The organism is Marinovum sp. (assembly GCF_034669705.1).
In the GTDB taxonomy this organism is placed as follows: domain Bacteria; phylum Pseudomonadota; class Alphaproteobacteria; order Rhodobacterales; family Rhodobacteraceae; genus Marinovum.
The window spans coordinates 1-89303 of the sequence record NZ_JAXMOR010000020.1 but is presented as its reverse complement, the minus strand read 5'-3'; the positions used below and the strand labels follow the sequence as shown (position 1 = coordinate 89303).

Genomic DNA, 89303 nt, shown 5'->3' with positions numbered 1-89303 from the left:
ACCGTTCAGGCTGACGACCAAGAATGCGGACGGCTCCCAATCCGGCACACGGGCTCTTGCCCAGGGACCTCACGGGATGCCGTCCGCACCTCCATTATACAGAAAACTGGTTAGACAGGGACCTCCTCGCGGACGACGCATGTCACCCGGTGACCAAGCGCCCGACAGCGCGAGGCCCCGGACCACGTCCGGACTGCGCCCCTTCACAGGACTGCAGCACTCCGCGCCCTACTCCGCCAGCTGGTCCATCTTGCGCGCCAGCTTGACGTCATGCGAGCTGAGCCCGCCGACGTCATGCGTGGTCAGCACCACCTCGACTGTCTTGTAGACATTCGACCACTCCGGGTGGTGGTTCCATTTCTCGGCATAGATCGCCACCCGCGTCATCCAACCGAAGGCGTCGATGAAATCCTCGAACTGATAGGTCTTGCAGATCGCGTCACGCGTGTCGTCGACCGTCCAGCCCCTGTCCAGCAGTGGCGCGAGCATGGTCTTTCGCCCGGTATCCGACAGTTTCTCGCTCATTGCTGTTCCTCCTGTTGGCTGCGCCGGAACGGGCCGTAACTTGTCAGGATCTCGATATCCTCGTCAATCGCCCGGCGCTCCGCCTCGAGATAGCGCGAAATCGCCTCGGAAAACCCCTTGTCGGCCACCCAATGCAGCGAATGGCAGGGCACCGGCAGGTAACCGCGCGCCAGCTTGTGCTCGCCCTGCGCCCCGGCCTCGACCCGCGTGAGGCCGTGGGCAATGGCGAAATCGATCGCCTGATAATAGCACGCCTCGAAATGCAGGCAGGGATGATCTTCGATGTAGCCCCAGTAGCGGCCGTAAAGCACCTCGCGGCCGATGAAATTCAGCGCGCCTGCCACCCAGCGCCCGTCACGCTCGGCCAGCACCAGCGCGATATCGTCGCGCAGCGCCTCCTGCGCGATGTCGAAGAACGCCCGCGTCAGGTAGGGCGTACCCCATTTGCGTGCCCCGGTGTCCTGGTAGAACCGCCAGAAGGCATCCCAGTGCTCAGGCTCGATCGCGTCGCCGGTCAGCGTGCGGATCGTGCCGCCAAATCCCTGCGCCCGCGCCCGCTCCTTGCGGATGGTCTTGCGCTTGCGCGACGACAGCGCAGCGAGGAAGCCGTCGAAATCGGCATAGCTGTGGTTTTCCCAGTGAAATTGCTGGGTCTGCCGGCGCAAAAGGCCCATCGCGACGCCAGCCTCGGCCTCATCCTCGGTGCAAAAGGTCACATGCAGCGACGACAGCCCATTGTTGGCGGCCAGCTTGATCGCCCCCTGCACCAGCGCCGAGGCGCCGATCTCCTCGAACCCCGGCCGGGTGAGAAAGCGCCGGCCGGTGGCCGGCGTGAACGGCACCGCGATCTGCAGCTTGGGGTAATAGTCGCCGCCGGCGTTCTCATAGGCATGCGCCCAGTTGTGATCGAAGATATACTCGCCCTGGCTGTGGCTCTTGGCATAAAGCGGTGCGCAGGCGATCACCTCGCCATCCAGCCGCGCGGTCAGATAGGTCGGCTGCCAGCCGCTGCCGCGCCCGACCGAGCCGCTGGCCTCCAGCGCCTCGAGAAACCGGTAGGTGGTGAACGGATCGAACGGACGACCGCCGTCGGTCACCTCGGGACAGGCGCAGGCATCCCAGAGGGCGGCGCCGATCTCCTCGATCCGGTCGTGGGTCTGTATCTCGATCTGGGTTTCGCGCATCACATCTGCCCTGGTCTCTCAGAGACTTGGCGCCGCGCGGCCGGCATTCAAGCCAAATACTGCTCGAAGGTGATATTGCCGGCCAGCTTGCGCGCCTCTGCCTCCTCTGCGGGCGTGCGCACGGTCCAGCAGAGCACCGGCACGCCGCGCGCCCTGAGCTCCGCCACCGGGGCCGCGCCGAGGTCGGTGATCTGGTGGCTGATGAAACTGGCACCGACCCGGTCGAAATCCGCGATCGCGCGCAGATCGGCGCGGGTCTCCGCGCTGAGCTCGGGCCAGTCGTCGGCATCATAGCCGCAGGTGGTGAGACCCCGCGGCAGATCCGGCGCAAGCCGCGCCATCTCGGCCACGGCGTGCGGATTGAAGGACATCAGCGCCACCGGCCCGTCATAGCCTTGCAGCGCCGTGGCCGTAGCCTGCTCCAACACCCCGACGTCGGGCCCCATCGCGCCATCCTGGTCCTTGATCTCGATCAGCAGCGGCACCCGGCCGGCGACGATCTCAAGCACCTCGGTCAGCGTCGGAATGCCCTCATCGCCGCCCGACAGCGCAATGCCGCCCAGTGCCTCGGCCGTGAAGTCGCTGACCCTGCCCTGCCGGCCAGTCAGCCGGTCGAGCGTATCGTCGTGAAACACCATCGCCACGCCGTCGGCGGAGGGCTGCAGATCGATCTCGATACCATAGTCCTGCGCGATCGCGGCGCGGATCGCCGCACGCGAGTTCTCGGGGCGGCCCTGTGCCCGGTCGTGCAGCGCGCGGTGGCTGATCGGGCGGGCCAGAAAAGCGGCAGGCAGGGTCATGCGATCTCGAAGATGCCTTCGATCTCGACCGCCACGCCCAGCGGCAGCGCCGCCGCCGAGACCGCCGAACGCGCATGATGCCCTGTCTCGCCCAAAAGCTCGACCAGCACGTCGGAGGCGCCGTTGATCACCTTGGGCTGGTCGGTGAAATCCGGCGTCGAATTGACGAACCCGGTGAGCTTGACCACCCGCTTGAGCCGGCCGAGGTCACCCTCGCAGGCGGCGCGCACCTGTGCCAGCAGGCTGAGCGCGCAGGCCCGCGCCGCCGCCGCACCCGCCGCCACGTCGAGGTCATCGCCCAGCTTGCCGAGGATCAGTCCGTCGGGGCCGGACGAGACCTGACCCGAGACATAGAGCGTGTCGCCCGAGCGCACGAAGGGCACGTAATTGGCGGCCGGCGCGGGGGCGTCCGGCAGGGTCAGGCCCAGCTCTGCAATGCGGGCTTCGATCGGGTTGTCCATCTGGCACCTCCTGAGATTTGCCCGGACGCTACGGCGCGGGGGCGGCAGGGGCAAGGGGGCATTGACGGCTCAGCTTTCGCGCATCGCCCGGGCCAGGTAATCGGCCAGCGGCTTGAGCAGATAGGCCAGCGGCGACCGCGCCTCGGTGCGCAGGAAGGCCTCGACCGGCATGCCCGGGATCAGCGCCGTGCCCTCGGGCAGCTTGGCGATTTCGCCGGGGCGCAGCACGATCTCGGCGCGGTAATAGGGCTGCCGGGTGACCTCGTCGACAAAGGCATCACCCGAGATCTTGACCACCTCGCCGAAGATTTCGGGTGTCTCGCGCTGGCTCAGCGAGGTCAGCCGCAGCAGCACCTCCTGGCCAACGCGCACCTCGTCGATGTTGATCGGGGCGACGCGAGCGGCAATCACCGCCGGACGGTCACGCGGCACCAGAAACATCAGCGGCTCCGCCGGGCGGATCACCGCGCCCTTGCCAAACACCGCGAGGTCATAGACCGCGCCCGCCACCGGCGCGCGGATTTCCATCCGGCCCAGCTGGTCGCTGAGGACGGTGGCCTCCTCGGCCAGTTCCCATTCGCGCACCCGCAGGTCGCGCAACTGAGTGATCGCCTCTTCGCGCAGCCGCGAGCCGATCGACAGGATGGTGATGTCGATCTCGGCGATCCGGGTCAGCGCCTGCGCCTTCTGCGCCGTCAGCTCGCCCGCCAGCCCCTGCAGCTCGGCGCGCTGGCGCTGAACCGCCAGCACCCGCGAGGCCTGCGCCAGCTTCTTGTCGAGCAGGATCTGCTGGTTCTCGAGCTCCTCGTCGATCAGCGCGCGGCGTTCATCGAGCGCCTCTTGCTGCGCCTCGATGCCCTCGATCTGCACCGCAATCTGGCGCGACTGGGCGTGCAGCCGGTCGATCTCTCCGGCGGTCGATTCCGCGCGGGCCCGGAACAGCCGGGTCTGCCCGGCGATCATCTCGGCCACCGAGGGCATCTCCTCGGCCACGTCGAGCAGCAGCGGATCGTAGTCGGGCTCCTCGGCGCCGTCGCGCTCGGCCTCGAGCCGGCCGCGCCGCGCCATGACCTCGTGCAGCTGGTCGCGGGCGATGGTCAGCCTGCCGCGTACCAAGGCCGGATCGAGGCGCAGCAACACCTCGTCGGCGCCGACGATATCGCCCTCGCCGACCAGCAGCTCTGAGACGGTGCCGCCGTCGGGGTGCTGGATCGCCTGCCGGTTCTGATGCACCTCGACCTGGCCCGAGGCGATGACCGCACCGGAAATCCGGCTCATCACCGACCAACTGCCAAACCCGCCGACCAGTACCGCAAGGGCCAGCACGCCGAGAAACAGCGGCGTACGGACGGAGAATTCCTGAACGCTCATTTCACCCCTCCCGGTCCGGCCTGACGGATCTGCGCGGCGTTCTGCACGGTCTTCTTCAGCACCTCGTCACGCGGGCCGAAGGCCACCCGGGTACCGCTGTCGAGCACCAGAAGCAGATCGCATTCCTGGATCGCCGCCGGCCGGTGCGCCATGATCAGCACCGCCCCGCCGCGCGCCTTGACCGTGCGGATCGCGGCGTTGACGGCGGCGCTGCCCTGATTGTCGAGGTTGGAATTGGGCTCGTCGAGCACCAAGATCTCGGGGTCGCGATAGAGCGCGCGGGCCAGCCCGATACGCTGCATCTGCCCGCCCGACAGCCGGCCGCCGTGGGCGTCGATCCTTGTGTCATAACCGTTCGGCAGTTTCAGGATCAGCTCATGCGCCGCCGCCATCTGCGCCGCCGCCACCACCTGTTCGGCATCCGGTTCCGGCTCGAGCCGGGCGATATTCTCGGCGATGGTGCCGTCGAACAGCTCAACCTTCTGCGGCAGGTAGCCGATGTAGAGCCCGAGCTTTTCCGGCGGGTATTGATCGAGCGTCGCGCCATCCAGCCGGATCCGCCCCGAAGCCGGCGCCCAGAGACCGGTCAGCGCACGGGCCAGCGTCGACTTTCCGGCGCCAGAGGGCCCGATCACCCCCATGGCCTGCCCCGGCTTGATGTCAAAGGAGATCATGCGCAGCGCCGCCTGCCGCTCGGCCGGCGGGATGATGGTGAGCTGCTGAACCTCGAGCCGGGCCTTGGGCCGCGGCAGCTCCATCCGCGGCTGGTCCGGCGGGGTGGCGCCCAGCAGCAGCGCCAGCGCCTGCCAGCCCTGCCGGGCCCGCTGGGCCACGCCCCATTGACCGATCAGCACCTCGATCGGCGCCAGCGCCCGGCCCAGCAGGATCGAGCCGGCGATCATCGCCCCGGCCGAGAGCTCGCCGCGCAGCACCAGCCAGGCGCCCAGACCCAGCATCGCCGACTGCAGCAGCAACCGCAGCGCGCGGGTCAGCGAGGTAAAGCCGCCGGAGACGTCGGAGCTGCGGATCTGCCCCTCGAGCGCCATCTGCCGCGCGCCTTTCCAGCGTGCCAGCGCCGCCTTGTGCATGCCCATGGCCTGCACCATCTCGGCCTCGTCGCGCATCCGGCTGGCCACCGCCTCGGAGCGGTGAGCCGCACGGCCATGGGCCTGCACCGGCGCCTTCTGCATTTGTTGCGAGATCAGCGCGATCACCACCAGCACCGCCCCGCCGGTCAGCGCCATCAGCCCCAGCAAGGGGTGAAAGATCGCGATCCCGGCAAGAAAGAACGGCGTCCAGGGCAGGTCGAACAGCGCCATCAGCACCGGCGAGGTCAGAAACCGCTGCACCGATTCGAGATCGCGCAGCCCGGTGGCCGAGGCCTCGTCGGTGCGGGCGGCGGCGCGCCGCAGGCTGGCGTTGAACACCCGGTCGTCGAGCCGCGACTGGAACCGCGCGCCGACACGCGCCATGATCCGGCCGCGCACGAAATCCAGAAGGCCCATCATCGTGTAGAGAAAGATCACCAGCCCCGACAGCGCCACCAGCGTCGCCTCAGACCGGCTCGACAGCACCCGGTCGTAGACCTGCAGCATGTAGAGCGGCCCGGTCAGCATCAACAGGTTGGCAAAGAAGGAAAACAGCCCCACCGACCAGTAAAGCCCGCGGCTCTCGCGGCGCACCTTGCGCAGTTCGCTCAGTCCGGCGTCGCGTGGTTGCATGCGCTGGGTCTCGCTCTTGTGTTCCGGCCGCAGGCAGGATGCCGGCGACCCGGCTTGCCCGGCAAGCCGCGATAGGTCAGATTACACCAGTGTCGCCGTTTGGCCACAATGGTGCGTGGGGCGGTTTCAGGCCGTGAGCCCAAGGCTTGAATAGACTACATCCGAAGTATTGCGAAGCGATTGAGAGTGCCTGTGGTCGGTATGTTTTTCCCCGTGATCCGCCCGATGCTTGCCGGGCTTGCGCTTGGGCTCTCCGCAGCCTGCACCCTGCCCGCCCCCGGCGCAGCGCCCGCCGACGGCATTTTCGACCCCTACGAGACGCGCAACCGCGCCACCCACGCGCGCAGCAAGGCCGTCGACCGCCGGGTCATTCGCCCGGTGGCGCTGGCCTATGCCGATACGGTGCCGCAACCGGTGCAGGAGATGGTGGTGCATTTCGCCGACAACCTCGCGGTGCCGGGCGCGGTGCTCAACCAGCTGCTGCAACTCGATCTCGGCGGCGCGCTGCACAACGGCGTGCGGTTCGGGCTGAACAGCACCCTGGGCTTTGCCGGCGTCTTTGATGTGGCGGCCGAGTTCGGCATCTACGAAGACGAGGCCGACTTCGGTCAGACCCTGGCGGTCTGGGGCGTGCCAGAGGGGGCTTATCTCGAGCTGCCGATCCTCGGCCCCGCGACCGAACGCGATGCGGTGGGCCGGGTGGTTGATCTGCTGATCGATCCCCTAAATACGATCGCGCGGCCAGAGAGCCTTTATCTCAAGCTGCCGAAGGTCGCGGCCAAGGTTGGAAAACGGGGCCGCTACGCAGCCTCTGTCGACAGCCTTTTCTATGACAGCGCAGACAGTTACGCCCAATCCCGCTTGCTCTACCTGCAAAACCGCCGGTTCGATGTCGGTGTCTCTGACAGGGCCATATCCTCCACGGCAGACGGCGAAATCGATCCCTACTCAGAGTTGTCTGGGGCCATGACGGACCCATATGAAGAGCTATACGGAGAACAGTGACATGTTTCGAAGACACTTCCTGACCCGTGCCGCAGCAGGCGTGACGGCCTCGGTCTTTGCCCTGCCGGCGCTGGCGCTGACCACCGGCCGGGCGCGGTCTCTGGTTGACCAGCTGGTTGCCGATATCAACCGCGCGCTGTCTTCCGGACTTGCGCCGGGAGCGATGCACGCGGAATTCGAGCGGATTTTTCGCCGCTATGCCGATGTGCCGACGATTGCCGCCTATGCGCTTGGCGTCGATGGCCGTCGCGCCAGTGCGGCGCAGAAACGCGCCTTTCAGGAGGCCTTTATCGGCTATATCGCCCGCAAGTACGGCACCCGGTTCCGCGACTTTGCCGGTGGTCGGATCGAGGTCGACGAGGTGCGCCAGGTCAAGAGCTTCTACGAGGTCAGCTGCACCGCGCACCTGCCCGGCGAGGCGCCCTTTGCCGTCGATTTCATGGTCTCCGACAATGCCGGCCGCGACCTGTTCTTCAACATGAAGATCGAAGGCGTGAACCTGCTTCTGACCGAACGCACCGAAATCGGCGCGATGATCGACCGCCGCGGCGGCAATCTCGACGGGATGATCCAGGACCTGCGCAGCTCGGGTTAGGTCTTACCCTGAGCGGGCCACGCGCCCGCCCCCGTTCCTCAGGCGAACAGCCGGTAATAAAGCCCGTCCGGCAGCAGGTTGCCCAGCCGGAAGAGCCAGGCGAAGGGCGCCGGAAAGCTTTTCTTGAAGCCGTCGGAATTCATGTGCTCAAAGATCGACTGCGCCGCCTCTTCCGGCTCCATCAGCGCCGGCATCTTGAAATCGTTCTTGTCGGTCAGCCGGGTGCGGATAAAGCCCGGGTTGACCAACTGCACCTTGACGCCGGAGCCGCGCAGATCGGCGTGCAGCGCCTCGGCCATCGCCATCACCCCGGCCTTGGAGGCGGCATAGCCGGTGGCCCCCGGCAGACCGCGATAGCCCGAGAGCGAGCCGGTCATCACGATATGGCCGGAGTTCCGCGCCACCATGCCGGGCACCACCTGCCCCAGCACCCGCGCCGCGCCGGTGAAGTTCACGTCGCACATGGCGGTGACCTCCTTGGCATTCCAGGCCTGCGCCGGCTGCGGCCAGTAGACCCCGGCCAGATAGACCAGACCGTCGATCTCGCCGGCCTCGGCCGCGGCGCGGGCCACATCCTCGGCATCGGTGACGTCGCAGGTGATAACCTGCGCCCGGCCCGGCAGTTCGGCCTTGAGCGCCTCGAGCCGGTCCTGCGACCGCGCCGAAAGGATCACCTCTGCGCCGGCCCGGCTGAGCTTGTCCGCCAAGGCGCGGCCCAGCCCCTCGCTCGCGCCCACCAGCCAATACCGTTTACCCAGGAATTCCGTCATCTTGCCTCCAGAGGGCACCGCGGGGCCGCAAGGGCCAGGCACTGCGCCATTTCATGAAACCGGTCAGGTCGATGATCCCGCGATCGGGCGCAGGTTTCAACCTTTTGCTCCTGTCACAGATAGGCCGCCGTCCGCCCCGCGCCAGATTTAGCGGCTGATTTCCCGCGCCGGGGCCTCAGGGCGGTTGCGATAGCGCGCGCCCTTCCACCACAGCTTGAGCGCCTGCCAATGGATCAGCGCCAGCACCCGCCTCGCCCCGAACGGCCGCCGCAGGCAGAACCCGAGGATCGCGCGGTCGGTCAGCGGCGCGCGCGGACCGGTCAGCGTGGCGGTCACCCCGCCGTGGCCGGTGTCGAGATCGATCCAGATGCCGATCCGGTCCGAGCGAATGTCGAAGCGGAAGGTATAGGCCCCCGCCACCGGCTGAAATGGCGAGACATGCAGGATCTTCTGCGCCGCAATCCGGTCTTCGGCGGTGATCGGCGAAAGGTCGGAGGTGTGGCAAAGATAGCTGTGACGGTCGCCGAAGGTATTGGTCACCTCGGCGATCACCGCGCGCAGCCGTCCGACATCGTCGTGGATCAACCAAAAGCTGACCGGGTTGAATACATGCCCCAGCACCCGCGGCTGCGCCAGCAACTGGATCTTGCCGGTCAGCGGCAGGCCCTGCTGCGCCAGCACGTCGCGCACCCAGGCCGCGCCGCGCCCCTGTTTCGGCGCGCCGCCATGGTCGCTGTCGTGCAGCGAGGTCAGCCCGGCGCGGTTGCGGGCAAAAAGCCGCGGGCCGGTCACCTCCGCCTCGGGCTCGAGCAGCACGTAATCGACGCCGTAGCGAAAGCTGTTCTCGACCGCGCCCTTGCGGCCGTGCCAGGTGTGGCCGGCGATATGCTCGGGTCGGCTCATTCCGCCGCGACCAGCAGCGGCGCGCGCTCAAGGATCCGCTCGGTCACATCCGCGGCCGAGGCCAGTCCGTCCTCGTGAAAGCCGTTCTTCATCCAAGCGCCGCAGAACCAGGTTCGCCGCGCGCCGTTGAAGGCCGCCACCGCGCCCTGCGCCCTGAGCGCGGCCAGATCGTAGACCGGGTGACGCAGGATGACCTGGTCGTAAATCAGCTCCGCGCGGATCGGCCTGCGGGCATTGAGCGTCACGAACATCGGATCATTGGCCGGGATCGGCTGCAGCTTGTTCATCCAGTAGGTCAGGTCGATCTTGCCGTCGCGCGCCTTTGGGCCTTCGGTATAGTTCCACGACGACCAGCAGGCGCGGCGGTCCGGCATGACGCTGGGATCGGCGTGCAGGGTGATCTCGTTGGGTTGATAGCCGATGGCGCCCAGCGCCTGCGCCTCCTCGGGCGCGGGATCGGCCAGCAGACGCAGGCTGTCGTCGGAATGGGTGGCCATCACCACCTCGTCAAAGGTCTCGCGTCCGTGTGCACTCACGATCTCGACCCGGTCGGCAAAGCGCCGCACCGCCTGCACCGGCGTCGCCAGCCGCATGCGGACCAGCCGACGCCGCAGGCTGGACTCGAGCCTGCGGACATATTCCACCGATCCGCCATCGACGGTGTACCACTGGTGCTGGCCGCTGTGGCTGAGCAGCGCGTGGTTCTCGAAGAACTGGATCAGCGCCTGCGCCGGAAACTGCAGGATCTGCTCCGGCGGGGTCGACCAGATCGCGCCGGAGAGCGGCAGCAGGTAATAGTCGCGGAACCAGTCGCCCATCCGCATCTGGTCGAGGAAATCGCCCAGCGGCTGCTGCCGGTCGGTTGCGGCGTCCAGCGCCCGGGCGTTGAACCGCAGGATGTCGCGGATCATGCCAAGGAACTTCGGGTTGAACATGTTGCGCCGCTGGCTGAACACCGCGCCGAGGTTTTCCAGACCGTATTCCATCTCGCCACCGCGCAGCGAGGCGGCAAAGCTCATGTTGCTCTGCGTCACCGGCACGTCGAGATGGGCAAAGAGCTCGGCCAGCCGCGGATAGTTGGCATAGTTGAACACGATGAACCCGGTATCGACCGGCTGGGTGCCGCTCTGGCCGGCGAGCACGGTGCGGGCATGTCCGCCAAGCCGCGGCCCGGCCTCGTAGAGGGTCACATCGGCCGCGTCGGCCAGAAAATGCGCCGCCCCCATGCCGGAGATGCCGCCGCCGATGACGGCGATCCTGCGGCGGAAGGGCGGGTATGGGTCAAGCGGCATGTCTGTGTCCTGTGGTTCCGGTGTCATCAGGTCTACGACGGCCGCGCCCGGTTGGATGAAAAAGAATTCGGCCGCATGACTGATCCAGCCCGCGCCGGGCGGCGTATCCCTTGGATGTTGAGCGCGACAAAGACCCAACCGGCGGGTGACATTCCGCTGCTTTCCCTCTCTTATGTGCCGAGGGCCACGCCGCCAGTGGTGCCGACGGTGCTACTGGCGCCCGAAAAGAGGGTGCCAGTGGCGCCGGTACAACAGACAGGGACCCGGAGCAGACAGATGAAAGCTGCGCCAGCGCGGGCCGACTGGATCGGCCATGTCATCCGCATTCGCGACGCCCGCGACGAGGCCGCCTTTGCCGAGATCTTCGCGCATTTCGCGCCGCGGGTGAAAGCCTTCCTGATGCGCTCGGGCGGCGATCCGGCGATTGCCGAGGAATGCGCCCAGGAGGTGATGGTCACCCTCTGGCGCAAGGCGCATCTGTTCGATCCCTCGCGCGCCAGTGTCGCCACTTGGATCTTCACCATCGCCCGCAACAAGCGGATCGACGTGCTGCGCCGCCAGCGCCGGCCCGAGCCTGACGATCTGACATGGGGCCCCGAGGCCGAACCCGATCAGGCCGACGTCGTGGCGCTGCAACAGGAGAGCGCCCAGCTCGGCGAGGCCATTGCCCGCCTGCCCGAGAAACAGCGCGAGCTGATCCGACAGGCCTATTTCGGCGAAATGACCCATAACGAGATCGCCGAGGCCACCGGCCTGCCGCTGGGCACGATCAAATCCCGCATCCGACTGGCGCTCGAGCGTTTGCGCCACGCCATGAAATGAGCCACGCCATGACCGACGAGATCACCCACCACCTGACCGACGCCCTGCTGATGGCCTATTCCGCCGGCACCCTTCCGGAGGCCTTTAACCTCGCGGTGGCCACCCATGTCTCGATGTGCGACGCCTGCCGAGCGGCGGTCGAAAGCTATGACGCCGTCGGCGGCGCGCTGCTGGCCGAGGACGGTGACGCCGAGACGGCCCGGATGGGCGACGATGCGCTCTCGGCGGCGCTGACGAGGATCCGCGAGGCGCCCGTCGAAGACGCGGTGCCCGCCGCGGGCGACGTGCCCGCGCCTCTGGCGGGTTATATCGGCGGCAGCCTGTCAGAGGTGAAGTGGCGCCCGGTGGGCATGGGGGTGCGGCAGGCGGTGCTGGCGACCTCGTCAGAGGCGACGGCGCGGCTGCTCTATATCCCGGCCGGGGCGGCGATGCCAGACCATGGCCACAAGGGGTTGGAGCTGACCTTGGTGCTGCGCGGGGCGTTTTTCGACGCAGCGGCGCGGTTCGGCCCCGGCGATGTCGAGGTGGCGACCGAGGCCGACCAGCACACGCCGATTGCCGATATCGGCGAGGATTGCATCTGCCTTGCCGTCACCGATGCGCCGCTCAGGTTCCGCCGCTGGCTGCCGCGTCTGGCACAGCCGTTTCTCGGGATCTGATGACAGGGCAGTGGGCCCCAGACCCACCCTGCGGCCGGTGAGGTGAGTAGCCAGATCAGGGCGAAGCTTCACCGCTTGGCGCTCCGCCGTCCCGGACCTGGTCCGGGGCACTCGGGGTCTCTTCAGAACACGCGCACCACCCCGCTCTAAGTTCGCGGCAGCGGCACCACGTTCTCGCCACCCTCCGGTGCGATCTCTTCGAAATCGAAATTGTCCAGCCGCCGCGCCCGCCGGCCGGCCTTGTCGGCGCTGATCTTGATCTCCGAGATATCCTTGGCCGCCTGGCCGAAATGCCGGTCGAGGTTCTCGACCCGCGCACCCAGCCGCTCCACGTCGGCAAACAGCAGCCCCAGCTCGCGCCGGATCGCGCCCGCCTGCTCGCGCATCCGGGCGTCTTTCAGGATCGCGCGCATGGTGTTGAGCGTCGCCATGCAGGTGGTGGGCGAGACGATCCAGACCCGCGCGGCAAATCCCTCGCGCACCACCTCGGGGAAATTCGCATGCAGCTCGGCATAGATCGCCTCTGAGGGCAGGAACATCAGCGCGCCCTCGGCGGTCTCGCCGTCGAGGATGTAGCGTTCGGCGATGTCGCGGATGTGCTTGCGCAGAGACTGGCGCAGCTGCTGCGCGGCGCGGTGCGCGCGCTCGGGACTGTCGGCGCGGCGCAGCGCCTCATAGGCTTCGAGCGGGAATTTCGAGTCGATGGCAATCGGCCCCGGCGGGTTGGGCAGGTGGATCAGGCAGTCGACCCGGCGGCCGTTCGACAGCGTCGCCTGCAGCGTGTAGCTGTCGGACGGCAGCGCCTTGGTGACGATGTCGTTGAGCTGAATTTCCCCGAAGGCGCCGCGGGTCTGCTTGTTCGACAGGATGTCCTGCAGGCTCAGCACGTCGCCCGAGAGCTTGGTGATATTGTCCTGCGCCTTGTCGATGGTGGCCAGCCGCTCCTGCAGCTCGCCAAGGCTTTTGGCGGTGCGCCGGGCCGAGCCGTGCAGGTTCTCCTGCATCTGCTGCTGGACCTGGCTCAACCGCTGCTCCATCAGCTGCAGCATCTTGATCTGGCTCTGCGCCTGCGCCTCGGAGACGTGATGCAGCCCGCCGGAGAGCCGCTCCTGCCCCTCGCCCAGCGCCTGCACCCGATGGCCCAGCATGCCCATCTGCTGCGCCAGCGGTTCCGCCAGCCGGGCCGAGCGGGCCGCGGCGCGGGCGGTCGAGACCAGCAGCCAGAGCACCATGAGCAGCAGCCCGCCGCCGGAGAGCAGCGCCAGGACCTGCGGGTCGTCCAGCGCGAGGGTGGTGTCACCAAGGCGGATCATGTGCGGCCGAACAGCCGCTCGATATCGCTGAGTTTCAGCTCCACATAGGTCGGCCGGCCGTGGTTGCACTGGCCGGAATGCGGCGTCGCCTCCATCTCGCGCAGGAGCGCGTTCATTTCCTCGGCCTGCATCCGCCGGCCCGAGCGGATCGAGCCGTGGCAGGCGACGCGGGAGAGGATGGCATCGATCCGCTCGCGCAGTTGCGCCGACTGGCCGAGATCGTGCAGCTCGTCGAGGATGTCGCGCAAGAGCGCCCCGGCGTTGACCTCGCCGAGGATCGCCGGGGTTTCGCGCACCGCCACCGCGCCGCCGCCAAAGGGCTCGACGGTGAGGCCAAGCTCCCGCAGCGCGCCCGTGTGCTCCAGCAGCAAAGCGCAATCGGTGTCGGAGAGTTCCACCACCTCGGGGATCAGCAGCGCCTGGGCAGCGATGCCGTGTTCCGCCGCCTGGCGCTTCAGCTTCTCATAGACCAGCCGCTCATGCGCCGCGTGCTGGTCGACAAGGACGATGCCGGTCTCGGTCTGGGCGACGATGTAGTTCTCATGCAGCTGCGCCCGGGCGGCGCCGAGCGGGCGGCGCTCGGTCGGCTCTTCAAGCCCTTGCGGGCTTTCCTCGCGCAGAGGCTCCGGCTCGACCCTGGCGCTGTAGCTCTCGGCCATCTCGGCGAAACCTGGGCTCTGCGCCTGGTAGGCCGCCTGACGCGCCGCCGGGCCCGGGCGGTCGATCCGGGGCCGGTCCATCTGGTAGACCCGGGGCTGGGCAGGCTCGGGCTGCATCGCGCCCAGCGTCGCGCCGGCGACAGTGGTCGAGGCCCGGTGGCCGGCATTGGCCAGCGCATGACGCAGGCCCGAGACGATCAGCCCGCGGGCGAGGCCGGGGTCGCGGAAGCGGACTTCGGATTTCGCCGGATGGACGTTGACGTCGACCAGATGCGGATCGCAATCGAGAAAGAGCGCCACCGCCGGGTGCCGGTCACGCGACAGGAAATCGGCGTAGGCGCCGCGCAGCGCGCCGTAGAACAGCTTGTCGCGCACCGGGCGGCCATTGACGAACATGTACTGCGCCACCGCCGAGCCGCGGGAATAGGTCGGCAGGGCGGCAAAGCCGGTCAGGTGCAACCCCTCGCGTTCGGCATCGAGCGGCACCGCGTTCTCGGAGAATTCGCGGCCGAGGATCTGGGTCAGGCGGCCGTTCAGCGCCTCGAACAGCTCGCCCGACATCGGCTCGGCGCGGAAGCTGGTGCGCTCCTGCGTGCCGGTGACATCGCGCAGGGTGAAGCCGACGAAGGGCTCGGCCATGGCGAGGCGCTTGATGACGTCGGAGATCGCCTGCATCTCGGCCCGGTCCGAGCGCAGGAACTTGAGCCGCGCCGGGGTGGCGAAGAACAAGTCGCGCAGCTCGACCGTGGTGCCGCGGTTGCAGGCGGCGGGTTTGACCGGGGCCTGCGCGCCGCCCTCGACATGGATCACCGCGGCATCGCCCTGGGCCGCGCGCGAGGTGATGGTCAGGCGGCCGACCGCGCCGAGGCTGGGCAGCGCCTCGCCGCGGAAGCCGAAGGAGTGGATGTCGAGCAGGTCTGAGCCATCGATCTTGGAGGTGGCATGGCGCGACAGCGCCAGCGGCAGCTGGTCGGCGGTCATGCCGCAGCCGTTGTCGCGGACCCGGATCAGGCTCTTGCCGCCGGCAGCGATGTCGATCTCGATCCGGGTGGCGCCGGCGTCGAGGGCGTTTTCGACCAGTTCCTTGACGGCCGAGGCGGGCCGTTCGACCACCTCGCCGGCGGCAATGCGGTTGACCGCCGCATCGTCGAGCTGGCGGATCTCCGGCGCGTCTCTATCGCGGATATTGGGGGGCTGGTCCTTCATACCGCTAAACCTAGCATGGCGGTATTTGATTCTGCGAGGGGGAAAGAATGCGGGCTTTCGCTTCGGGCGCGGTCCATTCCAGGGGGTCAGTAACACGCCCTGCGCGTTACGGGCTTGGTTAGCATCAAGTGGCTTACAGCCCCGTTGGATCGCCGCGCCGCGGCCCGTCGATGCGCGGCTGCGGTACGCTCTTGGCAAAGGAAAAAGGCCCGGGCGTTTCCGCCCGGGCCTTCGCGTCACATGTCTCTCAGGGCTCAGCCCTTGGAGAACTCAGGATAGGCTTCCATGCCCAGCTCGGCCATGTCGAGACCGTTGATCTCTTCTTCCTCGCCGACGCGGATGCCGGTGACCGACTTGAGGATGAACCAGATCACACCCGAGACCACGAAGACGAAGATGCCGACGACGAGGATCGAGTAGAGCTGCGTGCCCAGCGAGGCGTCGCCGTTGGTGAAGACCACCGCGATGGTGCCCCAGATGCCGGCGAAGAGGTGCACCGGGATGGCGCCGACCACGTCGTCGATCTTGAGCTTGTCGAGGAACGGCACCGCGAAGACCACGATCACGCCGCCGACCATGCCGATCAGGGTGGCTGCACCCAGCGACGGCGTCAGCGGTTCGGCGGTGATCGAGACCAGACCGGCCAGAGCGCCGTTCAGGATCATGGTGAGGTCGGGCTTCTTGTAGAGCAGCTGCGTCAGGATCAGCGCGGCGATCGCGCCACCGGCCGCGGCGGTGTTGGTGTTGGCAAAGATGCGCGACACGTCTGCGACATCACCCACGGTGCCCATCGCCAGCTGCGAGCCGCCGTTGAAGCCGAACCAGCCGAGCCACAGGATGAACGTCCCGAGGGTCGCCAGCGCCAAGTTGTGGCCGGGGATCGGCACGGTGCGGCCGTCCTTGGTGTATTTGCCGATCCGCGGGCCGAGGATCAGCGCGCCGGCGAGAGCCGCCCAGCCACCGACCGAGTGCACCACGGTGGAGCCTGCGAAATCGAGAAAGCCCATCTCGTCCAGGAAGCCGCCGCCCCATTTCCACGACGCCTGCAGCGGGTAGATGATCGAGGTCAGGATGATGGTGAAGATCAGGAAGGGCCAGAGCTTGATGCGTTCGGCCAGCGCGCCAGAGACGATCGAGGCGGTGGCGGCACAGAACATCAGCTGGAAGAAGAAGTCCGAACCGGTCGAGGCATAGCCGTAATCATCGGCCGCATCGGAGGTCACGCCGACGGCTTCCAGAACGCCGGGGCCCCAGACGCCCGACAGCACGCCGTCGACCATCCATGTGCCCAGCGGGTACATCAGGTTGTAGCCGATCAGGTAGTAGAAGATCGCCGCGAAGGAAAACAGCGCGACGTTCTTGGTCAGCTGCATGGTCACGTTCTTGGCGCGCACCAGGCCCGCTTCGAGCATGGCGAAACCCGCGGCCATCCAGAACACCAGGAAGCCGCCGATCAGAAACAGCAGCGAGTTGAAGATGAAGACGCTGTCGGTCGAGGCGTTCACGCCCGGCACCGGGCCGTCATCCTGGGCAAGCCCGAGGCTGGGCGCGGCGATCATCGCGGCGGCAAACCCCAGTGTGGTAAGTGTTTTCATGGATACTATCCCCTTTGTCCGCGTCGCTTCAAAGCGCGTCGTCGTTGGTTTCACCGGTGCGCACGCGCACGGCCTGTGCCACGTCGAGCACGAAAATCTTGCCGTCGCCGATCTTGCCGGTCTGGGCGGTTGTGGTGATGGTCTCGACCACCTGGTCGGCCATCGCGGCCGACACGACGATCTCGAGCTTGATCTTGGGCACGAAGTTCACGGCGTATTCGGCACCGCGGTAAATCTCGGTGTGACCCGACTGCGAGCCGAAGCCCTTGATCTCGGTCACCATCATGCCGCGCACCCCGATGCCGGTCAGCGCCTCACGGACCTCTTCAAGCTTGAACGGCTTGATTGTCGCAATGATGAGTTTCACGTTCTTCCCTTTCGGTAAGCGAGCCCGGGGCCCGCGGATTTCGCAGTTGCAGAAAAACGGTGCTTCAGGCGGATCCGGAAGGTATCGCCGTCGTAAAAGACGGTGAAACCGGCAGCACATGCACAATTTTTGCACAAAAACTGGCAGATGATGAAAAATCAGTCAGTAAATAAACGACAGGTCAGGCCACATCCCCTCAACATCCCGCCGCGAAACGGCTAGTTTGACGGCAAAGCGATAATCCCGAGCAGGTTAATGACATGAGTGATTCCGGTCGGCGGAAACCGCGCCTGGTGGCGGACAAGAAATACCCCCGGACCTCCGGTTCAGGGGCGCGCAAGACCCCCGCGAAGGGCCGCAAGCGGGCGGCCAAACCTGCCCGCAAACCGGTGCGGCGCGGGCCGCTGGGCTATCTGTCGATGCTGATCCGCTGGGTGTTCGGGCTGATCTGGAAGGCGGCGGTGCGGGTCACCGCGGTGATCGCGCTGCTGATCGGCGCCGGGGTGGCCTATTACTGGTCGACCCTGCCGCCGGTGCAGGAATTGCTCGACGGACGGGCGCGCGGTTCGGTCACCATGCTCGACAACACCGGCGAGGTCTTTGCCTGGCGCGGCGAGCAATTCGGCGGCGCGATCGATGCCGAGACCGTCAGCCCGCATCTGCGCAACGCCGTGGTCGCCACCGAGGACCGGCGCTTCTACCGCCACTTCGGCATTTCGCCGCGCGGCGTGGCCAGCGCGATCCGGATCAACCTCAGCGAAGGGCGCGGGCCGCTGTCGGGCCACGGCGGCTCGACCATCACCCAGCAGACCGCCAAGCTGCTCTGCCTCGGCACCCCCTACACCGAGAAGGACTGGGAGAGCGAGCGCGCCTATGAGGCCGAGTGCCGCGAAAGCTCGCTCTGGCGCAAGATCAAGGAAGCGACCTATGCGATGGCGATGGAGGTCAAGTATTCCAAGAACGAGATCCTGACCGTCTATCTCAACCGCGCCTTTCTCGGCGAAGGCTCGCGCGGCTTCGAGGCCGCCAGCCAGCGCTACTTCGGCAAATCCGCCAACGAGGTCGAACCGGCCGAGGCGGCGATGCTGGCGGGGCTTTTGGTGGCGCCCTCGCGCTATGCGCCGACCAACAATCTGGAACGCTCGCAACGCCGCGCCGCGACGGTGATCCGGTTGATGGAGGACCAGGACTACCTAAGCAAATCCGAGGCCGATCACGCCCAGGCCAACCCGGCGGTGCTGTCGGATGCCGCCGAGGCCGAGGCGGGCGGCTATTTCGCCGACTGGGTGATGGCCTCGGGGCCCGAATTTTTCACCCGCAACACCACCGAAGACGTGATCATCCGCACCACGCTCGACCAGCGCATCCAGCGCGCGGCGGAAGAGGCGATGATCCATGTCTTCGAGAACAAGGTGCGCGAAGGCTCCAAGGCGCAGGCGGCGATCGTGGTGATGTCGGCCGACGGCGCGGTGCGCGGCATGGTCGGCGGGCGCAAGACGCGGGTCTCGGGCGTGTTCAACCGCGCCACACAGGCCAAGCGGCAGACCGGCTCGTCATTCAAGCCCTTCGTCTATGCCACCGCGATGGAGATGGGGTATTCCCCCACCGACACGGTGCGCGACGAGCCGTTCTGCATGGACATCCCCGGCTCCGGCGAGTGGTGCCCGAAGAACTACACCAATGACTTCAAGGGCACGGTGACGCTGACCGACGCGCTGAAAAACTCGCTCAACATCCCGGCGGTCAAGATCTCCGAGGCGCTGGGCCGCGACCTGGTGCAGAAGGTGGCGCGCGATTTCGGCATCGACAGCACCCTCGCCGACACCCCGGCGATGGCGCTTGGCGCCTCTGAATCGACGCTGATCGAGATGGTCGGCGCCTATGCCGGCATCCTCAACGGCGGCTCGGCGGTCACCCCCTATGGTCTGGTCGAGCTCAAGCTGCTGGGCGAGGACGTGCCGATGATGGATGCCACCGGCGGCATCGGCGAGCGGGTGATCCAGAGGGACGCGGCGCGCGCGCTGGTCTACATGATGGAAAAGGTGGTCTCTGAAGGCTCGGGCCGTCGCGCCGCCCTGCCCGACCGGCCGGCCGCCGGCAAGACCGGCACCACCCAGGCCGCGCGCGACGCCTGGTTCATCGGCTTCACCGCCGATTATGTCACCGGGGTCTGGATGGGCTATGACGACAACACGCCGCTGACCGGGGTTACCGGCGGCGGCCTGCCGGCCGAGATCTGGCACGAGACCATGGTGCGGGTGCACGAGGGTCTGCCGGTGAACGAACTGCCGATGGATGCGCCGGCCGCACCGGCACCGGCCCCCGAGCCAGAGCCCGCGCCGCAGCCCCGGCGCGAGCAGGAACGCCCCGGCCAGAAGGTCGGCCCGATCGTCGAAAACCTTGTGGAACAGGTGCTGCGCGATATCTTTGGCGGCAACTAGGCGGCGCGCGGCGCGGTCCTGCCTGAAGCTCTCTCGAGGGCATGTGCCCGTCGGTTCGGCGGCGGAAGCTCGAATCTGCAACAATGCGGGCGTGCGCCATGGCGCACGCCCGGTGTCATAGGTCGGCGATGCCGGGTCAGATGCCGGCGTCGACGATCGCCTTGGCGAGCACCGGCACGGTGTGCTTGTTGAGGCCGGCGATGTTGAGCCGGCTGTCGCCCACCATGTAGATCGCATGTTCCTCGCGCAGCCGCTCGACCTTGTCGGGTGTGGTGCCGATCCGCGAGAACATGCCGCGGTGCTCGGCGATAAAGCCGAAACGGTCAGAGCCCGAGGCCGCCTGCAGTTCCGCCGCCAGCTGCTCGCGCAGCTTCAGCATGCCAAGGCGGATGTCTTCCAGCTCGGCGGCCCAGTCGGCGCGCAGTTCGGGATCGGTCAGCACCATGGTCACCAGCCGGGCGCCGTGATCCGGCGGGAAGGAGAAGTTCTGCCGGTTGAGATAGGCCAGCGCGCCCTCGTGGGTGTCGCGCCGCGCCGCATCCTGGCTCACCGCCATGGCGAGACCCGCGCGCTCGCGGTAGATGCCGAAGTTCTTGGAACATGAGGCGGCGATCAGCGTCTCGGGCACCGAGGAGGCCACCAGGCGCGTGCCCTCGGCATCGGCGTCAAGTCCGTCACCAAAGCCCTGGTAGGCGATGTCGATCATCGGCGTCGCGCCGGTCTTGAGCAGCAGGTCGACCACCGCCTGCCATTGCGTGAGATTCAGGTTGGCGCCGGTCGGGTTGTGGCAGCAGCCGTGCAGCAACACCAGGTCGCCGGCTTTGGCCTCGGCCAGGTCGCTCATCATGGCGTCGAAATCCACCGCTCGGGTCTCGCTGTCGAAATAGCGGTACTCGGTAAAGGGCAGCCCCATGAACTTGAGGATCGACAGGTGGTTGGGCCAGGTCGGATCAGAGACCCAGACCCGCACGTCGGGGTTGGCCATCCGCGCCAGCTCGAAACACTGCCGAACCGCGCCGGTGCCGCCGGGGGTGGCCGCGCCGGCGATTTGATCGGTGGGCACCGCGTCGCCAAGGATCAGCCCGGCCAGCGCGTCGCGATAGGCCGGATCGCCGGTCAGACCGACATAGGACTTGGTTTCCTCGCGCTCCCAGAGCTGCTTTTCCGCGGTCTTGATGGCGCGGAAGATCGGCGTCTTGCCATCGGCGTCCTTGTAGACGCCGACGCCGAGGTCGATCTTTTGCGGACGGGGATCGTCGCGGTACATCTTGACCAGCGCGAGGATCTTGTCGGCGGGTTGGTCCTTCAGGTTTGACAGCATGGGGATCAGGCCTCTCCAGTGGCAACGGGCACGGTGGGGAACTGCCCCCACTCGGCCCAGGAGCCGTCATACAATGTGTGATCGGTCTTGCCCATCCGCTCGAGCGCCAGCGACAGGATCGCCGCAGTGACGCCGGAGCCGCAGGAGGTAATGACCGGTTTCGACAGATCGACGCCCGCCGCCTCAAAGATGGCGCGGGTCTCGTCGGGTGATTTCATCGTGCCGTCGGCGTTCAGCAGGCTGGTATAAGGGACATTGCGGGCGCCGGGGATATGACCCGAGCGCAGGCCGGCACGCGGCTCCGGCGCGGCGCCGGTAAAGCGGTCCGGGCTGCGGGCGTCGACGATGGCATGCGTGCCCAGCTTGGCCGCGGCGCTGACCTGGGTGACATCGCGCACCAGGCCGTTCTGCACCCGCACCGTCATGTGACGATCGCGGATCACCGGCGGCATGTCCTCGATCTCGCGGCCCTCGGCGCGCCATTTCGGCAGGCCGCCGTCGAGCACCGCGATCGACACCTGCCCCATCAGCCGGAACAGCCACCAGACCCGCGCCGCCGAGAACAGCCCGGTGCTGTCATAGACCACCACCTGGTGGCCGTCGCCGACGCCGAGGCTGCGCATCCGGGACATGAATTTCTCGACCGGCGGCACCATATGCGGCATGTCCGAGCGGTGGTCGCTGATTTCGTCGATGTCAAAGAAGCGCGCGCCGGGGATGTGGCCGGCGTCATACTCGGCGCGGGCATCGCGCCCGGCGTCCGGCATGTGCCAGCTGGCATCCAGGATGCGAAGATCCGGATCCTTGAGATGTTGCGCCAACCAGTCGGTCGAGACCAGCGTTCCGGGATCGTCCTGCGCCATGAAGCCCCCTGAAAAAGCGATTGGCCCTTCCTATCCAAGCGGATGGGGGGAAACAAGTGGGCTCTCCGGTCAGCTTGCCGCGGCCTAGCTGTCCTTGAGCAGCCGTTGTTTCTGGCGGTTCCAGTCGCGCTTGGCCTCGGTGGCGCGCTTGTCGTGGTTCTTCTTGCCCTTGGCGATGCCGATCTTCATCTTCGCCAGCCCCTTGTGGTTGAAGTAGAGCACCAGCGGCACCAGGGTCATGCCCTTGCGCTGGGTCTCGCTCCACAGCCGCGACAGCTCCTTGCGCGAGACCAGAAGCTTGCGGCGGCGGCGTTCCTCATGCGGGAACATGGCGCGATTGTACGGGGCGATGTAGGAGTTCACCAGCCAGAGCTCGCCGTCCTCGACGGCGGCATAGCTCTCGGCGATATTGGCCGAGGTTTCGCGCAGGGATTTGACCTCTGAGCCGGTGAGGATCATGCCGCATTCGATGTCATCGTCGATGGCATAATCATAGCGCGCCCGGCGGTTTTCCGCGAGCACCTTGTAGTTCGGATCGGTCTGTTTCTTCTTGGCCATTGGACCTGACTATATCGGGCGGCAGGGCGTGTCCATCAAGGGCGTGCAGGCAAAACGGTCAAACAGGACCTGCGCCCGACCCGGACCTGAGCCGGGGCCGCGCCCTCAGCCCCGGACGCAAAGCCGTGCGAACGCCGCCCTGCGGGGCGGGGGTCGGAGAGCCATGTCGGGCAGTTCATCTGATTGAAACCCGTGAACCCTTGTCAAATATCACACCCGAGCACCGCAACGCAGAGCCGCGCGATTGCCGACCCGCGGGGTGGCGAGCCAACGGTCATGGCGCCACTGGGTGGCAAAGTCCGTAGAACCTCTGATCGGCGTACATGCAGCAGCCAAATCGCCGCACCGGGGGCCGGTCGTGCCGGAGGCATGCCTTTGGCATGACGATCGCGCGGCGGCCTGCGGCCGTGGTCCGCCCGGCGACTACAACACTTGGTCCAACGCCCGCTCCAGAGCCGCATCCTCCGCAATCTCCAGCCGCACCGGCAAGGTCAGCACCTTTTGCCGAAACTCCGCCGGCAGCCGCACCGCGTCCTTCTCGGTACAGACCAGCTGCGCCCCCTGCGCCGTGGCCTCCGCCTCGAGCCGCGCCATCAGGGCGGCGGTCAGCGGCTGGTGATCCTCCAGAGCCTCGCCCCGCCGCAGATCCGCGCCCAGCCCGCGCAGGGTGGCAAAGAACTTCTCCGGATGGCCGATCCCGGCAAAGGCCAGCACCGGCAAGCCCTGCCAGTCCATCCCGGTCTGCAAGGGCTCCAGCCGGCCCGTCACATGCGGCAGCGTGATCGCCCCGCCCCAGGTTGCCAGAAACGCCGCCTGTGCCGCAGCGCCGCCAATCGACAACAGCAGATCGGCCCGCGTCAGGCCCGCCGCCACCGGCTCCCGCAACGGCCCGGCCGGCAGGCAGAGCCCGTTGCCGAACCCCTTGGCGGCATCGACCACGATCAACGACAGGTCCTTGGCCAGCCCGGGGTTCTGGAAACCGTCGTCCATCACCAGCACGTCCGCGCCCTCCGCCACGGCCAGCCGCGCCCCCGCGGCCCGGTCGCGCGCCACCACCACGGGTGCAAAGGCCGCGAGCAGCAGCGGCTCGTCGCCCACATCCGCCGCCCCGTGCCGTTTGGGATCGACCCGCACCGGCCCCTCGAGCGCGCCGCCATGACCGCGCGACAGCACGACAGGCTTGCGCCCCCGCGCCATCAGCCGCATCAGCAGGTCCATCGTGGTGGGGGTCTTGCCGGTGCCGCCGGCGTTGAGGTTGCCGACGCAGATCACCGGCACCGCGGCGCGCAGGTCGGGCGCGCGCGCCACCCGCCGCGCCGTTGCCCGGGCGGTCAGTGCACCCAGCGGCGCCAGCGCGCGGGCGGCGAGCGCCGGGCGCTCCGGCGGGGTGAACCAGAAACCGGGGGCGCGCATCAGGTCGCCTCGGCCAGATCGAGCGTATCCTGGATCAGGTCCATGATCCGATCCGAGACCTGCGCCCCTTCCGAGACGATTTCCCAGGCCGCCAGCGACATCGCCGCCGCGCGGTCGGGGGCCACCAGCTGCTTGAGCGCCGTGGTGAGCGTGTCGGTGTCGCGCACGATCCGCGCTGCGCCGGCCTCGGCGAGGCGCGAATAGGCGTGCAGGTGGCGGCCGATGTTGGGGCCGTAGAGGATGGCCGAGCCCAGCGCCGCCGGCTCGAACGGATCGCAGCCGCCGTGGCCGGCCACCAGCGAGGACGCCATGAAGGAAATCGGCGACAGCCGGTACCACAGGCCCATCTCGCCATAGGTGTCGGCCAGATGCACCTCGGTGGTCTCGTCGGGGAACTCGCTGTCGGACCAGCGGGTGAAACTCATGCCGCCGCGCTCCATCCGCCGGGCCATGTCGTCGCCCATCTCGGGCTTGTCCGGCACGATGATCAGCAGCAGCCGATGCGCCCAGGACGAGACCGCGCGATGGGCGCGCAGCACGGTGGTCAGCTCCTCGGGCTGCACCATCGCCGCCAGCCAGACCGGCCGGGTGCCGATCGATTTGCGCAGATCGACGAGGTCGGTCTGGTTGCAGCCAATGGCGGCGCTGCCCTCCTGCAGCGGGCCGGTGATGGTCAGGTCCTCCTCGGCCATGCCGAGCTTGCGCAGCCGCCGCGCGGCATTGGCGTCAGAGGCCATGACCACGGTGAAATACTCCAGAAGCAGCGGCGCCGGATCGGGCAGGAGCGGCACCGGGCGGGTATCGAACCCGTCCTCGCGCGCATCCACCAGGTAGAGCGCCAGACCGGCTTCGGCCACGGTCACTACATGCGAGGCAATCAGGTCGCCGCAGGTCCACAGGCAGATCTCGGGCCGCCAATGGCCGAGGAAATCGCGCATGTCCTCGGGGTGCACGCCGGGCGCGGGCACCATGATGATCTGTTTCTTCAGCCGCTTCGGCCCGGTCACGCCCGGCGCCAGGGTGACCAGCACAAAGGCATTGGCCCGCTGCGAGATCAATCGCGCGGCCAGTTGCATGATCGCCGAGATCCGCTCGCCGCGGGTGGCATGGACCCAGACCAGCAGCCCCTCGGGCCGGGGCGGATAGGTCTGCGCCTGCCGTTCGCGGCGCCGGGCCCAGGCCAGATGGGCCTGGACGGTCAATGGGCGCGGCTGGTCCGTCAGTTTTCGACCTCTTGGGTCGGCGAGGTCTCGGCCTCCTCGTCCAGCATCCGGTGCAGATGCGAGATGAAATAGCGCATGTGGGCATTGTCCACCGTGCGCTGGGCCTCGGCCTTCCAGGCGTTGTAGGCAGACTGGTAGTCGGGGAAAATCCCCACGACGTGGATGTCGTCGACGTTCTTGAAGGTGGTTCCCGTGGGATCGACAAGCTCGCCGCCAAAGACAAGGTGCAGACGCTGAGTCATTCTTGGCTCCTTCTGGCCGGTGATTTGCCCCAGACCCTACCCTCGCGCGGGCTGGGGTCAAGGTGCGGGGGTCTCGCCTCGGGATGCTTGGTGAAGGGTACGCCGCGAGAATACGGGTCGGTTTTCGGGATGACGGCGTGTGCGCCCGTCGCGGTCCCGGTCTCTGCGCCGGACCTCTTGCACTGAACGCCAGTTCGCCGGCTCGCGCGAGCCGGGCCAGCGGCTGCCCGCGGGGTGCCGCTCTGACGGCTCTGAATGGCAGTTTATCCCCGCAAAGCCCGTAGAACCTTCAGACGGAGCGCCTGCAGCAGCCAAAGCGGCAGCCCGTCACGCCAAAGGCGTGCCACGATCATCGGCGCACCACTGGTGCGACGGGGCGGGCAGCCGCTGGCCTCTCGCATTTTGCAGGCAAAGTGCTGTCTCTAGGCGTCTGCGCTGCAAACGCCGAGAGACCGGCGGCCGTCGGCCTTGTTCCGGGCCTTGGGGAACCCTTGCAAGGCAGCGCAATTGGAGGGTCGTGACACCGCCGCACCGGGGATACGCCGCAGGCGCAACCGTGGCACCCCCAACCGACCAGGAGGTCCCCGGGCAGGCCCGGGACGGGGTCAGCCTTCCCCCTGCCCGGCCGCCCGCACCACCTCGGCCAGTTCGCCGAGCTGCGTCGCAAGGGGCGAGGTCTTGCGCCAGATCATGCCGATGGTGCGGCTGGGTCGGGCCTCGGTGAAGGATTGCACCGCCACATCCGCCGAGCGTGTCTCGACCGCCACCGCCATCTCGGGGATCAGCGTCACCCCGATCCCCGCCCCCACCATCTGCACCAGCGTCGTCAGCGACGAGCCGTCGAGCCCGTCCCGCGACAGCGCCGAGCGGACGTTGCAGAAGCTCAGCGCCTGATCGCGAAAGCAGTGCCCCTCCTCGAGCAGCAACAGGCGCATCTCGCGCAGCCGCTCGCGGTCGGGCACCGGCTTGCCGGCATCGGCACTGGGCCGCACCAGCATGAACTCCTCGGTGAACAGCGCCACTTCGGTCAGCCCGCTCTCCGAGATCGGCAGGGCGACGATGGCGCAGTCGATCCGGCCGCCGGTCAGCTCCCCGATCAACGTCTCGGTCAGGGTCTCGCGGATGTGAAGGTCGATGCCGGGATAGCCCTGCGTGAGCGCGCCGATCACCCGCGGCAAAAGATACGGCGCCACCGTCGGGATCACCCCGATCCTGAGCCGGCCCACCAGCCGGCCGCGGGTCGCCCGCGCCACCTCGCCCAGCTCATCGACCGCGCCGAGGATGTCACGCACCCGCGGCGCCAGCGCCGCGCCGAACCCGGTCAGCCGCACCTGACGGGTGCCGCGCTCGAACAGCGGCGCGCCCAGCGTCTCTTCCATGTCCTTGATCTGCACCGACAAGGCCGGCTGCGACACCGAACACGAGGCCGCCGCCTGGCCGAAATGGCCGTGCCGCGCCAGCGCCTCGAAATAGCGCAGCTGTCTCAGGGTCAGGTTGTCCATAGGTTTTTCTTATCAGAACAATCCGTAAATACAATTTTCTTGTATCAAGATCCTTTGCTAGCCTCGCGTCACACCTTCCGGATTCGCCGCCCCGCGCGGCACCTCCGGGGGCCCGACAACCTGTGAACACTGCCAACGATGGGAGAGACCTGATGGACGGTAACGATATGGGCAAATGCCCGGTGATGCATGGCTCGAGCCCGGCCGGGCGCCGCGCCCGCGACTGGTGGCCCAATGCGCTCAACCTCGACATTCTGCACCAGCACGATGCCAAGGTGAACCCGATGCCCAAAGGGTTCGACTACCGCGAAGAGCTCAAGAAGCTCGATGTCGAGGCCCTGAAGAAAGACGTCGAGGCGCTGCTTACCGACAGCCAGGACTGGTGGCCGGCGGACTGGGGCCACTACGGCGGGCTGATGGTGCGGATGGCCTGGCATTCGGCCGGCTCCTACCGCCTGTCCGACGGTCGCGGCGGCGGCAACACCGGCAACCAGCGCTTCGCGCCGCTGAATTCCTGGCCCGACAACGTCAGCCTCGACAAGGCCCGCCGCCTGCTCTGGCCGATCAAGAAGAAATACGGCAACCGGATCTCCTGGGCCGATCTGATGCTGCTGGCCGGCACCATGGCCTATGAATCAATGGGCCTGAAGACCTTTGGCTTTGCCTTCGGCCGCGAGGACATCTGGCACCCCGAGAACGACGTGTTCTGGGGCGAGGAACAGGAATGGCTGGCGCCGTCCGACAGCCGCTACGGCGATCTGGAAGACCCTGGCACCATGCACGGGCCGGTGGCCGCGGTGCAGATGGGGCTGATCTACGTCAACCCCGAGGGCGTCAACGGCAACCCCGATCCGGCCCGCACCGCGCTGCATGTGCGCGAGACCTTCAAGCGGATGGCGATGAACGACGAGGAAACCGCAGCACTGACCGCCGGTGGCCACTCGGTGGGCAAGGCGCATGGCGCGGGCGATGCCTCGACCCTTGGGCCTGATCCTGAAGCGGCGGGCGTCGAGGCGCAGGGCTTTGGCTGGGTCAACCAGAACCAGGGCGGGCTGGCGTCCAACGCGATCTCCTCGGGGATCGAGGGTGCCTGGACGGCGGAGCCCACAAAGTTCGACATGGGCTATTTCGACATGCTCTTCGGCTATGACTGGGAGCTGACGAAATCCCCCGCCGGCGCGCACCAGTGGAAGCCGGTGGACATTGCAGAAGACCATATGCCCGTCGATGCCTCCGACCCCACGAAACGCGTGATGCCGATGATGACCGACGCCGACATGGCGATGAAGGTCGATCCGATCTACAACGAGATCTGCCAGAAGTTCATGGCCGATCCGGAGTATTTCAAGGACACCTTCGCCCGCGCCTGGTTCAAGCTGACCCACCGCGACATGGGGCCCAAAGTGCGCTATCTCGGGCCGGACGTGCCGGAGGAAGAGCTGATCTGGCAAGACCCGGTGCCGGCCGGCGCCACCGGCTATGACGTCGCCGCGCTGAAGGCAAAGATCGCCGACAGCGGGCTGTCTGTAGGCGAGCTGGTCTCGACCGCATGGGACAGCGCGCGCACCTTCCGCGGCTCGGACCTGCGCGGCGGCGCCAATGGCGCGCGCATCCGCTTTGCGCCGCAAAAGGACTGGGCAGGCAACGAGCCGGAGCGTCTGGCCAAGGTGCTCGATACACTGGAGCCGTTGGCGCAGGCGGCCGGGGCCTCGCTGGCCGACACCATCGTCCTGGCTGGCAACGTGGGCCTCGAGCAGGCGATCAAGGCCGCCGGCCTGAGTGTCGACGTGCCCTTTGCCCCGGGCCGGGGGGACGCCAGCGAAGAGATGACCGATGCCGAGAGCTTCGAGCCGCTCGAGCCTTTCGCAGACGGCTATCGCAACTGGCTGAAAGAGGACCTGGGCGTGCCGCCGGAAGAGCTCTTGGTCGACCGCACCCAACTTCTGGGTCTGACCGCGCCGGAGATGACCGTCCTGGTGGGCGGCATGCGGATGCTGGGCACCAACCACGGTGGCAGCAAGCATGGCGTCTTTACCGACCGCGAAGGCGCGCTGGTGCAGGATTTCTTCGTCAACCTGACCGACATGTCGAACCGCTGGGAACAGAAGGCCGACGGCTCTTACGCGATCATCGACCGCGCCTCGGGGGCCGAGAAATGGACCGCGACCCGGCTTGACCTGGTGTTCGGGTCGAACTCGATCCTGCGGGCCTATTGCGAGCTCTACGCCCAGAACGACAACGCCGAGAAATTCGCGCGTGATTTCGTGGCGGCCTGGACCAAGGTGATGACCGCCGACCGCTTCGATCTCGATCAGGCGGCGTAAGGACAGCGCCCCGTCCGCTCTCGCGGGCGGGGCTTTCCAAGGCGCGGTGCCCTCCACCGCCCTCATCCCGGACTTGAGACGGCAGCTCTTTGCATCAGCGTTGAGGCCCCGGATCACGTCCGGAGCGAGAGCGCTCTGGGACGCCACGCGTGTCCTGATTTCGCTGGCGGGTGGCGCAGAGCCTGCGTGTTCGACCGGAGATGGCCGTTAAACCGCCCCGTCCCGGACCTGATCCGGGACCTCCCCCGGCGCCACGACGAGGCCCCGGATCAAGTCCGGGGCGCGCGATGACCGCAGAAACTAAACGCCGTAATACTCCCGGTACCAGTCCACGAACTTCACCACGCCCTCGCGCACGCCGGTCTGCGGCCGGTGCCCGGTCAGCGATTGCAGCAGCGAGGCATCGGCCCAGGTTGCCGGAACGTCGCCGGGCTGCATCTCCATGAAATTCTTCCGCGCCTTCTGGCCGATCGCCGCCTCGATCGCCTCGATGAAGGCCATCAGCTGCACCGGCTCGGAATTGCCGATGTTGACCACCCGGTAGGGGGCCACCGGTGACAGGCTGTCGCCCTCGGGCACCGGATCGTCCGACCGCTCGGGCACCGCGTCGATCAGCAGGCGGATGCCCTGCACGAGATCGTCGATATAGGTGAAGTCGCGGCGCATGTCGCCGTGGTTGTAGACGTCGATCGGGTCGCCGTTGAGGATGGCCTTGGTAAACTTGAACAGCGCCATGTCGGGCCGGCCCCACGGACCATAGACCGTAAAGAAGCGGAACATGGTGATCGGCAGGTGATAGAGATGGGCGTAGGAGTGGCCCATCGCCTCGTTGGCCTTCTTGGTGGCGGCATAGAAGGACATCTGCGTATCGGCCTTGTGCCCCTCGGCATAGGGCATCTCGGTATTGGCGCCATAGACCGAGGAGGTCGAGGCCATCAGCAGATGGTCCACCGGCGTTGCCCGCACTGCCTCGAGCAGGCGGAAGGTGCCGATCAGGTTGGCCTCGACGTAGCTCTCGGGGTTGTCGATCGAATAGCGCACCCCGGCTTGCGCGGCGAGATGCACGATCACGTCCGGGGTCTCGGCCGCGATCAGCTCGTGCAGCACGCCCTCGCGCTCGATCCGGTCATTGACGGCGCGAAAGCCCGGGGTCTGCAGCAGCATCGCCTGCCGGCGCTGCTTCAGCGTGACGTCATAGTAGTCGGTCATCGCGTCGAGACCCACCACCTCGTAGCCATCGGCGAGAAGCCTTTGGCAGAGGTGGAAGCCGATGAAGCCGGCCGAGCCGGTGACCAGCGCCTTGGGCATGGTTCAGCCCGCTCGGGCGCTGGCTTCGCGGCCGCGCCCGATCGAGGTGTACTCGGTAAAGCCTGCGCCGCTGGCGACCTCTTCGGAGTAGATGTTGCGCAGATCGGCCATCCGCGGCGAGGCCATGCTGCCGGCGATCCGCCCCAGATCGAGGGCGCGGAACTCGTTCCACTCGGTCAGGATCACCACCAGGTCGGCCTTGTCCGCCGCCTCATAGGCATCGGCGCACCAGTCCACGCCGGGCAGCAGCGCTTCGCCCTCGTGACGGCCCTGCGGGTCGGTGACGCGCACCTTGGCTCCGCCGCCCACCAGCGCCGGCACGATGGTCAGCGAGGGCGCGTCGCGCATGTCGTCGGTATTGGGCTTGAAGGTCACGCCGAGCACCGCGACGGTCTTGCCGTTGAAGCTGCCGTCGCAGAGGTCGCGCAGCTTCTCGACCATGCGGCGCTTGACTTCTTCGTTGATCTGGATGACCGCCTCGGTGATCTGCATCGGCGCGGCATGTTCCTGGCCGATCCGGGCCAGCGCCTTGGTGTCCTTGGGAAAGCACGAGCCGCCATAGCCCGGCCCGGCATGCAGGAACTTGTTGCCGATGCGGCCGTCGAGCCCCATGCCCTTCGACACCTGCTTGACGTCGGCGCCGACTTTTTCGCACAGCGCGGCGATCTCGTTGATGAAGGTGATCTTGGTGGCGAGAAAGGCATTGGCGGCGTATTTGATCATCTCCGCCGACTCGAGATCGGTGGTGACGATCGGGAAATCGCGCAGGAAGAGCGGCCGGTAGATCTCGGCCATGACCTGCGCCGCGCGGTCGGTCTGGACACCGACGACGACCCGGTCGGGCTTCATGAAATCGTCGATCGCCGCCCCTTCGCGCAGGAACTCGGGGTTCGAGGCGACGTCGAACTCGAGCTCCGGATTGGCCGCTGCCAGTTCCTGCGCCACCTTGCGATTGGTGCCCACCGGCACGGTCGACTTGGTGACGACGACGATGTAATCCTTGGCGGTCTCGGCAATCTCGCGCGCGGCGGCCATCACGTAGGTCAGATCGGCATGGCCATCGCCGCGCCGGGTGGGGGTGCCGACGGCGATGAACACCGCCTCTGCACCGTCCAGCGCCTCGGCGAGATCGAGGGTGAAGGTCAACCGGCCGGCGTCGACATTGGTGGCCATCAGACGGTCGAGACCGGGCTCGAAAATCGGCACCTTGCCGGCCTTGAGCATCTCGATCTTGCGCGGATCCTTGTCCACACAGACCACCTCATGGCCGAAATCCGAAAAACAGACGCCGGACACGAGGCCCACGTAACCGGTGCCGAGCATTGCGATCTTCATGAAAACCTCCGAACTGAATGCCTGACGTTCTGCGTCAGCCGGGGCGGCGATGCAAGATCAAACCCTGCGCCGGCCGAGCTGCGAGAGGGCTCACATGCGGATGATGTCATCCAGGATCGCGACCAGGGTCCTGACCTTCTCTTCCCCCAGCGCCTCGGCGAACTCGGCCGAGATCTCGCGCGCCTTCGGGGCATTCCTGACCAGCACCTGATGGCCGGCTTCGGTGATCGAGACCACCTGCTTGCGACGGTCGGTGGGGTTGGTGCGGCGGCTGACATAGCCCTTTTCCGACAGGTTCTGCACGATCCGCGTCTGGCTGGGCATCAGCAGGCTGGCGCGTTCCGCCAGCTTGGTGGCGTCCTGCGGACCGAACTCCTCGAGCACCCTGAGGATGCGCCATTGCTGTTCGGTCAGGCCGGTGGCCTGCAGCGCCTCGCGGATCGGGATCATCAGGCGTTCGCGCGCGCGCATCAGGGCAATCGGAAGGGATTCGTCGGTCGGAGGCAAATCGACCGGCGGCAAATCTGTGGCGTCGCGCGTCATGTTCACTCTCTACTCCCTGCCAGGTCATCGGACCACGAACTGGTGCCAGATGCACCAATTTCGCTTCCGTAAGCTGCGACAGCGTAATGCGCAAGTCTCTGGTTTGCTCGGGAATTCGACCGGGTTGCAGCAATACGCCGCATCTTCCCAAGGCCCCGGAAAGAGAGCGCCAGCCACCTGCGGCCGGTATCGCCTTGGCACGGGGTTGCTGCCCACAGCCAAGGTGCCTGCCAGCGGCTCAGGACGGCTGAGAACGGCTTGGCCATGAAGGCGGACGACCGCTCCCCCAGTCGTCCGCCGACGGTCCGTCCCGTGAATGATAAGCCTGTCACAGCTCGGAGGGACCGTCAGGTTCCTTGACCGCCCCGGTGTCTCTCCGGGATCGCAGTGCGGCAGGAGCCCCATACGACACTTGTCGCATGTGCCGATACCAAATGCTTCGGTGCGCCCGGATGGCCACATGTTCAAAAGGATAGGTCGCCTATACCGCCGTATAGGATCACCGCCTGGCTCAGCTGGCCGGCGGGGCCGGACGGTCGCCGAAAATCGCCGAGCCGACGCGGACATGGGTGGCCCCGAGCGCGATGGCGGTCTCGAAATCGCCGGACATGCCCATCGACAGCCCGCCCAGCCCGTTGCGGGCGGCGAACTTGGCCAGCAGCGCGAAATGCAGGCTCGGGGTCTCGTCGACCGGGGGGATGCACATCAGCCCGCGCACCGGCAGGTCGAGCGACCGGCATTCGGCGACAAAGCCGTCGATCTCCGAGGGCAGCACCCCGGCCTTCTGCGGCTCTTCGCCGGTGTTGACCTGGAGGAAGAGCTCGGGGCAGTGGCCCAACTCCTGCGCCAGCCGGGCCAGCGTCTGCGCCAGCTTGGGGCGGTCGACGGAATGGATGGCCTGCGCCAGCTCCATCGCCTGACGGGCCTTGTTGGTCTGCAGCGGTCCGATGATGTGCAGCTCGATGCCGTCAAAGCTGTCGCGGAAGCCGGGCCATTTGCCGGCGGCCTCCTGCACCCGGTTCTCGCCGAAGCAGCGATGTCCCTGCTCCAGCACGGCGGCCACGCGGTCGTCGGGCTGTTTCTTGGAGACCGCGATCAGCCGGGTGGCCCCGGTCTCGCGGCCGGCCGCGGCCTCGGCCTTGTGCATCCGTTCGATGATCTCGGTCAGTCCCATGGCGTGCATCCTGTCTGTCTGCCCCGTTGCTATCACTGGCGCAGGGCCAAGGAAAAGGGGGGGGGGCGACAGGCTGTGCCACAAAAGAAAAGAGCGGGCCCGAAGACCCGCTCTTTCCTGATTAGGCTGGAGCCGTTCTTAGAACGACATTGCCAGACCGACGGACCAGCTGTTGCCGTTCTCGTCGTCACCGGTGGTGGTGAACTGGTCGTTGACAGTCGAGTTGCCGTAACCCGCTTTGGCCGACAGGCCGCCGCCGAGGTCATAGGACGCCGCGATGCCGAAGCCCGAGGTGTACTCGTCGCCGTCCAGCATGTACTGGCCGAAGTTCACGCCAACTGCCAGAGCGTTCATCTCGTAGCCGAGGCCCAGAGCGCCGTGGGTGGCTTCGTCGCCGTCGATGTCCAGCTTGGTGTAGGACGCCGCAGCGGACACGCCGTTGGCGAAGCCTGCGTCAACCGACAGACCAACAACCGAAGCATCGGCGTTGGTTGCAACCGGCAGACCGCCGAAGTTGATGGTGTTCACATCAGCCACAGCTTGGTAACCAAGACCGACGCCCAGGGCGACGCCCGAGAACTCGCCGGAGTAACGGACACCGAGACCCCAGACCGGGTCATTGTTGCCGGCGTCGTCGATTTCAGCCGACAGCGATGCGGTGACGCTGTTGAAGGCATAGTCGAAACGCGCGATCTGACCGTCGTAGAAACCGTCGAGACCGTTGTTGCCGAAGCCACCGAAGGCCACGTGCTCTTCGTTGTCGCCGATGGAACCGCCGGCCAGGTTGGTTTCTTTCAGCGCCTGGTCGAAGGCACCGTTGGTGTCGCCCATGGTCAGGGTCGCGCCGCCAGCGGAGACGAACATGGCCACGCCACCGTCGTCTGCGTTGTTCTGGGTCGCGTTCGACACTGCGCCGCCTTCGTCGAGGTCAACGGCTGCACCGAAGGTCAGGCCATTGTCGGCAGTGCCGGACATGGAGAAGGTGACGTCGATGTCGGTGAAGAACTGGGCTTCGACATCGGTGGTGCCGGTGGCGAGCGGACCGACAAAGTTGATGTTCTCGCCGCCTTGGATACCCATTTCGGCCAGGCCGGTGATGTCGATGGTGCCAGCGCCGGAGCCGGTGACTTCAGCGGAAGCGAAGCCGGCGGTTGCGACCAGTGCGGTGGTTGCAAACAGAATGTTTTTCATTGTTTCCCTCATGTGTCTTGTGCACGTACCAAACCGGTCGCCCGGCCTTGATGAGCCTCTCTTGCACCCTCCGGCCCGGTCGATGCAAGCGCGGCCCGAAACTGTGGCGGCAACAAGGCCATGAGTGATGCGCTTTTGTCACAAGAAACCCGCCCCCCGCACGAGCCCCGGCCAGTGCGCCCCTCCCGGCATGGGAAAATGGCGAGAATGGGATTGCGAATGAGGATCTTGTCGTCTCTGGCGCCGGCTTGTATTGAGGGCCTGACGTCACCGAAACCCACCGGCCAGGAGCGCTCCATGACCGCCAATTCCAGAAAAGCCGCGATCCTTCTGGCGGCCGCCATGCTGGCGCTGACGGCCTGTGGCGCGCAGTTCGGCCCCGGCCGCGACCCGCAGGAAGTGCTCGACCAGGAACGCTATGGCGATCGTGGCGCGCCGCGCTCCACCTTGTGGGATTTCTTTCGCGGGCCGCAGGATCGCGCGCGCATCGGCAAGGTGAACAAGTACATCTGGAATGCCGCGCTCGAGGTGCTGGACTTCCTGCCGGTCTCCTCGGTCGATCCCTTTACCGGGGTGATCACCACCGGCTATGGCACCCCGCCGGGCGGCGGCCGCGCCTATCGCGCGACGATCTATGTCACCGATCCCGCGCTCGACGCCCGCTCGCTCAATCTCGCGCTGCAGACCCGCGCCGGCCCGGTCTCGGTCGAGACCGCGCGCGCCATCGAGGACGCGATCCTGACCCGGGCGCGGCAGCTGCGGGCGCTCGACACGCGGCTCTGATCCGCGCCTCCGCGCCGCAAGGCTCTTCGACAGCTGAATTTTCTGCCACGGCGGCCTGCCGGGTCTTGGTGCCGTGTTCGCCACGCCCGCGCGTGTCTGCAGGTCCACATTTCGTCACGCCTGCGCGTGCCGACAGGTCCATATTTCGTCACGCCTGCGCGTGCCGACAGGCCGAGGGGCTTTGCCCCCCGGACCCCCCAAGGGTATTTTTGAACAGAAGAAGCAGGGGACGTTCGGGGCGGGCGGGGTGATCCGGGCTCAGGCGGTCATCACGCAGAGCAGTTCGAACATCAGCGAGGCCCCGAGCCAGGCGGTGGCGCCACTGGCGTCGAAGGGCGGCGAGACCTCGACCAGGTCGGCGCCGACGATGTCGAGCCCGGCGAGGCCGCGCACCACCTGCAGCGCCTGGAAGCTATTCGGTCCGCCGACCTCGGGGGTGCCGGTGCCGGGCGCGAAGGCCGGGTCGACGAAATCGATGTCGTAGCTGACATAGACCGGCGCCTCGCCGACGATCTCGCAGGCTTCGGCCATCACGTCGGTCACACCGCGGGCAAAGAACTCCTCGATCGGGATCACCCGCACGCCCGCCGCCCTGGCGAAATCGCGGTCCTCGAAATCATAGGCGGTGCCGCGAATGCCGATCTGCACCACGCGGGTCGGGTCGAGCAGCCCCTCCTCGATGGCGCGGCGGAACGGCGTTCCATGGGTGTACAGGGTGCCGCCGAAATAGCTGTGGAAGAGGTCGGTATGAGCGTCGAAATGCACCATGCCGAGCGGCCCGTCCTCGGCCAGCGCCCGCAGCACCGGCAGCGAGGTCAGGTGATCGCCGCCGGCGGTCAGCGGCCGGATGCCGGCGGACGCCAGCCGCCGGTAGAAGGCGGTGATCCGGTCCATGGAATCGTCGATATCGGCCGGGTTGATGCCCACGTCGCCGAGATCGGCGCAGTTGGCGGCCTCGAAAGGACGCGTCCGGGTGGCGGCGTTTTCCGCCCGGATCATCGTCGAGGCGTCGCGCAGCTGCCGCGGCCCGTGGCGCGGACCGGGCCGGTTGGTGGTGCCGCTGTCCCAGGGCACGCCGATCAGACCGATGTCGACCGCGTCGAATCGGGGATGGCCGGGCTCGACCACCGGCAGGCGCATGAAGCTCGGCACGCCGGCAAAGCGCGGCAGCTCCATGCCGGAGACGGGGGTGAAGAAATCTGCTGTCATCTCAGGGGCTTTCCAGACGGGCGCGGCGGGTGACCGGGCCATCGCCCTGGGCCTCGATGCGGGCGATGGCGGCCTGAAGCGGCTCATGCGCCACCGCCATGTGGTGAGCATTGGCATGCAGCAGCAGGTCCGCGCCAGCCACCCAGCCGACATGGCCTTTCCAGAACAGCAGATCGCCACGGCGCAGCGACGCGTCCTCTGGCAGGGTCTGGCCGAGGGCGGTTTCCTGCAGGTCGGAATCGCCGGGGCAGGCAATGCCGCAGGCCAGGCAACCGGCCTCGACCAGCCCGGAACAGTCGATGCCGAAGACGGAATTGCCGCCCCAGAGATAGGGTGTGCCGAGAAGACGCTCGGCCACCGCGACCGGATCGGTCTCGCGCCGGTCAAGCGGCACGAGATGGGCGCTGGGCACCCAGGCGCGGGAGGGGCCGCCGGCCGCGCCTGCGCATAGGGCGATCTCGGTCCAGTCGCCGCGCGTATCGCCGGCGGCAACCTGCGCGCCGAAGGACAGCAGCAAGACTTCGTTGCGGGCCTTGAGATCGGGCGCGGCCTTGCACCAGGTCAGCCGCGCGGCAACCCGGTGGGTCGGCGCAGGCCGATCACGGGCGAGACAGCTCGTGTCGACATGGCCGACGTAGCCGTTGTGCTCGCAAAAGCCGAAGGCCAGGCGGCCCCGGATCTCGAGCACCCGGAACCCTTGGCCAAAGAGCAGCTCGCGCTCGCGCTTCGCGCCGTCGGCGTCGCTGATCACTGCCGTTCCGGTCACCACCTGCCAGCTCTCGCCCTCGGTGAAGCGATCGGCGGTGACCTGCCCCGCGAGCGAGACATGCGCCACCCGGCCGTTGGATTTCAGCACCCGCGGGTCCTGCATCATTCGGCAGGCTCCAGCCCCAACAGATCCGGCAACGCCGCGAGGATCGCGCGCGCGCCCATCCCGATGCCGCCCTTGGGACGGGCGGGCTTGGCCTCGGGCTGCCAGCCGTAGATGTCGAAATGGGCGTAGCGGGTGTCTTCGTTGACGAAGCGGCGCAAGAACAGCGCGGCGGTGATCGAGCCGGCAAAGCCGCCCTTGGGCGCATTGTCGAGATCGGCGATGCCGGGTTCGATCATGCTCTCGTAGGGCGCCCAAAACGGCATCCGCCAGAGCGGGTCCTGGGCACGTTTGCCGCCGGCCTCCAGCGCCGCGGCGGTGGTGTCATCGGTGTAAAAGGGCGCCAGGTCAGGGCCCACCGCGACCCGCGCGGCGCCGGTCAGCGTCGCCATCGAGATCACCAGGTCGGACGGCTCCTCGCAGGCCAGCGCCAGCGCATCGGCCAGCACCAGCCGACCTTCGGCGTCGGTGTTGTTGATCTCGACCGTCAGCCCCTTGCGCGAGGTCAGGATGTCGCCGGGACGGAAGGCGCCGGCCGAGACCGAATTTTCCACCGCCGGGATCAGCACCCGCAGCCGCAGCGGCAGATCCAGCGCCATGATCATCCGCGCCAGTCCCAGTACCGTGGCCGCGCCGCCCATGTCCTTCTTCATCAGGCCCATCGAGGCGCCCGGCTTGAGATTGAGCCCGCCGGTGTCGAAGCACATTCCCTTGCCCACCAGAGTGACCTTCGGGCCGGTCGTGCCCCAGGCCATGTCGATCAGCCGCGGCGCGCAGTCCGAGGCGCGGCCGACGGTGTGGATCAACGGGAAATTCTCGGCCAGAAGCTCGTAGCCGCCGATCACCGCGCAGCTGGCGCCAAAGTCGTTCGCCAGCGCCGCGGCGGCGGCCTGCAACCCGTCGGGGGTCATGTCGTTGGCGGGCGTGTTGATCAGGTCGCGGGTCAGCGCCTCGCCGGCGGCGATCGTCTCGATTCGGGCAGTGTCGACACCTTCCGGGGCGACCAGACGCACCTGTCTGACGGGTTTTTCCTTGTACCGATCAAAGCTGTAGCCGGCCAGCAGCCAGCCCAGCAGCTCGGCCTCGATATCGGCCGGGTCCTGCGGCAATCCGCTTTCGATGTGATAGGTGCCGGCGGGCAGGTTCTGCGCCACGGCCGCCAGGGCAAAGCGTCCGCGGGCGCGGTCCTTGGCGCTGCCGACGCCGCCCAGGGCGGCCTCTGGCGTGCCTTCCTCGCCCGGGAACAGCAGCACCTGGCCGGGCCCGGCGGCAAAGCCGTTGGCCTCGGCCCAGCCGCGCGCGCCCGGTTCCTGCGCCAGCCGCCAGCCGTCGAAGGCCTCGGCGGTGAGCAGAGCGAGCGGGATCGAGGCCGCATCGGCCTCGGCGAATGTCAGGGGATTGTCCTGCGACATGGATAGTCTCCGGCGAATGGGTTTCGCCGCAGCCTAGCCGTCCGGCGCGCACCTGCAAGGGCAGAGGCGCGGGGTGTGCCGCCTAGACCATGAATTCCTGCAGGTCCCAGATCGCGGTCAGCGAACCCTCGCCGGTGCGGGCCAGGCGCGACAGGGTGGCCGCCGTCGCCACGGCATCGTTCTGGTCGATGCAGGCGCAGACGTCGCGCGCCACCGCCGAGAGCGCCACCATGCCGATCTGATCGGCGATCTTGGCCAGCGAGCGCAGGCATTTGCGCATCTCGGCCAGGTCACCGCGCTTGTGCAGCTTGTTGGCATAGGACAGCCGCACGGCAATTTCCTCGAGCGCACGGCAGACCACGTCCTCGGCCCCGGCATCGCCCATGCGGTGATAGAGGTCCTCGATCCTTTGCTGGTCGAGCCTGACACCTTCTTCGTAAGCAAGCATTCTGATCTGTTCCACGGTTCCCACCTTTGTTCCACGCCCCCACGGCTGTGGCCAACATGAGGCCAAAGGGTTTGCAAAACCTTGAGGTCGATCGATGATTTCGCTCGAATTCTCGGCAGTTCCGGCGTATGACCCTTGCGCAGATCGAAGACCGGAGACTGCCCATGGAACATGCCAAGAGCCTGCCGAAATATCTGGTGCAACGCTATCAGGGATGGAAGGCCACCGATTACGCCGAAAACGCCGCCTGGTACCGCCGGCTTGCCACCGAGGGGCAGCGGCCCCGCGCGATGGTGATTTCCTGCTGTGACAGCCGGGTGCACGTGACCTCGATCTTCGGGGCCGATACCGGAGAGTTCTTCATCCACCGCAACATCGCCAACCTGGTGCCGCCCTACGCGCCCGACGGCGATCACCACGGCACCTCCGCGGCGGTGGAATATGCCGTCACCGCGCTCAAGGTGGCGCATCTCATCGTGCTCGGGCATTCGCAATGTGGCGGGGTGCAGGGCTGCATCGACATGTGCAACGGCCGGGCGCCGGAGCTCGACAAGCCCAATTCCTTTGTCGGGCGCTGGATGGACATCCTGCGGCCGGGCTATGAGACGGTCAAGGATGCGCCCGAGGGCGAAGACCAGGCCCGCGCGCTCGAGAAGCGGTCGGTGGTGATCTCGCTCGAGAACCTGATGACCTTCCCGTTCATCGAAGAGCGGGTCAGGAGCGGCGAGCTGTCGCTGCACGGGCTCTGGACCGGCATCGGCGAAGGCGCGCTCGAGGAATACAACCCCGCCTCAGACCAGTTCCGGCCGGTGGGCTGACCCTGTCGGGCGGGGCTCAGGCGAGCAGGGTGCCGCGGCCCCGTCCATCGGTCGAGGCCAGCACCTTGGCACGGCCCAGCCGGTCGCTCAGCGCGCGCAGCGGGTGACCGAGATACTTGCAGGAGCAGATCCGCTCGCCGCTTTGCCGGTCGGTCAGGACCAGCCGGCCCTGATGAAAGCCGAGGCCGAAGCCCTTGCGCGCCAGCTTGCGCCGCAGGGCGGTCCAGCTAGTTGCCTGTTGGAATACCGGCGAGAGTGTCGCGCGGAGCAGAACACCGGTTTCGCAATCAAGCCGATTGCTGCTTTCCGGACCCCGCCAGCGGATCTGTGACGGACCGGCCTCGGCGGGGATTTCAATGTGTTGTACCATACTCATAACCTCCTACGCACCTAGGGTGGTCTTCGATTGTGGCAACACCGTGTCGAATGTTTTCAAGTATTGCGGAAAGCTGACCTAAAGCAACAGATTGTTTCCCCGTGGTGAATATTGCGTGAAGAAACGGAGCGTTAACCGGCGGTTTACCGGTATTGTGCAAGTTGTCCGCCATGACGATGCAACGCCTCACCCTTTCTTTGCCGGCGCCGATGCTGCGGGCGGCGGAGCAGCTTTCGGCGCGGCGCGACGTGAGCCTCGGTCAGGTGGTCCGCGATGTACTGGCGGCAGAGCTGCGCCGGGCCAGCGCCCCGGCGAAGACGTCCGTCAGGACGGAGGAGCGGCTCCTCGCGCCCTTGCGGGCGCTCCTCGCCGCCGATCTCGGCCAGGCGCGGGACTGGGGCAATCTGCAGGCCCGGCTGCGGGCCAAGGGCTTTGCCCTGCGCGAGGCCGGCGGCGGGCTGGCGCTGCACGACTGGCCGGAGGGCCGGCGGCTCTGCAAGGCCTCCGAACTGGGCCACAGCTATGCCAGCCTGATGCGGCGGTTCGATGCGCCCTTCCCCGGCCATGCCCACCGCCACCTGGTGGCCCGGCACCTTGGCAGGCGGGACGATGTGATCGAGCCCTTCTGACATGCAAAAGGGCCGCACGTGGCGGCCCTCTGTCTCGGACTCTCCCGGTGGAGATCAGCCTTTCTTCAGCACCCGGTTGCCCAGCGTCTCGGCGATCTGCACCGCGTTGAGCGCCGCGCCCTTGCGCAGGTTGTCGGACACGCACCACAGGTTCAGACCGTTCTCGATCGTGCTGTCCTGGCGGATGCGGCTGATGAAGGTGGCGAAATCGCCGACGCATTCGACCGGCGTGACATAGCCGCCGTCCTCGCGCTTGTCGATCACCATGATGCCGGGCGCCTCGCGCAGGATGTCGCGTGCCTCGTCCTCGTCGACGAATTCCTCGAACTCGATGTTGATCGCCTCGGAGTGGCCGACAAAGACCGGCACCCGCACGCAGGTCGCGGTGAGCTTGATCGCCGGATCGATGATCTTCTTGGTCTCGGCGACCATCTTCCACTCTTCCTTGGTCGAGCCGTCGTCGAGGAAGACGTCGATATGCGGAATGACGTTGAAGGCAATCTGCTTGGGATAGACCTTGCGCTCGTAGTTGTCGGTCGGGTTGTAGACCGCCTTGGTCTGGTTCCAGAGCTCGTCGATGGCCTCCTTGCCCGAGCCCGAGACCGACTGGTAGGTCGAGACCACGACGCGCTTGATCCGGGCGCGGTCATGCAGCGGCTTCAGCGCCACCACCATCTGCGCGGTCGAGCAGTTGGGGTTGGCGATGATGTTCTTCTTGGAATAGCCCTCGATCGCCTCTGGGTTCACCTCGGGCACGATCAGCGGCACGTCCGGGTCGTAGCGGTAGAGCGAGGAGTTGTCGATCACCACGCAGCCCGCTGCCGCCGCGATCGGGGCATATTTCTTGGTGGCCTCGGAGCCGATGGCAAACAGCGCCATGTCCCAGCCAGCGAAGTCGAAGCCCTCGATGTCCTTGGTCTTGAGCGTCTTGTCGCCAAAGCTCACCTCGGTGCCGAGCGACCGGCGCGAGGCCAGCACTGCGATCTCGTCGACGGGGAAGCCCCGTTCGGCGAGGATGTTGAGCATTTCGCGGCCCACGTTGCCGGTGGCGCCTGCGACGACGATACGATAACCCATCGGTTCCTTTTCCTTCGTCTCGGTTTGAATGGGGCGCCTGATACAGGGTTGCGGCCGGTTGTTAAAGCGGATTCGCCGGCGCGCCCGTGGCCGGCGGCGCGACGGGGGCTCTGCCCCCCGGCCTGCGGCCGCCCCCCGAGGGTATTTTTGAACAGAAGAAGCAGGGGGATCAGTCGAGACGGTCGCGGCTGAACAGGTAGGGGATCATCCCGGCGAGGGTGATGACCGCGAAGATGGCGAAGACCGGGGCGTAGCTGGCGGTGGTTTCGTGCAGCCGGCCGGTGATGACCTGGAAGATGCCGACGCCGGCGATGCCGAAGAGGTTCATCAGGGTGACGCCGCGGCCGACCAGGTGATCGGGGGCGTAGCTGCGGCCGTGGGCCAGGATCAGCGGGAAGGTCATGCCGAAGAAACCGATCAGGCAGAACAGCGCGATGGCGCCCCAGAGCCCCGGCGCCGGCCAGAGCCAGAGCGCGGCACAACCCAGCACCACCAGCGCATTGCCCGGCAGGACCACCCATTTGCGGCTGCCCAGCCAGCGGTCGAGCGGGCCGTAGGCGAAGGTGCCGGCGATCATCGCCACGCCCATCACCAGGGTGGCCAGCCCCACCGGGTTGGGCGTCAGCCCGTGGACGTCGCGCAGGTAGGGCCCGATCCAGACCGCGCGCAGCCCGCCCGAGGCCGCGTAGTTGACGAACATCATCGGAAAGATCAGCCAGAGCGCCGGAATGCGCAGCAGGTCGAGCACCGAACCGCGCTGGCCGGTCTCGGCCCGGGGCGGATCGCGCACCAGGACGGCGAGCCCCAGGGCGATGGCCAGAGCGGCCGCCGCCAGGGTCCAGAGGGTCTCGCGCCAGCCGGTCGCCTCGACCAGCAGGGTCAGCGGCAGGGTGCCGGCGAGGTTGCCGAGGGTGCCGATGCCCAGCACCGTGGCCGCCAGAGAGGCAAAGATCGCCGGCCGACAGGTGCGTGCGAAGATGTAGTAGGAGGCCATCAGCACCGGCGAACAGCCCAGCCCGATCAGCCCCATGGCCAAGGTCACATGCAGCGGGCTCTGCGCCAGGGCGAAGGCCGCAGCGCCCCCTGCCCCGCCGAGGGCGAAGAGCACCGCCGCGGTGCGCCGTGGCCCGATCCGGTCGAGCGCCGCGCCCACGGGGATCTGCATCAGCGCGAAGACCAGAAACCAGGTGCCGGACGCGGTGGCGAGATCATCGGGGCGGGCGCCGATGTCACGCTCGAGCACCTCGGCCAGCACGGCGAGGAACGAGCGAAAGAACTGGCTGAACACATAGCCCAGCGTCAGCAGGATCAGACCGGCGTTCATGTGACCTCCCTGGAAACCCGGACTGGATTACACAGGGCGCGGGCCGAGGCAAGCCGCGGCCTGCGCCCCCGCCCAGGCGCCGGTGGCGAGGCAGGCGGTCAGCAGGTAGCCGCCGGTGGGGGCCTCCCAGTCGAGCATCTCGCCGGCGACGAAGGTGCCGGGGCGGGCGATGAGCTCGAGCCCCGGGGTCAGGGCCGCGAAGCTGACGCCGCCGGCAGTGGAGATCGCCTCGTCGATGGGCCGCGGGCCGGCGTGGCGGATCGGCAGCCGCTTGATCAGCCGGGCCAGCGCCCGCGGATCTTGTGCCAGCGGCTGGCCGAACTCCAACAGCAGCGCCTGCTGCACCGGGTCGAGACGGGCCTGCTTGCGCCGGAAGTTCGCCGCCGACATCTTGCCGCGCGGTTTGCCAAGTCGCCGGGCGAGCGCCGCCTCCGGGCTGTCGGGGGCGAGATCGACGGTCAGTGGCGCGCCGTCGCGCACCGCGGCCGAGATCGCGTAGATGCCGCCGCCCTCGAGACCGCGCTCCGAGATCACCGCCTCGCCGCGGCTGGTGGTGCCGCCGGCCTGCCAGGCGACGCCCTTGACCGGCTGGCCGAAGCGCGCGGTCATATGGTCCGACCAGGCGACGCGAAGCCCCATGTTGGCCGGCTTGAACGGTGCCAGCGCCACCCCCCGGGCACGTAGGAGATCGGCCCAGTCGCCGTCCGAGCCGAGCCGCGCCCAGCTCGCACCGCCCAGTGCCAGCACCGTGACCCCGGCGTCGATCCGCTGGCGGCCCTCGGGGGTGTCGAAAACCGCCGCCACCCCGTCCCAGCCCTGCCAGCGCCAGCGGGTGCGGCGGCTGACGCCCTCACCGTCGAGCTGCGCCAGCCAGGCGCGCAGCAGCGGCGAGGCCTTCATCGCGCGCGGAAAGACCCGCCCGCTGGGGCCGGTAAAGAGCGGCTGGCCCAGCGCCTCGGCCCAGCGCTGCGCCGCATCCGGGCCCCATGCCGCGAGCATCGGGCGCAGGGCGGCGGCGCGGTCGCCAAAGGCCGCAAGGAAGGTCTCGAAATCCTCGGACTTGGTCAGGTTGAGCCCGGACTTCCCCGCCATCAGGAACTTGCGCGCCACCGAGGGCTTGTGCTCGGCCAGCAGCACCCGGTGGCCCGCCTGCGCCAGCCGCTCGGCCGCCATCAGCCCGGCGGGGCCGCCGCCGATCACCAGCGCCGGCACCTTCAAGGCGCGGCGCTCCGGCGTCCAAGATCGCTCACCATGTCCGTCCCCCTGATCATGGCGCCCCTGATGCCGCGCGCCGCCGCCGGTGGCAAGGCCGGAGCGTTCTATCCCCGCGTGGCGCGACCGGCAAAGCAGCCGGGGCCGGCATAGTGGATATGGACGACCTCGACAGCCCGGTCGTCGAACATCGCCTCGAGCGCATTGGCCAGCCCGGCGCCTTCGGTCACCTCGGCGCGCAGCATCATCCGGCCGGCATCGAAGCCGCGCAATGACAGCAGGCGGTGGCGCATCACCGGCGGCACCTCGCCGGGCGCCGGGTGGGCCTGTTCGGCGCCTTCGCGGACAAAGATCGCATGGGTCGCCGCATAGGGCGTGTTGCCATCGAGATGGCGGTAGTTCAGCAGCAACAGCCGCTCGCCCACCTCAGCGTCTTGCAGGCTGACGCGGCAGGGGTATCCGGGCTTGGCATCGGCCACCCGGCGGAGGGCGCGCTGCGCCAGCAGGGCCGCGTCGCTCAGCTCGAAGAGCGGGGCGAACCAGGCGTAGTCCATCGCATGGATCCGGAAGGTCATGGCTCGGCCTCTCGCATGTCTGTGGCTCAGGTATCACAGGGCCTTGAGGAGGGGGCAATCCGTTTCCTGCGCCTTGCGCGCGTCGGGGGCTGTTTCCGCGGCCGCGGGGCGCTAGAGTTGTCGCAGGATGACCGACACGCCCGACCCGATCTGCCCGCTCTGTCTTCGCCCGATCCCGCCGGGTGCGAAACAGTCGCTGCACCACCTGATCCCGAGGCTCAAAGGCGGCAAGCGCGGCCCGACGGTGCGGCTGCACCAGATCTGCCACAACGAAATTCATGCGACCCTGACCGAGGCCGAGCTGGCGCGGGACTTCAGCACCCCCGAGGCGCTGCGTGCCCATCCGCGGCTGGCGGCCTTCCTGCGCTGGGTGGCAAAGCGGCCGCCGGAGTTCCACGCACGCAGCGCCGGCGGGCGGCGCAAACGCTGAATGCAGGGAACCGCCGGCGGGGTTCGGCCGTTGACCCGGCGGATTGCGCCGCCCTCCCCGGCGCACCCGCCACAGCGAGGAGAGAGCCCATGCGCCTGAGAGGCACCCGCGTCAGCCGCAATATCGAGGACCGCCGCCGCCGGGGGGGTGGTGCCAAGGCCGGCGGCATTGGCGGCGTGGGGCTGCTGGTGGTGCTGGCGATCGGCTATTTCACCGGCATCGACGTGACGCCGCTGCTGCAGGGCACCGGGCTGACCCAAAGCCCATCCAGCGCCACACGCGAGATCTCGCCCGAGGAGGAGCGCGCCGCGCAATTCACCGCGCAGGTTCTTGCCACCACCGAAGACGTCTGGACCGACATCTTCCCAGAGCAGATCGGCCAGGCCTATGAGCCGCCGGTGCTGGTGCTCTATTCCGGCGTCACCCAGTCGCCCTGCGGCGGGGCCAGCGGGGCCACCGGGCCGTTCTATTGCCCGGCCGACGAGAAGGCCTATCTCGACACCGCCTTCTTTGCGACGCTGTCGCGCGAGTTGGGCGCCGGTGGCGATTTCGCCGCCGCTTATGTGATTGCCCATGAGGTGGCGCATCACGTGCAGAATGAGCTCGGTATCCTGGGGCAGGTGCAACAGGCCCGCCAAAGCGCGAGCCAACGCGACGCCAATGCGCTGACGGTGCGGCTGGAGCTGCAGGCGGATTGCCTGTCCGGGGTCTGGGCGCAATCGGTGCAAGGGATGCTCGAGCCCGGCGACATCGACGAGGCGCTCAATGCCGCGCGGCGAATCGGCGATGACTATCTGCAACGCCGCGCCGGACGGGTGCCGAACCCGCACAGCTTCACCCACGGCACGTCAGAGCAACGCTCGAGCTGGTTCGCACGCGGTTACGACAGCGGCAGAGTGGCCGACTGCGACACGTTTTCCGCCGAGCGGCTGTGAGACCGGCTGCATCGCGGCACGGGTGTCGTGCCGCGATGCGGCGATGCGGTCTCGGGCACAGAGGGTGGCACGTGCGGCGCTATTGCGTGTCAGGCGGCTTCCAGAGAACACGGATGGAAGGCTGGGCGTTTCAGCCCACACGCGACCATCCCTCATCAGCCCGGTCCTCACGTCATAGACCAGCCTCCACTTTAACTTCAGGCTTTCTGGATCCGGTATCGCTTCATCTTGCGATACAGCGTGGGACGAGAGATCCCCAGTACTTGCGCCACGCGTGTCAGGTTGCCGTTCTCGGCTGAAATGGTGCGCCGGATGGCGCTCGCTTCGATGCTTTCCAAGTCGCCGGAGTGACCTCCGAGGATATGCACCAGCGAATCCTCGCCGTCGGCCTCGAAATCGTCGAGGATCTCGGGCGGCAGATCGCGCTCGGTCACCACACTGTCGGACTTGATCAGGTAGAACCGCTGCACCACGTTGCGCAGCTCGCGCACGTTGCCCGGCCACTGGTAGCGTCGCAGCAGGTTCTGGACCTTGTCGGTAAAGGTCATCGGCGGCTGACCCGTTTCTGTCGCGTAGTGCTGCGAAAAGTGGTCCAGCAAGGCGATCACGTCGTCGCCGCGTTCGCGCAGCGGCGGCACCTCGATGGTCATCACCCCGAGCCGATAGAACAGGTCGCGGCGGAAGTTTCCCTTCTCGATTTCCTGGCGCAGGTCGCGGTTCGTCATCGCCACCAGACGCACGTCCACCGGGCGGCGCGTGCTGCAGCCGATGCGGTAGATCGCCCGCTGTTCGAGCGCCCGCAGGAGGTAGGGCTGCAGCTCGATCGGCATGTCGCCGATCTCGTCGAGGCAGAGCACGCCGCCCGAGGCCTGCTCGAACTTGCCGGCGCGCCCGCCCTGCGCCGCGCCGGTGAAGGCGCCGGTGGCATAGCCGAACAGCTCGGCGCCGATCAGGTCGCTGGAAATCGCGGCGCAGTTGACCGGCACATAGGGCGCCTTGTCGTCCGACAGACGGCTGTGGATCAGCCGCGCAAAGAGCTCCTTGCCGACGCCGGTTTCACCGTGGATCAGCACCGAGACATTGGCCAGCGCGGCCCGTTCCGCCAGCCCCATGGCATCGACCATCTTGGGCGAAGAGCCGACAATCTGGATCTGGTCTTCGACGACGTTGGCGCGCGGCTTGATCGTGCAGGTCTCGCCCTGGCGCTGAACCCGGTTGCGGTCGCGCAGGAACAGCGCCGCGCCGCGGAACACGCCCTCGAGCTTCAGCCTTTCGATGCCCTCGGCCTCGACGTTCAGCGGCAGCAGTTTGGGAATGTCCTGATCCGAGAGTCCGGCCAGCTTGGGCAGCAGCTTGTGGCCCACCGACAGCTCCTTGGCGCGCTGCAGCATCTCCTTGTCGAAGCCGCGACGAAACAGCACCCGGCCGGTCTGGTCGACCAGCACCACGCTGTCGTGCGCGCGGCTGTAGTCCGACATCAGGAAGGCTTCGAGCAGCTGCGTGCGCTCGACCTGCTTCTGCTCGGCCAGCGCGATCTCGATCTCGCGCGCGGCGGCCAATACCAGTGCCACGTTGTGTTGGCGGAAAATCTGTGGCGGACCGGAGAGATCCACCACGCCGATCACCGTCTGGGTAAAGGGGTCGAAGATCGGCGCCCCGGCGCAGGTCCAGGCCTGCACGCCCTCGGCAAAATGCTCTGACGCATGGACGTAGGCCGGCTTGCCGGTCTTGAGCGCGGTGCCGATGCCGTTGGTGCCGATGGTCTTCTCGCTCCAGTCACCGCCCAGTTCGAGATGAATTTCCTGGCCCTCGTCCAACACATGCGCATCACCGATGGCGTCGATGATCACACCGTGGTCGTCGGCGAGGATCAGGATGGTGCGGGCTTCCTTCAGATGCGGCTCGAGCCGCTTGAAGGCCGCCGAGGCCGCCTTGCGCAGCGCCGCGTTGCGCTCGCGGCGGAGGTGGAGCTGATGATCGTCATAGACCTTGCGCGACGCCACGCTGGCGGCGTCCACACCGGATTCCCGACTGCGGCGCCAGGACGCGAGTATTTCGTCGCGCACCTTTCGGGGCCGGTCCTCGACCTCGGTTCCGGCGGACACGAAGCGCTCCCAGGCTTCGCGCGTGTCGGTGTCCGAATAGCTGGAGTTGTCAGGCAATCCACCGGTCCTCTTGCTTTTCGATTTTGTCATCGCGGCCCCTCTGCCAGGCCTTGTTGCATGTCCTTCGTCGGTTACGGGAAAACTACGCTGTGGGTTGGTCAGTCGCTGCGCGGCACGAGCAGCTCCTCGAGCCGGTCCGCCAGATCGCGATCATTGAAATCGCCGGTGATCTCTACGCCATCGAGATCCGCCAGAGTGGCGTGCATCTCGTCGTCGAGCGGCGAAAGGAACCCGTTGGCCCCTGTCGCCAGCACGAACCGCTTCGCCATAAAGCCGCCGCGGATCTCGCCCAGCATCTGCAACTGTCGCCCGGTCGATCTGTCGACCAGAACCACGCGGTTGTTCAGGCTCACCTTGACGTAGGGTTCGGGCACATCGCTCGAGACCCTTGCCTTGAGATCGTGAATGATCAACCCGTCAGGCTTGGGCGCCTCCCTGCGCCTTGCCTGATCGGCCTGCATCTTGCTGAAGCCGCCATTGCTGATCTGGTCCGCGAGCTTGCGGATCGTCCCGGCGTTCTCCTGCAAGACCCTGCGTGCCTTGACGTCTTCTAGACGCGGTCCCTCGCGCTTCGAGAAAATATCAACCACTGTCTTCCTCCCGTGTTCAATTGTTAGCAGAACGTTAACCTCGATGCCAAACCTTTAAGGTCGTAAACTCTTATTATGAACGGGTCCGGCGGGCCGTGTCGGCAAGAGGCCGCGCGCGCCGGCAAAGTCTTTCAGGGCCGCAGGACAGAGCGTCCTGCGGGTCGACCCCCCGGGCCGCAGGCGGGCCCGGGGGCGGATGTTCTACGCTCCGCCTGCCGAAGACGGCCCCGGCGTCAGCCGAGGTCGAAACGGTCGGCCATCATCACTTTGGTCCAGGCGGCGACGAAATCGGCCAGAAAGAGCGCCTCGTTGCCGCGGCCGGCATATACCTCGGCCAGCGCCCTGAGCTGCGAGTTGGACCCAAAGACCAGATCGACCCGCGAGGCGCTCCATGTCTTGGCGCCGCTGGCGCGGTCGCACCCGTCGAACAGCCGCTCCGCACCGTTGACCGGCAACCACTCGGTCTCCATGTCGAGGATGTTGGTGAAGAAATCGGTGTTGAGCGTCCCCGGACATTCGGTCAGCACCCCGGTCCCGGTCTGCTGGTGGGTCGCGCCGATGCTGCGCAATCCGCCGACCAGCGCCGTCATCTCCGGTGCCGAAAGCCCCAGAAGCTGCGCCTTGTCGATCAGCAGCGCTTCGGCAGGCACCGTGTAGGCGCCCTTTTCGTAGTTGCGGAAACCATCGGCGATAGGCTCCATCGGCTCGAAGGACTCTGCGTCGGTCTGGTCTTGCGTGGCATCGGTGCGTCCCGGGGTGAAGGGCACCTCGATCTCATGACCGGCAGCCTTGGCCGCCGCCTCGATCCCGGCGTTGCCCGCCAGCACGATGACATCGGCCAGCGACACCCGCGTGCCGTCCGAGGCCCCGCCATTGAAGGCCGCGACGATGCCCGAAAGCACATCCAGCACGCGGTGCAGGCGCGCGGGATCGTTGGCGTCCCAGTCCTTCTGCGGTGCCAGCCGGATGCGCGCGCCGTTGGCGCCGCCACGCCTGTCCGAGCCGCGGAAGGTCGCGGCCGAGGCCCAGGCCACCCAGACGCAATCGGCCACCGACAGGCCGGAGCCGAGGATCTCGTCCTTCAGCGTCGCCGCGTCCTTGCCGTCGATCAGCGGATGATCAACCGGCGGCACCGGGTCCTGCCAGATCAGCTCTTCGTCCGGCACCTCCTTGCCCAGGTAGCAGGCCTTCGGCCCCATGTCGCGGTGGGTCAGCTTGAACCAGGCGCGGGCGAAGGCCTCGGCAAACTGGTCGGGATTCTCGTAGAACCGCTTCGAGATCGCGCCGTAGGTCGGGTCCATGCGCATCGCCATGTCGGCGGTGGTCATCATCACCGGCACCTTGGCCACCGAGCCGTCGACCTGCGGCGCATGATCGTCCTCGGTCAGCCCCTTGGCATGCCAGATATGCGCACCGGCCGGCGATTTGGTCAGGTCCCAGTCATAGCCGAAGAGCACGTCGAAATAGCCATTGTCCCATTGCGTCGGGTTCGCCGTCCAGGGCCCCTCGATGCCCGAGGTGGTGGTGTCGACGCCGCGGCCGGTCTTGTGGGTGTTCTTCCAGCCGAAGCCCATGTCGTGGAGCGGGCAGCCCTCGGGCTCGGCGCCGACCAGAGCCGGGTCCCCTGCCCCGTGCGCCTTGCCGAAGGTGTGACCACCGGCGACCAGCGCCACCGTCTCTTCGTCGTTCATCGCCATGCGGCCAAAGGTGTCGCGGATGTCACGCGCCGAGGCCAGAGGGTCAGGCACGCCGTCCGGGCCTTCGGGGTTGACGTAGATCAGACCCATCTGCACCGCGGCCAGCGGGTTCTCGAGTTCGCGGTCGCCGGAATAGCGGCTGTCGGGCTGGTCGGAGGTCGCCAGCCATTCCGCTTCCGCGCCCCAGTAGACGTCCTCTTCGGCCGCCCAGATGTCTTCGCGGCCGCCACCGAAGCCAAATGTCCTGCCGCCCATGCTCTCGATGGCGACGTTTCCGGCAAGGATCATCAGGTCGGCCCAGGAGAGCGCGTTGCCGTATTTCTCCTTGATCGGCCAGAGCAGCCGCCGCGCCTTGTCGAGGTTGCCGTTGTCGGGCCAGGAATTCAGCGGTGCAAAGCGCTGGTTGCCGGTCGAGGCACCGCCACGCCCGTCGGCGGTGCGGTAGGTGCCCGCCGAATGCCAGGCCATGCGGATGAAGAACGGGCCGTAGTGGCCATAATCGGCGGGCCACCAGTCCTTGCTGTCGGTCATCAGAGCGGTCAGATCGGCCTTCACCGCGTCGAGATCGAGCGCCTTGAAGGCTTCGGCGTAATCGAACCCCTCGGGCATCGGGTTCGCCGACGGAGGGTGCTGGTGCAGCACCGACAGGTTGAGCTGGTTCGGCCACCAGTCGCGGTTCGTCCGTCCCTTGGTGGTGCCGTGCATGACCGGGCATCCGCCCGTCTGCCGCATGTCGTTTCCGTCCATGGTCTTGTCCCTTGTGTTCTTGAGAATATCCCCGGCCGCCCACCCTCACGGACGACCGGGAAATGCCTGTCCGGTCAGATGTTCTGCCGGTTCATTTCCGCCGCGATGAAATCCGCCTGCCGGATCGCCAGCGCCACGATGGTCAGCGTCGGGTTTTCCGCCGCGCCGGTGGTGAACTGGCTGCCGTCAGAGACGAAGAGGTTGGCGATGTCGTGGCTCTGACCATGCGCATTCACCACCCCGTCGCGGGCATTTGCTGACATCCTGTTGGTGCCGAGGTTGTGTGTCGACGGATAGGGCGGCGTCGGAAAGGTCCGCGTCGCGCCCACCGCGTCATAGAGCGCCATGCCCTGCCGGTAGGCGTGATCGCGCATCGCGACGTCGTTGGGGTGATCGTCGAAATGGACGTCAGCCACCGGCAGCCCGTGCTGGTCGGTCACCGCGTGATTGAGCGTGATGCGGTTGGTCTCCTGCGGCATGTCCTCGCCGACGATCCACAGGCCCGCCATGTTCTCGTAGTGATCGAGCGCGGTTGTGAACTCGCGTCCCCAGCCGCCGGGATCGAGAAAGGCCGCCATGAAGGGCAGGCCAAGTGCCAAGGTCTCCAGCTCATAGCCGCCGACGAAGCCGCGGTCGGGGGCGTGCCTCGCCTCGTCCTGGATGATGCCGGCCATGGTGGTGCCGCGCCACATCCTGACCGGCTGGTCGAAGGTGGCGTAGACCGAGCCGGTGACATGCCGCATGTAGTTGCGCCCCACCTGCCCCGAGCTGTTGGCAAGCCCGTCGGAAAACATCGCCGAGGCCGAGTTGAGCAGCAGCCGCGGGCTTTCGATCGAATTGCCGGCGACACAGACCACGCGGGCCTTCTGTTCCTGCTGGTTGCCGTCTGCATCGACATAGACGACACCGGTGACTTTGCCCTGCTGGTCGTGCTCGATCCGCAGCACATGCGCGCGCTCGCGCACCTCGAGATTGCCGGTCGCCTCGCCACGCGGGATGTCGGTATAGGCCGCCGACCACTTGGCGCCCCACTTGCAGCCCTGGAAGCAGAAGCCGGTCTGCTGGCAGGCGGGGCGTTCGTCGTAATCGGCCGAGTTGATCGCCATGCGGCCGGTGTGCACCTCTTCGTAGCCCAGCGCCTGAGCACCCTTTTCGAAGACCTTGAAGTTGTTGTTGCCGGGCAGGCCGGCGCGATCCCCGGTGCGGGTCACGCCTAGCTTGGTTTCGGCCTTGGTGTAGTAGTCGTCCATCTCGCGCGGGTCGATCGGCCAGTCGAGCAGGTTGGCGCCTTGGACCTCGCCGTAGGTGGTTTTGGCTTTCCACTCGTGATCCTGAAACCGCAGCGAGGCGCCGGCCCAGTGGGTGGTGGTGCCGCCCACCGCCTTGACGATCCATGCAGGCAGGCCCGAGAAGTCTTTCGCCACCCGCCAGTCGCCGCTGGTGGTGCGGGCGTCGGTCCAGGCAAGTTGGCCGAAGCTCTCCCACTCGTCGTTGATGTAATCCTCGGGCAGATAGCGCCCGCCGGCCTCAAGCGCGACGACGCTCACGCCCTTCTGCGCCAGCTCGTTGGCCAGCACGCCGCCGCCGGCGCCGGTGCCGATTACCACGACGACGCTGTTGTCATTCAAATCAAACGGTGCAGTCATTGCTCAAGCCCCCTCAAAGCCAGTTGATGTCGTCGAAACCGCGGTACAGGTAACCGCCTTCGGAGAAGCTCTCGCCCTCGTAGCCGAAGATCGGCCAGACGGCCTTCTGGTTATAAAGACCGGTCACCAATCCGCCGCGGATCTGCTGGAAGAAGGCGCTGTTTTCCATGCCGCGCAGCAGGTCCACGCGGTCGCGTTCCCAGCCGACATCGATATAGCGCGCATAGCCGATGCCCTGCGCGGCGGCGTTCAGCGCGGCGATCCCGGCCTCGATGGCGGGAGCGGCTTCGGCGCTGTCATAGCCCTTGACGGCCACGGCGTAGAACTCATCGGACACCTGGTCATGCGGATAGATGTCGCGCGCCATCTGGATCAGCGTCGCCATGGTTTCGGGCTGAAGATGCTGCACCTCCAGCGCCCAGTTGGCGGCCTCGGCCTTGCCGGCCACGAAGCCCGCGCCGATGACGAAGCCCGCGCCGGCCATCGCCCCCTGCGACAGCAACTGGCGGCGGGTGATGCCTTGCTTGCGAAATGTCATGATGTCCTCCCTGATATTTTTGGCCTGAGGTGAAATTACTGGAAGCGCCCGGCCCGCTGCAGGACCTCGATGTCGTAGCCGTCGGGGTCCTTGACGAAGAAGAACCGGGCGAGGCTACGGCCCTCGTGCTGGAAATCGACCAGCTTGCGCGGGTTCAGGCCGGCGTCTTCGAACCGCGCATGTTCGGCCGCCACATCGGCGACGCTGAAGGCCAGATGGCCGTAGCCATTGCCCAGGTCATAGGGCGCTTCGGTGCCCTTGTTGATGGTCAGCTCCAGCTCGAAGGCGGTCTCTGCGTTCGACAGGTAGACCAGCGTGAAATCGTCGAATTCGATCCGGTCGGCGACCTCGAGCCCGAAGGCCGCGCGGTAGAAGGCCACCGAGCGCGCCTCATCAAGCACGCGGATCATGGAATGGATGGCTTTGGCCATGGCACACCTCGGTTTATTGGATGGGCCCTGCGGCCGGTACGGGAAGGACGACGGCCGCAGGGCGGAGCGCCGGGCTGGCGCTCCGGGGAGCCGGGCGGCGGATCAAGGTACGATCACGCCCCGCCCGGTGAACTTGCGATCCTTGAAGTCGGAAATCGCCTGGTTGATGTTGGCGAGGCTGTACTCGGTCTGATGCATCTTGACCTTGCCGTCGGCGTTCATCTCCATCAGCTCGACCAGCTCGACGAAATCGCCCACGAGGGAGCCGCCGATCTTGATCTCGTTGGCGACCAGCTCCAGCGTCGGCACGCGCACCTCGCCACCGTAGCCCACCATGATCAGCTCGCCGCCCTGTCGCAGCAGCTTCCAGCAGATGTTCTCGGTGCCGTGCTCGCCGACGAAGTCGATCGCCACATGCGCGCCGCCGCCGGTCAGGTCCTTGACCTCGTCGATCAGGTTCGGCCCGCCATCGAGCACGATGTCCGCGCCGAGATCCTTCGCCAGCGCCTGCGCGGCCGGTTCGCGGTCGACCGCGATTACCCGCGCGCCGCAGGTATGCTTGAGCACCTGAAGCGCGATGTGGCCCAGTCCGCCGATGCCAAGAAGCAGCACGTAGCCGCCGGGGTTGAGCAGCTTTGCGGCCTTCTTGGCAGCGCGGTAGGCGGTGATGCCGGCATCGGCCATCGGCGCCACTTCCAGCGGCGTGATGCCGGTGTTCAGCTTGATGATCGACCGCTCGTTGGTCTTGAAGTACTCGGCAAAGCCGCCGTCGAGGCCAAGGCCGGGGAACTTGCCGTGATCGCAATACATGTCATGGCCGTAGCGGCAGCTCAGGCAGATGCCGCAGGCGTTGAACGGGTGGCAGATCACCGCGTCGCCGGGCTTGACCGAGGTGACATTGCTGCCCACGTCCTCGACCCAGCCGGCGTTCTCGTGGCCCATGACATAGGGCAACAGGTTGCTTTCTGTGTCCATGATGTCCTTCCAGACACCTTCGATGATGTGCAGGTCGGTGCGGCAGAGGCCTGCCGCGCCGACCTTGACGATCACCTCGTCGGGGGCTGCGATCGTGGGGGGGAGCACGTCCTCGATCTTCAGCTCCACGTTCATCGCGGGATCGTATTCGTAAAGTCTCGCTGCTTTCATCGTCTCATTCCTTTGCTCTGGTTGCGCCGGCCCCGACGGACCGGCGCGAGATGGTCAGGCGCGGCCCAGAAGCTCGGCGCCGCCGCCGCGGGCGGGGCCTTCGGTCGGGTCGGCCTCGCCTTCCGCCAGATCGCCGACAAGGGTTTCCGTGGTCAGGATCAGCGTCGCGACCGAGGCCGCGTTGACCAAGGCGCTGGCCGGCACCCGGGCGGGATCGATGATGCCCGCTTCGTACATGTCGCCGAAGCTGCCGGTGGCGGCGTTGTAGCCGTGGCCGGCCGCACCCTCGGACACCTCCTTGGCGATGGCTGCCACGTCGGCCCCGGCATTTCGGGCGATGCGCCGCAGCGGTTCGGTGAGGATCGAGCGCACCAGCTGGATGCCCTTGGCCACGTCGCCCAGCGCGTCCAGCGTATCGAGGCAGTCGGCGATCTGCGCCAGCGCCGTGCCGCCGCCGGCGACCACGCCATCCTCGGCAGCCGCCTGCACCGCGCAGAGCGCGTCTTCGATCAGCTGGATGGTGCGCTTCTGCTCGACCGGCGTGAAGCCGCCGGCATAGATGATCGCGCTGCCGCCGGTCAGCTTGGAAAGCCGCTCGCGCAGCTTGTCCTTGTCGATGTTGGGCGGCGCGTTGTCATGCTGGCGCTGCACCTGATTGCGGCGGGCCGTGATCGCGTCCGGGTCGCCCTCGCCGCGCAGGATCGAGGTGCCGGAGGCGTGCGCGCGCACCATCTCGCAGCCGCCGAGCTGCGCGCGGGTGACGTTCTCGATCTTCTTGCCGAGGTCGCGGGCGAGCACCTGGCCGCCGGTGAGGATCGCCAGGTCGTCCATCATCGCAGTGCGCCAATGGCCGTATTCCGGCGGATGCACGATCAGGAACTTGCCGGCCCCGCCATTGTCGAGCAGCTTGACCACCACGTCCGGCGCGATCTCCTCGGCGATGATCAGCAGCGGCCGGCCTTCTTCCTCGGCGATGGCAATCGCCGGGTCGAGCAGCTCTGGCTTGAGGATCTTCTGATCGGTCATCAGGATCAGCGGCTTGCGCAGCACCGCTTCCATGTTCTCGCGGTCGGTGACCATGTGGTGCGAGATGTAGCCACGCTCGAAGGACATGCCCTCGACCACCTCCATGGTGGTCTCGATGGTGACGCCGAAATCGGCCGAGATCACGCCGTCGCGGCCCACCCGGCGAAAGGCTTCGGCGACCAGTTCGCCCAGCTTGGGGTCGGTGGAGGACACCCGCGCCACGGCCTCGAGGTATTCCGGATGGTCGTCGCAGCTCTTCGACGAGGCATCGATGGCGGCGACCACGCGCGAGACCGCAAGGTCGATGCCCTTGCAGAGGTCCACCGGCTTGACGCCATTGTCGGTCAGGTCGACGCCGCGCTGGATCAGGGCGTTGGCCAGAACGATCGCGGTGGTGGTGCCGTCGCCGGCCACGTCGTTGGTCTGCATCGAGACCTCGCGGACCACCTGCGCGCCCATGTTCTCGAACCGGTCATTGAGCTCGATCTCGCAGGCGATGGAGACGCCGTCGCGGGTGACCAGCGGCGTGCCGACCGGCCGGTCGACCATCGCGTTCAGCCCCTTCGGACCGAGGGTGGGTTCCACCGCCGCCGCGAGCCGCGCCACGCCGCGGGCCAGGCAATTGCGGGCGGTCTTGCCGTGTACCATGAGTTTAGCCATATCTTCCTCCTGCGCCGCCGCGGATGCGGGGCGTCCTCCCTGTGAATTTCACCTGATGCCAGCCTGTCAGCCGGCGGTCGCGCCATCCTCGCGGGGCGGCACCCGCCCGGCGATGAAGTCGATCAGCTGCGGCCCCTCGGGCCCGATCTCGACCTCCTTGTAGCGGGTCTTGGCGAGCCCCCGGCACAGCGCGCCGTTGAACTCCATGTTGATCCGGGTGCTGCGCAGCTTCGCGAGATGGTCGCTCAGTGCCTGCGTCTCGATCTCGTCGCCGTCCCAGGTCGGGAAGGCGAGATCGGCCGGCTCCGTGGCCAGTCCCTGCGCCGCCAGCAGTTCGAGGTAGCGCGGCAATTGCCGCAGCTCCTCTTCGCCGGTGAAATCGACCCGGCGCAACTGGCCCAGCGTCATCGCGACGATCTCTTCGGCGCGGTGCCCCATGGCCTGGAGGCCCAAGAGCACCGTCTCCTGCCGCCGGTCGTAGGCCTTTGCGAGGAAGGTATCGACCACCTCGTCAAGCCGGGCCCCGTCGCAGTACTCCGCGAAGATGCTCTGGAATTCGCGGCCGCTGTTGACGCCCTCATTGACCTTGTCGCCGAAGCAGTGATCGTTGAGCTGCACCTCGGCCGCGGTCACCCAGGGCAGTGCCATCACCTCGCGGCGAATGCCGAAGGCCATGAGAAAGGCAAAGTTGGGCGAGCACCAGTAGGTGGGGAGGCGAAACGCCACCCGCACCTGTCCGGCCTCGGTCACCTGAACCTCTTCGACAAAGCCCATGTCGGTGATCGGCTCGTCGAGTTCGGGGTCGGTCACGCCGTCAAGACGCTCCCAGACCTCGAGCTCCAGCTCCTTTTGCAGGGTTGCTACCAGCATCGGTCTACTCCGCCGCGATCTGCACGGGAGACCCGGCGAGTTGCGCCTTTTTGGCCGCGACGTCGATGTCGTAGAGCCTGGCCGCGTTCAGACCGAGGATCTTCTCCTTGATCTCGTCGGTCAGCTGCACGCCGCCGCGCTCGGCCGAGATGTCCTCGGGGATCTGGTAGTCCATGAACTTCTCGACCAGCCACTTCGGCGTCCAGATGGCGTAATCCGAGCCGAACAGGATCTTGTCCTCCCCGACCCACCACAGCAGCTCCGCCATGACCTCGCCGAAATAGCGCGGGCGCGAGTGGATGAAGGGCATCGCCACGGCAAGACCGGCATAGACGTTGGTCTCCTGCGTCGCGATCCAGCAGAAATCATCCAGCCGCGGCAGACCGCAATGCTCGACGATCCAGTTGAGGTTCTGGAAGTCGGTGGCGGCGTAATCCACGTCATCGACGCTGAAGGCGTCCTTCGACAGCGGGATGATCGTCGGGCCCTTGTGGACGTGGATATTCTTGATGCCCAGCTTGTCGCAGAGCTCGAAGCACTTGTAGGCGGCGGGATCGTTCAGCGCCCAGCCCTTGCTGTCGCCGTTCCACTCCGCGGTGTACATCTTCACGCCGGAGATGTCGTAGGTCTCCTTCATGTAGTGGATGTACTCCAGCGCCTTCTCGCCGTCGCGGGGATCGAAGCTGCCGTTGACGATGAAGCGCTCGGGATGGCGCTTGGCCATCTCGTTCGAGCGTTCCAGGCAGCCGAAGCCGTTCTTGTAGAAGTCGCTCAGAACCGTGGTCTGGATGATCGCCATGTCGTTGGGCCCGTCGACGAACAGGTCGCGATAGATGTCATTCTCGGTCTGCTTGTCGAACTTCGCCTTTTCCCACAGTTCTTCCGGCGGGCTGAGGTTGGTGTGGTAGGCATAGAAGCAGTCGATGAACTGCTTGCCGTGCACGTTGCGCTGGTTCTCGGGGCTGCCGTCCCAGAAGTGGGTGTGGCCGTCGAGCACGAAGATCTCTTTTCCGTCCTTGGTCGTGTACATTTTGTCCCTCCCTTGCGTGTGGCTGAGTTGTCTGCGGCTCCGGGGCCGGGGGTGTCTGGCCCCGGAGCCTGTCATCTGAGGCGCGGGGGGCCGATCAGATGAATTCCATGACCTCGTTCATGTCGCCGAACAGGATCACGGTGTCGTCGTCGATCCGCACCATCCGGCCGTAGTGGGTGGAGGTGTTGACCTCGAAGGTCTCGGCGGTCATCTCGCGGCCGAGGTACTCGGTGATCTCGTCCATCTTGAAGATCAGCTTGCCCTCGCCGTCGATGCGGATGGTGGCCGGATTGTAGGTCACCGTCACCTTGGGGTCGTTCTCTTCCATGAACTCGGCGATGGCGCGGGCCTCGACGCTGTCGTTCATGGTGACGCCGCACTGGTGCGAGACCTCGCGCGAGGTCAGGTCGATGTCCTTCATCGACTTGAAGATGTTCTGGTTGGACGCATTGCGCGCTACGGTGGACATATCTCTATTCCTTTCAGAAGGTTATTCGAGCCCCAGCTCGCCGACGATCCGGTCAAGGCGTTCTTTCGAGACGGCTTTGACATCTTCGAAGGAGACCGGCTTGGAATGCGGCTGCGACCAGATCGGCTGCAGCGCGGCGGCGGCCTTCTCGGCCAGGTCCCCATGCTTGGCGAGCCACGACTTGAAGAGCGCGCGGTTGTGGGCGCCGTGCTCTTCCTCGTGGGCCAGCAGGTAGATCAGGTCGACGGTATTGGCGAGGTTGCGCTCATAGTCGGCCTCGGCGGCCGAGATCACCGGCGGGGTGATGAAGTCGTTGTTGGCCGCCGCCGCCTGCATGAAGAAGCCCGAGCGGATCAGCTCGCCCACGAGCGGCTCGAAGACGATGTTGATGGCGAAATACTGCTCGAGATAATCCTCCGAGCCCATGATCGTCTCGATCGCCTCGCGGCAGGGCTGCCACATCGGATCTTCCAGCCAGGTGGTCTTGCCGAGCTCGTCGTTCCAGCCGTCGATGTCCATGCCGATCTCGGCAAGGTAGAGCGTGATGTCCTGGGTCAGGCGCATCTTGTAGGACGAGTTGGTCAACGTGGCGTTGTTGATCATCTGGGTGTAGCCATAGCGCTGCGCCTGCATGAGCGAGGTGCCAAGGCCGAACTCCGCATGTTTCCATGCGCCAAGGTGTTTTTGCAGGACGGTCTGCCAGGCCTTGTCAAAGACCTTGTGCGCGCCGGCCTTGCGGGCGTTGGCGATCACCGCCTGCACCATGGTCTCGATCTTCGACTGGCGCTGGTAGTGGGTGCGCTCCCACTCCTGATCGGGCGCGCGGAAGGCGTGCCAGTTCGACGACAGCGCCGCGGTGCTGCCCTTCTGGTAGGCGCCACCGCCCTTGCCGCCCTCGAACTCGATGATCCAGTTCTGGATCAGGTAGCGTTCGGGATCGGGTTGCACGTCGACGGTGACGTCCTCGTAATGTGTCGCGCGTTTGCCGCGCGGCTCGAAGTAATTGTACTTGCGGCTTTTCGAACCGGCGAATTGCGCCGCGCCGGCAGCGCCGGATCCGACTGAGCTTGATGTTGCTGGCATGGGTGCCTCCCTTGGGTTTGGTTCACGTCACTAGCGTTCGGCCCGTCTCAGTGGGCCGAAGAACCGGAAGTGGGGGTGAACTTGTCGAAGAAGATGCGGTCGGTGTCGAAGTCGTGCATGAAGAGCACCGGGGTCAGCGCGTCGATCATCGGCGGCGGACCGCAGGCATAGACATCGCCGTCGCCGTCGATCCCCAGCTCCTTCAGGTGGCTGTCGACATATTCGTGCACGAAGCCCCGCGCGCCCTGCCAGTCACCCGCCTCGTCTTCGTGGCTCAGAACCGGGATGAACTGGACGTTGGGGTTGGCCTCGGTGATCGCCTTGATCTCGTCGAGCTTGAACAGATCGGCCTGCGAGCGGGCGCCATAGTAGAAATAGACCGGCCGGTCCTCGCCGCTGGCGACGTGATCGTTGAGGATCGACCAGACCGGCGACATGCCCGAGCCCGCGCCGACCAGGATCACCGGTCCCGATCGCTCTTCGCGTCGGAAGCACATCCCGTAGGGTCCTTCGACGCTGACCTCTGCTCCGGCCTTGATGCCGCCGTCGTCGAGCTCGTTGCTGAATCGTCCGTCGGGGTACTTCTTGATGATGAAGCCGAGTTTCTGGGCTTCGCTCGGCGGATTTGCCATGGAGAACGAGCGTGTAATCTCCTCCCCTTCTTCGGTTTTGACGGTGATGTCGACATATTGGCCCGCCCAGAATTTCAAAGGCGCATCCAGTTCGATCTGGACCCCGCGAATGTCATGGGTGAGTTTCTGGAAATCGGTGATCCTGCCCGAGAACTGCTTGACAGGGATCGATTTCGACAGCACCTCCTCGTCGAAATTGAGCAGCTCGATGTCGACGTCGCTGAGCGCCAGCGACCGGCACATCAGGATGTGGCCTCCCTCCTTCTCCATGTCGCTCAGCGCGAAGGTCGAGTATTTCTCCATCTCGGTCTCGCCGTCGAGCTGAACGCATTTGCAGGCCGAGCACTGCCCCTCCTTGCAGCCGTGCGGCAGGGCGATGCCCTGGCGGAACGCGGCATCGAGGATGTATTCGCCGTCCTCGACCTCGAATTCCACACCGACCGGTTCCAATCGGACGTTGTATATGTCCGTCATCGTGTCCTCCCTTTCATCGGTGCGCCCTGTGGCGCGCCGGGGTGCGGGGGCCGGGCGCGGCCCCCGCGATTGGTGATCAGTTGCAGGGATTGATGGTGAAGCCCGCCTGGTACTCGGCGATATGCGCCGCCCGGTCGGTCTCGTTCATGCCGCGCAGCATGTTCAGCGGCGACCGCAGGGTGTGGCCGCGGACGTGTTCCAGCTTCCACATTTCCTTGTCGTCGAAGCGCAGGTGCGGCTGGGCGGTCAGGGTCTCGCCGTCGTCGCGGACGAAGTTGAGGTCCTTGATCGCATCCGCGAGATCCCAGCCGTCGTAGACACTTTCCCACTCGCGCTTGCCCGAGAACTTGCCCATCGCAGGCGTCGGCCGGCCCTGATATTCGTCGGCAAAGGCTTCCACGGCCGTCCAGCGATCCAGCTCATGCGCAAATGTGTGCAACTCGCCGTCGATCTCGTCGACCACCATGTCCTCACGGATCAGGCAGGGCACGAGGCAGGACCAGCAGCGGTGCGGATAGACATAGCCGGTGTCCTGGTTGAAGGTGACGACGGTCTCGCCCGGCTTGCTGAGCTTGGCGTACCATTTCCAGAACTCGCCGAACTCGGCGTACCAGCCCGGGTACTTGTGCTCGAACCACTCGAAGTCCTTCTCGGTCTGCGCCTCGATGCGCCAGAAGTTGACCGGCCAGCCGACGGCAAAGAACTGCGCGACCTTGTGGACGTAGTTTTTCTCAGTGATCCGCTTCCAGGCTTCCTGCACGTCGTCGTGGTGCACCTTCACGCCGTATTTCTCGAGCGGCAGCATGTAGGTCCGGTAGTAGTCCTCGAAGATCCAGCGGTGCCACATCTCCGCGTAGGATTCCTTTTCCTTGTCGCGGTTGGTGGTGCCGTATTCGATGAACGTCCCGATCGCTGCGTCCACGATCGCGTGGTTCTGCCAGAAGGCATAGCGCAGGTCGCGTTCCAGAAGCAGGTGGTTCTCCGGCTCTTTCAGCGCCGCCATCAGCAGCGAGTGACCATTGCCGATGTGGCGGCTTTCATCCGACTGCACCGACAGGAACACCGTGGGCAGCGCATAGTCGCCGTTGCGGGCGGCTTCCGAGGGCATGGCCACGAAGAGCGTGTTGGTGAAGGCGGTTTCCGCGACCACGGTCAGGTACATGCAGGCGGCGGTCATGGTGTCGCCGGTGATGAACCCCTCGCCGAACTGGCGGCCGATGGTGGTGGCATAGCACTTGCCGAAGGCTTCTTCGGTGATGTCGAAGCCGGCCGGGTCGATGTAGTTCTCCATGTACCATTTCTTGAGGTTCATCTGGATCGTGGAGTGGCGGAATTCATCGACCATCTGCATGGTGAAGCCGGTGCGCAGGTCCTCGCCCGGCGACAGGCGCGCCACCATGGCCATCGACCGCGCGGCCGAGATCTCGGGAAACGGAATGATCGCGAGGAACAGCTTCATCCACTCGATCCAGCGCGGTTCGACGTTGCGGAACATGTCGCCGCGAAGGGCCGCGTCGAGCGCGCCGTAGACCCGGTTGTCCTTTTCCTCTTCCATCGGGAAGTAGGAGCGCAGGACCTGTTTCATCGGGTCGCGCGGGGCCTTGGTGATCTTGTAGTCGGTGGGGAAGGTGCTGGCTTCCTGAACGTAGGACGGGTTCCATCCCAGGTCGGAGATCTTCTTGGTGGCCTCCCCAACCGAGATACCCCGTTGCGACGTGATCTTGTTAAGCGTCAAAGTCATGCCATGAGCCTCCTTACAGCTCTGCGGCCGGTCGCCCGGCCTGTTGGCGGCTTTTGCCGTTTCGTTTGAGCGCCTCGCGGCGCCGGTTCTCGGCAAAGGTTGCCGGGGTCGCCCCCTGTCCTTCGTTCTTCGAGCCGCCCGGTGTGGCGAGCGCCGCGTCTTGTGCCTTTCTTGTGGCAAGGCAGGTTCCAGAATTGGGGCTGGGGCGAAGAAACGGCGTCGGTGTCGCGTTAACAAACTGTTTACGTTTAATATTTTCTGATGGAAAAAGTTGCGCCGCAAACTAGGGCCGGGTCTGTAACGCCGTCGCCTGATGCGGATCGTTGCGGAACGTTACACTCTGTCTCAGGTGCGACATTACACCGCGTTACACTGTCCGTTACGATGTCCTGCCATCGCGGCAGACGCCGGGGGCGACCGGCGTGCACAGGTAGAAGGTCTTTGCGGGAAAGGAGGCCCTGTCAGGCCCGACGCCGGCGTTTCGCGGCGGCCTGAACGCCGATCTCCTGACGGTAGTTCGACACCACCCGCCGTGAGATCGCGATGCCTTCGGCCTGCAGAAGCGCCGTCAGCCGCCGGTCCGACAGCGGCCGCCGCGGGTCCTCGCTGGCCAGAAATTCGCGCATCCGCGCTTGCACCTGCGGCTTGGACTGGGTGCCCGAGGCCGAAGCCGTGCCGCCGAAAAGCGCCCGCGCGGCGGTGATCCCGTTGGGACCCTCGATCAGCAGGCCGGCCAGCACCCGGCTGACCGTGCTGAGGTGAAAGCCGGTCTCGCCGGCGATCTCGGACATGGTCATCGGCTCCAGCGCCCGCGGCCCGTGCCGAAAGAAGGCCCCTTGCCGCGCGACGATCTCGTTGACCACCTGCCGCAGGGCCGAACGCCGTATCGCCAGCGCCTGTTTCAGGGCACGCGCCTTGGCCTGCGCGTCGCGACACTCGGCCGTGCTGCCGCGCGGCAGGTCCGGCACGGTCACATCGCCCTGCAAGCTCGACAGGAATTCGATCGTCCAACCGTCGCCGGCAGGCGTGACCCGTACGTCCGGCGCACGCAGCAGGGTGGCATCGGTGGCAAATCGGCTGCCGGGCTTGGGGTCGAGCCCGCGCAGCACGGTCAGACGCGCCTCGACCTCGGACCTATCGATCCCGCAGGCCGTGGCAAGCGCCGCGACGCCGCCGTGTTCAAGCGCATCAAGATGCGCCAGGACCGCCGCCATCGCGTCATCCAGAGGCGCATGGTCTTCAAGCTGCAGGCGCAGGCAGTCCTGCAGATCGCGGGCGAAAAGCCCGGCCGGCTCCACCCGCTTCTGCACCACGGCCAGAGCCGCCTCGATCAGGTCTTCGCCAAGACCGAGTGTCTCGGCGATCTCGCGAGTGCTGCGCCCGAGCCAGCCCGTCGGCTCGAGTTCCGAGATCAGCGCCGTGATCACCGTCTCCATCAGGCCGCCCTGCCCCAGCAGCCCGGCCAGCTCTCGCGTCACATGCGCATAAAGGCTGTCCGCCTCGGCGACCGCCGTCATTTCCAGCACGTCGGTCGCGCTCATCGCAGAGCGCCGCGGGCGCAGGACAAGCATCGGGTTGTCCTCGGCCGTTTCGGCAAGGTGCGCGTCAAGCTCTGCCGCCGACATCTGCAACAGGCTCACCACCTGGCCCAGCCTGAAGACCTGGCTCTGCCGCGCCTGCAGCTGCATCCCGGGCTTCATCTGCCTGACTCCCGACAAAACTCTGGCCGCGCCTCCGGGCGCTCGTTTATGCTTGGCGCAACAGCACAAGGAGCTGCGATCCGATGAGCCAGCCCCCCCAGACCGGCGCGATCCTGTCCCTCGACGGCGCCGCGCCCGAACTGTCCTACCCAGGCCTCTCGCCGCAGCTTCTGGCCCGGGTGAAGCAGCTGTGGTCCGCTGCAGGTTACGACTTCGACAGCTATTGGCGGCTTGCCATGCGCAGTCTCCAAGGCTTCCGCGCCCTGCCTCGCGTCGAGGCGCAGGCCAGCACCGACGTCGATCTGGTGTTCCTGTTTGATCAATGCGTGATCTGGGTGCGCGCGCTGCATGCCGCCGCCGGTGCCGGACGCCGGCACGACACCGAGGGGCTGAGCGCCGCGCAATGGCACGGGCTGGCGGCGCTCTCGGCGCGGCTGACCGAGCAGCTTGCCGCGTTGCGCCTGCTGGCATTGACCGATCTGCCGATGCCCGCCATGCAGATCGCACGCTCGATCTCGGAAGACGTCGACATGGCGCTGGTGATCCTGATCCGCCGCAAGCTGGCCACCCGTTTTGCCGAGTGCCGCACCGCCGAGGAGGCCAGCGATTTTTGGCGCCGCCACATCGCTGGCGGGAGGGCGTTTCGCAACATTTCGGAACGGCTCTATTCTGTCGGCATCGATCATTCCGCCGATAGCGATTATGGCAAGTGGCGCAAGTCGGTGCTGACGACGCTGGGCGCCGCGGTGCACAGCAATGCGCTTCACGCCGACCTGCCGCAGCGGCGAGCCGAAAACGTCTTGCTGAACGGCGATTCCCTGCATTTCGCGACCTTCCGTATGCATGAGCTCTGCGCCTTTGCGCAGCTGGTGGAACCGGCCCTGACGGATGCGCTGAGGGCGGCGGCCAAGGCCGAGCACCCGGCCAGCCCGCTGTCCGCGCTGGCCGCTCCGATGAGCGACATCCTCGTCAATCAGATCCAGGGCCTGTCGGCACCCTCCGCCGCGCCGCGGCAGAGGGCCAAACCGCATTAGTGCTTGAGGTCTTCCGGCGTGCCGAGCCGGTTCTCGGCCACCCAGCGCGCGGCCAGCACCAGCGCGCCGGCGGCAAAGTCCTTGCCGTGTTCCTCGACCATTTCCTCCGCCACCTTCGCGAGTTGCTGGAAATAGCGGTCCTTGCTCTGCTCTTCGGTGGACAGTGCTTGCGTCATGGGTCTCCCTCCCCTTGGTTTACTTGAACATGTTCTTCGGAAACGTCGCGATCGACAGGCTGCCATCGTCGCCGCCGATCGCCAGATGCGCGCCATCGCCCGACCAGGCGAGCGCCCTGACTGCCGACCCGGTGCCCTCGCGCACCAGCATTTCGTCGCCGTGACCGATCCGGCAGAGCACCACCAGCCCGGTGGCATAGCCCACCGCGCAGAGATCGCGTTTCGGATGCACCGCAATGCGGTCAACCAGCGTCAGCCCCGGCTTGCCGGTCTCGATCGGTGTTCCCGCATGGGCGCCGAATGGCAGATCGGGCAAGGCCCAGCCGACCACCCGGAACGCGCCGGAGGCCATCATGGCATTTGCATGTGTGCTGAAAGCGGTGCTGTGCACCGCCGCCGGGAAATCGACGATGCGGTCGGCGGTTTCGGCCGTCGTATCGACTAGCAGCACCGCCTTGTCCCGGCAGCCGCCGACCACCCAGCGCCCGCACGGTGACCATGTCAGGGCAAGCACCTCGCCGGCGCAGTCGATGGTCGCCAGCACCTGCGCAGGTTCAATCGACACCACGCTCAGTTGTCCATCGCCCCAGCAGGCGAGCTGCGTCTCGTCGACCGAGACCGCGATCCGGGTGACGTCATGCGACAGGTTGCAATCCGATTGCTCCGCCCCGCCCGCTTCGGACAACAGCGCCAGCCGGTCGCCGAAGGCCACAGCCAGCAGCCCTGCGCGCGACAGCGCCGCCATCGCGGTCACCTGATCGCGAGGCGCGGCATTCATCGCCAGCGTCTGGCCCCGAGCTGTCGCGCGCCAAAGCGATCCGGTCTCGGCATGCGCGAAGGCGATCCCCTGGTCGCCGAGACGACATGGCGCCACGTCCGGATGCACGAGGTCGGTATCGCTCAGCACCGGCGGCGGCAGCGGCTTGGTCCGGGGGCGGATGCTCGAACGTCCGGTATCGGCCTCGACCCGGACCCGACTGTCCGGGCTTTCGGCGTCTTTCACCGAAACGACAGCCAGACGACCATCCGCCAGAACTGCCGCCAGCGAACTGCCGCTGGCATTGAACATCAGGCTCTCGACCCCGCACTGCACGTCCCAGGTGCGGGCGAGAAGATCGAATAGGGTCATGGCTTGCGGCGGCTTGTGCTGGGTCATTTCAACTGTCCTTTGTGACGGCGGAGGCCAGCTCTTCGTCTAGCGATGCGAGCTCCTGTTCCAACCGGTTGATCGTGTTCAGATTGTCGTCCAGCGCGGCCTGGACGCTGGCCTGCGCGGCCGCATGGGTGCGGTCTGTCACCCCGTCGCGGTCATCTTTCATATCGAGCACCATCATGCCGCTGGCCTTTTGGTTCAGCCGAAGTTGCTCGGTATTGGCTTCGGCGATGGCCTGAATTGTCGTCAGGCGGTGTTCCAGGATGACATCGATGCCGCGCGATTGACCGGTCATCGCGCGCCCCTGTACACCGTCGGCGCAACCTGCAGCCAGAGGCCGACATCATGACCCCTCCCGCCGATCTCCGTTTCTTCAGCGCTCTCCACGCGGCCTGCCACGCCGAAGGCGGGGTCGATCCACGCCTCGTTGACGCTCTCGTCCGGGCACTGGACACCGGCGCGCCGACAGACCTTCTGGCCGCACGCAAGGCCTTCGACACGCTCGAGACCGCTCTGAAGGCCAGGCTGATGCAGCAGGTGCACCGGCACATGGTCACCGACATTTCCGCGATCTGGAATGCCCTTCCCGGTGCGCACCCGGGACAGCGACCGAATTGAACCCGCCGGGCTCGCGATCGAAACTTGATGGTCGTGGTGCATCGTCTCCCCTCCCCTGGATGCCGATGGCCTTGAGTGTTGGACAGGCTATCGCCGGGACCGGGTGACGCAATTCTTTCGAGAGATTTTTGCGTGTTTCCCGGGACGGTCGCCCGAGAGTGTAAACATGCGTTACGCTTGCCGTCGCGCTCTGTAACGGCCTGTGCCACAGCGGTTCATGCTGCAAGGCAGCAGGCGCACAAAACCCGCAGACACGCCGAATCAACGGATTGATCTCGTATCCGGTTTCGCGTTGATCTTGGGTCATGCATCACCTGCCCAGCCTTCTGACCGACGAAGCACTGACCCTGAGGGGCATTCGTGACGCGGATCTGCCCGATCTCGCCCGGCAACTGAACGCCCCGGACGTGGCGCGCTGGCTGGCTGCCGTGTCGGTCCCGTTCGACGCGGCCGAATTGCAGGCGCATGATCGCCATCCCGGCGAATCCGTGCGGGTGATTGCCCTCGACGGGCAGGCAATCGGAGGGCTCTGCCTCGGCTCTTCGCTTTGGTATTGGTTGAGCCCGGACCATTGGGGACAGGGCCACATGGGTCGCGCGCTGAGACTGGCGCTCCGAAGCTGGTTCCAGAAACCGGTTCCCCCGCTGACCGCGACCTGTCACGTGGACAATGCCGCCTCGCGTGCCTTGCTGACCCAGCTGGGATTTGCCCTCTCTCCCGAGGGCCGGAGGATGTTCTTTCACCACACGCGGCGGTCCGAGCCGTGCCGTGACTATCTCATGGCCCCGGAGCAATGGCATCTGCTGCACCCGCTTGAGCTTCAGACCGCCACCGCACGCCTGCGTCCCGCGCGTCAACGTGACCTACCGGCCCTGGTGCAACTGCTGCCCTGCGCCGGCGATGACATCTGGCCCACCGCCGATACCCTCAGCGACTTTGTCGAGACCCATCGCTTTCGCGGTGCGCAGGCTGGCCTTTTCGTGATCGTGGATCACAATCGTCGCACCGTCGGAATGGCCCTGCACCGCCCCGGCAGCCCGGCGGTTCGGTTCTCAACCGAAGGCGACGCTGAGAGACATCTGGCCGGCGTCACGCAATGCCTTACGGGTCTGGCTAATCTGGCACTCTGACCGCCTCAACCTGCGCAGACGCACCCTCGCCGCCGCGCCTGACGGACCGACGCCCGGACACGGCTCAGCCGGAACAGCCATGCCTTTTGGCGAGTGCCCATAGGATACATGCGTCTGGGGAAAGTGAACGTCAGGGCCGCACGCAGTTTGCGCAACAAACCCTCCAGGCCCCTGAAGGGAGCCGTGGTGAGAGGCTGGACAACGACCCAAGCGGGGCTCGTTACGGCTGCTTCCTTCCGGACCTGACCGGGTTGGCGAGGCGCCTGCCCGCGCCAACCTCTCGACAGGCTATGTAGTCAACCGCGCCGCCGCTTGCAAGAGGGGCAGGCGCATGTCATCCCCGCGGCAAAACAGCGGGAGCGCCAGCATGAAACACGCGGAAACCGTCACCTTCGGTGGGTCGGCCCTCGACCGCGCCGCCGAGATTCGCGGCGATGGCCCAGCCCTGGCCGCCGCGCAGGCCGACCCGAGGGCCCGCGCCCTGCTGATCTGGCGCGGCAAGCCGCTGCTTGACGCGGCGACGGGCGCGCTGATCCGGCTGCCGCTGGAACACCCGGTGCTGGCACAGGGCGATGACGACCTGATGCTGCTCGGCCGCGAGGACGGCGCGGCGATCTTTGCCTGCAACCTTTCCGCCTGGGAGCCGGTGGACCTCGACGGCGTGGCGCTGGGGCAGTTCGTCGATGCCTCGGTGCAGCATCACCCGGACCTGCCGGCCGACATGGGATTTGCCGAGTTGCGGATGAACATGACCCGGCTCACTCCGCGCGATGCCGAACTGGCAGCCACCGCAAAGGCGATCCTCGGATGGCACGACAGCCACGGCTTCTGCTCGCGCTGCGGCAGCCGGTCCGAGATCATCAACGCCGGCTGGCAGCGCGCCTGCCGCGACTGCGGCGCGCAGCATTTTCCGCGCACCGACCCGGTGGTCATCATGCTGATCACCCATGGCAATTCGGTGCTGGTGGGCCGCGCGCCGGCTTGGCCAGAGGGGATGTATTCGCTGCTCGCAGGCTTTGTCGAACCGGGCGAGACGCTGGAGGCCGCCGTGCGCCGCGAGGTGATGGAGGAGGCCGGCGTGCCGGTCGGCGCGGTCAGCTATCTTGCCTCGCAGCCCTGGCCGTTTCCGGCCTCGCTGATGATGGGCTGCCGCGGCGAGGCGCTGGACCGCGAGATCACCCTCGACCCGGTCGAGCTGGAGGACGCGCTCTGGGTCAGCCGCGAGGAGATGGCGCGCGCCTTTGCCGGCGATCATCCCCGGCTCAAGCCCGCGCGGAAAGGTGCAATTGCGCAGTTTCTGCTGCGGAACTGGCTTGCGGATACGCTGGATTGACGCGACACTGCCGCCGAGCAGAACAGGCCGAGCAGTCAGATGGAATTCACCAGCCAGGAAGACATCGAAGCGCCGATCGACAGGGTCTTTGCCGCGCTTTCCGATTTCGACACCATGGAACGCCAGGCCATGCGCCATGGCGCCAAGGTGCGCCGTCACCCGACTGGGGCGGACGGGACCGGGCCGCGCTGGACCGCCGGGTTCAGGTTCCGCGGCCGCGAGATCGAGGCCGAGGTCAGCCTGTTGCGGTCGGAGCCGCCCGAAACGCTGGAATTTTCCGGCAAGGCCGGCGGGATGGAGACCGGGATGCAGGTCGACCTGACGCCGCTCACCCCCAACCGCACGCGGATGACCGTGCGGGCGCAACTGGCCCCGAAAACGCTCTCGGCGCGGCTCTTGGTGCAATCGCTCAAGCTGGCGCGGGCGCGGATGACCCGCAAGTTCTCGGTGCGGGTGGCGCAATTCGCCAAGACGCTGGAAACCCGGGCGCAAAAGGCCGCGTGACCGGGCTTGCCTGCACCGCCGGGCGCGCTACCGTTGAGCCCTTGCAGGAGGGACCCCGATGATACGCCGATTTGCCGCCACGCTCTGCCTCGGGCTGGGGCTGGGTGGCCTGCCGCTTCTGGCCAGCGCGCATGAATTCTATATCGACGCGCGCGCGTGGCAGGTGCCGTCGAACAGCTTTCTGATCGCCAATATCCGTGTGGGCGAAAATTTCGAAGGCCCGGCCTATTCCTACCTGCCGCCGCGCATCCGCCGCTTCGAGATACTGATGGGCGAGGAGACCTACCCGGTCGAGGGCCGCGCCGGCGACCGCCCGGCCCTGCGCATGCCGACGCCCGCTGACGGGCTGGCGGTGGTGGTGCATGTCACCGGCGACAACACCCTGACCTACCGCGACCCGGAGCTCTTCGAGCGGTTTCTGACCCACAAGGACTGGGCGCCCCTGCTTGAGGAACACGCCGCCCGCGGTCTGCCCGAGGCCGGGTTCGCCGAGCTCTACTCGCGCTACGGCAAGGCGCTGATCGCGGTGGGCGATGGTGCCGGCGCGGACCGCGAGGCCGGGCTCGAGACCGAGATCGTGGCGCTGGCCAACCCCTATACCGACGATGTCTCGGACGGGATGCCGGTGCGGGTGCTCTATCAGGGCGCGCCGCGACGCGAGGCGCAGGTCGAGCTCTTTGCCAAGTCGGCCGAAGGCGAGGTCAGCGTGACCCTGCTGCGCACCGACGGCGACGGCGTGGCACTGCTGCCGGTCGCGCCGGGCCATGTCTACCTGGCCGATGCGGTGGTGGTGCGGCCGCTGCAGCCCGCGGCCGAGGGCGACCCGGTGTGGGAATCGCTCTGGGCCTCGCTGACCTTCAAGGTTCCCGACGAGAGCCGGCGCTGAGGCAACCGCCGTCCCGGCCCCCGCGCCGGGACCCCCTGGCTGAGTGCGGCAAAAGCCTAGGAATGAGGAGTGTTGCGACTGGTCCCGCGGTCCCGGGAACCATCCGGTTCGCCGGGACGTAGAGGACCCTGAGCAATGTCCGGGGCGCGCAGGCGCTAGCGGTTGGCCCCGGGCACCCAGAGCACATCCGCCGCGCCGTCGTCATTGGCGATCCGCGCGGCGACGAAGAACCAGTCGGACAGACGGTTGAGATAGGTCACCGCGTCCGGATTGATCGGCTCGGCCCCAGCCAGTTCCACCGCCAGCCGCTCGGCCCGGCGCGCCACGGTGCGACACAGGTGCAGATGCGCCGCGAGCGCGGAACCGCCCGGCAGGATGAAGCTGCGCAGCGGCGTCAGCCGGGCGTTCATCGCGTCGATCTCGGCCTCGAGCCGCGTGGTTTGCTCCGCCACCATGCGCAGCGGCGGATACTCCGGTTCGCTGCCGTCTTCGGGCTCGGGATTGCACAGATCGGCGCCCAGATCGAAAAGATCGTTCTGGATCCGCGCCAGTGCCGCGTCGGCCTCGCCCTCGGCATGCAGCCGCGCCAGGCCCACCGTGGCGTTCAGCTCGTCCGAGGTGCCATAGGCCTCGACCCGCAGCGCGTGTTTCGCAACCCGGGTGCCGTTGCCCAGAGCCGTGTCGCCCTTGTCGCCGGTGCGGGTGTAGATCTTGCTCAGGACGACCATTTCAGCTCTGCCCCCGGATCCAGACGAAAAGCAGGATCAGCACCACCGCCACGAACTGTGCGATGATCCGCCAGCGCATCGCCTTGTTGGCGTATCTCTTGTTGAAGGCGCCGCCCTTGGCGAAACTGCCGATGCCGAAGAACAGGATGGCGACGACGCCGAGCAGGGCAATGCCGATGATGTAAAAGAGCGGATCGTTCGCCATGACGGCCTCCCGGTTGCTGGTCCCTCTGTGACATATGTCATCCGGCCGCGAAAGCGAACGGACCTTTCGCCTCACCCCTTGGCGAGGATCCAGTCCAGCCACGCGGTCGGCAGCAGCCGCTTGAGGAGACCGAAGGCATAGGTCGGCGTGGTGACGTAATATCGCGGCCGCGGTGCCGGGTCTTCCAGTGCGCGCCAGAGCTTTTCGGTCACCGCCGAGGGCGGCAGCTCGAAGCGGTCGGGCGGCCGCTCATCATAGAGCCGCTTGCGCAGGCGGCTGCGATACTGCTCGGCGCGGGGCGAGGCCTCCCAGTCGATCCAGCGCTCGAAATGCGGCACCGAGTTCTGCCGGATGCGCGACGTTACCGGCCCCGGCTCGAGGGTGATCACCTTGATCGGCGTGTCGCGCATCTCGATCCGCAGGGTGTCTGTCAGCCCTTCGAGCGCGAACTTGCTGGCGATATAAGCCCCCCGCCACGGCGCGGCGATGAACCCGAGGATCGACGAACAATTGACGATCCGCCCGTGGCCCTGCGCGCGCATCACCGGAATCACCTGCCGGGTGAGGTCGTGCACGCCAAAGACATTGGTGCGAAACAGCTCTTCCAGCGCCGCGCGCGGCAGATCCTCGACCGCGCCGGGCATGGCATAGGCACCGTTGTTGAATAGCGCGTCGAGCCGGCCGTCGGTGGCATCGAGCACCCGAGCCAGGCCGGTGCGGATGCTTTCGGGATCGGCGTAATCGATGCGGGGGCTCTCGAAGCCGGCGTCACGCATCTTCTCGCAGTCGGCCTCCTTGCGGCAGGAGGCAAAGACCCGCCAACCGCGGCGCTGCAGGCCGAAGGCCGCGTCACGGCCGATGCCGGACGAACAGCCGGTGATCAGGATGGTCTTGCGCATGCGGGCCTCCGGGTGCGGGACGTGTCATGCGCAAGGTGTGGGCGAGGGGCGGGTCAGACGCAAGCAGAGATCGGCGGACGTCACTGCTTGGCGACGAGGGAGCCGGCCATCCAGCCGATGCGGCCGTCTTCCATCGACTTGAGCTTGACCCAGCCGCCGGGGCCGCTGCGCAGGATACGCACCTGGGCGCCGGAGGTCATCGCGCGCAGCACCGGAAAGTTGGTGCCCGGCCCCATGCGCATGTTGGCGCGGCTGGCGGTGATCCGGCCGGTCTCGAACTGCGGCGCAGCGTCGACATCACCGCGCGTGGAGATGGTCGGCATGGCGCCGGTCGGCGCGCCGGCCAGCTCGCGCGGGCGCAGGCGGGGGCGCGGCGAGGCGTCTGGGGCGGCGGCGGTGTTCGGTCCGATCGCCAGCTCGATGGTTTCGGCCACCTCGACAAGATCGTCGGGGCGCATTGGCGGCGCGATGGTCTTCGCTCCAGGCTGCACCGTGGCCTCGGTGACGGGCGCCTCGGCGGCGAAGGACACGGCCTGCACATTGCTCAGGCTTTGTGTGCTGGTGGCGGGGTGCTTGTCGCGCAGGGCGGTCAACAGGGCCGATTCGAGCTGTCGCTGAACGGTGCCGCGCGGCGGCGTCTCTGCAGAAGCCACCTGTTGCAACGCGGGCTGCTGGGTCTCGGCTTCGGCGGCGGCGATCAGGCCAGAACTTTGGGCCGTGTCGGGACCGGGCTTGAAATCTGCGCCGCCGGAGGCCTCGTAATAGCCCCAACCGAGAAATGCGAAGGTCAACCAGACATAAGTTTTCATAGCGTGATCCCTTGTTCCTTTTGGACGCCGCTCGAACTGCGACAGACCCGGCCCATGGCGTGACGGTGACAAAGCACGACCGGGCCCGCGAAACGCGGGGAAAACCGAAGCAGGTTTCCCGAGGATGGTGCCGCCCGAATGTGCCGTCTCAGCCGTCGTGGCCGGTTGTGAGATCAACAGTGACGGGAGTCACTTGGTTCCGAAAAAAGCGGAATCTTTTCTTGACAGCGCGCGGGGCACCCCCCGCAGTGCGCCGCGCCGCGGCTAGATGTCGTCGAGCAGGAAGTCGGCGATCCACCCGGTTGGCCCGGACGGCATCACCTGCAGCCGCACCCAGCCGGCACCGCCGTCCTCGAGCACCTCGACCGAGGTGCCGCGCGACAGTTGGCCGATCACGCCGAAGCCCGTGCCGGGCCCCTCGCGCAGGTTGACCCGGGATCCGTTGACCCGCCGCAGGTCCGCCGCCGGCGCGTCGGCCTCTCCGGACGGCAGGGTCACCGCCAGCCGGATCGCCGCGCCATCGGCCACCGGCAGTTCGATGTCGGCTGATTCCTGGCTGCGGATCGCGCTCATGACGGCGGTCTCGATCTCGCGTTGATTGGGGTCGGCCAGTTCGGCGGCCGAGGGCGCAAGGCTGGCATTGTCGACGAGGGCCATCCGGCTCACAGCGCTTTCGCGCGCCATTTCCTGCACGATCAGCGGATCGACCTCGGCAAAAACCGTGATGCCGGTGTCGCCGGGTTTGAAATCGGCCCCATCGGATATCTGGTAGTAGGCCACCGCCAAAAACCCAAAGGTCACCCATACATAGGATTTCATCCCCACGCCCCCCCCCCGCATCCGCGCGGCCGAGCTGTCCACGCTTGGGTGTCTGAATACCCGATTCGCCGGAACCCCCTAAGGGAAAACCGGCCCGGTCGTCCCCTCCTATCCCGATGCTCCTTACTATCTCCTTTACCCTGGCAGGCGCTTTGCGGCATCAGGAGCTTTACGGTTCCGGCGGCTGAGGCTACACAATATCCATGAGCGACGACACTTCCGACAACAACATCGGCCAGGCCGATCTGGCAGAACCCCTGCGCCGGGCGCTGGGGGAACGCTATCTGACCTATGCGCTGTCGACCATCATGCACCGGGCCCTGCCCGACGCCCGTGACGGTCTGAAGCCGGTGCACCGGCGCATCCTCTACGCGATGCACCGGCTGCGGCTGGCCTCGAATGGCAAGTTCCTGAAATCGGCCAAGATCTCCGGCGACACCATGGGCGATTTCCACCCCCATGGCGATGCCGCGATCTATGACGCGATGGCCCGGCTGGCGCAGGATTTCAACGTCCGCTACCCGCTGGTCGACGGCCAGGGCAACTTCGGCAACATCGACGGCGACAACCCCGCCGCCTCGCGCTATACCGAGGCGCGGATGACCTTCGTGGCCGAGATGCTGCTCAACGGTCTCGATGAGAATGCCGTCGATTTTCGCGACAATTACGATGGCCGGCTGACCGAGCCGGTGGTTCTGCCGGCCGAGTTTCCGAATCTGCTGGCCAATGGCTCGTCCGGCATCGCCGTCGGCATGGCGACCAACATCCCGCCGCACAACATCCCCGAGCTGATCGACGCCTGCCTGCATCTGATCAAGACGCCGGACGCCCGCGACGAGACCCTGCTCAACTACGTGCCCGGCCCCGATTTCCCCACCGGCGGGGTGATCGTCGAGCCGCGCGAGAACATCGCCGAGGCCTACCGCACCGGCCGCGGGTCCTTCCGCCTGCGCGCCAAGCACGAGGTCGAGGACCTCGGCCGTGGCCAGTGGCAGATCGTGGTCACCGAGATCCCCTATCAGGTGCAGAAGTCCAAGCTGATCGAGAAGATCGCCGAGTTGATCCAGACCAAGAAAGTGCCGATTCTCGCCGACATCCGCGACGAAAGCGCCGACGACATCCGCATGGTGCTGGAACCGCGCTCGAAAAATGTCGATCCGGACGTGCTGATGGGCATGCTCTATCGCAATTCCGATCTCGAGGTGCGGTTCTCGCTCAACATGAACGTGCTGATCGATGGCGTGACCCCCAAGGTCTGCTCGATGAAGGAGGTGCTGCGCGCCTTCCTCGACTTCCGCCGCGAGGTGCTGCAACGGCGCTCGCTGCACCGGATGGAGAAGATCGATCATCGCCTCGAGGTGCTGGAAGGGCTGATCATCGCCTTCCTCAACCTCGACCGTGTGATCGACATCATCCGCTACGACGACGAGCCGAAACCGGCGCTGATGCGCGAAGACTGGGGCCGCGATTTCATCCGCGCCACCGACGAGAGCGACTACGTCTCGCCGGCGATGACCGAGGCGCAGAGCCTGACCGAAGTGCAGGCCGAGGCGATCCTCAACATGCGCCTGCGCGCCCTGCGCCGGCTCGAGGAAATGGCGCTCTTGAACGAGCGCGATGCGCTGATGGAGGAACGCGCCGGGCTTGAGGACCTGCTCGAGCACGAAGGCCTGCAATGGACCCGGATCAGCGAACAGCTGAAAGAGGCCCGCAAGACCTTCGGCAAGGGCTATGAAGCCGGCAAGCGCCGCACCGCCTTTGCCGAGGCCGGCCAGATCGAAGACGTGCCGATCGAGATGATGATCGACCGCGAGCCGATCACCGTGGTCTGTTCGCAGATGGGCTGGATCCGCGCGATGACCGGCCATATCGATCTGGGCCGCGAACTGAAGTTCAAGGACGGTGACGGCCCGCGCTTCATCTTCCACGCCGAGACCACCGACCGTCTGCTGGTCTTCGGTTCGAACGGAAGGTTCTACACCCTGTCGGCCGCCAACCTGCCCGGCGGCCGCGGCATGGGCGAGCCGCTGCGGCTGATGGTCGACCTCCCGAACGAGGCCGAGATCGTCGATCTGTTCATCCATCGCCCCGAGCGCAAGCTGCTGGTCGCGTCCTCTGCCGGCGACGGATTTGTCGTGCCGGAAACCGAGGTACTGGCCCAGACCCGCTCTGGCAAGCAGGTGCTCAACGTCCGCGCCCCGACCCGTGCAAGGGTCTGCAAGCCGGTCACCGGCGATGCGGTCGCGGTGGTGGGCGAGAACCGCAAGGTGCTGGTCTTCACCCTCGACGAACTGCCAGAGATGACCCGCGGCAAGGGCGTGCGGCTGCAGAAGTACAAGGACGGCGGGCTGTCGGATGCCACCACCTTCACCCTCGCCGAAGGGCTGATCTGGCGCGACCCGGCCGGCCGCACCCGCACCCAGAGCGAGCTTGGCGAATGGCTGGGCAAACGCGCCGGCACCGGCCGGATGGCGCCGCGCGGCTTCCCGCGCGACAATACCTTCAACTGAGCGGGCGGGCGCCAACCGCGTGCGCCCGTCCCGGACCTGATCCGGGACCTCCCGCTCCAGACCGATCGCCAATCACAGCAGAGGCCCCGAAGCAGGTCCGGGGCGCGAAGCCCCTGCTTGACGGGCCGACGCCCACACCCGCCGCCGCGCCCGCCATCGCCGGCCGCCAGCCCTGCACGAACTTCTGCCCTGTCGCCGATGGCAGCCAGCGGTGCCGCATCTGCCAGAGACCTTATCCGCGGAAATCACCCGGCCTACCCGTGTCAGCAGCGCGGCAAAGCGGCTTTGCCGACCTTGCCCCATGCCCACCAAAGCCCCGCTATCCATTGCCGCTTAACAACCCCGCCCGATCCGCTTCCCCTTGTCGCCGATGTAATCCGGCGGTGTCGCGTGCTGCCAGAGACCTCATCCGCGGAAACCACCCGGTCAAATCCGGTCCGGAGCGCGGCAAAGCCGCGTCACCGACCTCCGCCCGACCCCACCAACGCCCCACCTTCCATCGCCGGTTGACAACCCGGCCCGATCCCCGTCCCCTGTCGCCGATGCAAGCCAGCGGAGCCGCGTGATGCCGGAAACCTCAGCCTGGGAAAAGGCCTCGCCGGAAACCGGCGGCCTGCAGCCGGTGCCCGCCCCGGTGGCGGCTGAGACCGAGACCTGGCCACCCGCCGGCAGCCACGCCGGCGCGCCCCCGCCGGAACGCCTGGCCACCGCCTTTACCGGCAAGCGCCGCGCGGTGTTCTGGCTGGCGCTGAAGACCGGCGGGCTGACGGTACTGACGCTGGGGCTCTACCGGTTCTGGATGAAGACCCGGCTCAGGCGCTGGTACTGGTCGGCCACCCGCCCCGGCGGCACGCCGCTGGAATATGTCGGCGACCCCTACGAGAAACTGCTGGGGTTCCTGATCGCGGTGGTGATCCTCGCCTTCTACATCGGCGTGGTGAACCTGGTGCTGATGTTCGTCAGCTTCTCGCTGTTCCAGCAGAACTATCTGGCCTACGGGCTGAGCCTCCTCGGCGTGGTGCCGCTGTGGTTCTACGCCCGCTACCGCGCCAGGCGTTACGTCCTCGGCCGCACCCGCTGGCGCGGCGTGCGTTTCGGCATGGACCCGGGCGCCTGGGGCTATGTCTGGCGCGCACTGCTGCACTGGACGATCACCCTCGTCAGCCTCGGGTTGCTCTGGCCGCGGATGACCTTCTGGCTCGAGAAGTACCGCACCGACCGGACCTGGTTCGGCGATGCCCGTCTCACCCAGGGCGGCCGCTGGACCATGCTCTACCGCGCCACCTGGCCGATCTTTGCGGCGCTGGTGCTGGCCGGGGCCGGGCTGGCGCTGTCAGAGCTCGCCGGCCGGTCCGAAGGCTACACGGTGATCGCGCTGGCCTGGCTGCTGGCGGGCTATGGCTATGTCTTCTACCGGGTCGAGACCACCCGCATCCTCGCCAATCACAAGTCCGCCGCCGGCCTCACCCTCACCGCGAGGCCCAGCGCCTTGCGGATCCTGATGATCACCGTGCTGGGCTACCTGGCGACGGCGCTGGTGCTGGCCCTGCCGCTGGGGCTGCTGGGTTTCGGCGTGGCGCTGGTGCAATTCGCCCAGACCGACCTGATGCAGGAGTTCGGCGAGCTCGGCGCGCTGGTCTCGGCCCTGCCGCAGCCGCTGCTGCTGGCGCTCGGCGTGGCGCTCTATTTCGCGATCTTCCTGCTCTGGGCCACCTTCACCCATGCCTGGGTGACCCTGCCCACCTGGCGTCACTACGCCACCACCCTGACGATCCACAACCCGGCCGCCCTGAGCAAGGTCTCGCAACGCGCCCGCGACGAGTTCCAGGAGGCCGAGGGCTTTGCCGAGGCGCTCGATCTCGGAGCCTCGATATGACGGTGATCCGGATCGGCGCCGCGCCAGAGCCCTTCGAGGCCCGCGGTCTCTATTTCGACGGCGATACCGCGGTGGGCGATCTCGCGCGTGTCACCGTCGACGAAACCGCCCGCAGGATTGAGATCTCGCGGAAAGGCGCACCGCCGCTGCACTGGCCGCTCGACGCCCTGCGCCTGCTGCCCGACCAGGCCGGCGGTGACCTGGTGGTCCTGCGCCTGCGCCACGACCCGGTGGCGCGGCTGATCCTCGACGACGCGCTGCTGCTCGAACGGCTGCCGGACGTGCGCCGCCCGGCGCCGCTGGTCCGGCGCGGCCGGCTGATCGGCTGGGCGCTGGCGGCGCTGGCCTCGGTGGCACTGATCGTCTTCGTGCTGGTGCCCAGGATGGCCGACCAGATGGCCGACTACATCCCCCCGGCCGGCGAACGCGCCCTGGGCGCGGCCACGCTCGACCAGATCCGCAGCGCGCTCGACGAGACCGGCATGGGCGAGCCGGTGGCCTTCTGCACCGCCCCCGAGGGCCAGGCGGCGCTCGACGCCCTGCAGGCCCGCCTTGCCCCGGGGCTGCCAGAGGGGCAGGAGATCTCGGTGCATGTGCTCGATCACGAGATGATCAACGCCTTCGTCCTGCCCGGCGGCTACGTGGTGTTCTTCCGCGGGCTGCTGCAGGCAGCAGAGACGCCGGAAGAGGTCGCCGCGGTCTTTGCCCATGAGATCGGCCATGTGGTCAGCCGCGACCCGACCCGCCATGCGCTGCGCTCGGCCGGCTCGATCGGTGTGCTCGGCCTGCTGTTCGGCGATTTCGCCGGCGGCGCGCTGGTGCTCTTTCTCACCGAGCGGCTAATCGAGGCCAGCTACTCGCGCGAGGCCGAGGCGGCGGCAGATCACTTCGCCCGCCAGCTGATGCTCGACACCGGCCTCGACCCGGCGGGGCTCGGCAGCTTCTTCGCCCGGCTGCAACAGGTCTTCGGCGAAGAGGAGGGCTTTCTCGCCCATTTCACCTCGCACCCGGCCCTGTCAGACCGCATCCTCGCCGCCGAAGCCGATCTGCCACCGGGCTTTACCCCGCGCCCCGCCCTCACAGAGTCCCAGTGGCAGGCGCTGCAAACCATCTGCAACTGAATCGCGATCCAGCCCTTCTTCTGTTCAAAAATACCCTCGGGGGCGCCCGCAGGGCGGGGGCAGAGCCCCCACCTCCCGCCTGCGCCTCAATACACCTTCGGCACGTAAAGCTCGTCCGGCAGCACCTGGCGCTCGTAGTCGGGGTTATAGACCCGCTCCGGCAGGGTGACCTTCTCGTGCGGCACCTCGGCATAGGGGATCCGGGTCAGCAGATGCTCGATGCAGTTCAGCCGCTCGCGCTTCTTGTCGTTGCCCTCGACGATATACCAGGGCGCCTCGGGGATATTGGTGCGGGCGAACATCTCTTCCTTGGCCTTGGTGTACTGCTCCCAGCGGATCCGGCTTTCGAGGTCCATCGGCGAGAGCTTCCACTGTTTCATCGGGTCATGAATGCGCATCAGGAATCGCAGCTGCTGTTCCTGATCGGTGATCGAGAACCAGTATTTCAGCAAGATCACCCCAGAGCGCACCAGCATCCGCTCGAATTCCGGAACGTCCTGAAAGAAGTTCTCGACCTGCTGGTCGGTGGCAAAGCCCATCACCCGCTCGACCCCGGCGCGGTTGTACCACGACCGGTCGAACATCACGATCTCGCCGCCGGCCGGCAGATGCGGCACGTAGCGCTGAAAGAACCATTGCGACTGCTCGCGCCGTGACGGTGCCGGCAGCGCGACCACCCGGGCCACCCGCGGATCGAGCCGCTGGGTGATCCGCTTGATCACCCCGCCCTTGCCGGCGCTGTCGCGGCCCTCGAACAGGATGCAGACCTTGGCCCCGGTGTGCTGCACCCAGTCCTGCACCTTGATCAGCTCGGCCTGCAGCCGCAGCAGGTTGCGGAAATAGACTTCGCGACCAAGCATCTCGGGGTGTTCGCGCAGATAGATCTTGCGGATCTCCTGGCTCAGCATCGGCTCCGAGAACTCGATTTCGATATCCTCGTCGAGCGTGTCCTGCAGCTCGGCCTCCAGCCAGTCCAGCGCGCGGTCGTCGTCATCCTCGGTCATCGGCTACTCCAGGTCCTGTGGTTTCGGCGGCTCTATCAGCCGGGTTTGACGCTTTCATGTCACCGCCCCATGTCTGCCCCACGCTCAGACCGGCAGGGCGGTGGTCTTGAACACCGTGCGCAGCGCAAAGCTCGACTGCATCCGCGCCACCCCGGGAATGCGGGTCAGGTACTGTCGGTGGATGCGGGCGAAATCGTCGGTGTCCTCGACCACCAGCTTGAGAATGTAATCCGCCGTCCCCGCCATCAGGTGGCATTCCAGCACGTTGGGGATCCGCGCCACCGCGGTCTCGAAGCCCTCGAGCAGCTCGTCTGACTGCCCCGAAAGCGAGATCTCGACAAAGACGGTCGACGGCAGCCCCAGCTTGCGCGGATCGAGCATGGCGACGTAATCGCGGATGATCCCCACCTCCTCGAGCCGCTGCACCCGGCGGTGGCAGGCCGAGGGCGAGAGGTTGATCCGCTCGGCCAGGTCGGCATTGGACATGCGGCCCTGTTTCTGCAGCACGGTGAGGATTCGGCGGTCTGTCGGGTCAAGCTGCAAACGGGTCGGGCTTTCTTCGAACGAGGGGCGGCATGACCGAAGGATCTGCGAAAAATGCGCCGGAGCCAAGGAAAAATGTCAATCACCTGCACTGCGAGCCGCGCGATGCTGGGGAAAAACCCAAAAAACCAGCAAGGAGACCCCGAAAATGAAGATCGGCTGCCCGACCGAGATCAAACCGCAGGAATTCCGCGTCGGCCTGACGCCCAATGCCGCCCAGGAGGCGATCGGCCATGGCCATTCGGTCATCGTCCAGAGCGGCGCCGGCGCCGGGGCGGGCTTCGAGGACGAGGCCTATCGCGCCGTGGGCGCCGAGATCGCTGGCAGCGCCGAGGAGGTCTTCGAGGCCGCCGAGATGATCGTCAAGGTCAAGGAGCCGCAAGCCGGCGAGCGCAAGATGCTGCGCGAGGGGCAGCTGCTCTTTACCTACCTGCACCTCGCTCCCGATCCCGAGCAGACCCGCGACCTGATGGCCTCTGGCTGCACCGCGATTGCCTACGAGACGGTCACCGACGGCAAGGGCGGGCTGCCTCTGCTGGCGCCGATGTCCGAGGTGGCGGGCAAGCTGGCGCCGCAGGTCGGCGCCTGGACGCTGCAGAAGGCCAATGGCGGCCGCGGCGTGCTGATGGGCGGGGTGCCCGGTGTGGGGCCCGCGAAAGTGGCGGTGATCGGTGGCGGCGTGGTCGGCATTCATGCGGCGCGGGTGGCGGCCGGGATGGGGGCCGATGTCACCGTGCTCGACCGCTCGCTGCCGCGGATGCGCTATCTCGACGATGTCTTTGGCGGCAGTTTCAAGACGATGTTTGCCAGCGCCGGCAATACCGAAGAGATCGCCCGCGAGGCCGACATGGTGATCGGCGCGGTGCTGATCCCCGGCGCGGCGGCGCCCAAGCTGATCTCGCGCGCGCAGCTTTCGGAAATGAAGCCCGGCGCGGCACTGGTCGATGTGGCGATCGACCAGGGCGGATGTTTCGAGACCTCGAAGGCCACCACCCATGCCGATCCGATCTACGAGGTCGACGGGATCATGCATTACTGCGTGGCCAACATGCCCGGCGCGGTGGCCCGGACCTCGACCATCGCGCTGGGCAATGCGACGATGCCCTTCCTGCTGGCGCTGGCCGACAAGGGCTGGAAGCAGGCCTGCGCCGAAGACGAGAACCTTCTGAACGGTCTGAACGTGCATGGCGGGAAGCTGACCTATGCGGCGGTGGGCGAGGCGCTGGGGATCGATGTGGAGGATGCGAAGGGGCTGGTGGGCGCCTGATCACGATCCATGCGCGTCAACAGCGGGCTGAAAGCCCGCCGCGCATCGTCATGCCGAAGGCATGCCTCCGGCATGACGCCGCCCGGACGGCGCGGCGATTTGCCTGCCCCCCGCGCACCGTTCATATGTCGCACGGGCAAGGCCGCCGCTAAGGGCCATTCGCCAACGTCGGGACGCCGCGCCACGGCCCGACGCTGCGCGGTTTTGTGACGGCAGTGCGTGAGGGGCGGTTGATGGGGGCTCTGCCCCCGCCCTGCGGGCGCCCCCGAGGGTATTTTTGAACAGAAGAAGCACGGGGGGGCGTGGATCAGCGGGGTCTTTCCCCTGCCCCCCCTTTGCGGTATCTCCCGGCCAAACCGATTGACTGACCGGAAGCGACGCACATGAAATTCACCCTGTCCTGGCTCAAGGATCATCTCGACACCGAAGCCTCGGTCGACGAGATCACCTATGCGCTCACCGATCTCGGCCTCGAGGTCGAGGAGGTTTCGAACCCGGCCGAGCGGCTGGCGGATTTCACCATCGGCAAGGTCATCAGCGCCGAAAAGCACCCTGATGCCGACAAGCTCAAGGTCTGCCAGGTGGCCACCGCCCAGGGCGAGACCCAGATCATCTGCGGCGCGCCCAACGCCCGCGAAGGCATCACCGTGGTGATCGCCAGCCCCGGCGTCTATGTGCCCGGCATCGACACCACCATCGGCATCGGCAAGATCCGCGGCATCGAGAGCCACGGCATGATGTGCTCCGAGCGCGAGATGGAGCTCTCGGAAGAGCATGACGGCATCATTGAGCTGCCCTCCGGCGAGGTCGGCCAGCGCTTTAGCGACTGGCTGGCCGAGCACGATCCGGCCAAGGTCGACCCGGTGATCGAGATCGCCATCACCCCCAACCGCCCCGACGCATTGGGCGTGCACGGCATCGCCCGCGATCTCGCGGCGCGCGGCTTGGGCAAGCTGAAACGCCCCGAGGCCAGCCATGTCGACAGCCAGTACCCCTGCCCGATCGCGGTCAGCATCGACAACGACACCCGCAAGGACGGTTGCGAGGTCTTTGCCGGCCGGCTGATCCGCAACCTGCAGAACGGCCCCAGCCCGCAATGGCTGCAGGACCGGCTGCGCGCCATCGGGCTGCGGCCGATCTCGCGCCTCGTGGATATCACCAACTTCTTCACCTATGACCGCAACCGCCCGCTGCATGTGTTTGACGCCGACAAGGTGCAGGGCAACCTGCGGGTACACCGCGCAGCCGGCGGCGAGACACTGACCGGGCTCGACGAGAAGGAACATACCTTCTCAGACGGCCATGTGGTCATTTCCGATGACAACGGCATCGAGAGCATCGGCGGCATCATGGGCGGGCTGGCCACCGGCTGCACCGAAGCCACCACCAATGTGTTTCTCGAGGCCGCGGTCTGGGACCACATCCAGATCGCGATGACCGGCCGCGCGCTCAAGATCAACTCCGACGCCCGCTATCGCAACGAGCGTGGCATCGATCCGGCCTACAACATGCAGGCGCTCGAGGATGCGACCCAGATGATCCTCGATCTTTGCGGCGGCGAGCCCTCGTCGATCGTGGTAGCGGGCGAGGTGCCCAATGTGGCGCGCGCCTATGAGCTTGACCCGAAGCGGCTGCAATCGCTGGTCGGCATGGAGATCCCCGAGAGCGAGCAGCGCCAGATCCTGACCTCGCTGGGCTTCCGGCTCGAGGGCAATACCGCGCATGTGCCGCCCTGGCGGCCCGACGTGCTGGGCACCGCCGACCTGGTGGAAGAGGTGGCGCGCGTGGCCTCGCTGACCAAGCTGCCGGCGATACCTCTGCCGCGCCCCTCCGAGGGCGTGCCGCGGCCGATCCTGTCACCGATGCAGAAGCGCGAGACGGCGGCGCGGCGCACCACCGCGGCGCTGGGCTACAACGAATGCGTGACCTACAGCTTCATCGACGCCGCGGCGGCCGCGCTGTTCGGCGGCGGCGAGGATACCACGCGCCTGGCCAACCCGATCTCGTCCGAGATGAGCCACATGCGCCCCGACCTGCTGCCCGGCCTGCTGCAGGCGGCCGCGCGCAACCAGGCGCGCGGCTTCATGGACATGGCGCTGTTCGAGCTGGGCCACGTGTTCTCTGGCGGCGAGCCCGGCGAGCAGGGCACCCAAGTGGCGGGCCTCTTGGTCGGCCGCACCGGGCCGAAGGACGTGCACGGCACCTCGCGGGTGGTGAATGTCTTTGACGCCAAGGCCGATGCCGAGGCGATCCTGGCGGCGATGGGCGCACCGGCCAAGGCGCAGATCCGCCGCGACGGGCCGGGCTGGTTCCATCCCGGTCGCCACGGGGTGATCTGCCTCGGGCCGAAGAAGGTGCTGGGCGTCTTCGGCGAGTTGCACCCGAAGGTGCTGCAGGCGATGGACGTCAAGGGCCCGGCGATGGCATTCACCCTCTTTCCAGAGGCGATCCCGCTGCCGCGCAAGTCGGGCGCGACGCGTCAGGCGCTGGAGCTCAACGACCTGCAGGCGGTAGAGCGCGATTTCGCTTTCGTGCTGGATGCGGATGTGGCGGCGCTCGACGTGGTCAATGCCGCCGGCGGCGCCGACAAGGCGCTGATCTCGGACGTGCGGGTGTTCGACGAGTTCATCGGCGGGTCGCTGGGCGAGGGCAAGAAATCGCTGGCGATCACCGTGCGGCTGCAGCCGAGCGAGAAGACCCTGACCGAGAAGGACATCGAAGCCGTCTCGGCCAAGGTGGTCGAGAAGGTCGGCAAGGCCACCGGCGGCGTCTTGCGCGGGTAATCCCAGCGCGCGACGGGGGCGGTGGGTTGCAAACCCACCCTACCCGGTTTCTCTGCAGTGGGGTCGGCCTGTCGGGTTCGGCGACCCTGGGTTGCGCCGCGGCGGTGCACCAGTGTCGCCGCGCACCGTAGGGTGGGTTTGCAACCCAGCTCGGCCGCCATCTCACGCCATGCGGGCCTATACTGCCTCAGCCTCGAGCCACACGCCGCCCTCCGGCCGCACCGTGATGATCATCACCGGCTCCGGCGCGCGCCCCGTCACCGGCGTGAACCGGAACCGCGCCAGCAGCGTGGCGAGGATGATCACGGCCTCCTGGATCGCAAAGCTTGCGCCGATGCAGATCCGCGGCCCGTCGCCAAACGGCAGGTAAGCATAGCGCGGCACCGCCTTGCGGTCGGCAAAGCGCTCGGGCCGAAAGGCATCCGGCGCCTCCCACAACAGCGCGTTGCGGTGCAGCGCATAGATCGGCACCATCACCGTGTCGCCCGGCCGCACTTCCCGGCCGCAGAGTTCGTCGGCCTTCTGCGCGGTGCGCGAGATGATCCCGGCCGGCGGGTAGAGCCGCATCGCCTCGTCGACGATCTGCCGCACGTACGGCAGTGACGCCACGTCCTCGCCCGTCGCGGACCGGCCCTGCAGCACCGATTGTGCCTCGTCCCGCGCCCGGTCCTGCACCTCCTGGTCGAAGGCGCAAAGATAGAGAGACCAGGAGAGCGCCAGCGCCGTGGTCTCATGGCCGGCGACGATGAAGGTCAGCAGATTGTCGCGCAACTCGGCCACGCTCATCCTGCGGTGGGTCTCCGGGTCCTCGCCGGCCAGCAGCAGGTCAAGCAGGTCGGGCACGCCGTCATGGGCGCGCCCGGCGCGGGCGTCGATGGCGCTGTCGGCCACTGCCTTCATCTGCCGCACCGCCTTGCCAGACATCATCCGCCCCGGCCGCGGCACCCAGTCGGGAAAGCCCAGCATGTCGAACAGCGAGACCTTGCCGGCGGCGGCAATATAATCGTCGATCGCCCGGTGGACGCCGGACTTGTCGAACACGCTGTCACCCGAGAAGGTCACGTCGGAGATCACGTCGAAGGTGGTGGTCACCATCTCGTCATGCAGGTTCACCGCCCGCGGCCCGGCGGCGGCGATGCGGTCGCAGCAGCGCTCGGCCGCCCGGCTCATGATCGGCGCCAGGTTCATCACGTTGCGATGCGAGAACACCGGCGCCGCCGCCCGGCGCTGCCAGCGCCAGTGCGCGCCCTCGGCGATGAACAGCGATTCGCCGATGGCCGGGCGCAAGAGGTTCTTTGTCACCAAGGACTTGGGGTAGTCGTCGACCCGCTCGAGCAGCATCGCCCGGATCGCCTCCGGGTCCATCACCATGTGCCAGCGCACCCCGGTGCGACCAGAGACCATCGGCTGGGTGGTGGCGATTTTCGGTATGATGCTCAACAGGTTGCGCCGCGCGGCCGAGAGGCTCGCCAAGAGCCCCAGCGGCCGGGTGCCCAGCGGCACATGCACCGGCAAGCGCGGTGGCGGGGGGGTGTCCGGCATGGCAGGGTCTCCTTTGTTCCGAGGATATAGCCCGCAGGCGGGCTCACGCAATTGCGCGGCTCCCGACGCTGGTCTAGGTAGAGGTCTGCACGATCCAACGAAGGACCCCTGCCAGATGCGCGTCATGATTGCACTTTTCGCCCTTGTTGCCCTTGTTGCCTGTGGCGACGGCCGCGATCTCGACGAGGCACCTGCGCCTCTAGGCGATTTCAAGCTGGCGCATTCGATCGTCATCGCGCCCAATCTGGTCAAGGGGCCGCTGTCGCGCGAGGCCAGCAAGGAACAGTGGATCGCCGCACTGGACAAGGCGGTCGAGGACCGCTTCCGGCGCTATGACGGTGAGGACAAGCGGCTCTATCACTTCGGCATCTCGGTCGAGGGCTACGTGCTGGCGCAGACCGGCATTCCGCTGGTGCTGCAGCCGAAGTCGGTGCTGATCTTCCGGGTCACCGTCTGGGACGACGAGAAGGGCATCAAGCTCAACGAGGAGCCGCATGAGATCACCGTGCTCGAGGCGATCAGCGCCGAGACGGTGGCGGGCTCCGGCCTGACCCAGACCGCCGAGCAGCAGATGGAGAACCTGGTGATCAAGGGCGCCAAGCAGCTCGAGGTCTGGCTCGGAGTGCAGCAGAAGCGCCATGGCTGGTTCACCCCCGAGGCGCGGGTCGAGAAAGCCGCAGACGGCAAGAACACCAACAAGGCGGCCGAACCGGTCAACTGACGCTTGATTTTCCTCGTCAAAGCCAATATCTCGCCCGCGATGTAGCAACGGGCCCAGTCCGGCCCCCCAGACCACGAGGCGCCACAAGACATGGCAAAGGAAAAGTTTGCGCGTAACAAACCGCATTGCAACATTGGCACCATCGGCCATGTTGACCACGGCAAGACGACGCTGACCGCGGCGATCACCAAGTATTTCGGTGACTTCAAGGC

Annotated in this window: 84 protein-coding genes and 1 other RNA gene; 24 read left to right on the top strand and 61 right to left on the bottom strand. The window is 66.9% G+C overall.

Features of this window, described 5'->3' with window-relative positions:
* Nucleotides 1–228: 228 nt before the first annotated feature.
* The 6 genes from VOI27_RS14785 to VOI27_RS14760 form a co-directional block, all read right to left on the bottom strand.
* Nucleotides 229–525, bottom strand: a complete 297-nt coding sequence (locus tag VOI27_RS14785; protein WP_323766130.1) for a 4a-hydroxytetrahydrobiopterin dehydratase — start codon at nt 523–525, stop codon at nt 229–231.
* On the bottom strand, nt 522–1709 hold the full coding sequence (locus tag VOI27_RS14780; protein WP_323766129.1) for a GNAT family N-acetyltransferase: 1188 nt from the start codon (nt 1707–1709) through the stop codon (nt 522–524). The genes VOI27_RS14785 and VOI27_RS14780 overlap by 4 nt, the downstream gene beginning before the upstream one ends.
* Before the next feature lie 47 nt (nt 1710–1756).
* The gene (locus VOI27_RS14775) at nt 1757–2509 is read right to left on the bottom strand and encodes a glycerophosphodiester phosphodiesterase family protein (protein WP_323766128.1); all 753 of its coding nucleotides are present in this window, start codon (nt 2507–2509) and stop codon (nt 1757–1759) included.
* A complete protein-coding gene (locus VOI27_RS14770; protein ID WP_323766127.1) occupies nt 2506–2970 on the bottom strand; it encodes a RidA family protein in 465 nt (154 codons plus the stop codon). Before VOI27_RS14770 ends, VOI27_RS14775 begins: the two co-directional genes overlap by 4 nt.
* 69 nt (nt 2971–3039) lie before the next feature.
* Nucleotides 3040–4341: an HlyD family type I secretion periplasmic adaptor subunit gene (locus VOI27_RS14765; protein WP_323766126.1), complete on the bottom strand. Its 1302-nt coding sequence runs from the start codon at nt 4339–4341 to the stop codon at nt 3040–3042.
* Entirely contained in the window at nt 4338–6062 is a 1725-nt protein-coding gene (locus tag VOI27_RS14760) for a type I secretion system permease/ATPase (RefSeq protein ID WP_323766125.1), read from the bottom strand. Before VOI27_RS14760 ends, VOI27_RS14765 begins: the two co-directional genes overlap by 4 nt.
* Nucleotides 6063–6263: 201 nt before the next feature.
* On the opposite strand from VOI27_RS14760, the gene VOI27_RS14755 reads away from it, so the two are divergent.
* Complete coding sequence (locus VOI27_RS14755; RefSeq protein WP_323766124.1) at nt 6264–7067, top strand: VacJ family lipoprotein; 804 nt, start codon at nt 6264–6266, stop codon at nt 7065–7067.
* A 1-nt stretch (nt 7068) separates the two neighbouring features.
* Nucleotides 7069–7662, top strand: a complete 594-nt coding sequence (locus VOI27_RS14750) for an ABC transporter substrate-binding protein (protein ID WP_323766123.1) — start codon at nt 7069–7071, stop codon at nt 7660–7662.
* A gap of 38 nt (nt 7663–7700) precedes the next feature.
* Here VOI27_RS14750 and VOI27_RS14745 read toward each other — a convergent pair whose 3' ends face one another.
* From VOI27_RS14745 to VOI27_RS14735, 3 genes are all read right to left on the bottom strand, one after another.
* Nucleotides 7701–8432, bottom strand: coding sequence for an SDR family NAD(P)-dependent oxidoreductase (locus tag VOI27_RS14745; RefSeq protein ID WP_323766122.1), 732 nt, complete (start codon nt 8430–8432; stop codon nt 7701–7703).
* Between the two features lie 147 nt (nt 8433–8579).
* Nucleotides 8580–9335, bottom strand: a complete 756-nt coding sequence (locus VOI27_RS14740; RefSeq protein ID WP_323766121.1) for a DUF1365 domain-containing protein — start codon at nt 9333–9335, stop codon at nt 8580–8582.
* Nucleotides 9332–10627, bottom strand: a complete 1296-nt coding sequence (locus VOI27_RS14735; protein ID WP_323766120.1) for an NAD(P)/FAD-dependent oxidoreductase — start codon at nt 10625–10627, stop codon at nt 9332–9334. Before VOI27_RS14735 ends, VOI27_RS14740 begins: the two co-directional genes overlap by 4 nt.
* Before the next feature lie 276 nt (nt 10628–10903).
* On the opposite strand from VOI27_RS14735, the gene VOI27_RS14730 reads away from it, so the two are divergent.
* Together VOI27_RS14730 and VOI27_RS14725 are read left to right on the top strand one after the other, a co-directional pair.
* Nucleotides 10904–11449 (top strand): sigma-70 family RNA polymerase sigma factor, encoded by a 546-nt coding sequence (locus VOI27_RS14730; protein ID WP_323766119.1) that lies wholly within the window; start codon nt 10904–10906, stop codon nt 11447–11449.
* An 8-nt stretch (nt 11450–11457) separates the two neighbouring features.
* Nucleotides 11458–12108, top strand: a complete 651-nt coding sequence (locus VOI27_RS14725) for a ChrR family anti-sigma-E factor (RefSeq protein WP_323766118.1) — start codon at nt 11458–11460, stop codon at nt 12106–12108.
* A gap of 146 nt (nt 12109–12254) precedes the next feature.
* On the opposite strand, the gene VOI27_RS14720 is transcribed toward VOI27_RS14725, so the two are convergent.
* The 4 genes from VOI27_RS14720 to VOI27_RS14705 form a co-directional block, all read right to left on the bottom strand.
* On the bottom strand, nt 12255–13421 hold the full coding sequence (locus tag VOI27_RS14720; RefSeq protein WP_323766117.1) for a DNA recombination protein RmuC: 1167 nt from the start codon (nt 13419–13421) through the stop codon (nt 12255–12257).
* On the bottom strand, nt 13418–15286 hold the full coding sequence (gene mutL / locus VOI27_RS14715; RefSeq protein WP_323766116.1) for a DNA mismatch repair endonuclease MutL: 1869 nt from the start codon (nt 15284–15286) through the stop codon (nt 13418–13420). The genes VOI27_RS14720 and mutL overlap by 4 nt, the downstream gene beginning before the upstream one ends.
* Before the next feature lie 254 nt (nt 15287–15540).
* Complete coding sequence (locus tag VOI27_RS14710; RefSeq protein ID WP_323766115.1) at nt 15541–16881, bottom strand: ammonium transporter; 1341 nt, start codon at nt 16879–16881, stop codon at nt 15541–15543.
* 28 nt (nt 16882–16909) lie between these two features.
* Nucleotides 16910–17248, bottom strand: a complete 339-nt coding sequence (locus VOI27_RS14705) for a P-II family nitrogen regulator (RefSeq protein WP_323766114.1) — start codon at nt 17246–17248, stop codon at nt 16910–16912.
* A 260-nt stretch (nt 17249–17508) separates the two neighbouring features.
* Between VOI27_RS14705 and VOI27_RS14700 the strand changes: the two genes are divergently transcribed.
* Nucleotides 17509–19689, top strand: coding sequence for a PBP1A family penicillin-binding protein (locus tag VOI27_RS14700; RefSeq protein WP_323766113.1), 2181 nt, complete (start codon nt 17509–17511; stop codon nt 19687–19689).
* A 136-nt stretch (nt 19690–19825) separates the two neighbouring features.
* Here the strand turns inward: VOI27_RS14700 and VOI27_RS14695 are convergent, their stop codons facing one another.
* From VOI27_RS14695 to VOI27_RS14665, 7 genes are all read right to left on the bottom strand, one after another.
* Nucleotides 19826–21010, bottom strand: coding sequence for an amino acid aminotransferase (locus tag VOI27_RS14695; RefSeq protein WP_323766112.1), 1185 nt, complete (start codon nt 21008–21010; stop codon nt 19826–19828).
* 5 nt (nt 21011–21015) lie between these two features.
* Nucleotides 21016–21873 carry a 3-mercaptopyruvate sulfurtransferase gene (gene sseA / locus VOI27_RS14690; RefSeq protein WP_323766111.1) on the bottom strand — a complete coding sequence of 286 codons (858 nt, stop codon included), beginning with the start codon at nt 21871–21873 and terminating at the stop codon, nt 21016–21018.
* Nucleotides 21874–21957: 84 nt separating this feature from the next.
* A complete protein-coding gene (gene smpB, locus VOI27_RS14685) occupies nt 21958–22431 on the bottom strand; it encodes an SsrA-binding protein SmpB (protein ID WP_323766110.1) in 474 nt (157 codons plus the stop codon).
* 423 nt (nt 22432–22854) lie between these two features.
* Nucleotides 22855–23844 carry a tetraacyldisaccharide 4'-kinase gene (gene lpxK / locus VOI27_RS14680; protein WP_323766109.1) on the bottom strand — a complete coding sequence of 330 codons (990 nt, stop codon included), beginning with the start codon at nt 23842–23844 and terminating at the stop codon, nt 22855–22857.
* Nucleotides 23844–25046 carry a 3-deoxy-D-manno-octulosonic acid transferase gene (locus VOI27_RS14675; protein WP_323766108.1) on the bottom strand — a complete coding sequence of 401 codons (1203 nt, stop codon included), beginning with the start codon at nt 25044–25046 and terminating at the stop codon, nt 23844–23846. Before VOI27_RS14675 ends, lpxK begins: the two co-directional genes overlap by 1 nt.
* A gap of 17 nt (nt 25047–25063) precedes the next feature.
* Complete coding sequence (locus tag VOI27_RS14670; protein ID WP_323766107.1) at nt 25064–25309, bottom strand: DUF4170 domain-containing protein; 246 nt, start codon at nt 25307–25309, stop codon at nt 25064–25066.
* 605 nt (nt 25310–25914) lie between these two features.
* Complete coding sequence (locus tag VOI27_RS14665; protein WP_323766106.1) at nt 25915–26811, bottom strand: hydrogen peroxide-inducible genes activator; 897 nt, start codon at nt 26809–26811, stop codon at nt 25915–25917.
* Between the two features lie 152 nt (nt 26812–26963).
* Here VOI27_RS14665 and katG (VOI27_RS14660) point away from each other — a divergent pair, with 152 nt between their 5' ends.
* Nucleotides 26964–29135, top strand: a complete 2172-nt coding sequence (gene katG / locus VOI27_RS14660) for a catalase/peroxidase HPI (protein ID WP_323766105.1) — start codon at nt 26964–26966, stop codon at nt 29133–29135.
* A 300-nt stretch (nt 29136–29435) separates the two neighbouring features.
* On the opposite strand, the gene VOI27_RS14655 is transcribed toward katG (VOI27_RS14660), so the two are convergent.
* The 5 genes from VOI27_RS14655 to VOI27_RS14635 all read right to left on the bottom strand — a co-directional run bounded on the left by VOI27_RS14655 (nt 29436) and on the right by VOI27_RS14635 (nt 34686).
* A complete protein-coding gene (locus VOI27_RS14655) occupies nt 29436–30443 on the bottom strand; it encodes an NAD-dependent epimerase/dehydratase family protein (protein WP_323766104.1) in 1008 nt (335 codons plus the stop codon).
* A gap of 3 nt (nt 30444–30446) precedes the next feature.
* Nucleotides 30447–31778 carry a UDP-glucose/GDP-mannose dehydrogenase family protein gene (locus tag VOI27_RS14650; protein WP_323766103.1) on the bottom strand — a complete coding sequence of 444 codons (1332 nt, stop codon included), beginning with the start codon at nt 31776–31778 and terminating at the stop codon, nt 30447–30449.
* Nucleotides 31779–31868: 90 nt separating this feature from the next.
* A complete protein-coding gene (gene hpaR / locus VOI27_RS14645) occupies nt 31869–32321 on the bottom strand; it encodes a homoprotocatechuate degradation operon regulator HpaR (protein WP_323766102.1) in 453 nt (150 codons plus the stop codon).
* A gap of 511 nt (nt 32322–32832) precedes the next feature.
* Entirely contained in the window at nt 32833–33495 is a 663-nt protein-coding gene (locus tag VOI27_RS14640; RefSeq protein ID WP_323766101.1) for a YggS family pyridoxal phosphate-dependent enzyme, read from the bottom strand.
* Between the two features lie 138 nt (nt 33496–33633).
* A complete protein-coding gene (locus VOI27_RS14635; protein WP_323766100.1) occupies nt 33634–34686 on the bottom strand; it encodes a porin in 1053 nt (350 codons plus the stop codon).
* Nucleotides 34687–34983: 297 nt separating this feature from the next.
* Here VOI27_RS14635 and VOI27_RS14630 point away from each other — a divergent pair, with 297 nt between their 5' ends.
* The gene (locus VOI27_RS14630; protein WP_416374679.1) at nt 34984–35469 is read left to right on the top strand and encodes a DUF3576 domain-containing protein; all 486 of its coding nucleotides are present in this window, start codon (nt 34984–34986) and stop codon (nt 35467–35469) included.
* Nucleotides 35470–35727: 258 nt separating this feature from the next.
* Here VOI27_RS14630 and speB read toward each other — a convergent pair whose 3' ends face one another.
* The 4 genes from speB to VOI27_RS14610 all read right to left on the bottom strand — a co-directional run bounded on the left by speB (nt 35728) and on the right by VOI27_RS14610 (nt 39424).
* Nucleotides 35728–36678 carry an agmatinase gene (speB, locus tag VOI27_RS14625; RefSeq protein ID WP_323766099.1) on the bottom strand — a complete coding sequence of 317 codons (951 nt, stop codon included), beginning with the start codon at nt 36676–36678 and terminating at the stop codon, nt 35728–35730.
* Between the two features lies 1 nt (nt 36679).
* The gene (locus VOI27_RS14620) at nt 36680–37552 is read right to left on the bottom strand and encodes an NlpC/P60 family protein (RefSeq protein ID WP_323766098.1); all 873 of its coding nucleotides are present in this window, start codon (nt 37550–37552) and stop codon (nt 36680–36682) included.
* Nucleotides 37549–38961 (bottom strand): leucyl aminopeptidase family protein, encoded by a 1413-nt coding sequence (locus tag VOI27_RS14615; protein ID WP_323766097.1) that lies wholly within the window; start codon nt 38959–38961, stop codon nt 37549–37551. The genes VOI27_RS14620 and VOI27_RS14615 overlap by 4 nt, the downstream gene beginning before the upstream one ends.
* Before the next feature lie 82 nt (nt 38962–39043).
* Nucleotides 39044–39424, bottom strand: coding sequence for a hypothetical protein (locus tag VOI27_RS14610; protein ID WP_323766096.1), 381 nt, complete (start codon nt 39422–39424; stop codon nt 39044–39046).
* Between the two features lie 149 nt (nt 39425–39573).
* On the opposite strand from VOI27_RS14610, the gene VOI27_RS14605 reads away from it, so the two are divergent.
* Complete coding sequence (locus tag VOI27_RS14605) at nt 39574–40227, top strand: carbonic anhydrase (RefSeq protein WP_323766095.1); 654 nt, start codon at nt 39574–39576, stop codon at nt 40225–40227.
* Between the two features lie 16 nt (nt 40228–40243).
* Here the strand turns inward: VOI27_RS14605 and VOI27_RS14600 are convergent, their stop codons facing one another.
* Complete coding sequence (locus tag VOI27_RS14600; RefSeq protein WP_323766094.1) at nt 40244–40597, bottom strand: hypothetical protein; 354 nt, start codon at nt 40595–40597, stop codon at nt 40244–40246.
* Between the two features lie 176 nt (nt 40598–40773).
* On the opposite strand from VOI27_RS14600, the gene VOI27_RS14595 reads away from it, so the two are divergent.
* Nucleotides 40774–41232, top strand: coding sequence for a hypothetical protein (locus VOI27_RS14595; RefSeq protein ID WP_323766093.1), 459 nt, complete (start codon nt 40774–40776; stop codon nt 41230–41232).
* Nucleotides 41233–41286: 54 nt separating this feature from the next.
* Here VOI27_RS14595 and VOI27_RS14590 read toward each other — a convergent pair whose 3' ends face one another.
* The 4 genes from VOI27_RS14590 to VOI27_RS14575 all read right to left on the bottom strand — a co-directional run bounded on the left by VOI27_RS14590 (nt 41287) and on the right by VOI27_RS14575 (nt 45420).
* A complete protein-coding gene (locus tag VOI27_RS14590) occupies nt 41287–42309 on the bottom strand; it encodes an aspartate-semialdehyde dehydrogenase (RefSeq protein ID WP_323766092.1) in 1023 nt (340 codons plus the stop codon).
* A gap of 169 nt (nt 42310–42478) precedes the next feature.
* Nucleotides 42479–43633, bottom strand: coding sequence for an MFS transporter (locus VOI27_RS14585; RefSeq protein WP_323766091.1), 1155 nt, complete (start codon nt 43631–43633; stop codon nt 42479–42481).
* A gap of 27 nt (nt 43634–43660) precedes the next feature.
* Complete coding sequence (locus VOI27_RS14580) at nt 43661–44851, bottom strand: TIGR03862 family flavoprotein (protein WP_323766090.1); 1191 nt, start codon at nt 44849–44851, stop codon at nt 43661–43663.
* Nucleotides 44852–44952: 101 nt separating this feature from the next.
* Nucleotides 44953–45420, bottom strand: a complete 468-nt coding sequence (locus VOI27_RS14575) for a DUF1203 domain-containing protein (RefSeq protein ID WP_323766089.1) — start codon at nt 45418–45420, stop codon at nt 44953–44955.
* A 127-nt stretch (nt 45421–45547) separates the two neighbouring features.
* Here VOI27_RS14575 and VOI27_RS14570 point away from each other — a divergent pair, with 127 nt between their 5' ends.
* Both VOI27_RS14570 and VOI27_RS14565 read left to right on the top strand, forming a co-directional pair.
* The gene (locus VOI27_RS14570) at nt 45548–45850 is read left to right on the top strand and encodes an HNH endonuclease (RefSeq protein WP_323766088.1); all 303 of its coding nucleotides are present in this window, start codon (nt 45548–45550) and stop codon (nt 45848–45850) included.
* An 89-nt stretch (nt 45851–45939) separates the two neighbouring features.
* On the top strand, nt 45940–46785 hold the full coding sequence (locus VOI27_RS14565; protein WP_323766087.1) for a neutral zinc metallopeptidase: 846 nt from the start codon (nt 45940–45942) through the stop codon (nt 46783–46785).
* Between the two features lie 197 nt (nt 46786–46982).
* Here VOI27_RS14565 and VOI27_RS14560 read toward each other — a convergent pair whose 3' ends face one another.
* The 15 genes from VOI27_RS14560 to VOI27_RS14490 all read right to left on the bottom strand — a co-directional run bounded on the left by VOI27_RS14560 (nt 46983) and on the right by VOI27_RS14490 (nt 65430).
* Nucleotides 46983–48947 (bottom strand): sigma-54-dependent Fis family transcriptional regulator, encoded by a 1965-nt coding sequence (locus VOI27_RS14560; protein WP_323766086.1) that lies wholly within the window; start codon nt 48945–48947, stop codon nt 46983–46985.
* 101 nt (nt 48948–49048) lie between these two features.
* On the bottom strand, nt 49049–49540 hold the full coding sequence (locus VOI27_RS14555; protein ID WP_323766085.1) for a hypothetical protein: 492 nt from the start codon (nt 49538–49540) through the stop codon (nt 49049–49051).
* Nucleotides 49541–49773: 233 nt separating this feature from the next.
* On the bottom strand, nt 49774–51984 hold the full coding sequence (gene katG, locus VOI27_RS14550) for a catalase/peroxidase HPI (protein ID WP_323766084.1): 2211 nt from the start codon (nt 51982–51984) through the stop codon (nt 49774–49776).
* Between the two features lie 74 nt (nt 51985–52058).
* Nucleotides 52059–53630, bottom strand: coding sequence for a GMC family oxidoreductase (locus VOI27_RS14545; protein ID WP_323766083.1), 1572 nt, complete (start codon nt 53628–53630; stop codon nt 52059–52061).
* Between the two features lie 13 nt (nt 53631–53643).
* The gene (locus VOI27_RS14540; RefSeq protein ID WP_323766082.1) at nt 53644–54168 is read right to left on the bottom strand and encodes a twin-arginine translocation signal domain-containing protein; all 525 of its coding nucleotides are present in this window, start codon (nt 54166–54168) and stop codon (nt 53644–53646) included.
* Nucleotides 54169–54203: 35 nt separating this feature from the next.
* A complete protein-coding gene (locus tag VOI27_RS14535) occupies nt 54204–54599 on the bottom strand; it encodes a VOC family protein (RefSeq protein ID WP_323766081.1) in 396 nt (131 codons plus the stop codon).
* Nucleotides 54600–54701: 102 nt separating this feature from the next.
* Nucleotides 54702–55745, bottom strand: a complete 1044-nt coding sequence (locus tag VOI27_RS14530) for an NAD(P)-dependent alcohol dehydrogenase (RefSeq protein ID WP_323766080.1) — start codon at nt 55743–55745, stop codon at nt 54702–54704.
* Nucleotides 55746–55799: 54 nt separating this feature from the next.
* A complete protein-coding gene (locus tag VOI27_RS14525) occupies nt 55800–57431 on the bottom strand; it encodes a molecular chaperone GroEL (protein ID WP_323766079.1) in 1632 nt (543 codons plus the stop codon).
* A 66-nt stretch (nt 57432–57497) separates the two neighbouring features.
* Nucleotides 57498–58301: an iron-sulfur cluster assembly protein gene (locus tag VOI27_RS14520; protein WP_323766078.1), complete on the bottom strand. Its 804-nt coding sequence runs from the start codon at nt 58299–58301 to the stop codon at nt 57498–57500.
* A 4-nt stretch (nt 58302–58305) separates the two neighbouring features.
* The gene (locus tag VOI27_RS14515) at nt 58306–59331 is read right to left on the bottom strand and encodes an amidohydrolase family protein (RefSeq protein ID WP_323766077.1); all 1026 of its coding nucleotides are present in this window, start codon (nt 59329–59331) and stop codon (nt 58306–58308) included.
* Nucleotides 59332–59425: 94 nt separating this feature from the next.
* Nucleotides 59426–59800 (bottom strand): MmoB/DmpM family protein, encoded by a 375-nt coding sequence (locus VOI27_RS14510; RefSeq protein WP_323766076.1) that lies wholly within the window; start codon nt 59798–59800, stop codon nt 59426–59428.
* A gap of 21 nt (nt 59801–59821) precedes the next feature.
* A complete protein-coding gene (locus VOI27_RS14505) occupies nt 59822–60883 on the bottom strand; it encodes an aromatic/alkene monooxygenase hydroxylase subunit beta (protein WP_323766075.1) in 1062 nt (353 codons plus the stop codon).
* Nucleotides 60884–60930: 47 nt separating this feature from the next.
* The gene (locus VOI27_RS14500) at nt 60931–61989 is read right to left on the bottom strand and encodes a 2Fe-2S iron-sulfur cluster binding domain-containing protein (protein WP_323766074.1); all 1059 of its coding nucleotides are present in this window, start codon (nt 61987–61989) and stop codon (nt 60931–60933) included.
* 76 nt (nt 61990–62065) lie between these two features.
* Nucleotides 62066–63730, bottom strand: coding sequence for an aromatic/alkene/methane monooxygenase hydroxylase/oxygenase subunit alpha (locus tag VOI27_RS14495; protein WP_323766073.1), 1665 nt, complete (start codon nt 63728–63730; stop codon nt 62066–62068).
* Nucleotides 63731–64191: 461 nt separating this feature from the next.
* Nucleotides 64192–65430, bottom strand: a complete 1239-nt coding sequence (locus VOI27_RS14490) for an RNA polymerase subunit sigma-54 (protein ID WP_323766072.1) — start codon at nt 65428–65430, stop codon at nt 64192–64194.
* Between the two features lie 83 nt (nt 65431–65513).
* Between VOI27_RS14490 and VOI27_RS14485 the strand changes: the two genes are divergently transcribed.
* Nucleotides 65514–66464: a hypothetical protein gene (locus tag VOI27_RS14485; RefSeq protein WP_323766071.1), complete on the top strand. Its 951-nt coding sequence runs from the start codon at nt 65514–65516 to the stop codon at nt 66462–66464.
* On the opposite strand, the gene VOI27_RS14480 is transcribed toward VOI27_RS14485, so the two are convergent.
* Genes VOI27_RS14480 through VOI27_RS14470 form a run of 3 tightly spaced genes read right to left on the bottom strand, consistent with a single transcriptional unit; the run spans nt 66461 to nt 68088 of the window.
* On the bottom strand, nt 66461–66640 hold the full coding sequence (locus VOI27_RS14480) for a hypothetical protein (protein ID WP_323766070.1): 180 nt from the start codon (nt 66638–66640) through the stop codon (nt 66461–66463). The two genes, VOI27_RS14485 and VOI27_RS14480, sit on opposite strands and share 4 nt — an antisense overlap.
* A 19-nt stretch (nt 66641–66659) precedes the next feature.
* Nucleotides 66660–67796: a hypothetical protein gene (locus VOI27_RS14475; protein ID WP_323766069.1), complete on the bottom strand. Its 1137-nt coding sequence runs from the start codon at nt 67794–67796 to the stop codon at nt 66660–66662.
* Nucleotide 67797: 1 nt separating this feature from the next.
* Nucleotides 67798–68088: a hypothetical protein gene (locus tag VOI27_RS14470; RefSeq protein WP_323766068.1), complete on the bottom strand. Its 291-nt coding sequence runs from the start codon at nt 68086–68088 to the stop codon at nt 67798–67800.
* Nucleotides 68089–68138: 50 nt separating this feature from the next.
* Here VOI27_RS14470 and VOI27_RS14465 point away from each other — a divergent pair, with 50 nt between their 5' ends.
* Together VOI27_RS14465 and VOI27_RS14460 are read left to right on the top strand one after the other, a co-directional pair.
* Nucleotides 68139–68411 carry a hypothetical protein gene (locus VOI27_RS14465; protein WP_323766067.1) on the top strand — a complete coding sequence of 91 codons (273 nt, stop codon included), beginning with the start codon at nt 68139–68141 and terminating at the stop codon, nt 68409–68411.
* A 305-nt stretch (nt 68412–68716) separates the two neighbouring features.
* Nucleotides 68717–69541 (top strand): GNAT family protein, encoded by an 825-nt coding sequence (locus VOI27_RS14460; RefSeq protein WP_323766066.1) that lies wholly within the window; start codon nt 68717–68719, stop codon nt 69539–69541.
* Nucleotides 69542–69725: 184 nt separating this feature from the next.
* On the opposite strand, the gene ffs is transcribed toward VOI27_RS14460, so the two are convergent.
* Nucleotides 69726–69824: signal recognition particle sRNA small type (gene ffs / locus VOI27_RS14455), an RNA gene on the bottom strand.
* Nucleotides 69825–69908: 84 nt separating this feature from the next.
* On the opposite strand from ffs, the gene nudC reads away from it, so the two are divergent.
* From nudC to VOI27_RS14440, 3 genes are read left to right on the top strand one after another with little or no spacing between them, the layout of a single operon-like run.
* Entirely contained in the window at nt 69909–70874 is a 966-nt protein-coding gene (nudC, locus tag VOI27_RS14450; RefSeq protein WP_323766065.1) for an NAD(+) diphosphatase, read from the top strand.
* A gap of 39 nt (nt 70875–70913) precedes the next feature.
* On the top strand, nt 70914–71378 hold the full coding sequence (locus tag VOI27_RS14445; protein WP_323766064.1) for an SRPBCC family protein: 465 nt from the start codon (nt 70914–70916) through the stop codon (nt 71376–71378).
* Nucleotides 71379–71436: 58 nt separating this feature from the next.
* Nucleotides 71437–72264 (top strand): DUF4198 domain-containing protein, encoded by an 828-nt coding sequence (locus VOI27_RS14440; RefSeq protein WP_323766063.1) that lies wholly within the window; start codon nt 71437–71439, stop codon nt 72262–72264.
* Nucleotides 72265–72419: 155 nt separating this feature from the next.
* Here VOI27_RS14440 and VOI27_RS14435 read toward each other — a convergent pair whose 3' ends face one another.
* The 5 genes from VOI27_RS14435 to VOI27_RS14415 form a co-directional block, all read right to left on the bottom strand.
* Nucleotides 72420–72992 carry a cob(I)yrinic acid a,c-diamide adenosyltransferase gene (locus tag VOI27_RS14435; RefSeq protein WP_323766062.1) on the bottom strand — a complete coding sequence of 191 codons (573 nt, stop codon included), beginning with the start codon at nt 72990–72992 and terminating at the stop codon, nt 72420–72422.
* Between the two features lies 1 nt (nt 72993).
* Entirely contained in the window at nt 72994–73197 is a 204-nt protein-coding gene (locus VOI27_RS14430; RefSeq protein ID WP_323766061.1) for a twin transmembrane helix small protein, read from the bottom strand.
* A 71-nt stretch (nt 73198–73268) separates the two neighbouring features.
* On the bottom strand, nt 73269–74096 hold the full coding sequence (locus VOI27_RS14425; RefSeq protein WP_323766060.1) for an SDR family NAD(P)-dependent oxidoreductase: 828 nt from the start codon (nt 74094–74096) through the stop codon (nt 73269–73271).
* Between the two features lie 80 nt (nt 74097–74176).
* On the bottom strand, nt 74177–74905 hold the full coding sequence (locus tag VOI27_RS14420; protein ID WP_323766059.1) for an SH3 domain-containing protein: 729 nt from the start codon (nt 74903–74905) through the stop codon (nt 74177–74179).
* A 264-nt stretch (nt 74906–75169) separates the two neighbouring features.
* Complete coding sequence (locus VOI27_RS14415; protein WP_323766058.1) at nt 75170–75724, bottom strand: SH3 domain-containing protein; 555 nt, start codon at nt 75722–75724, stop codon at nt 75170–75172.
* A 203-nt stretch (nt 75725–75927) separates the two neighbouring features.
* On the opposite strand from VOI27_RS14415, the gene VOI27_RS14410 reads away from it, so the two are divergent.
* From VOI27_RS14410 to VOI27_RS14400, 3 genes are all read left to right on the top strand, one after another.
* Nucleotides 75928–78234 carry a DNA topoisomerase IV subunit A gene (locus VOI27_RS14410; protein ID WP_323766057.1) on the top strand — a complete coding sequence of 769 codons (2307 nt, stop codon included), beginning with the start codon at nt 75928–75930 and terminating at the stop codon, nt 78232–78234.
* A 565-nt stretch (nt 78235–78799) separates the two neighbouring features.
* On the top strand, nt 78800–80110 hold the full coding sequence (locus VOI27_RS14405) for a YjgN family protein (protein WP_323766056.1): 1311 nt from the start codon (nt 78800–78802) through the stop codon (nt 80108–80110).
* Nucleotides 80107–81231 carry a M48 family metallopeptidase gene (locus VOI27_RS14400; protein ID WP_323766055.1) on the top strand — a complete coding sequence of 375 codons (1125 nt, stop codon included), beginning with the start codon at nt 80107–80109 and terminating at the stop codon, nt 81229–81231. The genes VOI27_RS14405 and VOI27_RS14400 overlap by 4 nt, the downstream gene beginning before the upstream one ends.
* A gap of 86 nt (nt 81232–81317) precedes the next feature.
* On the opposite strand, the gene ppk2 is transcribed toward VOI27_RS14400, so the two are convergent.
* Together ppk2 and VOI27_RS14390 are read right to left on the bottom strand one after the other, a co-directional pair.
* Complete coding sequence (ppk2, locus tag VOI27_RS14395; protein ID WP_323766054.1) at nt 81318–82235, bottom strand: polyphosphate kinase 2; 918 nt, start codon at nt 82233–82235, stop codon at nt 81318–81320.
* Between the two features lie 84 nt (nt 82236–82319).
* A complete protein-coding gene (locus VOI27_RS14390; RefSeq protein WP_323766053.1) occupies nt 82320–82778 on the bottom strand; it encodes an Lrp/AsnC family transcriptional regulator in 459 nt (152 codons plus the stop codon).
* 148 nt (nt 82779–82926) lie between these two features.
* Between VOI27_RS14390 and ald the strand changes: the two genes are divergently transcribed.
* Nucleotides 82927–84045 carry an alanine dehydrogenase gene (gene ald / locus VOI27_RS14385; RefSeq protein ID WP_323766052.1) on the top strand — a complete coding sequence of 373 codons (1119 nt, stop codon included), beginning with the start codon at nt 82927–82929 and terminating at the stop codon, nt 84043–84045.
* Nucleotides 84046–84428: 383 nt separating this feature from the next.
* Complete coding sequence (pheT, locus tag VOI27_RS14380; protein ID WP_323766051.1) at nt 84429–86828, top strand: phenylalanine--tRNA ligase subunit beta; 2400 nt, start codon at nt 84429–84431, stop codon at nt 86826–86828.
* 177 nt (nt 86829–87005) lie between these two features.
* Here pheT and VOI27_RS14375 read toward each other — a convergent pair whose 3' ends face one another.
* Nucleotides 87006–88370: a cytochrome P450 gene (locus VOI27_RS14375; RefSeq protein WP_323766050.1), complete on the bottom strand. Its 1365-nt coding sequence runs from the start codon at nt 88368–88370 to the stop codon at nt 87006–87008.
* Nucleotides 88371–88485: 115 nt separating this feature from the next.
* Between VOI27_RS14375 and VOI27_RS14370 the strand changes: the two genes are divergently transcribed.
* Both VOI27_RS14370 and VOI27_RS14365 read left to right on the top strand, forming a co-directional pair.
* Nucleotides 88486–89091: a hypothetical protein gene (locus VOI27_RS14370; RefSeq protein ID WP_323766049.1), complete on the top strand. Its 606-nt coding sequence runs from the start codon at nt 88486–88488 to the stop codon at nt 89089–89091.
* Nucleotides 89092–89181: 90 nt separating this feature from the next.
* The coding region (locus tag VOI27_RS14365; RefSeq protein ID WP_323766131.1) for a GTP-binding protein at nt 89182–89303 on the top strand (122 nt) is incomplete at its 3' end.

Coding starts and splice junctions, on each gene's coding strand:
- katG (WP_323766105.1), top strand. CDS start 26,964: ATGGACGGTAACGATATGGGCAAATGCCCGGTGATGCATGGCTCGAGC.
- VOI27_RS14475 (WP_323766069.1), bottom strand. CDS start 67,796: ATGACCCAGCACAAGCCGCCGCAAGCCATGACCCTATTCGATCTTCTC.
- katG (WP_323766084.1), bottom strand. CDS start 51,984: ATGGACGGAAACGACATGCGGCAGACGGGCGGATGCCCGGTCATGCAC.
- VOI27_RS14600 (WP_323766094.1), bottom strand. CDS start 40,597: ATGGTACAACACATTGAAATCCCCGCCGAGGCCGGTCCGTCACAGATC.
- VOI27_RS14460 (WP_323766066.1), top strand. CDS start 68,717: ATGCATCACCTGCCCAGCCTTCTGACCGACGAAGCACTGACCCTGAGG.
- VOI27_RS14655 (WP_323766104.1), bottom strand. CDS start 30,443: ATGCCCAAGGCGCTGGTCACCGGCTCGGCCGGCTTCATCGGCTTCCAC.
- VOI27_RS14430 (WP_323766061.1), bottom strand. CDS start 73,197: ATGGCGAACGATCCGCTCTTTTACATCATCGGCATTGCCCTGCTCGGC.
- VOI27_RS14420 (WP_323766059.1), bottom strand. CDS start 74,905: ATGAAAACTTATGTCTGGTTGACCTTCGCATTTCTCGGTTGGGGCTAT.
- VOI27_RS14775 (WP_323766128.1), bottom strand. CDS start 2,509: ATGACCCTGCCTGCCGCTTTTCTGGCCCGCCCGATCAGCCACCGCGCG.
- VOI27_RS14650 (WP_323766103.1), bottom strand. CDS start 31,778: ATGAAGATCGCAATGCTCGGCACCGGTTACGTGGGCCTCGTGTCCGGC.
- VOI27_RS14640 (WP_323766101.1), bottom strand. CDS start 33,495: ATGGGACTGACCGAGATCATCGAACGGATGCACAAGGCCGAGGCCGCG.
- VOI27_RS14720 (WP_323766117.1), bottom strand. CDS start 13,421: ATGATCCGCCTTGGTGACACCACCCTCGCGCTGGACGACCCGCAGGTC.
- VOI27_RS14665 (WP_323766106.1), bottom strand. CDS start 26,811: ATGGACAACCTGACCCTGAGACAGCTGCGCTATTTCGAGGCGCTGGCG.
- VOI27_RS14785 (WP_323766130.1), bottom strand. CDS start 525: ATGAGCGAGAAACTGTCGGATACCGGGCGAAAGACCATGCTCGCGCCA.
- lpxK (WP_323766109.1), bottom strand. CDS start 23,844: ATGCGCGCCCCCGGTTTCTGGTTCACCCCGCCGGAGCGCCCGGCGCTC.
- VOI27_RS14605 (WP_323766095.1), top strand. CDS start 39,574: ATGGAACATGCCAAGAGCCTGCCGAAATATCTGGTGCAACGCTATCAG.
- VOI27_RS14375 (WP_323766050.1), bottom strand. CDS start 88,370: ATGCCGGACACCCCCCCGCCACCGCGCTTGCCGGTGCATGTGCCGCTG.
- VOI27_RS14770 (WP_323766127.1), bottom strand. CDS start 2,970: ATGGACAACCCGATCGAAGCCCGCATTGCAGAGCTGGGCCTGACCCTG.
- VOI27_RS14755 (WP_323766124.1), top strand. CDS start 6,264: ATGTTTTTCCCCGTGATCCGCCCGATGCTTGCCGGGCTTGCGCTTGGG.
- VOI27_RS14465 (WP_323766067.1), top strand. CDS start 68,139: ATGACCCCTCCCGCCGATCTCCGTTTCTTCAGCGCTCTCCACGCGGCC.
- VOI27_RS14750 (WP_323766123.1), top strand. CDS start 7,069: ATGTTTCGAAGACACTTCCTGACCCGTGCCGCAGCAGGCGTGACGGCC.
- VOI27_RS14535 (WP_323766081.1), bottom strand. CDS start 54,599: ATGGCCAAAGCCATCCATTCCATGATCCGCGTGCTTGATGAGGCGCGC.
- VOI27_RS14495 (WP_323766073.1), bottom strand. CDS start 63,730: ATGACTTTGACGCTTAACAAGATCACGTCGCAACGGGGTATCTCGGTT.
- VOI27_RS14735 (WP_323766120.1), bottom strand. CDS start 10,627: ATGCCGCTTGACCCATACCCGCCCTTCCGCCGCAGGATCGCCGTCATC.
- VOI27_RS14540 (WP_323766082.1), bottom strand. CDS start 54,168: ATGACATTTCGCAAGCAAGGCATCACCCGCCGCCAGTTGCTGTCGCAG.
- ppk2 (WP_323766054.1), bottom strand. CDS start 82,235: ATGACCGAGGATGACGACGACCGCGCGCTGGACTGGCTGGAGGCCGAG.
- VOI27_RS14410 (WP_323766057.1), top strand. CDS start 75,928: ATGAGCGACGACACTTCCGACAACAACATCGGCCAGGCCGATCTGGCA.
- VOI27_RS14415 (WP_323766058.1), bottom strand. CDS start 75,724: ATGAAATCCTATGTATGGGTGACCTTTGGGTTTTTGGCGGTGGCCTAC.
- VOI27_RS14525 (WP_323766079.1), bottom strand. CDS start 57,431: ATGGCTAAACTCATGGTACACGGCAAGACCGCCCGCAATTGCCTGGCC.
- VOI27_RS14485 (WP_323766071.1), top strand. CDS start 65,514: ATGAGCCAGCCCCCCCAGACCGGCGCGATCCTGTCCCTCGACGGCGCC.
- VOI27_RS14470 (WP_323766068.1), bottom strand. CDS start 68,088: ATGACCGGTCAATCGCGCGGCATCGATGTCATCCTGGAACACCGCCTG.
- VOI27_RS14760 (WP_323766125.1), bottom strand. CDS start 6,062: ATGCAACCACGCGACGCCGGACTGAGCGAACTGCGCAAGGTGCGCCGC.
- mutL (WP_323766116.1), bottom strand. CDS start 15,286: ATGAAGGACCAGCCCCCCAATATCCGCGATAGAGACGCGCCGGAGATC.
- ald (WP_323766052.1), top strand. CDS start 82,927: ATGAAGATCGGCTGCCCGACCGAGATCAAACCGCAGGAATTCCGCGTC.
- VOI27_RS14585 (WP_323766091.1), bottom strand. CDS start 43,633: ATGAACGCCGGTCTGATCCTGCTGACGCTGGGCTATGTGTTCAGCCAG.
- VOI27_RS14620 (WP_323766098.1), bottom strand. CDS start 37,552: ATGATGCAGGACCCGCGGGTGCTGAAATCCAACGGCCGGGTGGCGCAT.
- VOI27_RS14425 (WP_323766060.1), bottom strand. CDS start 74,096: ATGCGCAAGACCATCCTGATCACCGGCTGTTCGTCCGGCATCGGCCGT.
- VOI27_RS14400 (WP_323766055.1), top strand. CDS start 80,107: ATGACGGTGATCCGGATCGGCGCCGCGCCAGAGCCCTTCGAGGCCCGC.
- VOI27_RS14765 (WP_323766126.1), bottom strand. CDS start 4,341: ATGAGCGTTCAGGAATTCTCCGTCCGTACGCCGCTGTTTCTCGGCGTG.
- VOI27_RS14615 (WP_323766097.1), bottom strand. CDS start 38,961: ATGTCGCAGGACAATCCCCTGACATTCGCCGAGGCCGATGCGGCCTCG.
- VOI27_RS14780 (WP_323766129.1), bottom strand. CDS start 1,709: ATGCGCGAAACCCAGATCGAGATACAGACCCACGACCGGATCGAGGAG.
- sseA (WP_323766111.1), bottom strand. CDS start 21,873: ATGGCGCAGGACGATCCCGGAACGCTGGTCTCGACCGACTGGTTGGCG.
- VOI27_RS14440 (WP_323766063.1), top strand. CDS start 71,437: ATGATACGCCGATTTGCCGCCACGCTCTGCCTCGGGCTGGGGCTGGGT.
- VOI27_RS14435 (WP_323766062.1), bottom strand. CDS start 72,992: ATGGTCGTCCTGAGCAAGATCTACACCCGCACCGGCGACAAGGGCGAC.
- VOI27_RS14740 (WP_323766121.1), bottom strand. CDS start 9,335: ATGAGCCGACCCGAGCATATCGCCGGCCACACCTGGCACGGCCGCAAG.
- VOI27_RS14510 (WP_323766076.1), bottom strand. CDS start 59,800: ATGTCCACCGTAGCGCGCAATGCGTCCAACCAGAACATCTTCAAGTCG.
- VOI27_RS14670 (WP_323766107.1), bottom strand. CDS start 25,309: ATGACTCAGCGTCTGCACCTTGTCTTTGGCGGCGAGCTTGTCGATCCC.
- VOI27_RS14710 (WP_323766115.1), bottom strand. CDS start 16,881: ATGAAAACACTTACCACACTGGGGTTTGCCGCCGCGATGATCGCCGCG.
- VOI27_RS14445 (WP_323766064.1), top strand. CDS start 70,914: ATGGAATTCACCAGCCAGGAAGACATCGAAGCGCCGATCGACAGGGTC.
- VOI27_RS14500 (WP_323766074.1), bottom strand. CDS start 61,989: ATGACGGACATATACAACGTCCGATTGGAACCGGTCGGTGTGGAATTC.
- VOI27_RS14545 (WP_323766083.1), bottom strand. CDS start 53,630: ATGACTGCACCGTTTGATTTGAATGACAACAGCGTCGTCGTGGTAATC.
- VOI27_RS14490 (WP_323766072.1), bottom strand. CDS start 65,430: ATGAAGCCCGGGATGCAGCTGCAGGCGCGGCAGAGCCAGGTCTTCAGG.
- VOI27_RS14725 (WP_323766118.1), top strand. CDS start 11,458: ATGACCGACGAGATCACCCACCACCTGACCGACGCCCTGCTGATGGCC.
- VOI27_RS14630 (WP_416374679.1), top strand. CDS start 34,984: ATGACCGCCAATTCCAGAAAAGCCGCGATCCTTCTGGCGGCCGCCATG.
- VOI27_RS14530 (WP_323766080.1), bottom strand. CDS start 55,745: ATGAAAGCAGCGAGACTTTACGAATACGATCCCGCGATGAACGTGGAG.
- VOI27_RS14505 (WP_323766075.1), bottom strand. CDS start 60,883: ATGCCAGCAACATCAAGCTCAGTCGGATCCGGCGCTGCCGGCGCGGCG.
- VOI27_RS14405 (WP_323766056.1), top strand. CDS start 78,800: ATGCCGGAAACCTCAGCCTGGGAAAAGGCCTCGCCGGAAACCGGCGGC.
- VOI27_RS14570 (WP_323766088.1), top strand. CDS start 45,548: ATGACCGACACGCCCGACCCGATCTGCCCGCTCTGTCTTCGCCCGATC.
- VOI27_RS14695 (WP_323766112.1), bottom strand. CDS start 21,010: ATGCTGTCAAACCTGAAGGACCAACCCGCCGACAAGATCCTCGCGCTG.
- VOI27_RS14575 (WP_323766089.1), bottom strand. CDS start 45,420: ATGACCTTCCGGATCCATGCGATGGACTACGCCTGGTTCGCCCCGCTC.
- VOI27_RS14515 (WP_323766077.1), bottom strand. CDS start 59,331: ATGTACACGACCAAGGACGGAAAAGAGATCTTCGTGCTCGACGGCCAC.
- VOI27_RS14595 (WP_323766093.1), top strand. CDS start 40,774: ATGACGATGCAACGCCTCACCCTTTCTTTGCCGGCGCCGATGCTGCGG.
- VOI27_RS14590 (WP_323766092.1), bottom strand. CDS start 42,309: ATGGGTTATCGTATCGTCGTCGCAGGCGCCACCGGCAACGTGGGCCGC.
- VOI27_RS14480 (WP_323766070.1), bottom strand. CDS start 66,640: ATGACGCAAGCACTGTCCACCGAAGAGCAGAGCAAGGACCGCTATTTC.
- VOI27_RS14520 (WP_323766078.1), bottom strand. CDS start 58,301: ATGCTGGTAGCAACCCTGCAAAAGGAGCTGGAGCTCGAGGTCTGGGAG.
- VOI27_RS14565 (WP_323766087.1), top strand. CDS start 45,940: ATGCGCCTGAGAGGCACCCGCGTCAGCCGCAATATCGAGGACCGCCGC.
- VOI27_RS14700 (WP_323766113.1), top strand. CDS start 17,509: ATGAGTGATTCCGGTCGGCGGAAACCGCGCCTGGTGGCGGACAAGAAA.
- VOI27_RS14745 (WP_323766122.1), bottom strand. CDS start 8,432: ATGACGGAATTCCTGGGTAAACGGTATTGGCTGGTGGGCGCGAGCGAG.
- nudC (WP_323766065.1), top strand. CDS start 69,909: ATGAAACACGCGGAAACCGTCACCTTCGGTGGGTCGGCCCTCGACCGC.
- VOI27_RS14370 (WP_323766049.1), top strand. CDS start 88,486: ATGCGCGTCATGATTGCACTTTTCGCCCTTGTTGCCCTTGTTGCCTGT.
- hpaR (WP_323766102.1), bottom strand. CDS start 32,321: ATGACGCGCGACGCCACAGATTTGCCGCCGGTCGATTTGCCTCCGACC.
- smpB (WP_323766110.1), bottom strand. CDS start 22,431: ATGGCCAAGAAGAAACAGACCGATCCGAACTACAAGGTGCTCGCGGAA.
- pheT (WP_323766051.1), top strand. CDS start 84,429: ATGAAATTCACCCTGTCCTGGCTCAAGGATCATCTCGACACCGAAGCC.
- VOI27_RS14730 (WP_323766119.1), top strand. CDS start 10,904: ATGAAAGCTGCGCCAGCGCGGGCCGACTGGATCGGCCATGTCATCCGC.
- speB (WP_323766099.1), bottom strand. CDS start 36,678: ATGACAGCAGATTTCTTCACCCCCGTCTCCGGCATGGAGCTGCCGCGC.
- VOI27_RS14635 (WP_323766100.1), bottom strand. CDS start 34,686: ATGAAAAACATTCTGTTTGCAACCACCGCACTGGTCGCAACCGCCGGC.